The organism is Streptomyces coryli (assembly GCF_011044975.1).
In the GTDB taxonomy this organism is placed as follows: domain Bacteria; phylum Actinomycetota; class Actinomycetes; order Streptomycetales; family Streptomycetaceae; genus Streptomyces; species Streptomyces coryli.
In genome coordinates, this window is sequence record NZ_JAAKZV010000004.1 from 1 (window position 1) to 104,547 (window position 104,547).

Consider the following 104,547-nt stretch of genomic DNA (forward strand, 5'->3'; position numbering starts at 1 on the left):
AACCGAGGCGCCCCGCCTCTCCCGCGCCCTCGCCACCCTCGCGGCCGCCGCCCCTGGCCGCCCCGACCTCGTCCTCACCGGCGGCGAGACCGCCCGTCGCGTCCTCGACGCACTCGGCATCACCGAACTCCACCCGGCCGGCGAAATCCACCACGGCGCCGTCCGCTCCCACTCCCGGGAGGGCCGCACGGTCGTCACCCGCCCCGGCAGTTACGGGGACGACCACTCCCTGCTCACCATCGCCCGCTCGCTGCGCCCGGCCGGCTACCGGCCGGCACCCGACTGATGACGCCTGCCGCCCGCCCCCTTCACCACCATCAATGGAGCTCTCCCATGCCCCCCAGCGCCTCTGCCGCCACCGAGTCCACCGCCGCCACGGGCCGGCGCGAACTCCCCCTCATCGCCGTCACCATGGGCGACGCCGCCGGCGTGGGCCCGGAGGTCATCGTCCCCGCCGTCCTGGACGACGCGACCCTCGGCCGGTGCCGCCCCGTCGTCATCGGCGACGCCGGCCGGCTGCGCGAGGCCGCCCGCATCCTCGGCCTCGATGCCGGCTGCGACATCGTCACCGTCGACGCTCCGGAGGAGGCCGTGTTCGCGCCCGGCCGTATCAACGTCATCGATCTCGGGCTGCTGCCCGCCGGACTGCCCTGGGGCGAACTCTCCGCCACCGCGGGCGACGCGGCGTACCAGTACATCCGCAAGGCCGCCGAACTCGCCGTCGCCGAACGGGTCCAGGGCATCTGCACCGCGCCCCTGAACAAGGAAGCCCTGCACTCCGCCGGGCACGTATACCCGGGCCACACCGAACTCCTCGCCCACCTCACCGGCACCGAGGAGGTGTCGATGATGCTCTCGACCGAGAAGGTCAAGGTCATCCACGTCACCACGCACATCGGCCTGATCGACGCCATCAACCGGATCGAGCCCGGCCTGGTCGAGCGCACCGTCCGCCGCGGCCACGACGCGATGGTCAGGGCCGGCGTCGCGAACCCGGCCATCGGGGTCTGCGGCATCAACCCGCACGCCGGCGAGAACGGCCTGTTCGGCTACGGCGAGGAGGCCGAGAAGATCGACCCCGCCCTGGCGAAGCTGCGCGCCGAGGGCATCGACGCGCGCGGCCCGCTGCCCGCCGACACCGCCTTCTTCCTCGCCTCCCGCGGCGACTACGACCTCATCGTCGCCATGTACCACGACCAGGGCCACGGCCCGGTGAAGGTGCTCGGCATCGAGGCGGGCGTCAACCTCACCGTCGGCCTCCCCGTCATCCGCACCTCCGTCGACCACGGCACCGCCTTCGACATCGCCGGCACCGGCCGCGCCGAGCCCGGCAGCATGGTGGAGGCGCTGCGTCAGGCGGCCGAGATGGCGACGGTCACCGTAGGCTGACCGGGCGCCCCTCCCGCTTCCTCTCCCACGCAAGGAGTCACCGGCCGACTATGCAGTCCACGCCCGCCATCGGCTCGCGCGAACGCCGCGAACGCATCGAGCACCTGGCCACCACCACCGGCCTGGCCAGCGTCGACGAGCTGTCCGAACTCTTCCGCGTCACCCCCTCCACCATCCGCCGCGACCTGGCCCGGCTCACCGCGGAGGGCCGCCTGGCCCGCACCTACGGCGGCGCCATGCCGCTCACCGCGCACCCCGAGGCCTCCCTGCGCCAGCGCATCGGCGAGGCGTACGAGGCGAAGCAGGCCATCGCGCGGGCGGCCGCCGCGCTCGTATCGCCCGGCGAGCACCTGCTGCTGGACGCCGGCTCCACGGTCGGCGCCCTGGCCCACGAGCTGCGCACCGCGCGCGATCTGACCGTGGCGACCACCGGCCTGACCGCGCTCAACGAACTCACCGACGCGGAGGGCGTGCGCCTGCGCTGTGTCGGCGGCGACCTGCGCCCGCTGAGCCAGGGCTTCGTCGGCCCGATGGCGGAAGCCGCCCTGGAACGCCTCACCTTCGACCGTGTGTTCCTCGGCACCGACGGCATCGCCCCTGGCCTCGGCATCTGCGAGGCCGACCTCGCCCAGACCCGCCTCAAGGAACTGATGGCCCGCCGCGCCGACCAGGTCTACGTCCTCGCGCACGCCACCAAACTGGGCCGTCGCCCCTTCCACGCCTGGGCCCAGCTCCCGGCCGGCTGGACGCTGATCACGGATACGGAGGCGGAGGAACGGGACGACGCCGCCGACACCGTGAAGCAGCTGCGGGCCGGGGGAGTGGAGGTCGTGGTCGCTCCGGCTGCCCCGCAGTCGGCCCCCTGAGGGGGCCCTTCGCGGGCCAGGTGTTTGCCCTCTCCCAAGACAAAGTTGCGTCGACTCCGGTCATAGCCATTGGCGCTCGGATAAAAGCGGTCTAATCTCCACCTCGCTGGCGTCGCTTTCACCCAGGGAGTACCGAGATGACCTCAAGCACCTCCCGCCGCAGATTCCTCGCCACCGCGGCCGCCGCTACTGCCGCCGCCGCGGGTACGGGCGTACTCGCCTCTCCCGCTGCAGCCGCGCACGGCCGCCGCCTCATTCCGCGCGGGCGCATCGGACTGCAGCTCTACAGCGTCCGCGACAAGGTCCAGCAGCTGGGATTCGCCGCCGTGCTCGCCGAGCTGTCCCGGATCGGCTACCACCTGATCGAGTTCGCCGGCTACTCCTCGCCCGCCGAGCCCGGCCTGACCATTCCCCAGCTCCGCCAACTGCTCGACGACAACGGCCTGAAGGCGGCGGGCAGCCACCTGGGCCTCGACACGCTGCTCAACAAGGGCACCAGGGAGCAGCAGTTCGAGATCGCCGCGCAGCTCGGCACGAGCTACGTCGGCACCGCGAGCAACTTCCCCGGCAACACGCTCGCCGAGATCCAGGCGGGCGCGGACCGGTTCAACGAGGCGGGGGAGGTGGCGCGGCAGTACGGCCTGAAGATCTATCAGCACAACCACACAGCCGAGTTCGCCCCGGTCGCCGACCGCCCGGACGTGCGCCGCTACGACGCGTTCCTGGAGCACACCGACCCGCGCTACGTCTTCCTGCAGCTGGACATCCTGTGGTCGCACGGCGGCTCGCTGCGCTACCGCGACCAGCTCGGGGAGTTCAACCCCGTCGACTACGTCAACGCCGCCCCCAGGCGCTTCCTGTCCTTCCACGTCAAGGACGGCGTCCGGGATCCCGCGCTGACCAACCAGTACCGGGACGTGGTGTTCGGCGCCGGCGAGATCGACTTCCGCCGCTTCTTCCGCGCGCTGCGGGAGCCGGCCTACCCCCTCTATCTCTGGGAGCAGGACCGGGCGCCGCAGGAGCCGCAGGGCTCCCTGTGGGCGGCGGAGACGAGCTACGACCGGATGGTGGCGCTCAGCTGCTGAAACGTGCGGGCCGCGCCCTTGGCCCGTTCGGCCCGTAGCCGCTCGTGGCGCTGCGGCGGGATGCTGCCTTCCTGTCGTCGCCCCTCGCCCCTCGTCCAGGAGCGGAGCAGCCCATGAGCAGCAGGCGCAGAACAGTCCTCATCACCGGTGCCTCCCGCGGCCTCGGCCGGGCCACCGCCGTGCGGCTGGCCGCCGCCGGCTGGGAGGTGCTGGCGGGCGTACGGGACCCGGACGCCGGCAAGGCGCTCGCCGCCGAATCACCGCAGATCACCCCGGTCGAACTCGATGTGACCGACGCAGCGCAGCTGGCCGGGCTGCCCGACCGGCTGCCGCCCCGGCTGGACGCCCTGGTGAACAACGCGGGCATCGGCATGGCGGGCCCGGTCGAGGCCGTGCCCCTGGAGGACGTACGCCGGCAGTTCGAGGTCAATGTGATCGGGCAGCTCGCCGTCACCCAGGCCGCGCTGCCCCACCTGCGCGCCGCCCGGGGACACATCGTCTTCGTCTCCTCGATCAACGGCCGGGTGGCGATCCCGATGTCGGGCCCGTACAACGCCTCCAAAGCCGCCCTCGAATCGCTGGCCGACAACCTGCGCGTCGAGCTGCGCCCCTGGGGCATCGAGGTCGTCCTCATCGAGCCGGGCATCCACGACACCGACCCCTGGCGGCAGATGCTCGACCTCCTCGACGAGACCGCGGCGGCCCTGAGCCCCGAGCATCGTGACCTCTACGCCGGGCACATCGCGGCGCAGCGCACCATGTGCGCCAAACTCCAGCAGCGCACGGCACCACCGCGCAATGTGGCGGCGGCCGTTGAGCGCGTCCTGAACACCGCACGCCCCCGCGCCCGCCGCCTCGTAGGCAACGACGCCCGCATCCTGAACGCGATGCGAGCCGCCCTGCCCACCCGCGTACTCGACGCCGTCTGGGCCCGCAACATGGGCCTCCGCAAGCCGGGCCGGGCTTCGTCCTGACCATGCCCGCCCGAGCAAATCGGGTTGCCCGGCCCGCCGGTGTCCTGCAACGCTTCCGGGCGTGATCGCCGCTGAGACATCGCAGTGCCTGCTCGTTACGGGCATGCCGGGCGCCGGGAAATCGACGGTGACCCGGCTGGTGGCCGAGCGCCTGCCGCGCTCCGCGAAGCTCGACGGCGATGACCTCAACAAGATGATCGTCAACGGATTCGTCTGGGCCCTGGGGGAGCCGGCGGACGAAGCCGCCCGGCAGGTGCGGCTGCTGCACCGCAATCTGTGCGCGCTGGCGGCCAACTTCGCCGACGCCGGCTTCACACCCCTGATCGACGCGATGATCGCCGACCGCACGAAGCTGGACTTCTTCCTCGAACTCCTCGCTCCCCGCCGGGTCCTGTTCATCGTCCTCGCGCCGGGCATCGAGTCATGCCGCTACCGCAACACGATCCGGGACCCACGCGACCGATTCGACTTCGACGGCTATGAAGCCCTCGACGCCACGATGAAGCGTGAGTTCGGCGACGTCGGCTGGTGGTTCGACACCGCGGACCTCACCCCCGACGAGACCGCCGATCGGATCGTGCGGCAGGCGCACCGCCGGGCCCTCGCGAACTGAACCCATCGCCGCGCCCGAGCACCGTGTCCAGGACGGCGTCCAGGTGCGGGCCCTCGGCGGCGCCCGACGGGATCGCCTCCGGTACGGCGCGGGCGAGTTGGATGTGGCCGAGGTAGCTCGTGTAGGCGAGGAAGCCGCGGTGGCGAGCCTCCTCCGGTGGGAAGCCGAGTTGTTCGAAGAGGCCGGCCACGTACGCCACCCGTCGCTCCGTGACCCGTCGGAGCACCGCCGCGACCTGCGGGTGGTCCGCGGTCGCGAGGAGGGACAGTTCGAGGGGATCTTCGGCCGCCTCGGCCTTGGCGACGGCGAAGAGGGTGCGCAGGCGTCGCTCCGGGTCCGGCTCGGCCTCGATCCGGTCGATCACTGCCTCGGTGCCGGTCTCTTCCCAGCGGGCGAGCGCGGCGTCGATGAGGGCGGCGCGGTTGGCGAAGTGCCAGTAGAAGCTGCCCTTCGTGGTGCCGAGCCGGGCGGCCAGCGGCTCGACGGCGACCGCGGCGAGGCCGCCTTCTCCCATGGCGGTGAGGGCGGCGTCCGCCCAGTCCTGGGCGGTGAGCCGCTGCTTCTGCTGCCGTTGCGCCATGACCGTACGGTACCGTACGGTCGAACCATACGGTGGCGTATGGAGGTGCCCTCATGAAAGCGGTACGCAATATCCACGAGCGTGACATCGAAGCCCCGGCCGAGGCGGTCGGCGCGCTCCTCGATCGCCTGGCGACGGATGACGACCCGCTCTTCCCCACCCCCGGCTGGCCGCCGATGCGCTTCGACCGCCCACTGGGTCCGGGCGCGGACGGCGGCCACGGCCCGATCACCTACCGGGTGGTGTCGTACGAACCCGGCCGCCGGATCCGCTTCGACTTCACCGACGCGGCGGGCGGCTTCCACGAGCTGACGATCGCGCCGCTGGGCGAGGCCGCGGACCCCGGCGCCGGCCGCTGCCGGGTCCGGCACGAGCTGGTGATGGCCTCGCCGTCCCTCACCGACCGCCTCGGCTGGGCGCTGGTGATCCGCTGGGCCCACGACGTCGTGATCGAGGAACTCCTCGACAACGCCGAGCGGGCGGCGACCGGGCGCGTGTGCGCGCCGTACCGCCGGTCGCCCTGGGCCCGGCTGGTGCACCGGATGCTGTTCCCGCGCCCGGAGGCTACGGAGCTGCCCGCCTCCGCCGTACTGGCCCGACAGGCCTTCCCCGAGCCGGACTTCGCGGACGCCTGGCGGCTGGAGCTGCGCCCGGGGATGCCGCGGCACCCACGGGCCTGGCGGAAGGTGCTGCCATTCCCGGTGCTGGCGCAGGAGGGCGGCGAGCTCCTCCTCGGCGAGGACAGCAGGCACGGTGACTTCCGGGCGTCCTTGCTGGTGGAGGGCGATTACGTGACCCTCTCCACGGTCGCCCGCACACGCACCGCGCTGGGCCGGGCCTACTTCGGGGTGGTGCGGCACATACACCCGTACGCGGCCCGCTGGGTGCTGCGCCGGATGGCGCGGCGACTGGCGCTGACGGCACCGTCGGCGGGGGAGCGCCACGGCACCACTCCGGCGACCAACAGCAAGGTGCCCGGACCTACTTCCGTGTGACGTGCCGGCCGGCGCCTCCTCCTGGGTGAGTATCGTGTCGGCGCCGGCCGGCGTGATGTCCTCGTAGGACGCAGGCGTGCGGCAGGTCAGTCGTCGATGGCCTGATAGAGGGTCGTCCAGAAGTCGTGCATGAGGTGCACCGAGTTCGGGACGGATACGCCGACCTGGGTGAGCAGGATGCCGGTGATCCCGTTGACCGGGTCGGCGTAGGTGGAGGTGCCGGCGCCGCCGTCCCAGCCGAACTGGCCGATGGGCGCGTAGTCGCCGCGGTACGTGCGGACCGCCATCCCGAAGCCCCAGCCGCCGTGCTGGCCCTGGCCGAAGGAGATGTGGACGGCGTTGAGCGCCAGCTCCTGGCGGGCGGCCTGCTGCTCGGGCGTGAGGCGGTTGGTGGTCATCAGCTCGACGGCGGCGCGGGACAGGATCCGCTCGCTGCCGTGCGTGCCGCCGTTCAGCAGCATGCGGAAGTAGGCGTGGTAGTCGTCGGCGGTGGAGTTCAGGCCACCGCCGCCGCCCTGGAACGCCGGCGGCGAGCTGTGGCGCCCGCCTTCGGCCGGGTCCCACACCTGGAACTCACCGGTCTGCGGGTCGGGTGCGTACAGCGGCGGCAGCCGGTGCAGCTGGTCGGCGGGCACGTGGAAGCCGGTGTCCTTCATGCCCAGCGGCTCGAAGATGCGCTCGCGCAGGAACGCCTCGAACGACTGCCCGGTGACCCGGGCGACGAGCACGCCGAGCAGATCGCTGGCGATCTGGTACTGCCAGCGCTCACCCGGCTGGTGCATCAGCGGCAGCTCGCCCAGGCGGCGCATCCACTCGTCCGGCTCGGGCATGGGCTCCGGCAGATTGGGAGTGATCCCCTTCTCGAAGACCGCGCCCATGATCGGAGTGCCCAGCACCGTCATATCCATGCCGAGCCCGAAGGTGGAGGTCAGCACGTCCCGCACGGTGATCGGCCGGCGCGCCGGTACGGTGTCGTCCAGCGGGCCGTCGAGCTGCTTGAGCACCTGCCGGTCGGCGAGTTCGGGCAGCCACTCCTGCACCGGGTCGTCGAGGCGTATCCGGCATTCGTCGAGCAGGACCATCGCCGCCGCCACCGAGACCGGCTTGGATGTCGAGGCCATCCGGAAGACGGTGTCCCGGCGCATCGGCTCGCCGCCGTCATGGCGCATCGTCCCGAGCGTCTCGATGTGTGTCTCATCGCCCCGGCTGAACAGCGCGACGAGTCCAGGGATTTTCTTGGATTCGACATGACCTGCCAGCACGTGGCGAAGTCTTCGCAGTCCCGGCTCCGAGAAGCCGCCGTTGCTCTGTCCCATCAGGAAACTCCCTGCACTTGTGTCCACCGCGGGTGGCGGATGATCACGACATCATGATCGGCGGCTGGAGCGGAAGGAAGAGCTCCGGGCGAACTGCTGTCTTACGCCGCCGGGCCGTCGCGAAGCACGCCCCGCACCGTGTCGAGCCGCACCCCCGGGTCGATATCCGTCAGCCACCACGTCGCGCCGGCCCGCGCATACGGCTCCGGGTCGACTCCGACCGGCAGGCTGATGGCGATGTCGTACGAGTCCATGTCGCCGTGGCGTAGTTCGGTGAGGGTGGCGACGACCTCGGCGAGCTGGTCGGGGTGCTCCAGGTTGGCCGGGAAGAAGCCGTCGAGCCGGGCGGCCCGCCGGATCGGCCTGGGGTTTCCCGGGAAGCCGGCGGCCCATACCGGCACGCCGGGCCGCTGCACCGGCCGGGGCAGGAACGTCATGCCGTCGACGGTGTAGTGCTCGCCGCGATGGTGCACCGGCTCGCCGGACCACGCGGCGGCCAGGATCGCCAGCGACTCGTCGAGCATCTGCCCGCGCAGCCGGTCGTCGAGCTGCTCGCCGGTCCTGGACAGCTCGCCGGCGAAGCGGTCGCTGCCGAGGCCGACGCCCAGGGTGAGGCGGCCGCCGCTGAGCTGGTCCAGCGTCGCGGTCTCCCGCGCCACCTTGGCCGGCCGCCGGCGGGGGAGCACCGTCACCATGGGGCCGAAGCGCAGCCGTTCGGTCGCGGTGGCGATCGCCGCCAGCGCGATCCACGAGTCGGCGACCTGCCGGACCGGCTCCCGCCAGCACAGTTGATCCCAGACGAAGAAGCCGTCCCACCCGGCTTCCTCCGCCTCGGCGGCGAGCCGCGCCGCCACCCGCGGGTCGGCGAGCTCGTCGAAGAGCGGCAGCCAGAGCGCCGACCGGAGCCGCGGCTTAACGTCAGCCGGTACGTGTCGCATGATGATGTCCTCTCATTCGGGGGAGGGGGTCAGGTGCGGGACGGCTGAAGTGCTTACGCCGCGGTGCGGCTGCGGAGCGCCGGGCCGAGCGCCAACTGGCCGGCGAACAGGGCGATCGCGGTGATCGCACACACCGCCCCCAGGGCTCCCCGGCCGGCCTGGTTGAGCAGGACGGTGCCGGCCAGCGGACCGAACACGCCCCCGACGCTCCAGGTGGCGGAGGCGATTCCCATGTAGCTGCCGCGCAGATCCGCCGGTGCCAGGTCGGCGAAGGCGCCGCCGAACATGACGGCGATGCCGATCTGACCGAGGGACCAGAGCAGGACCGCGGCCGCGTAGCCGGTGGTGCTGTGCGCGGTGGCGCTCGACGCGACGCCGGCGCCGACCAGGAGTATGGAGACGGCCGGCACCGCGCTGGGGTCGCGACCCGCGAGCAGCCGTACCGCCAGTGGTTGGCCGACGACGATGGCGATGCCGTTCAGCGCGAGCATCGCGCCGTACGTCGCGGGGCCGTGGCCGTCCGCCGTCATGATCAGCGGCAGCGTGGCGAACGTCTGCAGGAACAGCGTGAAGTACGCGACGTAGAGCAAGGTCATGGCGAGCATCAGCCGGTCGCGCAGGAGTACGGGCAGCAGGGCGCGCCGGGGCTGCTCCGGTGCCGGCGGGCGGGTCTCGGGCACTCGGCGCCAGACGATCAGTGCCGCGACCACCGAGGCCGTGGCATTGATCCAGAACAAGAGGCCGTAGCCGTGCCGGGCGAGGACCCCGGCGGTGACCGTGGCGATGGAGAAGCCGAGGTTGGCCGCCCAGAAGAGCAGACCGAAGGCCCGGATCCGCTGCCGTGCCGGAAGGTCGGCCACCGCCGCCGCCCCGGCCGGGCGGAACAGGTCCGCCGTCAGCCCGAGTCCGACGGCCGCCGCCCAGATCGCCGGCACCGTGTCGGCCGAGCCGAGGGCGGCAAGCGCGACCGCGGTCCCCAGGAAGCCCGCCAGCATGGTGTTGCGCCGGCCGATCCGGTCGCCCAGCCAGCCGCCGAGCAGCTGGGATCCGATGCCGCCGACGCCGACCGCCGCCACCACCGCACCGGCGGTCGTCGCCGTCAGGCCCTGCTCCTGCGTCAGATAGAGGACCAGGAACGACTGGACGACGCCGCCGGCGCGGCTCACGAAGTGGGTCGCGGCCAGCGCCCAGACGAGGTGGGGCAGGTCCAGCCGCGGGCGGGAGGGTGCCGCTGCTTTCCGGGTGGGTGTGGCGTAGGTCGTCATGTCGATGACCGTAGGAGCGTCGCTGCATCGTGAAAAGCGATGGTTTCCGATCGAGTTGATCGGCAATCGCTATGCTAGGAGGTTATGGCTGACATCGAGCTGCGGCACCTGAGGACCATGTCCGCTATTGCCGAGGAGGGGACGTTCGGGCGGGCGGCGGACCGGCTCGGCTACACCCAGTCGTCGGTGAGTCAGCAGATCGCCGCGCTGGAGAAGGCCGTTGGCGGCGCCGTCTTCGACCGGCCGGGAGGTCCCAAGCGGGTACGGATCACCCCGCTCGGCGAGGTGGTCCTGGCGCACGGGCGCGAGTTGCTCACGAAGGCGGACGTACTGACGGATGCCGTCGATCGCTTCCGGGCCGGCAACGGCCGGATCGACATCGGCACCTTCCAGAGCGCCACCAACCTGATCCTGCCGGCCGTCGTGCGCCGGCTGCTCGATGAGCAACCGGGCTGCGACATCCGGCTGTTGGACGTAGGGCCTGCGGATCCGCGGATCGGCAATCTCGACCTGTTGTTCCACTACGGGCGGATCGAAGGCGACGTGGAGCATGCCGAGCTGCTCGACGAGCCGTACCTGCTGGTGGCGGGCGCTCGGGCATTTCCGGAAGGGCCGGTGCAGGTGCAGCAGCTCGACGGCGCTCCGATGGTCGCCTGGCCTCCCAACGAGCACCAGATATGGCTGGAGCGGACGCTCGCGGCGGCCGGCGCGCGGCCGCGGATCGTGTTCCGGACCGGCGGTCACGAAGCCATCGTGTCGATGGTGCGGGCGGGCATCGGCTCGGCGGTGCTGCCGTGGACCGCCCTCCACGGCACCGATGCCTGGACCGACGACCGGCTCAGCGTTCACCAGCTGCGGCCCTCGCCCGCGAGTCCCTGGCACCTGTACTGGCCGACCGGGCGCACTCAATCGCCGCTCGTCACCCGGGCCATCGACATCGCCGTCGAAGCCGCCGGTGAGCTGTCCGGTCAGATGTGATCAGCTCGGGTGGGCCCGGGCGGCCAACTCCCTGAGGTGGTGGTCGAGTACCGCGAGGAGCGTCGTAGGCGTGGCCCGTGCGGGGCGGGTGACGCCGTGGACGAGAAGGCCGTCGATCAGGGCGTAGAGGCGGTCCGTCTCCAGGTCGGCGTCGAGGGCGGCGCCGGGCCCGGTCAGCCGGCCGATCTGGTTCAGGCAGGCGGCGCGGAGCAGGTCGTAGGCCTCGTCCCGGAGGGCGCGCAGCGGGGGGTCGACGAGGGCGCGGGCGGTGAACGCGAGCCAGACCTCGGATTCGATGCGCCGGCGCTTGTCCAGGGGGAGGAATTCGCTGAGCACCTGGAGTACGTCGTCGTGCGGGTCGCCGGCGGCGGGCAGCGCCTCGATGCGCTGGGTGATGCGGTCCATGACCAGGCGCATCGCGAACTCCAGCAGCGCGGAGTGGCTGGGGAAGAAGTGCCGCAATGAGCCCGCGGACAGGCCGGCTTCCGCGGCGACGTTGCGGATGGAGGCGTGGTCGAGGCCGTCCCGCGTGATCACCCGCCAGACGGCTTCGGCGAGTTCGGCGCGGCGCTGCTCGGGGTCCACGATTTTCGGCACGCTCTTTTCTAACACGCTCGTGCTAGATTAGGTTTCTAGCACAGGTGGGCTAAAAAAGAGGGGGGCGGCATGCGAGTCGTTGGACGTTGGGTGACGGTGGTCGTCGCCGTGTTATTACTCATAGCCGGTGGCGTCGCCACCTGGGCCGCGGCCGAACAGGCGGGTGGCGGCGGCTGGTTCAGCACGCCGCGGGAGGAGTTCCGTACGTCCGCGCGGGCGCTGGTCACCGACGAGCTCGAGGTCTCCACCGGCCGTCCGGGCGATCCGTCCAATGACATCGGGGAGTTGGGGGCGGTCCGGGTGCGCGTGGACCGCGTCCGCGGGGAGCAGCCGCTGTTCGTGGGGATCGCCCGCCGCGGCGACGTGGACCGCTACCTGCGAGACGTCGCCCATGAACGGCTGGCCCGAGTGCACAACGACCCGTTCCGGGCCGACTTCACCCGCGCCGCCGGTAACCGGACGCCCGCGCGCCCCGGCGACCAGCACTTCTGGGTCGCCACCGGCTCCGACACCCGCGACCTGGTCTGGGACAAATCCCACGGCACCTGGACCCTGGTGGTCATGAACGCCGACGCCTCCCCGGACATCGCGATACGCGCCGACATCGGCCTCCGCTTCGGCTCCCTGCCCTGGATAGCGGCCGGCCTGCTCACGGCCGCGGCGCTGCTGGGCGGCCTGTGGTTCGTCGGCCGGCGGAGGCGACGCGCTGCGCCGGAGTGATCGAATGCAACCGGTCACGCCGCCCCCGGCGGCCGATCGCGGCGTGGCGGGAGGATCGAGCGGGGTACGGGCCCCTTGTTGCGGGTGCCCTGCTCGTGTTCCTCCCAGGCGTGGGCCAGGATGCCGATGCTGCGGCTGAGGACGAACAGGCCGCGGGCGAGCGGGGCCGGGAAGCCCAGTTCGGCGTAGATGATCGCGGTGGCGCCGTCGATGTTCATGGGGATGGGGCGGGGCCTGCCGCGGCTCAAGTGGTCCTCGATCGCCTTGCCCGCGCGCAGGTGGTGGCCCGGCACCACCCCGGCCCGTACCGCGGCTTCCGTACGGGAGACGAGCGGGTCGCGGCGGGGGTCGCGGGGGTGGAAGCGGTGGCCGAAGCCGGGGACGTAGCGGGGGCCGGCGGCGACGGCTTCGGCCGCGGCCTCCGCTGTGGTGCGGCCGGCCGACTCGAGGCGCAGCACCTCGTCGAGGAGCGTGACGCACTGTTCTCCGGCGCCGCCGTGGGCGTCGCCCAGGACGTTGATGCCGCTGGCCATCGCGCTGTTGAGGCCGATGCCGCAGGTGATGGCCATGCGGGCGATGGCGATCGACGGCGCCTGCGGGCCGTGGTCGACGCCGGCGACGAGCGCCGCCTGCAGCAGGTCCGCCCGCGGGGCGTCGGGCAGCTCGCCGCGGAGCAGCAGCCAGATCGCGGACGGCAGGTCGACGGTGCCGATCAGGTCCTGGACCGGGCGGCCGCGGAGTTCGATGACGCCCGGCTCCATGTGGGACACATCGGTGGCCCACCACCGCGCGACGTCCCCGGTGGGGTCGATGCCGGCGGTCATGTCGCGGACTTCCACACCGGCTCGTGCGTGTGCTGCCCCAGCCGCGGTGGCGGTGCTTCGGGCCGCAGCGGCTGCCCGTCGTGCAGGACGCCGCTGCCGGACACCCGCAGGCGGCGGTCGCTGCCGTCGGGGAAGGGCAGGTCCGTACAGAAACCGCGGTGCGCCAGCTGCTCCAGCTCCAGCGCCTCGGAGACGGTGACGATACGGGCCGCGGGCACCCCGGCCGGGGTGAGCAGCTGCTCCCACTCCCGTACGGTCCGTTGCCCCAATGCGGCGTTGAGCTGCTTGTTGAGCTCCTCCCGGTGGGCCTTGCGGGCCTCCCGGCCCGCGAACCGGGGGTCGGTGAGCAGCTCCGGCCGGCCGACCAGCCGGCAGAGCGTCTCGAACTGCTGCTGCCGGTTCGCGGCGATGTTCAGCGGACCGTCGGCGGCGCGGAACGTCCCCGACGGCGCGGCGGTGGCGTTCTGGTCTCCCATCGGCGCCGTCTCGACGCCGCTGACCATGTAGTTCGACACCGTCCACCCCATGGCCGAGATGGCGGCCTCCAGCATCGACACATCCAGGAAGACGCCCTGCCCGCTCTCCTCCCGCCCGGCCAGCGCGGCGCAGATGTGCAGCGCGGCGGTCAGGCCGCCGATCGTGTCGCAGACCGGGAAGCCCACCCGCACGGGCGCCGTGTCGGGGGTGCCGGTGACCGCCATCATGCCCGAGAGCCCCTGGATGATCTGGTCGTACGCGGGCGCCTGGCTCATCGGGCCGTCCTGGCCGAAGCCGGAGATCGCGCAGTACACGAGCCGGGGGTTGAGCGCCCGTAACCGGTCCCAGCCGAAGCCGAGCCGGTCGAGTACGCCGGCCCGGAAGTTCTCCAGCAGCACGTCGGCCTCGCCGGCCAGCTCCTCGAACCGGGCCTTCCCCTCCTCGGTCTTGAGGTCCAGCTCGATCGACTTCTTCCCCGCGTTCTGCGCCAGGAAGGACGCCCCCAGCCGGGCCCGGTTCAGGTCCGCCTCGGGGCCGAGGCGCCTGGCCAGATCGCCCTGCCCCGGCAGCTCGGCCTTCACCACATCGGCGCCGAGCAGCGCGAGCTGATAGCTGCAGTACGGCCCCGCCAGCACGTTCGTCAGATCGAGTACCTTCACGCCGGTAAGCGGTGGCATGGCTGCTCCTCAGTGATCCGCCTGGGACCGGACCGGACAGGACAGGACGGGACAGGACGCGCGGCTCGCTACCCCCCGCTCAGTGGATGGTCGAACCCCCGCTCGGAGATCTGGCCGCCGACCTCGCGCAGATCCTCCGCGAACTCCCGCACCCGGTCAGGTCCGAAGCGCACGCTCGGTCCCGACAGCGACAGCGCCGCCACCACGGCCCCCGAGCGGCCGGTGACCGGGACCGCCACCGCGGACAGCCCCTCCTCGCGCTCGCCATGGCTCTGCGCCCAGCCGGCGTGCCCCGCCTCCTCGATCCACTCGCGCAGCCGCTTCACATGCCCGTCGCCGTACGGGGACGTGCGCGCCACCCGCGCCAGCAGCGCGTCCGCGGCGTCCTTGAGCAGCACCTTGGACGACGCCCCCGACCACAACGGCAGTTCGTCGCCGACGTGCACGACGTGCCGCAGCGGCTGCGGGCTCTCCTGCTGTGCCACGCAGACCCGGTAGACGTCGCGGCGCATGTACAGATTGACCGTCTCGCGCCGCCGCGCGCCCAGGTCCCGCATCAAGCGACGGGTCTCCGGCGGGAGTTCCCAGCTGCTGCGGGCCAGATGCGTCCAGCGCCACAGCCCGGGCCCGGCGAGATAGCCCTGCCCGGTGCCCCACAGCAACCCGCACTGCTCCAGCGTCTGCACCAGCCTGATGACGGTGGTCTTGGCCAGCCCGGTGGCCTCGGTGATATCCCGTACGGACACCACCGGCCGCTCCTCGGTCAGCAGGGCCAGGATGTCGAGCGCGCGCTGGACGCTGCGCACTCCGGCGGTGTCGCTGCTCTCCGTACTCACAGCGCCGCACGATACACAGAGGTCCGCAGAGCAGTCTATATGGACCGAACAGCGGTACCGGTACGTGGATTTGGAAAGTTGCCTCCCACCCTCTTCCCGGCGATGAACTGTGGTCCTATAACTAACTCACTCGTTCGTACATAGTAGTTGACGCGGTTCTCATCCGCAGAGCAGTCCGCACGTGCCGTTCTACGGCCCAGGAGGGTTTGATGCTGGAAGAGATCGTGCGGATGGACCCGGGCACCGGCCCGGTCCACGTGCCCGCGTTCATCACCGGCTCATGGCAGGGCGGCGGACCCGCGGCCGACCGTATTGGGCCGTACGTCCGGCAGCCGGTCTCCCGCGCCCCGCAGGCCCAGCCGGAGGACATCCGCGCGGCCCTGGCGTCCGCCCGCACCCACGCCGGGCGCATCGTGCGGCTGTCGCCGGCCACCCGCGCCGGCGTCCTGGAGCGCGCCGCCACGGCGGCCACCGCGTTACGCGACGACCTCGCCCGGCTGCTCGCGCTGGAGTTGGGCAAGCCCGTGAAGGACGGCCGCGGCGAGATCAACCGGGTCGCCGACACCTTCGCCGTCTGCGCCGCCGAGGCCCGTCGCATCGGCGGCGAGAACCTCCCCGTTGCCGGCTGGGCCCGTGGGGCCGGCAATACGGCGCTCACCTTCCGCGCCCCGCTCGGTGTGGCCCTGGCCATCACCCCCTTCAACGCCCCCGCCAACCTCCTCGCGCACAAGCTCGGCGCGTCGTTCGCGGCCGGCAACACCACCCTCGTCAAGTCGCCCCCGCAGGCCCCGGCCACCACGGCCGCCGTCGTCGCGCTGCTGCTCGACGCCGGAATGCCCGGCGAGGCCGTCCAGCTGCTGCACGGCGGCGGCGACACCGGCGCCGCCCTGTGCGCGGCCGACGAGGTCGCCGTCATCAGCTTCACCGGCAGCCCGCGGACGGGCGCCGCGGTCGCCCGGGCCGCCGGCGCCAAGCGCCTGGTCCTCGAACTCGGCGGAAACGCGGCCACGATCGTGTGCCAGGACGCCGACCTCCCCCACGCGGCCTCGGTCTGCGCCCGTACCGGCTACAGCAATTCGGGCCAGAGCTGCATCTCGGTCCAGCGGGTGTACGTGCACCACTCCCGCTACGACGAGTTCCTCACCCTGTTCGAGGACCAGGTCCGCGCCCTGCGCACCGGCGATCCGCTCGACCCGGCGACCGACATCGGCGCGATGGTCGACGAGGACGCCGCGCAGCGGGTCGTCGACTGGGCCGCCAAGGCGGGCGCGGACGGCGCGCGGGTGCCGCTCGGCGGCACCCGGGACGGGGCCACGGCCGCGCCCACGATCGTCGCCGGGCCGCCGCCGGACGCCCTCGTCGTCACGCACGAGGTCTTCGGCGCGCTGGTCGCCGTGCTGCCGTACCGCGACTTCGACGAGGTGATCGACACCCTTAACTCCGGGCGCTACGGCCTCCAGGCCGGCCTGTTCACCCAGGACCTCACCCGCGTCATCACCGCCTGGCGCGAGCTGCAGGTCGGCGGCGTCATCGTGAACGGGTCGTCCAACTACCGCCTGGACCATGTCCCGTTCGGCGGAGTGAAGGACTCCGGCTTCGGGCGGGAGACGCCCCGCTCGATGATCGAGGACTTCACCCAGGTCAAGACCCTCTTACTGCGCGGCGCCTCGATCTGGGGCGAGGACTGATGCGCGCCGTGACGCTCGTCGCCCCCGGCCTGGTCCTGGTCGACGACCACTGGCCGGAGCCGCGCACCGGCCCGTCCGAGGTGCTCGTCGAGATCCGCGGCGTCGGCCTGTGCGGCTCCGACGCGGCCGTGGTCGCCGGGCACCGGGCCGTACCGCGGCTGCCGTGGGTGCTCGGGCACGAGGCGTACGGGATGATCCGCTCCGTCGGCGCCGAGGTCACCGACCGGCACCCGGGCCAGCTCGTCGCCATCGAGCCCAACTACCCCTGCCTCGCCTGCCCGACCTGCCTGACCGGCGCCACCTCCGGCTGCGTCCGCAGGCGCATCGCCGGGATCTCGGAGCCCGGCATGCTCGCCGAGCGGGTGTCCGTGCCCGCCGGCTTCACCTGGCCGATCCCGGCGACCTGGCGCGGCGAGGACATCGTGTGCATCGAGCCGCTGAGCGTGGCCGTCAACGCGGTCGGCCTGGCGGGTCCCGGGCCAGGGCGGCGCTGCCTCGTGCTCGGCGCCGGATCGCAGGGGCAGCTGGTGTGCCTCGCCGCGCAGCAGGCCGGCGCCGCGGTGCACGTCACCGACCCGCACGCGGGGCGGCTGGCCCTGGCCCGCGAGCTGGGCGCGCTGCCCGACGACGGTGCCTGCGACTACCCGGTGGTGATCGAGACGTCGGGCGCGGTCAGCGCGTTCGAGCAGGCGGTGGAGCGGGCCGCGCCCGGCGGCCGGGTGGTCGTCGTCGGGCAGAGCGAGGCGCCCGCCCGGGTGTCGACCTTCCGCATCGTGCAGCGTCGCCTGACCATCCGCGGCTGCCTCATCTACGACCACCCCGGCGGCTTCGCCCGCACCCTGGAGGCGATCTCCGCCCACGACCTGCGTCCAGGGCGCGTGCTCCGCGCCCGCTACTCGGCCGCGGACGCCCCGCGCGCCTTCGCCGAGTCGGCCGGTGTCGCCGGGAAGTCCTGGATCAGCTTCGAGGAGGAGACCGCATGAGCGCCCGTACCGTCCCCGCGGCTGAACTGCTGGTCTCGCAGCTGCAGTCGTACGGCGTCACCCATGTCTTCGGCACCTGCGGGCATACGAACATCGCCCTGCTCGACGCCCTGGGTCGCAGCCCGATCGAGTTCGTCGTCGCCCGGCACGAGCAGGCCGCCGCGCACGCCGCCGACGGCTACGCCCGCGCGTCCGGGCGGCCCGGCGTCGTGCTGCTGCACGTCGGCCCCGGCATGATGAACGCGGTCACCGGCGTCGCCACCGCCGCCCTGGACTCCGTCCCGCTGATCGCGATCGCCGGCGACGTCCCGTCGTACTACCGCGGCCGCCACCCGCACCAGGAGGTCAACCTCCACGCGGACGCCGACCAGACCGCCATCTACCGGCCGTTCGTCAAACGAGCCTGGCACCTCCACCGCGCCGAGGACCTCGGCCGCTTCACGGAACGCGCCTTCGCCACGGCCACCGCGGGACGTCCCGGCGCCGTCCTCCTCAACGTACCGATGGACCTCTTCTCGCGCCGGGTCCCGGAAACGCTCCACCCGCTGCCCGCCGACCAGGCACCCCCCGCCCTGCCGCCGGCCACCGCCGAACGCATCGCCGCCCGGCTGGCCGCTGCCGCCCAGCCGCTCCTCTACATCGGCGGCGGCCTGAACGGCCGCAGCGACGCCCTGCTCCGGCTGGCCGAGCACCTCGACATCCCGGTCGTGCACTCCCTCATGGCCAAGGGCACCGTCCGCGACGACCATCCGCTGCTGCTGGGCATGCCGGGCTTCTGGGGGCTGAAGACCACCAACGACTACGCGAGCGGGGCCGATGTCGTGCTGGCGGTGGGCACCCGCTTCGCCGAGACCGACGCCAGCTCCTGGGACCCGGCGCACACCTGGGACTTCACGTCGTCCGCACTGATCCAGATCGACATCGACCCGGCCGAGATCGGCCGCAACTACCCGGTGGAGACCGGCGCGGTCGCCGACGCGGGGGAGGCGCTGCGGGCCATCGCCACCGGCGCCGAAGCCCTACCGCCCGTCAACCGCCCGGACCTCCGCGACCGCATCGCCGGCGCCCGCACCGAGCTCTTCGCCGACTCCCGCGCCCGCGGTGAGAGCGACGCCTATCCGCTCCGCCCCGAGCGCATCCTCGCCGACCTACGGGACGTGCTGCCCGCTGACGCCGTCCTCGTCACCGACGTCGGCTGGAACAAGAACGGCGTCGCGCAGTGCTATCAACTCCCGCCCGAGGGCCGGTTCATCACCCCCGGCGGCCTGTCCACCATGGGCTTCGGGCCCGCCGCCGCCGTCGGCGTGCAGCTCGCCGAGCCGGAGCGCACCGTGGTCGCCCTGATCGGCGACGGCGGCATGAGCGCCCAGCTCCCGGCCGTCCCGATGGCCGTCGAGCGGGGCGCGCCCGTCGTCTTCGTCGTCATGAACAACCGGGCCCACGGCACCATCGCGGACCTCGAGGCGGCGCACTTCGGCACCGCGTACGGCTGCGAGTTCACCGGCCCGGACGGCGAGCCGTACAGCCCGGACTTCGCCGCGCTCGCCCGCGCCTGCGGCGCCGACGGCTACCGCATCGACGCGCCGGGCGATCTCCGTATCGCCCTCGCCGCCGCGCTGCGGGCCCGCCGCCCCGCCGTGCTGGACGTGCCCATGGTCAACGAGCCGGTGCCCACCCCCGGCCACTGGAACATCAAGGACATCTACCAGGGGATTTTCCCGGACGGGAGGCAGACATGATCCGCGTCATCGATCCGTTCGCCGTCGAGCGGCCGCTGTGGCTGGGGCTCGACGACGCCGGGCACCGCCGCAAGGTCTTCAAGGTGGTCGACGAGCATCTGCAGGCGAGCGAGTTCCTCACCAGCGGGCTCACCATCTTCGAGCCGGGCGAGGCCAGCTCGCTGCACAACCACCCGGAATCCGAGGAGATCAACTTCATCGTGCGGGGGAGCGGCGAGGTGGTCGCCGGCGACGGCGAGCGCACCCCGTTCGGGACCCACACCTTCATGTTCATCCCCAAGGGCGTGAAGCACCAGCACATCAACACCGGCCGTGAACCGCTGTGGCTGGTCTTCGTCTACGGACCGCACGGCCGGCTCCCGACCAGCTGAGCCCCGCCGTCCTCCCACCCCACCGACCCCGAAGGTGATGACATGCACAGACAACGGGCCCTCGCCGCCGCGGCGCTGGCCGCATCGATGACCGCCGCCGCCTGCGGCGCCCCCGGCGACGACAAGGGCGACAGCGACTCCGGCAGCGGGCCGATCAAGCTCGCCGTCGTCAACGCGCAGAGCGGACAGCTCAGTTCGCTCGGCGCCTGGGAGCTCAAGGGCGCCAAACTGGCCGTCAGCGAGTGGAACAAGCGCGGCGGCATCGACGGCCGCAAGATCAGCCTGAAGGTCTTCGACGACCAGGGCGACCCGACCGTCGGCACCAACCTGGCCCGCAAGGTCGACAGCCAGGGCTACATCGCGATGATCGGCACCGCGGAAAGCGCCGTGACCCTCGCGATGGCCCCGGTCCTCAGGCAGGCCGAGATCCCCAACATCACCTCGGGGCAGGCCCCCGCCATGCCCGAGCTCGGCAGCCCGTTCCTCTTCCTCAACGGGCCGACCAGCGACACGTACGACGAGACCCTCGCCAAGTACCTCGTGGACACCAAGGGCATGAAGAAGATCGCCATGGTCACCAACAACGGGTCCTTCGGCAAGGGCGAGCACGACGCGTTCATGGCGGCCCTGACCAAGCGGGGCGTGAAGCCGCTCACCGACCAGGTGGTCACCACCGAGCAGAAGGACTTCTCCGCCGCACTCTCGAAGATCCGCGCGGCCAAGCCGGACGTGATCTTCCTGGGGGCGGAGGAGGTGGAGTCCGGGCTGATCGTCAAGCAGGCCCGCGACCTCGGCATCAAGGAACCCTTCGCGGGCGCCGCCCCGCAGGGCACCCCCGTCTTCGCCAAGACCGCAGGCACCGAGAACGCCGGGGGCACGATCGTCAGCACCCCCTACCTCAGCAACGAGTCCAGCCCGGCGGCCGAGAAGTTCGCCGCCGCGTACGAAGCCGCCTTCGACGAGGAGGCCGAGCTGCACGGCGCCAAGGCGTACGACGGCACCAACATCGTGCTGACCGCGCTGAAGAACTCGAAGGTCGCGACCGGCGCCAAGCTCGCCGAGGCCATCCGCGACACCAAGTACCAGGGCCTGCTGGGCGACTTCGCCTTCGACAAGACCGGCGTCGGGATCTTCAAGACCGACATCGGCCAGATCAAGGACGGCAAGCTCGTCGCGATCGACTGACCCCGCCGCCGTCCTGCCGGTCCGAGGAGAACCATGCAGATCTTCTTCCAGACCCTCGTCGGGGGCCTGAGCCTGGGCGCGGTCTATGCCCTGGTCGCGATGGGCTTCTCGCTCGTCTACCGCACCATGGGTCTGGTCAACTTCGCCCACGGCAACGTCGTGATGATCGGCGCCTACGTGGCCTCCACCTTCTATCTGACGGTCACGCTGCCGTTCATCCCGGCGATGCTCATCGCCCTGGCCGTTACGGGCGCGATCGGCCTGGTCATCGAGCGGGTGCTGCGGCCGCTGGAGAACAAGGACTTCACCCTGATGCTCATCGGCACGATCGGCTTCGGCATCGTGCTGGAGGCGCTGGCGACGCTGATCTGGGGGGCGACCGGACGTGCGGTGCGCAACCCCGTCCAGGCGGCCCCGGTCGAGCTCCTCGGCCTCCGGATCCGCACGTACGACCTGGTGGTGCTCGCCGTCGCGGCGGCGGCCACGGTGGCGCTGGTGCTCTTCCTGCAGCGCACCAAGCGGGGCGCCGCCATGCAGGCGGTCGCCATGAACCACGAGGCCGCCACCGCCGTCGGTATCCACGTCGGCCGGAGCAACGCCGTCGCCTTCGGCATCGGCGCGAGCCTCGCCGCGCTCGCCGGCAGCCTCGCAGGACCGCTGCTCTACGTCAGCCCCACCATGGGCGGCACCCTGGGCATCCACGGCTTCGCCGCGATGGCCATCGGCGGATTCGGCAGCATTCCCGGCGCGATCGTCGGGGGCTTGAGCATCGGTGTCCTCGGCTCGTACTCCGCCGGGCACTTCGAGGGCTACTCCGAGCTGGTGACCTTCCTGGTCTTCACCGTCGCGATCATGATCCGACCGACCGGGATCTTCGGGGAGACAACGGTGAACCGAGCATGAAACTGCCCGATGTGCCCACGGGCCTGAGGTACCGCCTCGCGGCACTGGCCGTCGCGGTCGTCCTCGCCTGCGCCCTGCCCTACACGCTGGGCGCCTACGCCATGCACATCGTCGACGTGGCGATCATCTTCGCCCTGCTCGCCCTCGGCCTCGGCCTCGCCATGGGCATCGCCGGACAGGTCAACCTGGCGCAGGTCGCGTTCTTCGGCGTCGGTGCGTACGCCACCGCCCTGCTCACCACCGAGGCCGGCCTCGGCTTCTGGACCGCGGCGGCCCTCGCCCTGCTCATCTCACTGGCGGCCGGGCTGCTGGTCGGGCTCCCCGCCCTGCGCATCCAGTCCCACTACCTGGGCATCGTCACCCTCGGTCTGGCGCTGGCGTTCCTCAACTGGATCGTCAACACCCCGATGGCCGGCGGCGCCGACGGCATCTCCGCGATCCCCGTCCCACCGCTGCCCGGCATCGATCTCAGCGACGAATACCTCTACTACTACCTGGAGCTGACGGTCTTCACCCTGGCGCTCGCCTTCGGCCTCTTCGTGGTGCGGACCCCCCTCGGCCGCCGGATGCGGGCCATGCGCGACGACGATCTGGCCGCGGGCGCGGTCGGCGCGGAGATCCCGTATCTGCGGATGGCGGCGTTCCTGCTGGCCAGCGCGTACGGCGGGGTCGCGGGGGTGCTGTACGCCGGGCTGATCCGGTACGTCGCCCCGGAGACGTTCAGCATCGCCAACATGTTCCTGCTGCTGGCCATGGTCATCGTCGGCGGCAGGCAGAGCCTGTGGGGATGCGCCGTCGGGGCGGTCCTGCTGTTCCTGGCCCGGGAATGGCTGGCCGACTTCGCCACCTACGCCCAGCTCGGATACGGCCTCGTCGTCGTGGTGATGGTCGTGTTCGCCCCCACGGGCCTGGCCGGCATCCCCCGGCGGCTGCGCGCCGCCCGGGAGCGCAGACGCACCGGCACCCGGGCCGTGCTGCGGGACTTCCAGCCGTACGAGCCGGCCGACCGGGCGACGGCGGAGCGTACGGAGCTGGAGATCCGGAACATCAGCAAGGACTTCCGCGGTCTGCGGGCGCTGGACGACGTGTCGTTCAGCGTGGCGGCCGGGGCGATCCACGGCGTGGTCGGGCCCAACGGCTCCGGGAAGACCACCCTGTTCAACGTGATCAGCGGCCTCTACCGGGCGACCGGCGGCGCGGTGGAGCTGGACGGCCAGGTGATCACCGGAGCCCGCCCGTACCGGCTCTCGCTGCTGGGCATCGCCCGCACCTTCCAGAACCTCCGGCTCTTCGAGGAGCTCTCCGTCCGCGACAACATCCTCGTCGCCATGGACCGCACCAGAACCCGCTCCGGCTGGCGCTACCTGGTCTGGCCCGTGGGGATATGGCGGCAGGACCGGGAGCTGCGCCGCGGCTCCGAAGCCCTGCTCAGCCGGTTCGGCATCACCGACTACGCCGACACCACACCCGGCTCCCTGCCGTACGGCATCCAGCGGCGCATCGAGATCGCCCGCGCCATGGCGAGCCGGCCCCGGCTGCTGCTGCTCGACGAGCCCGCCGCCGGGCTCAACGGCGAGGAGGTGCGGCAGCTGGCGGAGATCGTCCGGTCCATCCGCGGCAGCGGCGTCACGGTCGTGGTGATCGAGCACAACATGGGCCTGGTGATGTCCCTCTGCGAGCGGGTGACGGTGCTGGCCAGCGGCCAGGTCATCGCCGACGGAACGCCCGAGGAGGTGGTCGCCTCGCCGGCCGTCATCGAGGCGTATCTGGGCGGCGAGTCCATGGCCGAGGAGCCGATGGCGCTGCCTACGGAGGTGCAGTGATGGGTGCGGGCGAGTTCGCGGTCGAGGAGCTGTCCGTCTACTACGGCGGGGTCTGCGCGGTCCAGTCGGTGAGCTTCACCGTGGGCGCCGGGCAGTCCCTCGGCGTCATCGGCACCAACGGCGCGGGCAAGAGCTCCACGCTGCGCGCCCTCATGGGCCTGGTGCCGCGCCGCTCCGGCACGGTCCGCTTTGACGGCAAGGACCTGACCGGCACCAAGGCCAGGGACATGGTGCGGCACGGCATCGGCTACGTACCGGAGGGACGCCAGGTCTTCGGCGGCCTCTCGGTCGAGAAGAACCTGCTGCTCGGCGACTACGCGCGCCGCCGGAACGGCGAAACCCGGCAGACCCTCGCGGAGGTCTACGAACTCTTCCCCGTACTCGGCGAGATGAGCGGACGGCTGGCCGGTGCGCTGTCGGGCGGCCAGCAGCAGATGCTCTCGATCGGCCGCGCACTGATGTGCCGGCCACGGCTGCTGCTGCTCGACGAGCCGTCCATGGGCCTGTCACCGCGCCTGGTCGACGCGATCCTCACGGTGCTGCTCGAGCTGCGCCGCAAGGGCCTGACCATGCTGCTCGTCGAGCAGAACGCCAAGCTGACCTTCGAGGCGACCAACCACTGCCTCGTCATGGAGAACGGCGCGGTGGCCATGACCGGCGCCGCGGCCGACCTGCGCAAGGACGTCCGGGTGCGACGGGTCTATCTCGGCCTGTAGCCGCCGCCTGCCTTTTCTTTCCTTCACCCCCTCTCCCTCCTTCAACAAGTGAGGCATGCCCATGGAGAGAAGATCCTTCCTGCTCGGCGCCGCGGCGACGACCGCCCTGGCCGTCGACTCCGCCGCCACCGCGGCCGCCGCCGACCCCGGCCTCGCGCTTCCCGTCCCCGCCCAGTCGCCTGCCCTGGGCACCGCAGGGCGGGACTTCCCGCAGGTGGGAGGCAATTACGGCAACCACAATCACTCCACGCTCCAGCGGATCACCAGGTCCAACGTCCGCCGCCTCGGCGGCGCCTGGCACGTGAACCTGGAGGGCGGCGACACCACGCGGTACCAGCAGTGCACGGTGATCGCCAAGGACGGCGTGCTCTACCTCCACACCACCCAGCAGAACGTCTTCGCCATCGACGGCCGCACCGGCGAGGTCCGCTGGCGCCGCAACCTCGGCACCGAGACCACGAACATGCGCGGCGTCGCCCTGGGCGGCGGCCGTCTCTACTCCCTCTCCGGCGAGAACATCGTCTACGCCCTCGACCAGCGCACCGGCGATGTCGCCTGGCAGAAGCAGCTGATCATCCCCGACGACGGCGGCGGCGACGACTGCGACCCCAACAGCGGCCAGTGCGGCGGCAATTCCGGCGGCCTGGCCGGTGCCGTCATCCACCACGACGGCCGGATCTACGTCGGCACCGAGGGCTCCACCGCCGGCGCCCGCGGCCGCGGCTACGCCCTCGACGCCGCGACCGGCGACGTCATCTGGACCTTCTGGGGCCCGCCGGGCCCGGGCGAGTACGGCCACGACACCTGGGCGGGCGACTCCTGGAAGACCGGCGGCGCCGTCTGCTGGATTCACCCGGCCGTCGACCCCGATCTGGACCTCGTCTACTGGACGTTCGGCAACCCCTACCCCCGCACCGACGGCTCCTCCCGCGCCGGCGACAACCTCTTCGCCAACTCGATCGTCGCCATCGAGGCGAAGACCGGAAAGCGGCGCTGGCACTTCCAGTCCGTCCACCACGACATCTGGGACCTGGACAACGTGATGCCGCCGGTCCTCGCCGACCTCCTCATCGACGGCCGCAAGCGCAAGGTCGTCGTCTACGGCTCCAAGTCCTGCTACTACTTCATCCTCGACCGGGCCACCGGCGAGCCCGTACATGGCGTGGCGGAACGGCCCGTACCGCAGCACGCCGGGCAGAAGACCTCCGCCACCCAGCCTTACCCGGGCGGCGAGCCGTTCGTGGACCCGTTCCCCCGCCTGGACAAGACCACCCGGCCCGTGCCGTTCTATCCGGTCACCGGCCTCTTCGGCGTGCACTGGGACCGCGCCACCATCTCGTATCCGGGCGCGGGCGGCGGCGCGGACTGGAGCTTTCCGTCCTTCAGCCCGCGGACCGGCTATGTCTACGTCGGCTACGGCCTGGTCAACTCGGCGTACTCCAACACCCGTGGCGGCCGGGTCAACACCGCCCGTCCGCTCGGCGAATACTTCTCCGGCGGGCTCGTGGCCGTGGACCCGCGTACCAACACCGTCGCGTGGCGCAAGGAGGGCGACTGGTCACTCGCCCACGGCAACGGCATCCTCACCACCGGCGGCCGGCTGATGTTCCAGGGCCGCCCGGACGGCGTCCTCGAAGCCATGGACGACGCCACCGGCAAGACGCTGTGGCGATGGCAGTGCGGCGCGGGCGTCAACACCATCCCGATCAGCTACGAGATCGACGGCGAGCAGTACATAGCCGTCCTCGCCGGCGGCAACGGCCTGCCCTTTCCCGACATCCCCCGCGGCGACCACCTGTGGGCCTTCAAGCTCGGCGGCACCGTCGACCAGGCCCCGGCGCCCAAGCCGCCGTCGCGCCGCAACCAGATCCGCGCCGCGGCGGTGCCCGGCTCCGTAACGGACAACACCGTCACCCTCGGCCGGGTCTGGGACAGCGGCACCGGGGCGCCCGGCGACAAGGAGAACACGGTCGCGCAGAACGCCATGTCCCCGCAGCACCTGACCGTCCCGGCCGGCACCACCGTCACCTTCACCAACCCGGGCGGCAATGCGATGGCGCACGGCGCGGTGTCGTTCTTCGAGGCCGAGTTCGACACCGGCCTGCTGATGCCGGGGCAGTCCTTCGAGCACACCTTCACCGAGCCCGGCGAGTACTTCTACAACGATCCGCCGTTCCCGCAGAACACCGGAAAGGTCGTCATCACATGAGCAGCCGCCCTCGCGCCCTGGCCGCGGCCCTGGCCTTCGCGCTCCTCGCCGCCCTCATCGTGTTCTCCGCCGACCGCCGGCCCTCGTCGGCATACGCGCAGGAGGCGGCCCCGGCTCCGGCGAAGCCCGGGGTCTGCCGCGGCACCGATCCCGGCTGTTATCACGACTGGGGCAACTTCGACCCCGGCACCGACGCCTACCGCATCCTGCTCTACACCCGCACCGCAGGACCCCGCCACGCCAACCTCGGCCCAGCGCTCGGCACCGGCCTGAACCCGGCCCTCGCCACCACCAACGTCGTGCAGAACGCGATCGTCAGGATGGGGGAGGAGCACGACATCCGGGTCGACTGGACCGAGGACCCGGCCCAACTCGCCACCGCGTCCCGCCTCTTCGCGTACAACGCCGTCGTCTTCTTCAGCACCAGCCGCGACACGCTCGACGACGCCGCGCAGACGGCGCTGCGCCAGTACATCCGCGGCGGCGGCGGTTTCGTCGGCGCGCACAACGCCTTCGGTACGGAGTACAACTGGCCCTGGTACGAGGGCCTGCTCGGCGAGGCCAACTTCTACGACCACGGCCCGAACCAGCCCGGCAAGGTCGTCATGCGTGACGGCCGCTCCTGGACCTTCACCGACGAGTGGTACAACCTGCTGCCCGCGCCCAGCCGGGTGCGGGTCCTGGCCCGGGTCGACGAGTCCAGCCTCGCCGAAGGCGTACGCGGCACCATGGGCCACCCCGGCCACGGCGCCGGCCACCCGGTCGCCTGGTGCCAGTACTACGACGGCGGCCGCGCCTGGCTCACCACCCTGGGCCACGACGCCAAGGCCTTCACGACGGACGGCTCGTATCCGGGTGCGGCGGACTTCCAGAAGCTGCTCCTGAACGGCATCGAGTCGGCGATGGGAAGGGAGCCCTTCTGCCGCTGAGCTCGTTTCTCCTACGCGGGGCGGCGGATGGCCTGCACCGCCGCGTCGTAGAGCTCGAAGAGGGCGACCTTCCCGCCCAGGCGCAGCCACTCCTCATTTGCCGCCTGGAGGCACGTGATCGCCGCGGCGGCGACCGCGCGCGCCTGCAGGGCGCTGCGGTCGGAGGCGGGCAGCCGCGGCTCGATCAGCGGCGCGAACTGGTCCTGCCAGCGGGCCTGTTTCTCGGCGTGGCCGGCCCGCAGGGAGTCATTGCCGAAGAGCAGGGTGATGAACTCGAGCCGGTGCTCGGCCGTGGTGTCGATCTCCTCGAGCACCTGGAACGCCGCCCGCAGCGACGTCCACGGGTCCTCGTCGGCCGGGCGCTCGGCGAGCCGCGCGGCGATCAGATCGCCCTGCTCGGACAGGCCGCTGAGCGCGAGGTCCTCCTTGTTGCGGAAGTAGTTGAACAGGGTCCGCTTGGAGACACCTGCCGCGGAGGCGACCTCCTCGAGCGTCGTCTCGTCGTACCCCTTGGCGGCGAACAGATCGAGGGCGGTTCGGGCCAGGAGCGAGCGGACCACCGAGCGGGTCTGCTCACGGAGGGGTGCCGGTTTGCGAGCCATGCACCGATGGTACATCGCTTCATGTGATGCAGCTATTTGCACGCAGTGCAAAAGCGTGCGTAGAGTGTAGGGCATGACCGGAATCGACTATCGCCACCAGACCGTCATCGTGACCGGAGCGAGCTCCGGGCTCGGCGCGGAGTTCGCACGCCAGTTGGCGCGGCGCGGCGCGGACCTCGTACTCGTCGCCCGCCGGGCGGACCGGCTCGAGGACCTGGCCGGGGAACTCGCCGGCGCCCACGGCGTCACGGTGACCGTCGTCGCCCGCGACCTCGGCCGGCCCGACGCCGGCCGCACGCTGCGCGCCGAACTCGAATCCCGCGGCATCCACGCCACCGGACTCATCAACAACGCCGGCTTCGGCACCCACGACGCCCTCACCGACGAGGACCCGGACCGCCTGCAGAGCATGATCGCGCTGAACGTCAGCGCCCTCGTCGACCTCAGCCGCGCCTACATCGGCCCGCTGACCGCCGTCGGCAACGGCATCCTGATCAACGTCGCCAGCCTGCTGGGCTACCAGCCGACCCCGTACCTGAGCGTCTACGGCGCCACCAAGGCCTTCGTCCTCAGCTTCACCGAATCGCTGTGGGAGGAGTCCCGGGGCACCGGCCTCCGCGTGCTAGCCGTGTCCCCCGGCGCCACCCAGACCGAGTTCTTCGACGCGGCCGGCAGCCAGTCGGCCGACTACGGCACCAAGCGAGCCACCCCCGCCGACGTCGTCAGCACGGCCCTCGCCACGCTCGACCGCCGCTCCCCGCCCCCCTCAGTAATCACCAACGGCCGCCCCCTCGCCCTCGCGAGCAGGCTCCTGCCACGCCGCCTGATCGTCCGCCTCATGGGCCGGATGGCCCGCCGCACGCCCGCTACTGGGCGTTGATCGCCGCCAGTACGTTCAGGCGGGCCGCGCGGCGGGCCGGCCAGATGGCGGCCAGGAGGCCGATGGCCAGGGCGAGTACGGCGAACACGGTCAGCCGTAGCCACGGCAGGACTGTCTCGTACGCGTCGAGATTGCCGCCCGCCACCCCGCTGTTGAGCCAGGCGAGGAAGACGCCCGAGCCGATGCCGAGGACCGCGCCGAAAGCGCAGATGACGATCGACTCGAGGCGGACCATGCGCCTGACCCCGGCCCGGTCGAGGCCGATGGCGCGCAGCATGCCGATCTCCCGGGTGCGTTCGAAGACCGACATGGCCAGGGTGTTGATGACGCCGAGGACGGCGATCAGGACGGACATGCCGAGCAGGCCGTACATCATGTTGAGGACGGTGTCGACGTCGCCGGATTCGGCGGCGATGATCTGGTCCCGGTCCTGCACCTTGAGCAGCGGGCTGTTGTCCAGCGCGGTGCGCAGCCCGCTCGTCAGATCCCGGTCCGCCGAAGTCGCCTTGATCAGGACGGTATCCAGTTTCTTGCCGGTGGCGTGCGGCAGGACGTCGGTGAGGGTGCCCAGGGCGTCGCCGACGGTCCGGTTCGGCTCGTAGATACCGACGACCTTGAAGGTGACCGGCTCGGCGCCGCCGGGGGCGAAGGAGCTGCCGATGCGGCCCTTCGCCGTGTCGCCGACGGCCAGCCCGGCCGACTTCGCGAACTCCTGCGAGACCGCGAGCTCCCCGGGGCCGATGGCGCCGAGCGAACCGCGGGTGAAGTGCAGGTCGGTGACCGGGGCGAGGGACTTGATGCCGGCGCCGTTCACGATCCCGAAGCCGCTGCCGATCTCCAGCGGAGCCGAGGCGAGCGGGGCGGCGGTGGCCACGCCCGGCGCCTGCTCCACCTTGGCGAGGGTGTCCGTGGGGAGGCCGCCGTCCATCGAGGAGTTGGTGATCCGGTAGTCGGCGGCGTTGCCCGCCGTCACCTCGGCCGCCACCGCCCGCTGGGCGGAGTTCACCGACACCGTCAGGCCCGTGATCAGGCACAGGCCGATCATGAGCGCGGAGGCGGTGGCGGCGGTGCGGCGCGGATTGCGCAGGGCGTTCTCCTTCGCGAGCTTGCCGCTGACGCCGAAGACGGCGGCCGTGACCCGGCCGGCGAGGCCGACGACCGGGCGGGACAGCAGCGGCGCCAGCATGATCAGTCCGAGCATGAACAGGCCTGCCCCGAACAGCGCCGCCAGCAGGTCGGCTTCGTCGGTCTTCGCGAGCGTGGCCACGTACCCCATCGGGAGCAGGCCGAGGGCGGCGGTCAGCGTGCCGAGGACGTTGCGGAGCACCAGGCCGCGGACCGCCGGCGGGGCGTCGACGCTGCTCATCGCCTCGACCGGGGCGATCCTCGCGGCCTTGCGGGAGGGCAGCCAGGCCGCGAGCACCGTCACCACGACGCCGACGAGGAGCGCGGCGAACACCGTGCCCGGCGAGATGACCAGCGGTCCGGACGGGAGCCCGGCGCCGGCGGAGTTGACCAGGGGCGGCAGCGCCGTCGCGATGCCGAGGCCGAGCACGAAGCCCGCGGCGGACGCGCCGAGGCCGAGCAGCGCGGCCTCGATCAGCACGGAGCGTACGACCTGCCGCCGGGACGCGCCGACCGCGCGCAGCAGCGCGATCTCGCGGGTGCGCTGGGCGATCAGCATGGTGAAAGTGTTGGCGATGATGAACACGCCGACGAACAGGGCGATTCCGGCGAACACCAGCAGCGCCTGGGTCAGCGCCTTCGTGCTCTGCTCGGTCACCGCCGCCTGCTCCCGCGCCAGCTCCGCGCCGGTGCTGACGGTGGCGCCCTGCTGCGGCAGCAGCGCCCGTACGTCGGCGGCCAGGCGCGTCTGGTCGGTGCCGGGGCGCGCGCCGACGACGATCTCGTCGTAGTGGCCGGGGGAGACGAACATCCGCTGCGCGGTCGCGGTGTCGAAGAGCGCCAGGGTGCCGCCCGCCGTGACCCGCGGATCGTCGGTGCCGACCAGGCCGACCAGCTTCTTCGTCAGCGTGGGGCCGGTGGTCGCGAAGCGGACGGTGTCGCCGATCCGGTAGCCGGCCTTCTCGGCCGTCTTCGCGTCCAGTGCGAGTTCGCCCACGGCGGCCGGACCGCGGCCGCGGGCGAGCGGGTAGCGCGGGTCGCCACCGTCCTTGCCCGATACGTAGTTGGCCGCCAGGTTCTGCCAGGGGGTGTCGGCGCCGAGCGGCTTGCCGTCCTTGGCGGCGAGGGCGGCGTGGCCGTTCACCGAGGGGCGTACGGAGCCGGCGCCGGGCAGGCCGCGGATCTTCGCGGCGAGGGCGTCGTCGAGCGCCGTCCGGGTCTTGCCGGGCTCGGTCTCGGCGCCTGCCGGGGGCTCGTGGCCGACGGCCACCGCGACGCCGTCGAGGTTCTTGGCGGAGGCGCCCCGGAGGGCGCCGCCGACGGTGTCGCCGAAGACGAGGGTGCCGGAGACGAAGGCGACGCCGAACATGACGGCGAGCGCGGTCATGATCAGCCGGGCCTTGTGGGCGAGGACGTTGCGCAGGGCTGTTCGCAGCATGGGTGGGTCCTGTGGGTGTGCGGGCGGGCGTACGGACAAACGGGCTCAGCTGATGCGCTCGCCGGTCTCGAACCGCCGCATCCGGTCCAGCACCGCTTCGGCGCTCGGCGCCTGCACCTCGTCGACGATCCGGCCGTCCGCGAGGAAGATCACCCGATCCGCGTAGGCGGCGGCCACCGGGTCGTGGGTGACCATGACGACGGTCTGCTCCAGGCTGTGCACCGACTCCCGCAGAAAGCCCAGCAGTTCGGCGCCGGAGCGGGAGTCGAGATTGCCGGTCGGCTCGTCCGCGAAAATGATCTCCGGCCGGGAGGCCAGCGCCCGCGCCACCGCCACCCGCTGCTGCTGGCCGCCGGACAGCTGCGCCGGCCGGTGACCCAGCCGGTCCGCGAGCCCGACCGCGTGCACCACCCGCTCGAACCAGGCCCGGTCGTGGGTACGGCCCGCGATGGCGGCGGGCAGCGTGATGTTCTCGTACGCGGTGAGCGTGGGCAGCAGGTTGAAGGCCTGGAAGACGAAGCCGATCTTGTCGCGGCGCAGCCGGGTCAGCTCCCGGTCGCCGAGCCGGGCCAGCTCCACCTCGCCGATCCGCGCCGAGCCGGCCGAGACCGTGTCGAGTCCGGCCATGCAGTGCATCAGCGTCGACTTGCCGGAGCCGGAAGGACCCATGATGGCGGTGAAGCGGCCGCGTTCGAACGCGACGTCCACCGCGTCGAGGGCCACGACCCGGGTCTCGCCCGACCCGTAGACCTTGGTCAGGCCGGTGGCGGAGGCCGCGGCCGTGCCGGTCGGGGCTGCGGGGCGGGCAGGGGCGTACGACATGAGGACTCCCGGGAGGACTGCGGTGACGAGGTGCGTCCAGCCTCGCCCCGCTGACCTGCCGAAATCGTCACTCCGAGGGTGTGCTTGCGGCCTCTGCCAAAGGACGGGGAGCGGGGGAGCGGTCCTCCTGTGTGCCTCTGCCTTTCGGCAGAGGCGCCGCCACCCGCATCCCCCGCGAGGTGCACCGGATCATCGCTCCCGCCATCCGATACTGGACGGCATGCCGCCTCTCGCATCCGTCCTCGCCGCGCCCGGTGAGCAGGGCCGTCTCTGGTGGCGGGCCGCCGCCGAGGCGGTGGGCGGAGGCATCCTCGCGGTCGGCACCTTCGCGGCCATGGCGGGTCTGGCGAACGGCTTCACCCCCGGCCTGCTGATCCCGCTGACCCTCCTGGCCCTGCTGCTGCTCGTCATCCGCCGCCGCCTTCCCACGGTGTCCCTGCTCGGCCTCGCGGCGCTGCTCGGGGTGGTTCCGTATTACGGACTCATCGCCGCCGTCATCGCGTACACCACCGCCCGGCGGCTGACCGACCCCCGCCGGCGCACGCTGCTGCTGCTCGGCGCGAGCCTGCTGACCGTCGCCACGGCGACCGTCAGCACCCCCTACACCGGCCTGGGCACGCACGGCTACGGGCTGGCGCTCGGCGCCGTCCTCGCCGCCACCACCATCGGCGTGCCAGGCCTCGGCGGCATCTCGGCCGGCCAGCAGGACCGCCTCGTCACCGCGCTGCAGGAGCGCACCGCGGCGGCCGAGGAGGCGCGGCGGCTGGCCGGCGACGCCTCCCGCAGCGCCGAGCGCACGCGGATCGCCGCCGAGATGCACGACCTCGTGGGCCACCGGCTCAGCCTGATCGCCGTGCACACCGGGGGCCTCGAAATGGCGCTGCGCGACCAGGAGCCGCGGCTCCGGGAGAGCGCCGCGCACGTCCGCCAGGCCGCCCGCGACGCCATGCACGAGCTGCGCCAGATCCTCGGCGTGCTCGGCCCGCTCAGCCGCGACACCGGCACCGAGGCGCTCACCGACGCGACCGGCACCCGCGCCGACCTCGAGGCGCTGATGGAGGAGTCGCGGGGTGCCGGCACCCCGATCGAGCTCGACTGGCAGGGGCCCGACCTCGACCGCCGCGACGCGCAGGTCCGCCGGGCGGTGCACCGCGTCGTGCGGGAGGCGCTCACCAACGTCCACAAGTACGCCACCGGCGCGGCGGTCACGGTCGCCGTCACCCACACCGAAGACCAGGTCGCGGTGCGGGTGCGCAACGAGCCGCCCGACTTCCCCGCGGACCGTCCCGAGCTGTCCACCGGGCGCGGCCTGACCGGCCTGCGCGAACGCGTCGAGCTGCTCGGCGGCAGCCTCGACGCGGGGGTGCGCCCCGAGGGCGGCTTCCAGGTGCACGCCGTCATGCCGGCGGTCCCGGACCCCGCCGAGACCGGCCGCCGTCCGGCTCCGGACGCCGGCCTGGGCAGCGGCGCGACGGCCCTGTCCGGGATACAGCACCGCGTCGGCAGCGTCCTCACCGCGCTGCTCGGGCTCGCCGGCGTCGCGGTCACGATGATGCTCGGCGTGATCCTGGTGGAGCAGGCCAAGCCGCAGCCCGTGTACGGGCAGCCGGACCAGATCCGCGTCGGCATGTCCAAGCAGCGGGTGGAGGAGCTCGGTTACGGCGACCAGGACGCGATCCGCGCCGCCGCCCGCGGCCGCGAACCCGCCCGGCCCGCGGACAGCACGAGCTGCGTTTACGGCTTCGGCCGGGACGAGGAGGCGCACACGCGCGAGGGACTCTTCCCCGTCGCCCGCTACTGCTTCCGCGATGACAAGCTCATCAAGATCGACCACTTCACCGTGCCCATGGTCACCGAGCCCTCGGCCACGGACACCTCCGGGGGGAGACGATGACGCCACCGATCCGCGTCCTGCTCGCCGACGACGAGGAGATGATCCGCCGCGGCGTGCAGCTGGTGCTCAGCCACGCCGACGGCATCGAGGTCGTCGCCGAGGCCGCCAACGGCGAGGAGGCCGTCGCGCTCACCGCCGGATACCGCCCCGACGTCGCCCTCGTCGACATCCGCATGCCGGTGCTCGACGGCCTGGCGGCCATCCCGCGCCTGGTCGCCCTGGATCCGGCGCCCCAGGTGGTCATGCTCACCACCTTCGGCGACGACGAGAACGTGGTGCGCGCGCTGCGGGCCGGGGCGGCCGGCTTCCTGCTCAAGGACGAGGGCCCGCAGGAGCTGATCAGCGCGGTACGGGCCGCCGCGGCGGGCGACGCGGTGCTCTCACCCGGCGTCACCGGCGCGGTGATCCGCCGGATGCTGCGGGGCAGCGCCCCGGCGGCGTCCGGCACTCCCACGGACACCCCGGCGGCCGCCCGCCTGGCCGCCCTGACCGACCGCGAACGCGAGGTCCTGACGATGCTCGGCCACGGCCTGTCGAACCAGGACATCGCACACCGGCTCGGCATCGGCGTGGGCACGGTCAAGACCCACATGGCCGCGATCCTCGACAAGACCCACACGTCGAGCCGGGTCCAGGCGGCCCTGCTGGCCCATCAGTCGGGCCTGATCGCCTGAAGCTGGGTCAGTGGGCCACGTAGACCGTGCGCCCGGTCCCGGCGTCGGTCTTCTTCTCCACCGCGACGGTGCCCTGTGCCGTTCTGGTCGCGAAGGCGACCTTGCCGCCGGTGAGCCGGGTCTGTGCCGCCTCGGGATCGAAGGGAATGAGCACGCCCTCGGTGCCCGCCGCCGCGCCGTCGAGGACGGTCGCCTTGTCCAGCTGCATCCGGCCGCCGGACTTGGTCCGGTAGGTGCGGGTGTAGCCGGTCGTCGCGTCGTACGGGATGCCACTGATGGCGAAGGAGTCCTCCTGGTAGGTGCTGCCGGTGGCGGCCGACTCCGGCAGCAGGAGCAGGGGTTTGTCGCGGTCGCGGTAGCCGGCGCGCAGCGGGCGCAGCAGCGGGTCCACTTTGGCCGCGCCCTCTTTCTGCTCCCGCTCCAGGGTGGCGCGCAGCTTCTCCGGCTCCTGTTGCGGCTCGGGCTCGGCGCCCGCCAGGGCGAACTGCGCCGGTGTCCTGCCCGACGTCTCCGCCGCCTTCTTCCAGTCGCTGCCGCGGGCGTCGGCGAGCAGTCCCGCGGCGGCGCCGATGCGGTAGCTCTCGGTGTCGATGGCGACGAGGCTGTCGAGGGGCTTCAGGCCCGCGCCGCGCGGCTTGCCCTCGGCCAGGGAGGTCATCACGGTGGTGAAGTACTCGGCGGTGCCCTCGGCGATGTCGGTGACCCGGATGTCGCGGCGCTCGCCCGGACTGTCCTTCGCCCACTGCTGCTGCCAGTACGCGGCGGCCCGTCGGTGCCGCTCGCGCCCGGCGGCGTCGCGGGCGGTGGCCGCGGCGAGGAGCTCGTTGGCGAGCATGATGCGCTGGAGCCGGGGCTGGGCCTTGAGGGGGTACGGGGTGGAGCGGCGGCCCAGGTCGCCGCGGAGGACCGGCCATTGCTTGCCGGGGTCGAAGGCGCGCTGCTCGTAGAAGTGGAAGGCTTCGTGCGTGCCCGTCGTGTAGGCGTCGCGGGCCGCGTCGGTGCCGGTCTCTCCGGTGGTGGCGGTGTTCCAGACGACCGCCTCGCGGCCGTGCCAGCGCACCTTCTCGTAGCCGACCTGGGGCACCTCGACGCCGGCGCGGCGCAGCTCGGCCTCGCCGAGCCGGTCGACGCCCTTGGTGTCCACGACGGCGGCGTGCTTGCCGTCGCCGAGGATCAGCGCCCGGCGGGAGTAGTCGGCCCCCGGCCACACCTCGCCGGCCCGCGGCCAGGACTTCGCCACCCAGCCCTGCACCCGCTCCGCGAGCCGCTGGAAGCCGTCCTCGGTGGCGGCGGCGGCCCGCTGCCGTACCGGAGGATCCGCCGTCCGCTGCTGCCCGCCTGCGCCGCAAGCGCCGGTGGCCAGAGCGGCCAGCGCGGCCAGCAGCGCGACGCAGCCCCTGCCGGTCAGTGCCCTCATGCCGTCCACTCTCGCGAGGCCGCGGGCGCGGTGCACGTATGAGGGGCCCAGGTGGAGGTCGGGGCGAACCCGGGTCACGATGGACGGGACGCGGGAATCGGGCGCGTGCCATCGGCCTGCCTGGGCACCCGCCGGACGAGCGATCACCTGCCGAGGCGTGCCCGTCCCCAGGACCCGTCCGCAGCACATCGCCCGACGACCCGCCCCGAACCGGTTCTGGAGCATGCGATGACCACGGCCCGCCGAGCCGACGACGAGTCCGCGACCACTGTCGCGGACGAGGCGCCGCGCGGGCGGTCGGAGACCATCGAGGAGCGGGCGGACCGGCAGTGGTCGGAGCTCGTCCAGGAAATGCGGGTGGCCCTCACCGGTGTGCAGATCCTCTTCGGCTTCCTGCTCACCGTGGTGTTCACCCCGCGGTTCGCGGAGCTGTCCGACACGAATCGCATGATCTATATCGCCACGGTCGTCCTCGGGGCCGCCTCGACGGGTGCGCTGATCGGCCCGGTCGCCTTCCACCGCCTGGTCAGCGGCCGGAGGATCAAGCCGCAGGCGGTGCTCTGGGCCTCCCGGCTCACCCTCGCGGGCCTGATCCTGCTGCTGTGCACGCTGACAGCGGCGCTGCTCCTGATCCTGCGGATCGCGATGCACGACTCGGTGGCCCCGGTCCTCGTCGCGGCGATCGTCGCCTGGTACGTGCTGTGCTGGCTCATCCTCCCGGCCTGGGCACGCAAGCGGCACACCGAGGCACCCGGCGCGACTGACGACAACAAGACCCCATGACCCTGTGAACCCCTACGCGCTGGAGGCGAACATGCGCATCGGCTACACGATGATGACCGAGCAGGCCGGACCCCGTGACCTCGTGCGGCACGCGGTCGCCGCCGAGGAGACGGGCTTCGATTTCTCCGTCACCTCCGACCACTACTTCCCCTGGCTGGAGGAGCAGGGCCATTCGCCGTACGCGTGGGCCGTGCTCGCCGCCGCCGCGCAGGCGACCTCGCGGCTCCCGCTGATGACGTACGTGACCTGCCCGACCACGCGCTATCACCCGGCGGTGATCGCGCAAAAGGCCGCCACGCTCCAACTGCTCTCCGAGGGGCGCTTCCGGCTCGGCCTCGGCTCCGGGGAGAACCTCAACGAGCACGTCACGGGCGGCGGATGGCCGTCGGCGGGGGTGCGGCTGGAGAAGCTCGACGAGGCCGTCGAGATCATCCGCGCCCTGTTCGACGGCCAGGAGCTGACCCACCGCGGCCGCCACTTCGACGTCAACCGGGCCCGCCTGTGGGACCTGCCCGACACCCCGCCGCCGATCGGTATCGCCGTGTCAGGACCTGCCTCCTGTGCCGTGGCGGGCCGCCGCGCCGACCTGGTCATCGCCACCGAGCCGCGCGCCGAGCTGCTCGACGCCTTCGACCGCTCGGGCGGCGCCGGAAAGCCGCGGGTCGGGCAGCTTCCCGTCTGCTACGACACGGACCGGGAGGCCGCGGTGAAGCGCGCCCACGAGCAGTTCCGGTGGTTCGCCGGCGGCTGGCGGGTCAACGCCGAGCTCCCGCACCCCGTCTCCTTCGCCGGCGCGACCGAGCTGGTGACGCCGGACCAGGTCGCCGAGTCCATCCCGTGCGGAAGCGATGTCTCGGAGTTCGTGGAGGCCGTACGGCCCTTCGCCGAGGCCGGCTTCACCGAGGTCGCCCTCGTCCAGATCGGCGGCGACCACCAGGACGACTTCTTCACCTGGGCCGGCAAGGAACTCCTGCCGGCCCTCCGAGCCGCCCTGTAGCGCCTAGCCCTTGCTCCGTCCGGTCAGCCGAGGAGCAGGTCCTTGCGCAGGTCGCGCAGTTCGCGGGTGTCGAGGCCGAGGGCCTTGTTCGCGTACCGGCTGAAGGAGCCGTATGTGTCCTGGACTTCGGTGAAGCCTGCGTTCAGGTATTCGGGCCGGACGTCCAGGAGCGGCTTGTAGATCTTGGCCTGCTCGGGAGGCAGCTGGGCGAGCGCGGCCTCGTTGGCGGCGCGGCGGTAGTCGTTGCTGGCGAGGTAGTCCTTCATGACCGTGTCGCGCGGGACGCCGAGCGCGATGAGCAGGGCGGCCGCGGACCAGCCGGTGCGGTCCTTGCCGGCCGTGCAGTGGAACAGCACCGCGCGGTCGTCCTCGTCGCGGATGCCGGAGAAGACGGAGGCGTACGCGGTCCGCGCGGTATCGCCGCTGACCATGAACTTCTCGCCGTCGATCATCATCTGCTCCGCCTCGGCCGCGGTCTTCGGCATGGCGGTGAAGGTGTCGGAGCCGGCCAGCACGTCGGCGACGATGTGCTCGGCGCCCGCCGGTATCTTGTCCGGCGCCTGGGCGCGCTCGGACTTCATGCGCAGGTCGTAGACGGCGCGGATGCCCAGACGCTCGAGCTTGGCGAGGTCGGCCTCGGTCAGCTTCTCCAGCGAGTCCGAGCGGTAGATCTCGCCCATCTTCACCCAGTGGCCGTCGCGGGTGCGATAGCCGCCCGCGTCACGGAAGTTGACCGTCCCCTCCAGCTTGATCAGCCGGTCCGCGAGGCGCAGCGAGCCCCCGTGGTCGGGCACGATGTCGAACCACTGCCGGTCGGCGGCGGGCAGGCCGCGGACGACGACCGAGTCGTGGCCGTCGCCGCGGGCGACGGTCCTGCCGTTGGCGCGGACGGCGACCTTCCGGACGCCGGGGGCGCTCCACTTCACGGTGTACGACCCGTCGTCGCCCTGCTCGACGGTGGCCTCGGTGAACGGAATGTGGGTGCGGGCGTGCGCGGCCGGCTGGCCGGCATGCTGCGGGAGCGCCGCCGCGGCGCCGGGAACGGCGAGCGTGGCGAGCAGCGCGGCGGCGATCGCGGCACCGGTGACAGGGACCTTGGCAGCTGTGACACGAGTAAGCGTGGACATACGGCGGATCCTGTGCGGAGCACGCGACACCGCCGGGAAGCGACCGGTAACGGCAGGGGGCGGCGAGGTGAACGTCACTGCTTCACGGCGGTCCGAAAGGGTACTCAGTTGACCATGCGGCTGAGTGTGGTGGACATCGGGTCGAATACGGTGCGTCTGGTGATCGCGGATGCGGACGTGGGGGCACCGCTGCCGGTGCACACCGCCAAGTGGCGGCTGCGGCTGGCGCAACAGGTGCAGCCGGACGGCCGGTTCGGCGCCGACGCCGTGCGGCGGCTGGCCGAGGCGGTCACCGAGGCCGCGGAGACCTCGCGCGCCTGGGGCGCGGGCACGCCGCTGCTGTTCGCCACCGCGGTGGTGCGCGACGCGCCCAACTGCTCGGAGGTGCTGCAGGAGCTGCGCGAGCGGACCGGGCTGCAGGTGCACACCCTGCCCGGCCAGGCGGAGGCCGAGCTCACCTTCCTCGCCGCCCGGCGCTGGACCGGCTGGCATGCCGGGCCGATGGTCATGCTCGACATCGGCGGCGGTTCCTTCGAGGTCGCCTTCGGCCGCGGCCGGCTGCCCGACTTCGCCGTCTCGCTGCCGCTGGGCGCCGGACGGCTGACCCGCGAACACCTCGGCGACGCCGACCCGCCCAGCCCGCACGCGCTCAAGGAGCTGCGCCGGTACGTACGCCATCAGCTGCGTGACGTCGCCGCCCGGATCCGCTGGGAGGCGCCGCGCAGCGCGGTCGTCACCTCCCGCACGTTCCAGCAGCTGGCCCGGCTCTGCGGCGCCCCGCCCGGCCGCGAAGGCCCGTTCGCGACCCGGCGTCTCGAACGGCAGGATCTGCGCCGTGCGCTGCGCCAGCTGGCGGGCCGGTCGGCCGCCGAGCGGGCACAGCTGCCGGGCATCTCGAAGGCGCGCTCCCGGCAGGCGCTGGCCGGCGCGCTGGTCGGCCACACCGCGCTGAAGCTGATGGGCCTGCCGGGCGCCACCGTGTGTCCGTGGGCCATCCGCGAGGGCGTGCTGCTGCAGCAGCTTGAGGGCGACTCCGGATGGTGGCCGGGCGCCGACGACGCCCTGACCACGGCGCCCGCGAGCCCCACCGTGCAGCCGCTGCATCCGCCGCACCTGACCGCCCTGCCCGGGCGGGTGCCGGAGGAGACGGGCTGAGGAGCGTTACGCCGCCTCGGCCACGACGCGGACAGTGTCGAGCCGGCTGTCCGCCGCGTCCGGCAGATGCATGCCGGCCGCGACGCCGGTGGTGAGATAGCGCAGGACCGGAGCGGTGAGCCGTTCACCGGGGACGACGACCGGAATGCCGGGCGGGTACGGAGTGATCATCTCGGCGGCGATACGACCTGCGGCCTGCGAGGTGGGAACGTCGGTGTGCCGGTTGAAGTAGGCGTCGCGCGGCAGCATGGCCTGCTCCATCCGCAGGCCGGTGGGGGAGGGGACCGCGACCTCGGGGCCGCCGCGCAACTCATCCGCGTGCGCGGCCAGATCGCGCAGCGCGGTCAGCAGACGCCCGGTGGTGGCCTCGTCGTCGGCGTGGGTGATCTGGGCGCTGATGCGCCGGTGGTCGAAGAGGTGGGTGTCGACGCGGTGGTGGGTGCGCAGCCAGTCGGCCGCCCGGTAGCCGGTCACGTTCAGGGCACCGATGTCCATGACGACGGGCAGCGGGTCGAAGTCGGCGGCCCGGCCGGGCCCGCAGAAGTCGTCCCGGTCGTTGACGTGGAAGCCGTCGATGCCCTCGATGGCCGTCCGCGTCCGTGCCGCGAGCTCCAGCGCCCGGCCGATGAGGTCGGTGCCGTGCTGGATCATTTGCCGGCGCCAGGCGTCGATGCCGGCGTAGATCAGGACGTTGGGACTGGTGGTGCCCAGCAGATCGGCGCGGGAGGCGAGCTCCGCCACGTCGATGCGGTCGCCCTGGAGATGGAACACCGAGCCCTGCTCCAGGCCGCTGCCCATCTTGTGGATGCTGGTGACGCAGATGTCCGCGCCCGCGTCCATCGCCCAGGACGGCAGCTGCTCGTGGAAGGGCAGGTGGGCACCCCACGCCTCGTCCACGATCAACGGCTTGGCGCGCCGGTGGCACACCTCGGCCAGGGCGGCGAGATCGGCCGCGCTGCCGTACGGGGTGGGGCTGGTGACCAGCGCGCCGTCGGCGTCGGGATGCCGGGTGAAGGCGTCGTCGAAGGCGGCCGGGGTGGGGGCATGGGCGAGGTGCCGCTCGGCGTCCCAGGCGGGTTCGACCCACACCGGTTCGACGCCGGAGAGGATGAGCCCGGCGATCACCGACTTGTGCGCGTCCCGGCCGACGAGCAGGCTGCGCCCGGTGCACGTGACCGCGAGCATGGCCGCTTTCACCGACAGCGAGCTGCCGCAGGTCGAGAAGAAGGTGTGCTCGGCATGGACCGCGTCGGCCATCAGCGCTTCGGCCCGCTTCAGTACGCGCCCGCGGGTCAGCCGGTCGTCCAGGCCGCCATTGGCCAGCACATCCCCGTAGAACACGGCGTCCCCGAGCACCGCCCGCGCCCGTGGATCCGCGCCCCGGGCCTGCTTGTGACCGGGAGGCGTGAAACCCAGCCGCTCCGCGGCGTGATACTCGGCGAGGGCGTCCAGCACGGGCGCTTCATCGTGGTTCATGACCATCGTCCCACTATGGCGGACGGGTCGATCTTCGTCGTTGATCTGCGAGGGGACGGGCGGTCAGGGGTCGAGCCGCAGGTGGAGCATCGCCTCGAAGCGGGCTTCGGGGGTGGTGAGATCGAGCCCGGACACGGTGGCGAGGCGTTTGAGGCGGTAGCGGAACGTGTTGGGGTGGACGTGCATGGCGGCCGCGGCGGAGATGACGTCGCCGAAGGCGTCGAGCCAGGCGGCGAGGGTCTCGGTCAGGGTCGTGCCGTGCTCGGCGTCGTAGGTGCGCAGCCGGGCGATCGGGCTGTCCGGCGGGCCGCCGTCGGCGGCGATCCGGTCGGCGAGTTCGAGGAGCAGGGCGTCCACGTAGACGGCGGCAAGGCCGGCGGTACGCAGGTCAGGGCGGCGGCCGCGCAGGACCCGGAGCGCCCGGTCGGCTTCGGCGCGGGAGCGGCGCAGGTCCTCGGGTCTGGCCGCGACGCCGCCGATTCCGATGACGGCCGACGCCCGGTCGCCGAGCCGTTCGAGGAAGGACGCCGCGACCCGGCGGGCCGCCTCGTCCGACGCGGCGGGCAGCACCGCATACGTGACGCCGCCGAGGGTGGCGGTGGCCGTCCGCGGGTGGATCGCGTTGAGGTGAAGGGCGAGCGCGCCCGCGATCCGGTCGGCGGCCACCACCCGGTCGGCGGCCGGAGCGGTGTCGGTCGCCGCCAGGGCCAGCACGCACGCGGGCTGGGCGGACAGACCGAGCCTGGCGGCGGCCCCCGGCGCGCCCTCGCCGCCCTCCAGGAGGGTGGCGAGCAGGTCGGCGCGGAGCCGGTGCCCCACGTCCTCGCCCGCCCTGCGGCGCAGCAGATGCAGGGCGGCGACCTTCGCCGCGTCGCTCAGCGCGCGCTCGCTGTCCCCGGTCAGCGGACCCTTGACCACGACCCAGATGGAGCCGAGGATCTCCCCGCCCGCGCGGACCGCGATCGCGACCCGGGGCTTCGCCGCGATCCCCTCCAGATACAGCGGCTCGTCGTTGCGGTAGAGCGAGCGGAAGGCACCGCGCTCCTCCAGGGCCCGCAGCTTCTCCGCCGGGACCTGGCGGTCGAGGATCGTCGCGATCCTGGCCTCGTCGCCCTCCTCCTGGCGGCTGGAGAAGGCCAGCACCCGGCCGTCCCGGTCCTCGACGGTCACCGGCCCGTCGAGGAGCGCGGAAATCGCGTTGGCCAGCGCGAACAGGTCGCCGGCGAGCGGCTCTTCGGCCGGCTCCCCGACGAGCTCGCCGACCGAGAGCATCGACCGCAGCAGCGCGGCGACCTGCGCCCAGGACGCCCCCGCCATCAGCCCGAGCACCGGGATCGCGGCCTTGCGGACGGCCGCCTCCACCCTGGCGTCCACGGCGACCGGGGCCCGTACGATCACGGCCGCCGCGCCGAGCCCGGCCGCCCGCTCGACCAAGGTGGTGACCTCGTCCGCGCCGTAGACGCCGACGCCGAGGACGATCGCCCCCGGCAGCCGGGCCGGGGCGTCCTGCGGGTCGTGGATGAGCACGCCGCCGACCGGCCGGGCCGGGTCCGGTTCGCCGACCGTGGACACGATGAAGGTCGAGCCCAGGTCGGCGAGGACGCGGCCGAGCGGGGCCTGCTCCCGCCCGGTCATGCCCGTATCCGCGGTACGTCGTCCGTCCTCATCGGTCTCCCTTCCGCTCGACGAAGTACCGGCCGTCGCGGGTGAATCCGGTGACGGCCGCGCCGTCGGCGAGCAGGCCGCCGAGGATATCCCGTAGCGCCGACCGCCAGGCCTGCGCGACCGCCGGCCGCGCGCCGCGCAGTGCCTCGATGTCGGACGGGACGCGGACACTGAGGCAGGTGGCGTCGAGCGGTCCGCGGACCGGCAGCCCGTCCGCGTCCGCGTCGAGCCCCGCCACGGCATCCGGTGGCACCGGCGCCTGATGGTGCGACCGTACGCAGGCCTCGGCGACGGCGGGATCGGCCAGGTTCCAGCCGACGAGCAGCCGGTCGGAGCCCTGGCCCTTGTTGACGCCGTCGTCCATGACGCCGTAGAAGTCCGGCAGATACTCCTCGGCCACCGCGCCCAGCTTCGCGAGGTTGAAGTAGGCGTTGCGGCTGACCAGCGGATCGTAGGTCCAGGTCACCTTGGTGAGGGCGCGCTCCAGCGCCCAGGCCCGCTGGTGCACCTTCAGCGCGAACCCGATGTTACGGCCGCGGGCCCGCGCGTCGACCCCCGCGATGTGCGAGTGCAGCCCGGCGTCCGAGAGGAAGCCGATGCAGACACCGATCAGCCGGTCCGCCTCGTACGCGCCGGCCACATAACTGCCCGCGTGCTGAAAGCCGCGCAGCAGCGCCATGGTGATCAGCGGGCTGCCCGGCGGCGGCCGCCAGACCCGGTCGAGCAGATCGCAGGCGGCCCGGAACTCCGCCTCCCGCGACAGCTGCCTGATGGCCACGCCGGACCGTCGCTGAGCCAGGTCGGACGCCGCCGCGGCCGCCTCGACGATGTCGCTCACACCTCCTCCCGTACGAACGCGTGGATCTGCCATGTGGGGTGCTGAATCAAGGTCGCCTCGCGGGTGTCCGGTCAGGAGAGCTGCAGGGGGCGGGTCGCCGGGCGGTCGGCAGCGGGCTCGCCGCCGATGTCGGTGCGGGCGCCCGAGGCGGGACAGAAGACCGCCTCCATCGCGGCGGTGGAGATGCCGCCCTGATCGACCCAGTCGCCGTTGATGTTGACGCTGGCGAGCTTCGATCCGTCGCGCTGGCCCATCGTCCACGACAGCGAGCCGTGGATCGTGCCGCCGTGGCCCCACACCTGCACGCCGCAGGACAGCTTCTGGGCGATCATGCCGAGGCCGTAGGCGGTGTTGGGTATCCAGTTCACGGTCGGCACCGCGGTGAACATCGCCTTCTGCTCGGCGGCACGCAGCAGCCGGCCGCTGAGCAGGGCGCTGTAGAACCGGTTGATGTCGCCCGCCGTGGAGATCATGTCTCCGGCCGAGCCGGCCCAGGTCGCGCTCATCTCGGTCACGTCGTGCACCGGGGCGGCGGGGTCGGCCACCATGAGCTTGGAGTACGCCCTGCCGTGCGGCCCGGAGATGCTCGTGCTGCGGCCCGGGAGGTACGTGTTGGACAGCCCGAGCGGCACGATGATGCGGCGGGTCACCTCGGTGGCGAGGGAGCGGCCCGTCACCTTCTCGGCGAGCATCCCGGCGAGGATGAAGTTGGTGTTGGAGTACGCCCACGACGTGCCTGGCGCGAAGTCCGGCGCATGGCTCATCGCCGTCTTGACGAGCTCCTCGGGGCTGACGCTGTCGAAGCGGTGGTCGAGGAAGCCCTGGCCGACCAGCTTGGCCAGGATGTCCGGGTCGTTCGTGTAGTTGAAGATGCCGCTGGTGTGGTTGAGCAGCTGCCGCACGGTGATCGCGCCGCCGTCGTGGCCATTGCCCGTCACCACACCGGGCAGCCACTTCTCGACGGTGTCATCGAGGCTGAGTCGCCCCTCACCCACCAGCTGCAGCAGGACCGTGGCGGTGAACGTCTTGGTCGTGCTGCCGATCCGGTAGCGGTCGCGGGAGGTCAGCTTGCGGCCGGACGAGGTGTCCGCGACGCCCGCGGTGCCGAACCACCGGGCGGAGCCCTTCTTGACCTCGGCGAGAATGCCGGGGGCCCCGCCCTCGCTCACCGCTCGGTCCAGCACCCGCTGGACGGCGTCGTTCTTCGTCGCGGTGTCCGGGGACGCGCCCTGGGACACAGCCGGTGCCGCGACCATCACCATGGCCGCGATGCTCGCGGTGAGGACAGCTCTGGAACGACGGAGCATGGGGTTCCTTTCGTAGCGAGGCCGGCAGGGACGTACACCCGGGCATTGCTTCCGGGAGCCGACATCGTCACCGGCGCCGGCACCCCCTGGCTAAGGACGGCCGGACGAAATCCCGGCCATCGATTGGTGCGGGCGGATGAACCCGGCCGGGCGGCGTGCCCCCGTCGGCACCGCCAAGTGCCCTTTGGACGCCCGCACATACCGGGACGCCTCCCTTCGTACGACGGTCCGAAGAGGCGCCCCGGCGGCTGCCCTAGCGTTCGCAGCCTCAACTTGGATGCGCTGCCGTCCGACCTGGAGGTCCTCCCATGGCGACCCGTACCAACCTGACGGCCCTGCTGCTCGCCACCGCCCTGCCGCTTGCCGCCTGCTCCGGTGACGGCTCGCGCACACCGGCGGCCGGTGACGGGACGCTGGTCATCGACACGTCCTTCGATCTCAAGACGGCCGACCCGGGGCGGATGTACGAGACGACCGGCATGTTCGTCAACAAGGCCCTTTACGACACGCTGCTCACCTTCGACGGCTCCGATGTGAAGAAGCCGGTGCCGGCGCTGGCCAAGTCGTTCGAGCTGTCGGACGACGGCAAGGTGCTGACGCTCAAGCTCCGTTCGGGGGTGAAGTTCAGCGACGGATCGCCGCTCACCGCGGACGACGTGGTCTTCTCGCTGAATCGCGTACGCGGCATGAAGGGCACCCCGTCCTTCCTGCTGGAGGGGGTGGAGGTGGCCAAGACCGACGCCACCACGGTCACGATGACGTCGAAGGTGCCCAACCCGGCGCTGCCGTACATCCTGCCGAACCCCGTGCTCAGCATCCTCAACAGCAAGGTCGTCATGAAGCACGGCGGGACCACCGACCCGAAGGACAAGGCGGAGAAGTACCTCAACTCCGCGTCGGCCGGCTCGGGTCCGTACAAGCTGGAGTCCTTGAGCGTCAGCAGCAAGGTGGTGCTGCGGGCGAACCCGGAGTACTACGGCCGCAAGCCCGCCTACGGCAAGGTTGTGATCCGTAACGTCGAGGCGGCGACGCAGAAGCTCAACGTGCAGCGCGGCGACAGCCAGGTGGCGCTGAACCTCTCCGGCGACCAGGTCAAGACCGTGGCCGGCAGCCTGGAGGTGCTGAAGACCGCGTCGGCGAATGTGATCTACCTGCACGCCACCCGGAACAAGTCGGTCAGCAAGACCACGCCGAACCCGAAGTTCGCGGAGGCGGTGCGCAAGGGTGTCGACTACCAGGGGCTGCTGGAACTGGCCGGCGCGGGCTCGGTGCAGGCGCCGGGCATGATCCCCTCGCAGATCCTCGGCGCACTCCCGCAGGACCAGGCCGCCAAACGGGATGTGGCGGGCGCCAAGGCGGCGCTGAAGGCGAGCGGGCTGAAGAATCCGAAGGTCAAGCTGGAATACCCGAGCGAGATCACCGTCAACGGCCTGCCCTTCCAGCCGCTGGCCGAGCGCATCCAGTCCAACCTCAAGGATGTCGGCATCACCGTCGATCTCGCGCCCGCCCCCATCTCCACCGCGGCGGACAACTACCGCACCGGCAAGGAGGAGATGGGCCTGTGGTACTGGGGCCCGGACTATCCCGACCCCAGCGACTACCTGGTGTTCCTGCCCGGCAAGCCCGTGGGCCAGCGCGTCGGCTGGAAGCCGGGCACGGACAAGGCGGTGGAGGACGCGGGCGAGAAGGCCGCCACGGTGCTCGGCGAGGCCGAGCGCCGGCAGGCCTACCACGACATGCAGACCGAGCTGAACGACTCGGGCCCCTTCATCCCGCTCATCCAGCCCAGCCAGAACATCGTGTCGGCCACCTCGGTGACCGGCCTGAAGTACCACCCGGTGTGGACCGTCGATGTCGCCGACCTCGGTGCCAAGTGACGTGACCGCGCTTCGAGACCGGGTCCGGCGGCTCCGCCCGTTCGCCGGCTTCCTCGCCCGCAGGGTCCTCATCGCGGTCCTGCTGGCCTGGGGCATCACGCTGGTGACGTTCGTGCTGACCAACATGGTGCCGGGCGACCCTGTGGCGGCGAACCTGGGCCAGCGGGCGCTCGGCGACGAGACGATCGTGGCGCAGTGGCGGGCCGAGCACGGGCTCGACAAGTCGCCCCCGGAGCAGTACCTGATGCACCTTCAGGCGCTGCTCCACGGCGACCTGGGCATGAGCCAGCAGTCCCACCGGCCGGTCGGCGACGACCTGGCGGAATTCGTACCGGCGACGCTGGAACTGGCCGGCGTGGCGATCGTGGTGTCGCTGGTCCTGGGCGTGGCGTTCGGAATGATCGCGGCGCTGCGCCGGGACCGTCCGGCGGACCACGCGCTGCGGATGCTGAGCCTGATCGGCATCTCGGTGCCGACGTTCTGGCTGGCGCTGCTGGCCTTCTACGTCTTCTTCTACCGCCTGCAGCTCACCCCGGGCAGCGGCCGCGTCGACCCCGGACTCGGCGCGCCGGAGTCCGTCACCGGGCTGCACACCGTGGACGCGGCGCTGGCCGGCCAGTGGGACGTCTTTGCCAGCGCGCTCGGCCACTTGATCCTGCCGGCGCTGGTGCTGTCGCTCTACACGATCGCGCTGCTGACGCGCTTCACGCGCAGCGCCGTTCTGGAGGTGCTCGGCCAGGACCATGTCCGGGCCGGCCGGGCCAAGGGACTGCCCCGCCGGGTGATCCTCAGGAGTTACGTGCTGCGCTCCGCGCTGGTGCCGATCATCACGGTGGCGGGGCTGGCGTTCGGCAGCCTCCTGTCGGGCACCGTCCTGGTCGAGGCGATCTTCGCGTGGCCGGGCATCGGCCAGTACGCGTACAAGAGCGCCACCACCCTCGACCTACCCGCGATCATGGGCGTCGGCCTGGTCGTGGGCATCGTCTACCTGGTCATCAACCTGATCGTGGACGTCCTGTACGGCGTCATCGACCCCCGAGTGAGGCTGCGTTGAGACGGCTACCCCAAGCGTGGCGGCGGCTCCCCGAGGCCTGGCGGCGGCCGCTGGCCGTCACCGGCGGCATCATGGCGCTCGCCTGGGTGGTGATCGCTCTCGCCGCGCCGCTGCTGGCGCCGCACGATCCCCTCGCCCAGGATCTGCCGCGCCTCGCCGGGCCGGGGCCCGGGCACTGGTTCGGCACCGACCAGCTCGGCCGCGACATCCTCAGCCGGGTCGTGTACGGGGCCCGGGTATCGCTCCCGCTCACCCTGCTGCTGGTCGCCCTCTCGGTGCTGATCGGCGGGCTTCTCGGCGCCATCGCCGGGTACTTCGGCAGGTGGGCGGACGAGGCGATCATGCGGCTGGCCGACCTCGTCTTCGCCTTCCCGACGATCATCCTGGCCATGGTGGTGGCCGCCGCGCTCGGCCCCAGCCTCGGCAACGCGGTGCTCGCCGTCCTCGTCGTGGCCTGGGCGTCGTACGCGCGTGTCAGCCGCGGCCTGGTGCTGGCGGTGCGCGGGCAGGAATACGTGCTCAGCGGGCGGCTGCTCGGCTTCTCGACCTGGCGCTCGCTGCGGGTGGACGTGCTGCCCAACGTGACCGGGCCGATCCTGGTGCTGGCCACGCTCGACATGGGTACGGCGCTGCTGCTGCTGTCCGGCCTGTCGTTCCTGGGCCTCGGTGCCAAGCCGCCGTCCGCCGAGTGGGGGGCGATGGTCGCGTCGGGGGTGGAGGTGTTCGACAGCTGGTGGGTGGCGACCTTCCCGGGGCTGGCGATCCTGACCGTGGTGCTGGCGTTCAACTTCCTCGGCGACACGCTGCGCGACGCGCTCGATCCCCGTACGGCCCGCGCCATCAAGGAGCGTGCGCTGTGACGTTCACGATCACCGAGCTGCGGGTGACGATCCGCGGGACCGAGATCCTGCGCGGCGTCGACCTCGATGTCCAGAAGGGGCAGGTGCACGGGGTCGCCGGGGAGAGCGGGTCCGGCAAGACCATGACGGGTCTCGCCGTCCTCGGCCTGCTGCCGCACGGCGCGGTGGCGAGCGGGCGGGTCGAACTCGCGGGGCGGGACCTGCTCGGGCTCCCGGACAAGGACCTGGGCCGGGTGCGCGGCAACGAGATCGCCATGGTCTTCCAGGACCCGGCCACCAGCCTGCACCCCATGCTCAGCGTCGGCCGGCAGCTGACCGAGCACATGCGCTCGCATCTGGGCCTGAGCAGGGCGGAGGCGCGGGAGCGCGCCGCAGAGCTGCTGGCCAAGGTCCGTATCCCCGGCCCGGCGGAGGCGCTGACGCGCTACCCGCACCAGTTCTCGGGCGGCATGCGGCAGCGCATCGCCATCGCGGTGGCGCTGGCCTGCGATCCGCAGGTGCTCATCGCCGACGAGCCCACCACCGCGCTCGACGTGACCGTGCAGGCCGGAATCCTGCGGCTGCTGCGCGGCCTGTGCGACGAGCTGGGTCTTGCCATCATGCTCATCACCCACGATCTGGGCGTCATGTCCGCGATCGCCGACGAGGTGAGCGTGATGCGCTCCGGCGCCGTCGTGGAATCCGGCCCGCGGGACACCGTGCTGCGCGCGCCGTCCCATCCCTACACCCGCTCGCTGCTGGAGGCCCTGCCGTGACCCTGCTCAGCATCGACGACCTCGTCGTCGAGCACCGGACCCCCGGGCGGCCCACGGTCAGGGCGGTCGCGGGCGTGGGCCTCACGGTGGCCAAGGGCGAAGTCGTCGGCCTGGTCGGCGAGTCGGGGTGCGGCAAGTCGACGCTGGCCCGCGCCGTCTGCGGGCTGCACCCGGCGGCGGGCGGCTCCATCACCTTCGACGGCCGCGCTGTCACCCCGCTCGGCCTGCGGCGCAGAACGCTGACCGGCATCCAGATGGTCTTCCAGGACCCCTACTCCTCGCTGAACCCGCGACGCCGGGCCGGCGACCAGATCGCCGACGGCCTGCGCGCCGGCGGCGGCCCCGGCACGCCGGCCGACCTTCTTGAACGCGTCGGCCTTCCGCGAGACTTCGCCGCCCGCCATCCGCACGAGCTCTCCGGCGGCCAGCGCCAGCGCGTCGCCATCGCCCGCGCCCTGGCCGCCAGCCCGCGCCTGCTGATCGGCGACGAACCGATCTCGTCACTCGACGCCTCGGCCCAGTCTCAGGTCGCCACCCTCATGCGCGATCTGGCCGTGGACTCGGGCGCCGGGCTGCTCTTCATCAGCCACGACCTGTCCGTGGTCCGGCTGATCGCCGACCGGATCGCGGTCATGTACCTCGGCAAGATGGTCGAGGTCGGCGCGACCGAAACGGTCTGGAACGATCCGCAACACCCGTATACCCAGGCCCTGTTGAGCGCCATCCCGCACCCCGACGCCCTCGGTAATCTGCCCGCCGAACTGCCAGGGGACGTCCCCGACCCGGCCGACCCGCCCTCAGGGTGCCGGTTCCACGCGCGCTGCCCGCACGCGATGGACGTGTGCGGCGTACGGGAACCCGACTTCGGGCCCGCCGCCTGCTGGCTGCACGCACCGGCGCTGCCGTAGCCGGGGCCGTCCTCAGGAGGACGCCCACGCCCGCTGCCGCAGCCAGGTGTCGACCGCGTCGTAGGCGCGTGCGCGTACGTCGCTGCGGGAGAGGAAGACGTCGTGGCGGGCTCCGGGGACCGGGACGACCGTGGTCTCGCCGCCGAGGCAGCCGGCCCAGCGGGCGATCTGCGCGACGTCCAGGATCAGGTCGGCGCGGTCGCTCAACTCCGAGTACCGGGTGGAGAAATGGGTCCGGTCCGAGCGCAGGATCAGCGACGGCACCCCGATGTCGAGGCCCCGGTGCAGGGCGGCGTGGCCGCGGCGGATGGCGTTGAGCCAGCCGACGGTGACCGGGAAGCCCTGCAGCGGCTTGAGTTCGAGGTCGAAGTCCCATTCGCCGGTGCGGCTCCGGTGCAGCGTGTCGCCGTACGGGCTGGCCGGCAGCCGCAGCGCGCGCAGCGGGACCGCCCTGGCCGCCAGCCGCAGCAGCTGGGTGACCGGGCCGCGCTGCGCCGCGCCGCCCTGCAGGTCGAACCAGGGGCTGTTCAAGATCAGGCCGGAGACCGGGGCCGGCGAGCCGGCCGCGCGGCGGCGCTGCAGCCACAGCGGGAGGATCAGGCCGCCGGTGGAGTGGGCGGCCAGCAGCAGGGGCACATCCGGGTGCTCCGCGGCGATGGCCGCGACGGCGAGGTCGAGCTCCTGGTCGTAGCGGGCCAGGTCGCTGACGTAGTGGGCGGTCTGACCCGGACGCCGGGCGCGGCCGCACTTGCGCAGGTCGAGGGCGTAGAAAGCGAACCCGCGGGCGGCGAAGAAGTCGGCCAGCTCGGTCTGGAAGAAGTAGTCGGAGAAGCCGTGGGTGTAGAGGACGGCGCCGCGTACGGGTACCGCGTCGTCGGGCTCCTTGCGCACCAGCACCGCGGCCGCCGTGCCTTCGCCGTCGGGGTCGCGGCCGAGGTCGAAGGTGTGCTGCTGGAAGCCGTCCAGCAGGTCCGGCTTCCAGTCGAGCGGGATGTGCGCCACGCCCGTCACACCCCGGCCTTCGTGGCAGCGGCGGCGTGCGCCGGGCTGCGCGACAGCCGCAGCTCCGGGTCGTCCACCGGCAGCTTGCGCAGCAGCTTCACGTCCTTCGTGTACTGCATGGAGGTCAGCCACGGCGCGCGGTCGCCCTGCCGGGGCAGCCGGTCCACGGCGCGGCGGACGTACCCGGCCTGGAAGTCGAGGAGCGGGCGCAGCGGCATGCCCGGGTCGGCGACCTCCGGGCAGGCGGTGTCATAGCCGCCCTCGTCCATGCGTGCCAGCAGCCGGCACAGGTGCTCGCAGAGCAGGCCGACCTTCAGGGTCCAGGAGGAGTTGGTGTAGCCGATCGCGTAGGAGAAGTTCGGCACCCCGGAGAGCATCATGCCCTTGTACGCGACCGTGTCGGCGAGGTCGACCGGGCGGCCGTCGACGCTCAGTGTGATGGCGCCCATGGCCTGGACGTTGAGGCCGGTGGCGGTGACCACGACATCGGCGGGCAGCTCGCGGCCGGAGGCGAGTCGCAGGCCGGTCTCGGTGTAGGTGTCGATCCGGTCGGTCACCACGCTCGCGTGGCCGCGGCGGATGGCGCGGAAGAGATCGCCGTTCGGTGCGGCGCACAGCCGCTGGTCCCACGGGTCGTACGGCGGGCTGAAGTGCTCGTCGACCGGGTAACCGTCGGGCAGCACCTTGACGTTGGCGAGCCGGATGAGCTTGCGCGCGGTCTTGGGGAAGCGCTGGCAGAAGCGCCAGACGGCGGCCTGCTTGAGGATGTTCTTGCGCCGGGCGAGGGCGTGGCCGCGCCGGTCGCCGAGGACCTTCTTGAGGCGTTCGGCGATCTTGTCGCCGGCCGGCACCGGCATCACATAGCTCGGCGTGCGCTGCAGCATCGTCACGTGCTCGGCCGTGGCGGCCATCGCCGGCACCACGGTGACCGCGGTGGCGCCGCTGCCGATGACGACGACGCGCTTGCCGGTGTAGTCGAGGTCGGCGGGCCAGTGCTGCGGGTGCACGATGCGGCCGCGGAAGTCCTCGCGCCCGGCGAAGTGCGGAGTGAAGCCCTCGTCGTAGCGGTAGTAGCCGGCCGCGCAGAACAGCCAGGAGCAGGTGAGCGTGGACCGCTCGCCGGTGTCGGCCCGCTCCACCACCACGGTCCACCGGGCCCGCTCCGCCGACCAGTCCGCGCTGATCACCTTGGTGTGGAAGCGGATGTGGCGGTCGATGCCGCGCTCCTCCGCCGTCTCCCGTAGATACGCGAGGATCTTGTCGCCGTCGGCGATCGCGTCCTTGTCCCGCCAGGGCTTGAACTCGTAACCGAAGGTGTGCAGGTCGGAGTCCGAGCGGATGCCGGGGTAGCGGAAGAGGTCCCAGGTGCCGCCCAGGGCGCCGCGCGACTCGAGGATCGCGTACGTGCGCCGCGGGTGCTCGCGCTGGAGGTAGTGGGCGGCGCCGATCCCGGAGATGCCGGCGCCGACGATCAGCACGTCGAGCTCGGTGGCGGCGGCTTGCGAAGACATGGGTGTCAGCTCCCGTACGGACGGAGGATCAGTGGCGGCGGCGCGGCAGTGACCATTGTCCGGTGATCGGCGTCGCGCCCGCCAGGTGCAAACTGCACCAGCAAGCAGAGTCTCTGGAGCAATATGCCCCGCCTCGCTAGGCTGCTGCCATGTCCTGGGAGCCGCCGTCACCGCGGATACGCGAGCTGATCCGGGAGGGCGCGCGGCTGGCGCTCGACCCGCCGGAGGAGTGGCTGCGTGAGCTCGACGAGGCCACCCTCTCGGGCCCGCAGCGCGGGCAGCTCAGCCACGACCCGGCACTCGCGGCCGCCACCCGCCGCGCCAACCGGGCGAACCTGCACTTCTGGGCCGTGGCCAATGTCGACCGGCCCGGCGAGCGGGTCGCGCCGAACACCGGCGATGTACCGGTGGCGGTCGCCCGCGAGCTGGTGCGCCGCGGGTTCAACGAAAGCGGCCTGGACGCCTACCGGGCCGGCCAGGGCGTCGCCGTCCGGCGCTGGACCGAGCTCTGCCTCTCCCTCACCTCCGACGTCGGCGAGCTGCGCGAACTCCTCGACGTCTCCTGCCGCTCGATCACCACCTTCGTCGACGACACGATCGCGGCCGTCGCCGGCCTCATCGCCGAACAGCGCGACGACCTCGCCCAGGCCACCCACGCCGAACGCCGCGAGACCGTCAGCCTGCTGCTGCACGGGGCGCCGCTGCCACGGGACCGGGCCGAGCAGCGCCTCGGCTACCGGCTGGCGGGACGGCACACCGCCGCCATCGTCTGGACCGAGGAGCCGCACGCCGACGCCGCTGCCCTCGGCCGGGTCACCGACCTGATCGCCGCCAGTGCCGCGGACCCGCACCCGCTGACGGTGCTGGCCGGCGAGGCGACCCGCTGGCTGTGGCTGCACGGCCGCCCGGATCCGGGCGCGCTGCGCGAGCAGCTGACCGCCGAGCCGGGGGTACGGGCGGCCATCGGCTCCACCGGCGCTGACCTGGCGGGCTTCTGCCGCAGCCACCTCGACAGCCTCACCGTCCAGCGGATGCTCGCCCGCCTCGCCTCACCCCAGCAGCTGGCCACCCACGACGAAGTGGAGCTCATCGCCCTGGCCACCTCCGACGTGGAGGCCGCCGACAGCTTCGTCCGCCGCGTCCTCGGCGACCTCGCCCGCGCAGAGCCCGGCATCCGCGAGGCGGCCCGGATCTTCATCGCCGCCCAGTGCAACGCCTCCCGCGCCGCCGACCGCCTCTACATCCACCGCAACACCCTGCTCCGCCGCCTGGCCCAGGCCGACCGGCTGCTGCCCCGGCCCCTGGCCGAGGACGTCATCGCCATCGGCGCCGCGCTGGAGGTGCTGCGGTGGCGCGGCACGGGCTGAGACCCGGTGCGCGCTACTCGTCAGCGAGCCACAGGGAACGCGTGCCGAGCCCGGCCACGTCCAGGGCCAGTTCCGCGTACATCGCGTTGGCCCAGGAGAACCAAGGCCGGGTGAACCGGTGCGGGTCGTCCTTGTGGAAGGACTCGTGCATCGCGCCCGTACCGGCGTCGGTGTCGATCAGCATGCGCAGCGACTCCAGGCGCCGGGCCGGGTCCTCGCTCGTCAGACCCGCGACGGCGATCGCGATGGGCCAGATGTGCCCGTCCGGGGTGTGCGGGCTGCCGACACCCTCGGCGGCCGTTCCGCGATACCAGGTCGGATTGGCCGGGGAGAGCACGAATTTACGGGTCGCCAGGTACTGCGGGTCGCCCGGCGGGATCTTCGCCACCAGCGGGAGCGACAGCAGGCTCGGCATGTTGGCGTCGTCCATCAGCAGCGCATTACCGCGCCCGTCGACCTCGTAGGCATAGATCCGGCCGTACTCGGGATGATCCACGGTGCCGTGCTGCCCGACCGCCGCCCGCAGCTCGGCCGCCAATGCCGCGGCGTCGGCGGCGAGTTCGGTCTCCCGTACGTGCTCCGCCATCGCGGCCACGCCGTCGAGGGCGGCCGCCGCGCACAGGTTCGCGGGCACGTTGTACCCGTAGTCGCACGCGTCGTCGCTGGGCCGGAATCCGCTCCAGGTCATTCCGGTACGGGCCACAGGGGTGCCGCGCCCCGCGTTCGGCAGGGTGTCGGTCGGCGGCCCGTCCGAGCGCACGAAGCGATAGGCCGATCGGTGCTCGTGGTCCTGCTCCGTGCGCCACAGCGAGACGACGGTGCGCGCCGTTTGGACCGCCTGCGGCAGGTGGTCGGCACGCCCCGTCGCCGCCCAGAAGCGATGGGCGAGCAGCAGCGGGAAGGCGAGGGAGTCGACCTCGTATTTCTCCTCCCACACCCACGGGTCGTCGCAGAGGTCGTCCTGATCGTGGGCCTGCCCGGAGGGTTCGGCGTTGAAGGCATTGGCGTACGGGTTGTGGGCGATCTGCCCGAACTGCCGCCGCAGCACGGCGAGCAGGAGCTCCTGCAGTGCGGTGTCGTCCCGTAGCAGCGCCAGATACGGCATCAGCTGCGTGGACGAGTCGCGCAGCCACATGGCCGGGATGTCGCCGGTCACGACGAACGCGGTGCCGTCGGGCATCGGCCGGATGGTGCGCGCCAGGGTGTCGTCCAGGCAGCGCAGCAGCGTCTCCCCGAAGCGGGGGGCGCCGAGGCCGTCGAGGCGGCGGACCGCCTCGTGGATGACCGGGTTGTCCTTGACGGTGGTGGGGAAGTGCATCGTCGGCCTTCGGGTTACGCGCCGTAGCGGATGACGCGGGTCGGGACGGTGACGCGGCGGGAGGCGGGCGGCTCCGCGTCGCGCTGTGCGACGCGGTCGATCAGCAGGCGGGCGGCCTGGCGGCCGATCTCGTCCGCGTCGTACGAGACGACGGTCAGCGGGATGCCGAGGACGTCGGACAGGTCGAAGTCGTCGAAGCCGGCGACGGGGAGGGTGGTCTCCGCCTTGTAGAGAGCCCGGATCGCGCCTTGGCTGATGCGGTTGTTGGTGCAGAACAGCGCGGTGGGCTGTGCGTCCCGTTCCAGCAGTTCGCGGGTCGCCCGCTCCGCCGTACCGGCGTCGACCAGGCCCTGGCGGATGAGGTCGTGGACTGGTTCGATGCCGGCCTCTTCGTGCGCCGCCCAGAATCCGCGCAGCCGCTCGGCGCCGGTGTAGAGCGCCGGCGGGTTGCCGAGAAAGGCGATCCGGGTGTGTCCCTCGGCCAGCAGGCCGGCGGTGGCCTCGCGGGCGCCGTGGAAGTCCTCGACCAGGACGCAGTCGGTGTCGAGCCCTGCGGGCGGCCGGGCGGCGAGGACGACCGGGACGTGCCGCATGGCATCGGCCAGGTGCTGCTGGCGGCTGCCGGTCGGAACGACGATCAGGCCCTCGACCGAGTGGTCGATGAGGTCGTCAATCAGGTCGGGTTCGCGCTCGGCCTGCTCGGCGGAGTTGCTGAGCAGCATGCGGAAGCCGTACTCCGTGGCGACTTCCTGGACGCCGAGGGCGAGGCGCGAATAGAACGGGTTGGCAAGGTTGGTGACGACCAGACCGATCATGCCGCTGCCGCCGAGGCGCAGGCTGCGCGCGGTCTGATTGCGCCGGTAGCCCAGCCGGTCGACCGCGGCGAAGACCCGCTCGCGGGTCGCCTCGGAGACGCCGGGGTCGTTCTTCAGCACGCGTGACACGGTCATGGCGCTGACCTGCGCGAGCTTGCCGACGTCATGCATGGTCGGCCCACCGCCGCGGCGAGCGGTCATGACCCTGTCCCTTCCTCTGCCTGCCGGTTCCGGCGCCCCGGTGGTCATCGGGCGCCGGGTGTGTCCTGCGCCCAGTGGGCGGCTCCGATCAACGGTGCCTCCGCGGGCTGCCTGGCGGGCAGCACCGGCACGTCCGCGCCGCCGGCCGCAGCCAGTCCGGTGGCGAACGCCGGGTGGACCAGGTCCCACGACCGGGCCATGGAACCACCGACGACCACCGCGGTGGCCTCGAAGCGCTCGATCCACGGGCCGAGGGCCTGGCCAAGTGCGTCGAAAGCGTAGCGGAAGGCTTCCGCCGCGCAGGCGTTGCCCTGCTTGGCGCGCGCCGCGATCTCATGGACGTCGGGGAGGTCGTGAGCGTCGGCCGGCGCGGTGCGGTTGGCGTAGTGGGTGCGGATGCCGCGGCGCGAGATGGTGTCCTCCAGGGGGCGGCCGTGCACGGTCAAATGGTGCACATGCCCGCTCGGCGGCACCCGGGAGCCGTCGTGCACCGGCCGGCCGGCGGACAGGAACGCGGACCCCACGCCCGTACCGAGCGTCAGGCAGACCGCCCGGTCGTGACCGGCGGCGGCGCCGGCCCGGTACTCGCCGATCGCGAAGGCGTCGGCGTCATTGAGGAAGCGCAGCCGCTCGGCCCGGCCGGTCAGCCGCTGCCGCAGGCCGGCGCCGACATCGATGCCGGACAGGGACTCGAACTTCCCGATGCCGGTGAAGAGGCCGATCCCGGTGTCGTAGTCGAAGGGCCCCGGCATGGCCACGCCCCAGTGCGGGCGGTGGCCGGCCGGCAGCTCCAGCGCGGCGTCGGCGATGGCATCGAGGATGCCGTCGGCCGCGGCGTGCGCCCGCAGCGGCCGGCGCGTCACCGACGACGCGATGGGGTGGCTGCTTGCGGGATCGACGAGTGCGGCCGTCACATGGGTCCCGCCGACCTCGAGTACGGGTATGGGCGCGAGCGCTCCCCGCACGGAGGTCGCGGTCACGGCTCTACCACCAGGGCCTTGACGATCCGCACCTCGCCCGAGCCCACCGCGCGCACGCGGTAGGCGCCGGTCGCGGCGGGCACCGTGATGGTCTCCGCGAAGGCCAGGAAGTGGGTGCGGCCGTCGTGGGTCTCGATGACGGCGCCCTCGCCCGCGGCGACGTTGAGGAGGTGGAAGCGGCCCTCGGTGTCGTCGGCGATGTCCGCGTCCGGCGCCACGACGAGGCGGTGCACCGCGCAGAACATCTCCGGAAGCGCACCGATCACTTCCTCGCGCCACCCTTCGCCCGCGCGCAGCGTCCGCGGTTGCTGGACCAGGTCCTTGGTCACGTCCTCGCCGCGCCGGGTGGTGTCCAGGTTGGCGAAGCCGTGCTCGTACGGCAGCGGCCGGGAGTGGCCGGCGGCGTCCTGGCGCAGCCAGTCGTAGAAGCGCAGCGAGTAGAGATACGGCGTCGCACTCACCTCCAGCACCAGGTTGCCCGCGCCGGAGGCGTGCGGGGTGCCCGCGGGAATCATGAACAGCTGGCCCACCGTGGCCGGATGGCTCTGGACATGGTCCTCGACCGGCATCGGCGTGCCCTTGGCAATGGCATCCTGCACCTGGTGGCGCATGGTGTCGACATCCGCCTCCTCGGTGAGCCCGAGCAGCACCTTCGCGCCCGGCTCGCAGGCCGTGACGTAATACGTCTCGTGCTGCGTGTACGGCCAGCCGAACACCTCCCGCATGTACTGCTCCTGCGGGTGCAGGTGCAGGGACAGATTGCCGCCCCCCATCGTGTCCAGGTAGTCGAACCGGATCGGGAACGCGGTGCCGAACCGGCGGTGCACTCGCTCGCCGAGCATGTCCTCGGGGTGCCACACGCACAGCAGCTGGAACGGGGCCTCGACCTGCGCTCCGCCGGCCGCGCCGATGAGGACGCCCGCCTCGGGGGCGATCAGCTCGTAGCCCAGGGCCGTATTGCCGGCCTGCGGGGTGAAGCCCAGCTCGCTCGCCGCCCATTGCCCGCCCCACGGCGTGGAGTTGAAGTACGGGCGGGTGCGCACCGGGCCCCCGGCCAGGTGCGCGAAGGTCGCCCGCAGCGCGTCGCCGCGTACCGAAGCGGGCGCGGCCGGGTCCTGCATGTCGATCCAGCGCTCGACGCCGGCCGCGATCGCGTCGCGGTGCCGGTCCAGGACCGGCCAGTCGGTGTAGAAGAGGCGCAGCAGTTCACCGGGCTCGCCGGGACGTCCCAGATTCACGCCGACCGGCAGGTCGCCCTTGGTGATCGCCCCCTCGGCGTACCGCTTGGGCAGGTCCGCGTACCAGAGCACATCGGGACCGCAGAGCGAGGCGCCCGGTCCGAAGACCACCAGGACGGTGTCGGCGGCCGGACGTCCGGGCTGTGGGACGGTGTCGAAGAGGTCCGCGACCTGCGCCTCGGACAGCGGGGTGAAGAAGGTGTCGTCGGCGGGGACGGGCTGCGCGGTCAGCCGCTCGTGGGCCGCCGCCGCGTAGTGGCCGCGGATGTCCAGCGAGGTCGCCGTGCGTCCCGCCGCGCGCAGCGCCGCCGCGAGGCCGTCGGCGAGCACCGCCCAGTCCAGGGCCGCGGGACCGTCGACGGCCAGGAGGAGCGGGCCGGGCGGCAGATCGGCGACAGCGGCGGCCCACCCGGCCACTACCTGGCCTTCGACCGGCTCGTAGCTGGGGTGGGGATCGTACGAACGAGACGCGGGGACGGGCACTGCTGCTCCTTGGTCGGCTTCAGGATGCTCGTTAACGATAACAATGCTTGGCGGAAAGGATTCACGAGCTGGAGCAGGGAGACCGGCGACGCATTTAGGCGTCTGACCGGCAAAGCTATCAAGCAGCGGATCCCAGGATGCGCTCCGTTATCGTTGAACTCTTGATGTTCCCGGAATGGTGTCGTTAACGTACTGACAATACGCAGCGGGCAACTCCGGGTTTTCCAGGGAAGGTGGCCCGATTCCGTAAAGGTGATCAATGTCAGCACGGGAGCAGGACCAGCAGCGCGGCCGGGCCACTTGCCCGGCGTCGCTTCCTTGCCGGGATGGCCGCCGGCGCGGCCGCCCTGACGGCGGGAGGCTGCGCCCGCACCCGCCGCCTACGCGTGACCGTGCACCTGCCGCATGACGCCGCCCGTATCGACATAGCGAACCGGATCGACAAGTCCGCGACGCTGACCAACGGGAGCGCGTACTTCGGCCACCGGCGGCGTCACCGGCACCGGGCTGGAGACCGTGCCCGGGTCTGCCACCCACATGCGCGCCATCCGCCGCTGGACCGGCCTCAGCGACAGCACCCACCACGCCGTGCTCGCCACGATCGACACCCCGCTCTTCCAGCTCGGCGGCATCGCCATCCCTTACATCCCGTACCCGCAGTCGCTGCCGCAGCACGAACCGGCCACCGTCTACGCCGCCACCTTCGGCACGCCCGTAAGCGGGGAGCAATTGGCCGCCCGCACGGCAGCCGTCACGGGCCACCCCCTGGTACCGGTCCGGGCCCGCGCCGCAGCCGAGGCCGAGCCGCCGGCACAGCAGCACTTCCTGACGGTGGACGACTCCGGCGTAGGCCTGGTCGGCCTCACCGCCCCGGGCGAGGGCACCCTGCCGCCTGACCACACCCTTCACCATCACCCGCGCCTTCAACACCAACTACCTCGGCCTCGCCCCGACCGAACTGGCCCTGGATCCGGACGGAGCGATCCCGGTCAACGTGCCCCCACTCGGCACCGCCGCCGTCACCCTCCAGCTGTTTGATGTGACACTGCAGGAGTGATCGAAGTACCGGACGCCGTACGCAACATGGCTCGCTCAGCCGGTGCCGAAGACTGGCTCGAGCGCCTGCCCGCGCTTGTCTCGAGCCTCGAGGCCGACTGGTCGATCAGCGTGGGGCGGCCGTACACGGGCGGGTCCGGGGCCTATGTGGCCGAAGCGACCCGGGCGGACGGAGCCGCAGCGATTCTCAAGGTGCTGGTGCCGGGCCTGGGGAACGACTCCTCCAACGAGGCGATGGTGCTCCGCATCGTTGGAGGAGAAGGCTGCCCGGCGCTCTACCGGCATGACGCCGACCGGGACGCCCTGCTCATGGAACGACTGGGGCGGCCGATGTTCGAGCTCGGCCTGCCGCTCGCGCGTCGCCTCGAGATTCTCTGCGATACGGCGGCGCACATCTGGCGGCCCGCGCCGGGCTGCGGGCTGCCCACCGGTGCCGAGAAGGCCCGGTGGCTCGCCGACTTCATTGTGAGGTTGTGGGAGGAACTCGATCACCCCTGTTCCGAGAAGGCGGTCGAGCACGCCCTCGCCTCGGCCCGACGGCGGGAGCAAGCGCACCGCGACGAGAAAGCCGTAGTGGTCCACGGCGACGTGCACCAGCTGAACGCGCTGCAGAGCGATGGCGGCTTCAAGCTGATCGATCCGCACGGTGTCCTTGCTGAGGCCGAGTACGACCTCGGTGTCCTGATGCGTGGAGACCCGGTCGAGCTGCTCGCCGGCGACCCCTTCGAGCGGGCCCGTTGGCTGGCCGCCCGGACGGGGCTCGATCCCGTGGCCACCTGGGAGTGGGGCGTGATCGAGCGGGTGAAGACGGCACTGCTCTGCACGCGGATTCACCTTCAGCCTCTCGGCAGGGACACGCTCCGGGCAGCGGAGGCCGTCGCTGGTTTGTCGATGTCGTAGGCGCCCAGCGCTAGGGCCTTTCTTTTGGATCAGGTGATGGACCACAGGAAGATGCCGACGATGAGGAGTCCAGCGCCGTAGATGGTTGCGGTCTTGTCGTAGCGGGTGGCGATGCCGCGCCACTGTTTCAGGCGGTTGATGCACCGTTCGACGGTGTTGCGCTGTCGGTAGGCATCGCGGTCGAAGGCGGGTGGTCTGCCGCCACGGCTGCCCCGACGTTTGCGGTGGACTTGCTGGTCAGCCGGTAGGGGGATCACCGCACGAATCCCGCGTCTGCGCAGGTACGTGCGAATGGCGCGGGATGAGTACGCCTTGTCCGCCAGGACCACATCCGGACGCGTTCGCGGTCTCCCATGGACGCGCGGGACCCGTAAGGCCGCCATGACCTGCTCGAAGGCAGGGGCGTCCCCTGCCTGGCCGGGGGTGAGCACGAAGGCCAGCGGCCGGCATCGTCCGTCTGCAGCCAGATGGATCTTCGTAGTCAGGCCGCCGCGTGACCGGCCCAACGCATGGTGATTTGGTTCGCCTTCCAGGGCCCCTTCCTTGCGGGCCCCGGCGGCGTGCTGGTGGGCACGCACAACGGTGGAGTCCACGGCCACCACCCACTCCAGATCCGCCTCGGCGTCTGCCTGAGCCAGCAATGCGGTGAAGATTCGCTGCCAGGTGCCGTCTATCGCCCAGTTCCGCAGCCGTGTGTATACGCCCTTCCAGGAACCGTATCGCTCAGGCAGTTGCGGCCACGGCGAGCCGGTCTGGAACTTCCAGGCGATCGCATCGATCACTTGCCGGTGATCTCGCCACCGGCCGCCCCGAGTGGGCGCGCGATCGGGAAGCAGTGGCTCGAGCCGCACCCACTGCCCGTCCGTCAAAGGCATGTTCGGCCTTGACAGCGGACAATCAGACGGCATGGGGTCAGGGGATGCGTCGCCATACGCGCATCCGCCAGCGCAGGTAGCCGGGGCGGCCATCATCATCGAAATCGAAAAATGCCACCGGCCCGGCCGGTGAAGTGAACGTGAGGCGGTCCTGCGGGGCGAGGGTGAGGTCTGGCAGTCCGGCTGCCCGCACGAGCAGTCCGTCGCCGACGCGTTGGACGTCGAGGGGAGTGACGTGCGACGCATAGCGACCCGTGTAGCCGTCGAGGTTCGATGCGGCGGACTCGTGGGCGTGGTGGTGTGAGGGAGTGGGAGGGTCGAGGAGGGAAGTGGCGGCGTCAATGCCCTGCCGGGAGTTGGTCAGGACGACGATCGCGGCTCCGTTTTCGGGGTCGGCGGTGATAATGCCGGACTGGCCAGGGTAGGCGCCTCCGATGCGGACGCTGGAGTACCGCGCGTTGCTCCACAGCATCCAGCCGAGGCCCGGCCCGCGCATGGTGGGCACGCCGCCGGGCGCCGGGACCTGAAGGGCCCGCATGATCTCGGTGCCGGGCTCATCCAGGTGGGCGCGGGTGAATCGGGCCAGGTCCGCGGCGGTGGTGACCAGTGTGCTTCCGGCCGGAGCGAGCGACGGCGTGCACATCGGGTCCCCAACCGGGAGCGGGAGCGGCAGGGCTCGGCTGTCGCGGACGTCGTGGCCCCGGGCCGCGTCCGGGTCCTGGGCAGCCTCGGAGTCCCGGAGGAAGCTGGTATTGGCCATGCCGGCCGGGTCGAGGACGCGGGTGCGCAGGGCGTGCTCAAAGGGCTGGCCGAGGACGAGTTCGAGGATGCGTCCGGCCAGAACGAAGCCGCCGTTGCAGTAGGAGAAGGCGGTGCCGGGCGGGAAGAGCGAGCCGACGGTAGTCAGGTGGTCGGCGTAACGGGCGAGACGGTCGTCGCTGTCACCGGTGTCGAGGAAGAGATCACCGGCGTCCAGGCCGCTGGTGTGTCCGATCAGATGACGCAGCCGCAGGTCGTCGGGCCACGGGCCGGGGAGGTAGCGGGAGACGGGATCTTCCAGGCTGAGCTCACCCTTGTCGGCACAGTGCACCACGAGGCCGGCGGTGAGCAGTTTGGTGATGGAGCCAGGGCGGAACCGTGTGCGGGGCAGTACGGGCTGCTCGGACTCCAGGTCGGTGAGGCCGGCGACCCCAGTCCGGATTGCACCGTCGAGGACGCCCGCAGTCTGAACGCCCGGGATGTGCGGCAGGCTGGCCAGTCGGTCGGCGAGGGCCTGCGGGTCCGCGGCCAGCTCACGGAGGGGGTGCACTATGCGGTTATCGATGGGGTTATGCATGGGGGTATAGTCTGGGGTGTCATGGGAAAAGTCAACGTCTATCTGCCGAACGACCTCGAACGCGCCGTGCGAGCAGCCGGACTGTCGATCTCGGCGATCTGCCAGGCGGCGCTCCAGCGGGAACTGTCCGCGCTGGAACGGCTGCGGTCCGAGGGACAGGCGCCGTACACACCGCGCCTGCGCGCCATCCTGGACGGGGCCAAGGCCGACCAGGCGAGGCAGGGCCGAGATGTCACCGCCCTCGACCTGGCGGGCGCGATCGCCCGCCACGGCGAGAACCTCGGAGCCCGCACACTTACAGCCCTCGGGATCGAGCTGCCGGAACCGCAGCCAGAGAGCGCGGCAGCAGCCACCGACGGTCACAGCCGACTGGCGCCGGATGCCGTCGATGTACTGACCGCCGCCTACAAGGTGGCCGCGGAAATGCGGCACCAGCACCTCGGCACGGAACATGTGGTGATCGCCCTGGCCGCCGAGGACTCCCCGCTGCATGACGTGTTCAGCGTGCTCGGCATCAGCGATCGACTGGTGCAGCAGCAGGTCGAGCGCCTGCTCGACAACCCCTGGACCACCGACCACGCTGCCCCGGAGGACAACACGGCACGGCTGGACCGCCTCGATCAGGAAGTCCAGCGAATCGCCGCCGAGATCGCCAACCTCCGCGCCACCGACGCCTGACCCGCCAACCTGCGCCCCCGAGCGGGCATGACACAACGGCCCGGTAGCTTCCAGCGCAGTCACGACCTGCAGGGCGAATCAGCAAGCTGATCCAAGAGAAGGGCCCTAGCCCTCCTCCCGCAGCCCCCACGGCGACCCGTACTCCTCCAGCAGGTCGACGAACGGCCGGGCCGGCAGTGCCTCCGGGCCGAGCACCCCGGTGCTCGTCCAGGTGCTGCCGGCCAGTAGCTCGAGGGCGATGACCGGGTTGATGGCGGTCTGCCAGACCACGGCCTGGCAGCCGTATTCGCGCATCGACCACTCGTTGTCGACGACGTGGTAGAGGTACACCTCGCGTGCGGCGCCGTCCTTGGTGCCCTTGACCCACGTGCCTGCACACGTCTTCCCCGTCATACGGTCGCCCAGTGCCGCCGGGTCGGGGAGGCAGGCGGCGACCACGTCGCGCGGGGAGACCTCGGCGGGACGGCCGTCGGCGCCGGGGACGGTGACCTTGGCGGTGGAGTCGAGGCCGAGTGCGTGGAGGGTCTTGAGCTTGGCGATGAAGTCGTCGCCTAGGCCGTATTTGAAGGTGACGCGGCGGGCGTCGACCCAGCGGGGGATGAGCAGCACCTCCTCGTGCTCGACGTTGACGCACTCCACCGGGCCGATGCCCTCCGGGAAGTCGAAGACCTCCGGCTCGCTGAAGGGCGCGGTGGTGAACCAGCCGCGGTCCTTCTCGTAGATCACGGGTGGATTGAGGCACTCCTCGATGGTGGTCCAGATGCTGAAGGAGGGGGCGAAGTCATAGCCCTCGACCGTCAGATTGGCGCCGTCGCGGACGCCGATCTCCTCGATCTCGTCGAAGAGTTCGTCGGCCGCGTGCCGGGCGAAGACGTCCGACAGACCCGGCTCCACGCCCATGCCGACCAGGGCCAGCCGGCCCGCGCGGTCCCACTGCTCGGCCAGCGCGAACTGGCCGTCGCCGAGCTTCGTCCCGCAGTTCTCGTACGGGCGGGTGGCGTGCGGCGCGGACAGCGACATCGCCATGTCCAGGTAGTGGATGCCGGCGGCCAGCGCGGCGCGGAACAGCGGCATGACGAAGCGCGGGTCGACGGCGTTGAGGAGGACGTCGCAGCGGGTCTCGGCGATGAGCCGGCGCACGGCCTCCTCGTCGGAGGCGTCGAGGTGCCGGGCGGAGAAGCGCTCCGCGTGCCCGTCGTAGTCCTTGAGCGCGGCGACGGCCGCCTCGGCGCGGGCGGGGTCGTGGTCGGCGACGACCATGTGGGTCAGGAAGTCGCGGCGGGCCGCGATCCGGGTGATGGCGGTACCGACGCCGCCCGCGCCCACGAGGAGTACGCGCATGTCACACACCTTTCGTTGCGGAGCTGCCTGGTCGAGGTGACTCGATGCAACGCGACCCGACCCGTTAAGGTCAACGCCGTTGGCATAAGAAACGGGGAGGGCGGGGCGCGATGGCGAAGAAGGTCGTACGGGAGGGGGAGCGGCGCCGGCGGCGGCCGACCCGGCAGGGCACCGTGCTGTCCGAGCGGCTGATCGTCGAGACGGCGCTGCGGATGCTGCGCGAGCACGGCAGCGCCGGGCTGACCGCACGGCGGCTCGGGGTCGCGCTCGGCGCCGATCCGAGCACGCTCTACCGGTACTTCGCCGGTCTCGACGACCTGACCCGGGCGATCGGCGATGAGCTGATGGGGCACGCCCTCGACGGCTGGCGCGCCACGGGGGAGTGGCGCGCCGACCTGCGTGCGCTGGGGCTCGCCATCCACGCCTCCTACCTCGCGCATCCGCAGGCCGCCGTGCTCACCGCGAGCCGGGTCACCGGCCGTCCCCGGGAGATCGAGGTCGACGAGACGATCCTCGGCATCCTCCGCGGCGCCGGCTTCCCGGATCAGGACGCCGTCGGCGTCTACCACGCCTTCATCGACCTGAGCCTGGCCTTCGCCGCCCTGGACGCGGGCGCCCTGACGCTCACCGACCAAGTCCGCGAGACCGACGAGCAGATGTGGGACTCCACCTACGCCCGCCTCCCCGCCGACACCCATCCCCACATCGCCGCCACGGCGCCGCTGCTGGCCGGACGGATGACGCGCAGCGCGTATCCGGAGGTGCTGGAGACGCTGCTGGAGGGGGCGGCGGCGCGACTCGGGCGGCGGGCGCGGCGGGGCGGGTGAGTAGTCCGCTGCGAGCGTCCGCTATGCGAACAGGCGCGTCCGGTTTCTGACCGGTTCTGCACCTTGACGGTCTCACGCCTCAGATCGAACATCAGGCGACCGTTTCCGTACACACCCCGGAGACCACCATGAGACCCAGCAGGACCGTTCTGCCCCACCGCCGCAGACGGGTCACCGCAGGCGTCATCGCCCTGACCATGGGCGGCCTGTTAGCGGCCACCGCGCCCACGGCCCTCGCCGCCCCGGCGGCACCGACGCTCGCGGCCCCCGACATCCCGCTCGCCAACGTCAAGGCGCATCTGTCCCAACTGCAGTCCGTGGCCACCGCCAACGGCGGCAACCGCGCCCACGGCCGCCCCGGCTACAAGGCCTCCCTGGATTACGTGAAGGCCAAGCTGGACGCCGCCGGATTCACCACCAGCGTCAAGCAGTTCACCTCGAACGGCGCCACCGGCTACAACCTGATAGCCGACTGGCCCGGCGGCGACGCCAACCAGGTCCTGATGGCAGGCGCCCATCTCGACAGCGTGAGCAGCGGCCCCGGCATCAACGACAACGGCTCCGGATCGGCCGCCGTACTCGAAACCGCCCTGGCCGTCTCCCGCGAACAGCTCAAACCCGCCAAGCATCTGCGGTTCGCCTGGTGGGGCGCGGAGGAGCTGGGCCTGATCGGCTCCAAGAACTACGTCAACAGCCTGCCCGCCACCGAACGTTCGAAGATCAGCGGCTATCTGAACTTCGACATGATCGGCTCGCCCAACCCCGGCTACTTCGTCTACGACGACGACCCCGTCATCGAGAAGACCTTCAAGGAGTACTTCACCGGCCTGGGCGTCCCCACCGAGATCGAGACCGAGGGCGACGGCCGCTCCGACCACGCCTCCTTCAAGAACGTCGGCATCCCGGTCGGCGGCCTCTTCACCGGCGCCAGCCGCACCAAGACCAGCGCCCAGGCGCAGAAGTGGGGCGGCACCGCGGGCCAGGCCTTCGACCGCTGCTACCACTCGTCCTGCGACACGACGTCGAACATCAACGACACCGCGCTCGACCGCAACAGCGACGCGATCGCCCACACGGTGTGGTCGCTGGCGGCGGACACGCCCGTACCGCCGGGCGACACGTACGAGAACACCACCGACGTCAGTATCCCGGACAACGGCGCGGCCGTGACCTCGACGGTGACCGTGGCCGGCCGTACCGGGAACGCGCCGGTGGCGCTCAAGGTGGCCGTCGACATCCGGCACACCTGGCGCGGCGACCTGGTCGTCGATCTCCTCGCCCCCGACGGCACGCCGTACCGCCTGAAGAACTCGAGCAGCAATGACTCGGCGGACAACGTGATCGCGACCTACACGGTCGACGCTTCCAGCGAGGCCGCGAACGGTGCCTGGAAGCTGCGGGTGCAGGATGTGGAAGCCCAGGACACGGGCTACATCAACAGCGTGAAGCTGACGTTCTGAGATCAGCGGACGACCATGGACCGAGCTCCGGCTCGCTTGTGGTCGTCCGCACTCCGTTATTTTGACACGCGCTTGACAAATTGCGCCGGGCTCGACAGCATGCAACTCGCCAGCCCAGAGCCGCAATTTGTTGGCACACGCATGTAATTTCTCTGCAGAGCGCCATGCCTGACCTCTCCCCAGCACGTCAGGAGGAAGCTCCATGCCCGCACGCCCTCATGCCTTACGTTCCGTCGTCTGCGTCCTCGCCCTGCTGCTGGGCGCCGCCGCGGCCGCCGGACCCCCGGCCACCGCCATGCCCGACGCACCCGGCGCCCAGCCCGCGGCGATCCCCGCGGCCGACTACCAGCAGGTCCAACTCGCCACCGGAGCCGCCGAAATAGGCGAGGCGATGTCCCTGACCGTGCTCCCCGACCGGTCGGTCCTGCACACCGCCCGCGACGGCACCGTCCGCTTCACCGACGCCGCCGGCAACACCAAGGTCGCGGGCAAGCTCGCCGTCTACACCCACGATGAGGAAGGCCTGCAGGGCATCGCCGCCGACCCGGGCTTCGCCAGCAACCGGCACGTGTGGGTGTACTACTCGCCCAAGCTCAACACCCCCGCGGGAGACGCCCCGACCTCCGGCTCGGCCGCCGACTTCGAGCCGTACAAGGGCCACCTCAACCTCTCCCGCTTCACCCTCAAAGCCGACGGCACCCTCGACCTGGCCAGCGAGAAGGTGACCCTCGAGGTCGCCAACGACCGCGGGCAGTGCTGCCATGTCGGCGGCGACATCGACTTCGACAAGAACGGCAACCTCTACCTGACCACCGGGGACGACACGAACCCCTTCGAGTCCAGCGGCTACACGCCGATCGACGAACGCGCCGACCGCAACCCGCAGTTCGACGCCCAGCGCTCCTCCGGCAACACGAACGACCTGCGCGGCAAGCTGCTGCGCATCAAGCCCACCGCGGACGGCGGCTACACCGTCCCGGCCGGCAACCTCTTCGCCCCGGGCACCGCTAAGACCCGCCCGGAGATCTACGCGATGGGCTTCCGCAACCCGTTCCGGATGTCCGTCGACAAGCCGACCGGCACGGTCTATCTCGGCGACTACGGCCCGGACGCCGGCACCACGAACGCGAGCCGCGGCCCCAGCGGCCAGGTCGAGTTCGACCGGATCACCGCCCCGGGCAACTACGGCTGGCCGTACTGCACCGGCACCAACTCCGCCGCCGAGACCTACACCGAGTACACCTTCCCCAGCGGCCCGTCCGGCGCCAAGTACGACTGCGCGGGCGGCGCGACGAACAACTCCCCGCGCAACACCGGCCAGAGCAAGCTCCCGGCGGCCAAGTCCTCCTGGATCCGCTACGGCGGCGACGCCGGCTCCCCGCCGGAGTTCGGCAGCGGCTCCGAGTCCCCGATGGGCGGCGAGGTCTACCGCTACGACGCGGGCTCCAGCTCCACGGTCAAATTCCCGCAGTCCCTCGACGGCCGCTACTTCGCCACCGAGTACGGCCGCAAGTGGATCAAGGCGGTCACGGTGAACGCCGACGGCTCGCCCGGCACCATCGAGGACTTCCCCTGGAGCGGCACCCAGATCATCGACAGCGACTTCGGCCCCGACGGGGCGCTGTACGTCCTGGACTACGGCACCGGCGGCGGCAACCAGGCGCTGTACCGCATCGAGTACCTGGGCGGCGCCAACCGCAACCCGGTCGCCAAAGCCGCCGCCGACAAGACCTCGGGCCAGGCCCCGCTCGCCGTGAAGTTCTCCTCCGCGGGCAGCTCCGACCCCGAGGGCGGCGCCCTGACCTACTCCTGGGACTTCGGCGACGGCACAAAGTCCACCGAGGCCAATCCGTCGCACACGTACACCGCCAACGGCACCTTCAAGCCGACCCTGACGGTCAAGGACCCGCAGGGCCTGACCGGCACCGCCAGCCTCGTCGTCACCGTCGGCAACACCGCCCCGACCGTGACCCTGAAGACCCCGGCGAACGGCGCCCTCTTCGCCTTCGGCGACACCGTGCCCTTCACCATTACGGCGAGCGACCCCGAGGACGGCCAGATCGACTGCTCGAAGGTCAAGCTCACCTATCTCCTCGGCCACGACAGCCACGAGCACCAGATCACCAGCACCACCGGCTGCTCCGGCACGCTCACCGTGCCCAAGGACGGCGAGCACGACGCCGCCGCAAACCTCTACGGCGTCTTCGACGCCTCGTACACCGACGCCGGCGGCCTGACCGGGCACAGCAAGAACGTCCTGCAGCCCCGCCACCGCCAGGCCGAGCACTTCACCGGCCAGTCCGGCGTCCAGCTCGCCTCCCACGCACCCGCCGAGGGCGGCAAGACCGTGGGTTATACGGATGACGGCGACTGGATCGCCTTCAAGCCGTACGAGCTGAGCAAGGCCAACGGCATCAGCGCCCGGGTGTCCTCCGGCGGCGCCGGCGGCAAGCTCGAGGTCCGGGCCGGCTCGCCGACGGGCACCCTGCTGGGCACCGCCACCGTGCCGGTGACCGGCGGCTGGGAGACCTTCACCGACGTCACCGCCCCGCTCGCGGGCGCACCCGCCGGCACCGCCGAGCTCTACCTGGTCTTCCGCGGCCCGACAGGCCAGGGCAACCTCTTCGACCTGGACGCCTTCACCCTCACCTCCAGTACGCAGACGGTCGAGGGCGAGGCGTACACCTCGAGCTCCGGGGTGCAGGTGGCCAATCACGGCCCGGCGAGCGGCGGCAAGACCCTCGGCTACATCGACAACGGCGACTGGGCCGGCTACGCGGGCGTCAGCGCCACCGGCGCCAAGAGCTTCAGCGCCAAGGTGTCGTCGGCGGGTGCCGGCGGCACCGTCACCATCCGCGCCGGATCGGCGACGGGGACGGTGCTGGGCTCGGTGAGTGTGCCGCAGACCGGGGGCTGGGAGACGTTCACGACGGTGAACACCGGGCTGAGCGCCGGCACCGGGCCGGTCTATCTGACTTTCAGCGGCGGCACCGGGTCGCTGTTCGACATCGACACCTTCACCGTCAGCCGCTGACAGGAGCAGCACATGATGAAGCTCAGATCCTTACGCCGCGGTGCCACCGCCGCCGTGCTGGCCGTCGCCGCCGGCCTGTTGAGCCCGACGGCCCCGGCGCACGCGGCCCCGGTGACCGACGCCGCGGCCTCGTTCGACGTCCTCGTCTTCTCCCGCACGGCCGGCTTCCGGCACGACTCCATCCCCGCCGGCATCAACGCCATCCGCGCCCTGGGAACGGCGAACGACTTCACGGTCACCGCCACCGAGGACCCGGCGGCCTTCACCCCCGGCAACCTGGCCGGCTACGAGGCGATCGTCTTCCTCTCGACGACTGGCGACGTCCTCAACGACAGCCAGCAATCGGCGCTGCAGGCCCGCATCGACGGCGGCGGCGGTTTCGTCGGCGTGCACGCGGCCGCCGACACCGAATACGACTGGCCGTACTACGGCGACCTGGTCGGCGCCCGCTTCAAGAGCCACCCCGCCATCCAGCAGGCCAAGGTCGTCAACGAGGACCGCAGCCATCCGGCCACCGCCCACCTGGGCGCGACCTGGACCCGTACCGACGAGTGGTACAACTACCGCGCCAACCCCCGCTCCTCGGTGCACGTCCTGCAGAGCCTCGACGAAAGCTCCTACAGCGGTGGCGAGATGGGCGGCGACCACCCCATCACCTGGTGCCACCGGCAGGGCAGCGGCCGGTCCTTCTATACCGGTCTCGGGCATACGGCCGAGTCGTATGCGGATCCGGCCTTCCGGGCGGAGCTGCTGGGTGCGCTGCGGTACGCGTCCGGCGTGGCGCCGGCCGATTGCGCGCCGCCCGCCGGGGAGAGCAAGCGGACGGTCGAGGGCGAGGCGTACACCTCGAGCTCCGGGGTGCAGGTGGCCAATCACGGCCCGGCGAGCGGCGGGAAGACCCTCGGCTATATCGACAACGGCGACTGGGCCGGTTATGCGTCCGTCCCGGCGGCAGGGGCGACGCACTTCAACGCCCGGGTCTCCTCCGCCGGCGCCGGCGGCACCATCGACGTCCGGTCGGGCTCCGCCACCGGCACCGTCCTGGGCTCGGTGAGCGTGCCGAAGACCGGGAGCTGGGAGACGTTCACGACGGTCGGGACGGCGCTGCGCGGCGGCACCGGGCCGCTGTATCTGACCTTCCGCGGCGGCTCCGGCTCGCTCTTCGACGTGGACACCTTCACCGTGACGTACGCGAGCACGCCCAAGGCGCTCGCGTCCGACGTCCACCTCTTCTACTACCCGTGGTACGGCAGCCCGGCCGGGCACGGCAGCTGGCGCCATTGGCAGCAGGGCGGCCGCACGCCACCGGACGACATCGGCGCGAACTTCTACCCGGCCCTGGGCCCGTACGACTCCGGTGACTTCGCCGGCGCCGTCGCGGAGCAGATGAAGTGGGTGCGGCGCTCCGGCGCCGGCGTCATCGTCTACAGCTGGTGGGGCCGCGGCGGCTACGAGGACGGGCTGGCCCGCGGCGTGCTGGACGCCGCGGCGAAGGAGGGCGTGAAGGTGGCCTGGCACCTGGAGCCGTACGGCGATCGCACCGCCGCCTCGACAGTCGCCGACATCAATTACATCAACGACACGTACGGCGGCCATCCGGCCTTCTACCGGGACGCGGCGCACGGCAACAAGGGCGCGTACTACGTCTTCGAGTCCCTGAAGATCGCCGACTGGTCGGCGCTCGACCAGGTCACCGATGACAGCATCGTCCTGGCCCAGACGACGGACACCACCAAGATCGCCCACTTCTCCGGGATGTACACCTACGACGGCATCGCCGGCGCCACGGCGCCGGGCTGGAAGCAGGCCGGCGACTACGCGAAGGCGAACAACCTGATCTGGGCGCCCTCGGTGGCCCCGGGCTATGTCGACGACCGAGCCGTGCCCGGCAACACCACCCCGACCCTGACCCGCGACAACGGCGCGGCCTACGACAAACAATGGAACAACGCCCTCGACCCGTCGATCGGCGGCTCACCGACCTGGGTCTCGGTGACGTCCTTCAACGAATGGCATGAGGGCAGCATCATCGAACCAGCGGACAGCACCCCGCCCGCCGGCCACGGCTACGAGACGTACGACGGCGCGTACGGGCGGACCGGCGCGGACGCGGAGACGGCGTATCTGGACCGGACGGCGTACTGGGTCGGGCGATTCACGGGGACGGGAGGCTGAGGCCTGCGGGACGGCCGCCTCCCGGGCCGCTCAGTCGGCGTAGGCCCCGCGGCTGCGCGGGGACCGTTCGCCGGGGCGGCGGCCGTCTGGCAGGAACAGGACCGAGTTGACGTAGCGCGGGCCGCGGAAGGGGCCCACGCGGCGGAGCAGGCCCCGCTGGGCCAGGTGGGCGGTGGCGGCCTGGTGGCGGGCGAGGTCGAAGTGGTCCAGTGGGACCCAGGCGTGTGCGGGCAGTATCCAGCCCCGGTAGGCGTGGTCCGCCAGCTGCTTGATGACCGGTTCCAGCGGCTGGATACGGGCCTCCAGCTCGACGATCAGGGCCGGGCGGTCCCGGGTGAGGAGGTGCTGGGCGCCGCGCAGGACGGGGAGTTCGTTGCCGTCCACGTCGATCTTGATGAAGTCGACGCGGCCGGTCTCGGCGTTGGCGATCTCGTCGAGGGTCAGGCACCGCACGTCCAGGGCGTTGGCGTGGATGTCCCGGCGCACCAGGGAGGACACGCCGCGGTCGCCGCGGTCCCCGGCCGGCAGCCAGAGCCGGGCCGTGCCCGGGCGGTCGGTGGCCGCTGCCTCGACCACGCGGACATTACCGGGCGTGGCCGCGGCCAGACTCCGGGCCAGGTGCGGCACCGGCTCCACGGCGACTACCTTGCGGGCGCGCGGGGCGAGCCGGCGCGTCCACGGCCCGTACCAGCCGCCGACGTCGAGGGCGAGGTCGCAGTCGGGCGGGCAGAAGTCGCCGAGCCGGGCGAGCTCGGGCTCGAAGCGCGGATACATCCAGTGCGCGAGCGCGCCCGTGAGGCGCGTGGGCAGCAGCGGACCGATGCGGGATGCGATGGTCATGACGGACCGACTGCCTGGGTGGCTTCGGTGCGGGCGAGGGTCTCCAGCACGGTGGTGTGGGGGTTCATGAACCGGCTCAACTCCTTGGGCCAGGTGTGGGCGTGATCCTTGTGATCCTTCGGCCGGTGCGGGGGCGCTCGGCGACCAGCATGCCGGTGCGGGGCGTGCTTTGGAACATTAGTCAGGATCAATAACCCTGCCTGAGCACAGGGCAGTTCGCTACTCTCCCACCATGATCGAGGGCGGGGACGGGCAGGTCGTCGACGGACGCTTCGAGCTGCTCGAGCGGCTCGGCAGCGGTGGGATGGGCACCGTATGGCGGGCGCGGGACCAAGCGCTGGACCGGGAGGTCGCGCTCAAACAGGTCCGCCCGCTCGCACCGGAACTCGCCCCCGAGGGCTCGGCCGCCTCCCGGGTGCTGCGCGAACGCATGCTGCGCGAGGCGCGGGCGCTGGCCCGGATCAGCCACCCGAATGTCGTGACGATCCATCACGTCGTCGACGACGGCGAAGCCGCGTATCCGTGGCTGGTGATGGAGCTGGTGCCGGGACGCAGCCTCGCCGAGCGGCTGGCCGACGGGGCGCTGCCGCCGACGGAGGCCGCCCGGATCGGCCGCCAGGTGCTGGCCGGCCTGCGTACCGCACACGCCGCCGGGATCTGCCACCGCGACGTCAAGCCCGCCAACGTAATGCTGCGCCCGGACGGCGCCGCCGTCCTCACCGACTTCGGCATCGCGGCGCTCCAGCGCACCGGCCAGGTGGACCCGGCGGTCGGCTCCGCGTCGCTGACCGCGACCGGCGAACTCATCGGTACCCCTGACTACCTCGCCCCCGAGCGCATCCGCGGCACGGACGACGAACCCGCCTCGGATCTGTGGTCGCTCGGGATGCTGCTGTACGTCGCCGTGGAGGGCCACAACCCGCTGCGCCGGACCACTCCGCTGGCCACGCTTGCGGCGGTTCTCGACGGTGAGGTGCCGCCGCCGGTACGGGCCGGGGCGCTGACGCCCGTACTGGCTGAACTGCTCGTGCGGGACCCGGCGGCTCGGCCGTCGGCGGCGCGGCTGGACGAGATGCTGGGTGCGGCGGCGGAGGCGGGCGGGCTGGCGACGGCTCCGCTCGCCGAGGCGGAGGAGCGGACGCTGACGGCCACGCAGCCGGTGTCGCAATCGACCCCGCAGCCGGCCCCGCAACCGGCCGCGCAGCCGGCGCAGCCGTCCGAGCCCGCCGCCGAGGCACCGCCCGCCGCCCCTGTTCCCGCGCCCCGCCGCAGGCGCGCATGGCTCACCGCCGGGGCTGCCGTCTTGGCAGCGGTGCTGGTGGCGATCACGGCGTACTCCCTGGGCGACACCGGCGGCGACGGCGGGGACGGTGGCTCGGATGCCAAGAACAAGCTCGACCTCGTGCAGCCGGGCACCCTCACCGTCGCCGTGAGCGGCGACCGCAGCGGCAGCGCACACCACCTCACCTATGCCGCCAGCGACAGCGGCTGGCTGGAAGACGCCAGCCCCGGCCCGAAGGAGGGCGACTGGATCGGCCCGGACCCCGAGCTGGCCAAGGCGCTCGCGGAGCGGCTCGGTCTGCGGGTGAAGGTCGTCGGCATCGATATGTTCGGCCCCGGAGACCCGTTCGACGCGCTGGGCAGAGACTACGACGTGGTGATGCCGAGCACGGAGTTCTCCACCTTCGACGCGAAGGAGCGGAGGGGCGTCGACTTCATCCACTACTTCGATTACGCCCACACCCTCTACGCCCGGTGGAAGACCGCCAGCAAGATCCGTTCGTGGGACGACCTGTGCGGCCTGAAGGTCGCCCCGTTCGAAGATGACGACAAGGACGCACTCCGCGACATTTCCTACAAGGTGTGCGGCCCTGACCCGATCAAGGTGACCAACGTCAGCATCTTCGACCTTCCCGAGCCGCTCCAGAAGGGTTCGATCGACGCGGTGGTCAGCGACCTCCCGTTCGCCGTCGTGCAGGCGAAGGAATCCGACGGCGAATTCCACCTCCCCGCCGCCGACCTGACCGACGCCGGCCCGCTCGGCATGGCGGTGAAGGGCTCCAACACCACGCTGCGCAAGGCCCTCACAAGCGGCTTCGACAAGCTCATCACCGGCGGCGACTACACCACCATCCTCAAGAACTGGAACCTGGAACACGGCGCCGTCCGCGCCACCAGGATCATCCGCGACTGATCCAGGCAGATGACGATCAGCCTCCGCCAGCACGCTCCATGGCATCCGTGCCCACCGTGCTCTCCCGCGCCATCACCTCGAATCCCGCGACCACCTGCCGCGCCGGGCGGTTGGCGCCCTCGATGCGTTCGGTGAGCATATTGACCGCCGTACGGGCGATGCCCTGCTTGTCCGGTGCGATGGAGGACAGCGAGGGGGTCGACAGGCGCGCGCCCTCGACGTCGTCGACTCCGATGACGGCGATGTCGTCCGGCACGCGGACGCCGCGGGTGCGGAGCTCGCGCAGGGTGGCCAGCGCGGTGCGGTCGTTGAAGCAGAAGATGGCGTCCGGTGGGTCCGGCTGCGCCAGGAGGTGATCCACCACGGCCTCGGTGACGTCGTGCGGGGCGTTCGGCTGGTGGTGGGCGACCAGCGCGGGATCGGGCTCGATCCCGGCCGCGGTGAGGGCGGCGAGATAGCCGGCGTGCCGCCGTCGCGGCTCCGGCGGGGCGCCGGTGCGCTTGGTCAGCGGCGGGCCGATGGCGCCGATCCGCCGGCGGCCGAGGCCCACCAGGTGCTCGATGGCCGCGGCCACTGCCGCCTTGCTGTCGATCGCCACGCTGTCCGCGGACTGGACCTTGCGCTCGCCGAGCAGCACCAGCGGGGTGCGGTCGGCGCGGTTGCGCAGATACGTGGCGGACAGCGACCACGGCTGCAGGATCATGCCGTCCAGCAGCTGACTGCGGAAACCCTCGGCGACGTGCTTCTCCCGTTCCAGATCGCCCTCGGTGCAGTCGATCAGCACGGTCAGGCCGCGGTCCTGGGCCTCCCTGACGATCAGGTGCGCGATCTCGGCGAAGTACGGATTCATGGTCGTCGGGACGGCCAGCGCGATGAGGCCGGTGCGGCCGCTGCGCAGGTTGCGCGCGGCGATGTTGGGCCGGTAGTTCAGCTCTGCCAGCGCCCGCTCCACCTTGCCCCGGGTCTCAGGCGTCAGATGCGGATAGCCATTGAGGACGTTGGACACGGTCTTCATGGACACGCCCGCAAGCTTGGCCACGTCTTTGATTGTTGCGCTCATTGCCGCACTCCTCCGCACCCCGCCGAACAGGCGGGACCCCGCCGACTCGAAGCATTCTGCACTGGGAGGAGCGGGTCCGCACCGGCGGGCCCGCCCCCCCCGTCATCTCACACGGGCACCTCGAACAGCGTGACGGAATGTGCGGGGAAGGTGTGCCGGCCACCGCCGCCGACATCCTTCTCGGCCGTGGTCACCTTGAGGGCGTCGGGGTCATCCGCGCTGTTGTAACTGGAGATCTCGGCCCCGTTGAGGGTGTGCACCTTCGCCTTGCCCCCGGCTCCCGGCGGCAGGGCGAGGCCGGCGGTCACGGCCTGCTCGCGGTCCCGGTTCAGTACGAGCAGCCGCACCGTGCCGTCCTCGGCGCGGGTGCTCAGCACCCGAAGGGCCGGATAGCCGCCGCCGGTGGCCTGCGGGTTGTTCTGCACCTCGCGCTGCACCGGCGTCGAACCGGCCAGCTTGCTGACCAGGCCGAGCATGCGGGCCCGTCCGGTGTCGGTGAAGTCGGGGGCGCCGCCGAAGAGCTCACCGGCCACCGGCCGGTCGGCGTTGAGGTTCGAGGAGATGGCGAGGGGCACGCTGTGGTCGGCCATGCCGATGACGTGTCCGGCCTGGATGAGCACGTTGGTCATCGACCCGGCCCATCCCGCCGGGGCATCGTCCGGATTGCCGGAGTTGATCGTCCCGTACTCGCTCACCTCGAGGAACGGCCGCTTGTCGCCGCCCGGTCCGTACTGCTTGATGGCGGCCTCGAGCGCGTCGAGCTCCCCGTCCACGACCTTGTCCGCCTCCGGCATGAACCGGTCGTGGATCTCGGCGGAGGTGCCGGCCACCGCGCGGTTCAGATAGAGGTGCGGGCCGATGCAGTCGTACGCGTGCTCGCGGCCCATCAGCTGCACGAAGGCGGGTTTCTCCCAGGGTGAGCAGACCGAGATCGACGGGTCGGCCTTCTTCATCGCCGCGTAGAAGTCGGTGAATCCGGCGTGCGGCCCTGAGTCGTAGTCGGCGCGGATCGGGGCGTCCGCGGGTGGGATACGGCCGTGTGTGCCGTCGCCGAAGCGCACCTGCCCGGTCTTGGCGTTCAGCTCGTACACGGCGGCGTCGGACGCGGCGGCACCGAGGTCGGCGACCCGGCGCCAGGCCTCGCCGCCGACCCGTACCGTCGCGCTGCCGGGGACCACGGGCGGATACCAGACCTGGAATTCCTGCCCGGCCGAGCCGTCGCTCTTCCCGGCCTCCGGCCGGTGGTCGCACGCGGAGCCGAGCGGCTGGTCCTGCTGCCGCTGGGTGCCGCCGAAGGCGAACTGACGGAGCCGGGTGTCGAGGTTCTCGGCGCGCCAGTATGCCTGGTTGGGGAGGTACAGCTCGTTGCCGACCTCCCATACGCGGACGTCGTACGGGCCCTGGTGGCCGTTGTCCGCGCGTACCTTGGCCCAGTCGGTGCCGCCGTTGGGGTTGGCGCCGACCTCGGCGTTCATGTACTCGACGTAGTCGCCGGCGTCCCGCGGGGTCTGGGTGGTGCCGTTGGTCATGACGGTGGTGCGGGCGCCGATCGCCTCGACGAAGCGCTCGTTCTCGTCCGGCCCGTACCGGCTGTCCATCGGCTCGCCGCCCCCGCCGACGAAGCCGCCGCCGACCTGGCAACCGCGTTTGTGCTGCGGGCCGATGGCCCGCTTCCAGTCGTAGAGGTTGGCGACGGTGCCGCCGGGATAGCGGACGAGCTTCAGCCTGGTCTGCTTGGCGAGCTCGACCATGCGGGCCGACGGCTCGTTCCGCGCGGTGTCCCACATCCCGAGCCCGTCGCGCGGCCAGCGGTGATTCGCGCCGACGATCTGATCGCGGACGGTGGCGGCGGTCGCCTCGGTGCCGACGGTGATCGTGACGTCGGCCGCTTCCGCGCGAGGGGCGGCGGGTGCCGCCTGGGCGATGGTGGTGAACACGAGCAAGCCGCCGAGTGCGGTGGCGAGCGCTGTACGTCGGTGCATCCGTCCCCTCCGGGGTAGCGGGTTCACTGCCGTTGTGTGTACAACGCTGTGTACAACGTAATAGAACCGGGAGCAAGGCCAACTGCACACACGAGCCCAGGAGGTGGCGGGATGCCCGGGAAGCGGCCCGCGGTGTTGTTGATCACGGCGGATCAGCTGCGGCGGGATGCGCTGGGCTGTTACGGGGGCCGGGCGGTGGCGACGCCGCATCTGGACCGGCTGGCGGGGGAGGGGACGGTCTTCGACCGGGCGTATACGGCGAGTCCGACCTGCCTGCCGAGCCGCAGCTCGCTGCTGACCGGGCGCTATCCGCGCAACCACGGGGCGTACAGCAACTTCCGGGATGTGGCGTGGCTGTCTCCTGAACTGCCGAATCTGTACCGGGCGTTCGGGGAAGCGGGCTACGAGGTGGGCCATGTGGGCAAGTGCCACTTCGCGCCGGTCCCGTACGGGAATACGCGGCCGGACGCCACGCTCCCGTACGACGATTTCTTCGAGCACTACCGCAAGCTCGGCATCGATCACCTGGCGCTGCAGGACGGCAAACATGTCTCCGTGTGGTTCCGCGACGACTTCTCGGCGGAGCTGGAGGCGGCCGGGTACCTGGACGCGTACCGGAAGGCCATGTGGGACCAGGAGGCGCGGAAGGTCTTCACCTTCCCCGGCCCGGCGGAGTGGCACCCGGACGCGTGGGTGGGGCGCAAAGCGGTCGAGCTGATCACATCGCGTGCGACCGGGGACGGCCCGCTGTTCGCGTGGGTCTCGTTCAGCGGGCCGCATTTCCCGTTCGATCCGCCGGCGGAGTATCTGGAGCGGGTGGACGAGGCGGAGCTGGGTGAGCCGCGGATCGACCCCGAGGAGTGGACCGATCCCGCGCGCCTGCACTACCGCAGCTTCCACGGTCCGTCGAAGGGACGGGTGGAGGGCGGCGGCGACCGGCACAACGAGCCGGAGTACTGGCGGCGGCTGCGCAAACACTACGCGGCGAATGTGGCGCTGATCGACGACCAGGTGGGCGCGGTGGTGGCCGCGGCGAAGGAGCGTTACGGCGACGACCTGGTGGTGGCCTTCACCTGCGACCACGGCGAGATGCTCGGCAACCACGGCTTCTGGGGCAAGCTGCGCTGCTATTACGACGACGTGCTGCGCGTGCCGCTGATCGTCCGCCGCCCGGGCGGCGTCGGGGCGGGGGAGCGGAGCGATCGCCTGACGAGTCTGGTCGACGTCTACCCGACGCTACGGGCCGCGGCAGGGCTGGCGCCGGACGCCGGCTGCGACGGCCGGCACGTGGACGAGACCGGACACGCGCACGTCTTCGCCGAGGGCGAGGGCTTCACGACCGTGACAGACGGCCGCCACAAGCTGGCCACCGCCCGCGCCGAGGGCATGACGCACACGGAGCTGCACGACACGGCCTCCGACCCCGGCGAGGTCCACAACCTCGCCGGGCTGCCGGAGGCCGCCGCCGTACAGCGCGATCTGCAGGCGGCCACGCTAGACGCGCTGCTGCGCACCACGCTTCCGTGAGCTACGCCTTCTCGTACATGTCCGCCGTGTAGTCCTTCCTCGGCTCCCAGTTGGGGAAGGCCCAGTCCTCGAGGTCCACCTTCGCGCCCTTCTTCTTCGCGGCGGCCAGCGCCTGCTCGCGGTTCTTCTCGCTGCGGTCGCTCAGCTTCTTGAGCTCGCCGCGCACGGAGGTCAGGTCGCCGCTGAACAGTCCCTGCACGACCTCCCCCAGCTGCGGCTGCATCTCCTTCTGCTCCGCCTGCACCATGGCCACGTCCGGGTTGCGCTTGGCGGGCGCAGGGGCCTTGAAGACCGCGTCCTGGAAGAGCCCGACGACCTTCTTGTATGCCGGGTGCACGTCGGCCTTGTCGATCGCGGAGAGGTCGAGCGGCGGCTGGTCCATCTTGGCCGCGAGCTTCACGTAGTGCTCCGGCATGGTGAAGTACTCGAGCAGCTTGCTCGCGTCCCGTACCCGCTTCGAATGCCCCGAGATGTAGAAGACACCCTCCTGCGGTGGCCGGTAGGCCGTCACCGGCTTGCCCTTGTCGGGCACCAGCATCGGTCCGACGCCCAGCTTGCCGGTGAACTGCTTCAGGTCCCGCGTCACGACGCCGGCGCACCACGGCCCGTCGAAGTAGTAGGCGGCGCTGCCGGCCGCCCAGCGTGCCCGCGCATCCTTGTCGACGAACGACTCGGTGCCGGGCACCAGAAGCTTGTCCTTCTTCAGCGACAGCCAGAACTCCACGGCGTGGACGTACGCATCGTCGTGGTAGGCGAACTCCCCTGTCCGGTAGCGGATGCCGTCGAGGTTGTGCCCCTCGAAGCCGCCTGCCTGGGCCATGAACCCGATCTGCTCGCGAAGCCGCGGCGGCTGGCCGAGGGCGAGCATCCAGGCATACGCGTCTCCGCCGCCCTTGGTCCGCACGGCCAGGGCAGCCTTCCGGAACTCGTCGTACGTCTCGGGCGGGCTGTCCGGATCGAGGCCCGCCTGTTCCACGAGCTCCTTGTTGAACCAGGTGGCCGCCCAGTATTGACGCAGGTCGAACAGCGGGAAGCTGTACACCTTCCCGTCGATGACGTTGACTCCGTCGACGAACTCTTCCTTGGGCAGCCGGGCGCGCGCCTTGTCGCTCAGCTCCATCGGCTGGTACCAGCCGGCCTTGATCAGCGCCTGCAGCGGCTGCTGCAACCCGGCGTTGGTGTGCACATCCGGCAGCTGCTTGCTCTGCCGGGCCAGCTGCAGCGCCTGCCCCATCTTGCCGGTCTGCTGCGGCGTGTACTCCACCGGTATCCCGGTGTCCTTCTGGTACTGGGCGAAGACCTCCTTGTGCAGGTCCTGCAGCGGGTTGAAGTGGTCCCACCACTTCAGCGTGTTCCCGCCGCCGGCGGAGTTCTTGCCGGAGCCCGGTGCCGTATTGCACGCTCCCAGCGCGGTGGCCGCTCCCGCGGCTCCGATGGCGCTGAGCAGGGTGCGGCGGCTCAGTGCGGTCATTGCTCCTCCAGCTGATAGGCCTTGTCAGGGGTGAGGCCGGCGGCGACTGTCCCGAAGACGTCGGCGACCTCCTCGGCGAGCAGCCGGCGCAGCTCGGCGCGGTGCGCCGCGTACTGCGGGCCGGCGGCGCGGTTGTGCTGCTCGTGGGGGTCGTCGGTGTGGTCGTAGAGCTCGTCGATGTCGCGCGAGCGGTAGATGTAGCGGAGCTGCGGGGTGCGGATGGAGAGGTTGAGGGCGTCCGTGGCGGGGTCCCAGGTGGCCGGATCCACGTACTGGCCCGCGGCGTCGGCCGACATCCCGTACAGCACGGACTCCGACGTCACATGCGCCCGCGTGGCGCGGGCGTGTGGGGCGCCCACCATGGCCGCCGCGGAGATCCCGTCGTCCGCTTCGTCCCAGGGCACCCCCGCCAGCTCGGCGAGGGTGGCGGCCACGTCCACGACGGAGACGGGATTGCTCGTACGGACGCCGCCGCCGGTCGCGTCCGGGTGGCGGATGAGCAGGGGGACGCGCAGCGCCTCCTCGTAGTGGAGGAGGTGTCCCTTCTCCATGAGGCCGTGGGCGCCCATCATGTCGCCGTGGTCGGAGGTGAAGACGACGATGGTGTGGTCCAGGTCGCCCGACCGGCGCAGGTGCTCGAGGACCGTCCCCACCTGCGTATCGATGAGGGCGCACAGGCCGAGATAGTGGGCGATGAGCTCGGTCCAGCCGTGCTCGTCGAGCCCGGCGTAGCGGTGCGCGAACCCCGAGTCGGCGACCTCGCGCGGCTTGCCGGCGCCGGCTGTCCCCAGGCCGGCGGGCAGCCGGATGCGTTCGCGGTCGATGATCCGGTCGTACGGCTCGGGCACGATCATCGGGAAGTGCGGGGCGTTGTACGAGCAGACCGCCAGCCAGGGTTGGTCGTCGGGCCGCCGGTCGAGGGCTCGTAAGAACTCGCCGGTCTGCCAGGGCTCGAGGAAGTGCTCGTACGGGATGCGTGCCGTGCCGCGGTGCGGGGTCTGGCGAAGGGCGTGTGCGTCGGCCGCGGTGAGGTTCTCGATGTGGTCGTCCAGCAGGTCGTAGCCGAGGCCGGAGGCGTGGGCGCGGTACGGCTCGATGTAGCGGCCGCGGTCCTTGCCGTTCAGCACGGCCGGGATCGCGGCGGTGTCCGCGAAGCCCATGCGCTGCGGGGTGGTGCCCGGGACATGCCACTTGCCGCAGTAGAGCGTGTGGTAGCCGGCGGCTCGGAAGGCCTGGGCGAGTCCCCCGTCGGCGAGGTCGGGGCGGATGGCGCGCCAGTTGCCGAGGACGTGGTGGTGCCGTGGCATGCGGCCGGTCCACAGGCTGGTGCGGGACGGGCAGCACAGCGGGAAGGGCGTGTAGCAGGCGTCGAAGGACGTGGACTCCTGCGCGAGAGCGTCCAGATGAGAGGTGCGGGCGGCGGGATTTCCGGCGTGGCCGAGGGTGTCCCAGCGCTGCTCGTCGCTCATCAGAATCAGCACATTCGGGCGGGTGCGCGGCGCTGCAGCCGTCATGCAACTCCTCAGGCAGGAGGTGTTTACAGCGATGTGTACAACGTAATAGAACCGGTGGCAAGGCCAACTGCACACACGAGCCCAGGAGGTGGCGGGATGCCCGGGAAGCGGCCCGCGGTGTTGTTGATCACGGCGGATCAGCTCCGGCGGGACGCGCTGGGCTGTTACGGGGGCCGGGCGGTGGCGACGCCGCATCTGGACCGGCTGGCGGGGGAGGGGACGGTCTTCGACCGGGCGTACACGGCGAGTCCGTGGTGCCTGCCGAGCCGCAGCTCGCTGCTCACGGGCCGCTACCCGCGCAACCACCGGGCGTACAGCAACTTCCGGGAGGAGGCGTGGCTTTCGCCCGACCTGCCGAATCTGTACCGAGGGTTCGGCGAGGCGGGATACGAGGTGGGGCACGTCGGCAAGTGCCACTTCGCGCCCGTGCCGTACGACAGCACGCGACCGGATGCCACCCTCCCGTACGACGACTTCCACGAGCACTACCGCAAGCTCGGCATCGATCACTTGGCGCTCCAGGACGACAAGCAGGTCTCGGTCTGGTTCCGCGACGACTACGCACGCGAGCTGGAGGCGGCCGGGCACCTGGCGGCGTACCGGGAAGCGGTCTGGAACCGCGAGGCGCGAAAGGTCTTCACCTTTCCGGGCCCGGCGGAGTGGCACCCGGACAGCTGGGTGGGACGGAAGGCGGTGGAGTGGATCGCGGAGGCGGACGACACCGACGATCGTCCCTTGTTCGGGTGGATCTCCTTCAGCGGGCCGCATTTCCCGTTCGATCCGCCGGCGGAGTATCTGGAGCGGGTGGACGAGGCCGAGTTGGGCGAGCCGCGGATCGACCCCGAGGAGTGGACCGACCCCTCCCGCCTGCACTACCGCAGCTTCCACGGCCCGTCCGGTGGCAGGGTTGAAGGCGGCGGCGACCGGCACAACGAGCCCGAGTACTGGCGGCGGCTGCGCAAGCATTACGCGGCGAACGTGGCCCTGATCGACGACCAGCTCGGCCGCATCCTGGCGGCGGCCGAGCAGCGCTTCGGCGATGACCTGGTCGTGATCTTCACCTGCGACCACGGCGAGATGCTCGGCAATCACGGCTTCTGGGGCAAGAACCGCTGCTATTACGACGACGTGCTGCGGGTGCCGCTGATCGTCCGCCGCCCGGGCGGCGCAGGCGCCGGTGAGCGGAGCGACCGCCTGACCAGCCTCGTCGACGTCTACCCGACGCTGCTGGGCGCGGCAGAGCTGCCGCCGGACGCGGACTGCGACGGCCGCCCCATGGACGACACCGGCCACCCGCATGTCTTCGCCGAAGGCGAGGGCTTCTCCACGGTGACGGACGGCCGCCACAAGCTCGCCATCGCACACGCGGAAGGCGTCACGTACACCGAGCTGCACGACACGGCCTCCGACCCCGGCGAGGTCCACAACCTCGCCGGACTGCCGGAGGCCGCGGCCGTACAACGCGACCTCCAGGCCGCGACCCTCGACGCCCTGCTCCGCACCACGCTTCCGTGAGCTAGGCCTTCTTGTACATGTCCGCCGTGTAGTCCTTCCCGGGCTCCCAGTCCGGGAAGGCGAAGTCGTCCAGCTCCACCTTGGCGCCCTTCTTCTTCGCCTTGGCGAGGCACTTCTCGCGGTTCTTCGAGGCCCGGTCGCTGAGGCTCTTGAGCTCCTTGCGCGGGTTCGAGAGGTCGCCGCTGAAGAGGCCCTGGATGACCTGGCCCAGGTCCGGGTCGATGCCGCCGTCCTGGGCCCAGACCTTGTCGATCTCGGGGTTCTTCCGCATCGGCATGGGGGCGTAGAACGCCTGCTCCTGGAACCAGCCCACGAGCTTCTTCCAGGCCGGGTGCACGTCCGCCTTGTCGATCGCGGAGATGTCGAGGGGCGGCTGGGCCATCCCGTTGGCGATGTCGACGTAGTACTGCTGCGTGGTCAGGCCGGCGAGCAGCACGTTGGCGTCATCGGCCTTCTGGGTCTGCTTGTTCAGCCAGTACATGCCGCCCTGCACCGGCCGGTGGACCTGGACCGGCATGCCGGTCTCCGGCACCAGCAGCGGAGCGACGTCGAGCTTCTCCAGGAATTGCGGGGCGTCGCCCGACAGCGTGCCCGGGCACCAAGGGCCGTCGATGAAGAAGCCCGCCGCGCCGGCCGCCCACTTCACCCGGCCGGTGTTGTCGTCGAGCGTGGACGAGCCCGGGAAGAGCAGGCCGTCCTTCTTCAGCGAGAGCAGGAACTCGAGCGCATCCACGTAGGCGTCGTGGTGGTAGGTGATCTCACCCGTCCTGAAGAGCGTCCCGCCCTGCGACCCGCTGCCGTGACTGCCGGGGAAGCCCGCACCCTGGGCCAGGTAGCCCATGTGCTCGACCAGGCGGTCCGGCTGGTTCAGATTGAAGATCCAGCCGTACGTGTCACCGCCCTCGGATTTCTGGATCTTACGGGCCGCGGTGCGGAAGCTGTCGTACGTCGTCGGCGGCTCCGCGCCCGCCTTCTCGAGCATGTCCTTGTTGTACCAAGTGGCCGTCCAGTACTGCCGGTCGTTGAAGAACGGCACCGTGTACGGCTTGCCGCCGAAGACGTGCACGCCGTCCACCAGCGCGCCCTTCGGCAGCCGGGCGAGTGCCTCCTCACCGATGTCCCACGGCCGGAACCAGCCGTCCGCGATGAGCTTGCTCGTCGGCGTCTTGCCGAGGCCGGCGAGAGAGTGAACGTCAGGCCGCTGATTGCTCTGCTTGGCGAGCTGCAGCGCCTGCCCCATCTTCGCGGTCTGGTGCTGGGTGTACTCGACCGCACGGCCGGTCTTCTTCTGGAAGGCCTTGAAGTTGCGCTTGTTGGCGGCCTGGAGATTGGGTGTGTGATCCCACCAGGTCAGCGGGCCGTTCTTGCTCTGCGTCGCCTTGCCTCCTGGCGCTGTGTTGCACGCCGCCAGCATGGCGGCGGCGCCTATCGCGCCGGTGGCCGCGAAGAACTCGCGGCGGGTCGGTCCTGTCATGATCAGTTCCTCCGAGACGTCCGGTGCCAGTTGTGCCGGGGGAGGTTGGGGTCGTAGTTCCCGCGCGGCAGGTCGTCGGTGAGGCGGAGCGACCAGCGCTGCAGGCGCGCCTGCAGCGCGGCTTTGACGTGCCCCAGCCCGGGGTCGTCCCAGCGGTCGGCCAGCTCCATCGGGTCGGCGTCCACGTCGTACAGCTCGCCGGTGCCGTCGACGTGCGCGTACAGCTTGTAGCGGTCGTGCCGCAGCATCCGCGACGAGCCGCTCTGCGTGACGGTGTTGAGCTCGTCGTACGTGCTGCCCTCGTACGGGAAGTGCAGCTCGGGGCGGGCGTCCTCCGGATACGGCAGGCCGCCGTAGCCCCGCTCCGCGCACACGTCGGCGAACTCCTCCGCCGGATAGTCGCCGCCGGTGAGCATCGGCCACAGGCTGCGGCCCTGCACCCCCAGCGGGACGGGCCGGCCGACGGCCTCGCACAGCGTCGGGAAGAGATCGGCGAGGGAGACGAAGTCGCGTGCGTTGTCGCGCCGGTCGATGCCGGGGCCGTGCACCACCATCGGGATGCGCACCAGCGCCTCCGGCATGCCGGCGCCCTTGCGCTGCAGGCCGTAGTCGCCGACGTAGTCCCCGTGGTCGGTGAGGAAGATCAGCACGGTGTTGTCCCACTCGCCCTGGTCCTCGAGGTGGTCTACGAGGCGGCGCAGCTGGTCGTCGATCAGGCGCAGCATGCCGCAGTACGTGGCCCGGTAGCGGCGCCACATCGCGTCGTATCCCGGGCGCTTCTCCTCGACCAGATCGCGCAGCCACTTGTACGCGCCGCCCTTGGCCTCCGCCGCCTCGGGCCCGCAGGCGCGCTCCGGGACCTCGTCCTCACCGAAGAGCGAGAAGTACGGCTCCGGCGCCTGGTAGGGGTTGTGCGGTTCGGGCAGCGACAGCCAGGAGAAGAAGGGCCGGTCCCGGTCCCGCGCGTCGAGCTGCGCGATCGCGTCCGACACGATCCGGTGCGGGAACTGGCACTCCAGCGGGAACGGGGTCGGCTCCGTCGTCGGGCCGTGGTCGATGGACTTCAGCCACTCCGCGAAGGCCCGCTGCTGGTCGGTCCCGTCCGGACCGTTCACATGCCAGTACGGGCCGGAGAAGGCGTCGAAGTCCTCCTTGCCGCGGTACATGTGCGTCTTGCCGGCGAAGAACGTCTGGTAGCCGGCGTCGCCCAGCACATCCAGCAGGTCCTCGCCGCGGATCACCGCCTCCGGCGTGGAGTTCTGCCGCACCCGGTGCGCGGACGGCCAGCGGCCGGTGAGCAGGCTGGTGCGGGCCGGGACGCAGGCCGGGGCCGTGGTGTACGCGCGGCGCAGCCGCGTCCCCGCCGCGGCCAGCGAGTCGAGGAACGGCATCGTGTCCAGGCCGAAGCCCTCGCCCTTGGTGAAGCCGGCGCGGTGCTGGTCCGTCATCACCAGCACGATGTTCGGCGCGGCCGGGGCCGTCACGGGGCACCTGCGTCGCCGGCCGCGCGCGCGGCCGTCCGGCGGTGCGCGTCCACCGCCTCCGAGGGCAGCGCCCGGCTGGGCCGGGCCACGATCGCGCGGATCTCCTCTGGCGGCAGCTTCGGGCGGCGGTCCTCGGTCAGCAGGCCGTTCTTCTCCTGCCGGGTGTCGGTGAGCTGGGTGTAACAGAAGCCGGACACCCCGGGCGCGTCCAGGATCGCGCCGACCAGCGCGCCGAACTGCTCCCGCAGCTCCTCGGGGGTGCCGACGGTGCCGTAGCCGAACCACTTCTGGCCGGCCTCCGGCAGATACGACAGACCGCCGAACTCGGTGATCACCACCGGCTGTCCGTTCCGCTCCGTGGCCTCCAGGTGCACCTTCCAGCGGCCGGGCCCGGCGCCGTGCAGCGTCTCGGCGAGCGCGGCGGCGTCGCCGTACCGGCGGGTGAGGCTGGCCGGGTCCGGGGTGTAGTCGTGTACGCCCCAGATGTCGCTGACGGCGTGCTCCCAGCCCTCGTTGGAGAGCGCCGGGCGGGTCGGGTCGAGCGCCTTCGTGAGGTGGTAGAGCGCGGAGAGGTAGGCGCGCTGCTGTGCGGATGCCGTGAGCTGCGGTGTGCCCCAGCTCTCGTTCAGCGGCACCCAGGTGACGATGCAGGGGTGGCTGTGGTCGCGCCGCATGAGCGCCTGCCACTCCGTGGTCAGCCGGGTCACCGCCCGCTCGGAGAACTCGAAGGCGTTCGCCATCTCGCCCCACACCAGCAGCCCGAGCCGGTCGCACCAGTACAGGAACCGGGGGTCCTCGGCCTTCTGGTGGATGCGCGCGCCGGTGAAGCCCAGCTCCTTGATCAGCTCCACCTCGCGGCGCAGCGCCTCCTCGCCGGGCGCCGCCAGATGCGACTCCGGCCAGAAGCCCTGCTCCAGGGCCATCCGCAGGTAGTACGGGCGGCCGTTGAGCAGGAAGAAGCCGTCGCGATAGCCGGTGCTGCGCAGCCCCACATAGCCGGTCACCCGGTCCGCGGGCGCACTCGGAATCTCCTCCAGCACCACCTCGGCGTCGATCAGAGTCGGGTCCTCCGGCGACCAGAGCAGTCCGGGGCGGTCCGGGCCGCCGAGCGCCGGTATGTCGACCGTCATCCGGACCGTGTCCCGGTCGACGCGGCCGGACCGCTCGGCGAGAACCTCGCCGTCGGGGCCGGTGAGGCGGACGCGCAGGGTGCGCGGCCCGTCCGGGTCGCGGCTCAGCTCCGCGTCCAGGACCACCGCTCCGGCCGCCAGGTCCGGGGTCCAGGCGAGCCGGGACAGGTGGACGGCGGGTACCCGCTCCAGCCAGACCGGCTGCCAGATGCCGGAGGTGCGGTCGTAGAAGACGGCGTGCGGCTCGGCCTTCCAGGTCTGCTTGCCGCGCGGCTGGGTCACGTCGCGCGGCCGGTCCTCGGCCCGTACGACAAGGGACTGCGCGTCCAGGGCCGGGTCGAGATCGTCGGTGATGTCGAGGGTGAACGGGCTCTGGCCGCCTTCGTGTTCGCCGCGGCGGCGGCCGTTCACCCACACGGTCGCCCGATAGTCGACGGCGCCGAAGTGCAGCAGCACCCGCTCGCCCGCCGCCGGGGCGGCCACCGGCACCGCGCGCTCGTACCACATCACCGGGTGGAAGCCCGGCTCGTGCACCCCGCTGAGCTTCGACTCCGGCGGGTACGGGACGACGATCGTGCGGTCGAACGGGTCGGGGCCGCCGGAGCCCACCTCGTACCAGCGCTGGTCCACGCCGCGGTCGTCGTCGTCGAAGGCGAAGCGCCAGGTTCCGCCGAGATCGGTCCAGTTGTCGCGCTGGAACTGCGGCCTGGGGTGGAGGGCGGTGGCGGGCGAGTGGGGGTGCGCGTCGGTCACGGTGTCCCTTCGGATACGGGGATACGGGGATGCGGTCGGGCGGGAGGGGGCGGCGCGTCACCAGTACGCGTCGCGCGGCTGCGTCCGGTCCTCGGTGGCGACGAGGACGTCCAGCAGCCGCTCCTGCATCGCGGCACGGAGCTGGGCGTGACGGGGGTCGCCCCACAGGTTGACCAGCTCCTGCGGATCCGCCCGCAGGTCGTACAGCTCGCCGGTGCGCGCCCGGCCGGTGGCCGGGTCGCCGTGGTGGACGACGAGCTTGAGGTTGCCGCGGCGCAGCATGGTGGTGTGCACGGGCGGGTCGTACGGGTGGCCGCTGTTGCGGTACTCGCACAGCGCCCAGTCCCGCCAGTCGGTGGCCGCGCCCGCGTCGCCGCGGGCCAGCGGCAGCAGGCTTTCGCCCTGGCCGCGGGGGAGCGGCGGCAGGCCGGCGGCGTCCAGGAGGGTGGCCGTCAGATCGATCCACTGCACCAGCTCGCGGCGGCGCACCCCCGCCGGCAGCGTGCCCGGCAGCCGCAGCAGAAGCGGAACCCGGACGGCGCAGTCGTACATCATCGGGCCCTTGAGCATCAGCTGGTGGTCGCCGAGCATCTCGCCGTGGTCGCTGGTGAAAACGACCAGGGTGGAGTCGGTCAGCCCTTCCTCATCGAGGGTGTCGAGGATGCGGCCGACCTCGTCGTCGACGAGCGTGACCATGGCGTAGTACGCGGCCTTGGTCTCCTGCAGTTCCTCGGGGGTGTACGCGACGTAGCCCTTGGCATGGCCCCCGTAGGACTCCTTCGAGGCGTCGGTGTAGATGGGCGGCTTGGACTTGAGCTCGTCCGGTGTGGTGACCGGCCGGGACAGGGTGTCGGGGTCGTAGCGCCGGACGTACTCCTCGGGGGCGCCGAAGCCGTGGTGCGGGTCGAAGAAGTTGGCGATGAAGCAGAACGGCTTGTCGTGCTCCCGGCCGGTGCGCAGGAACTCCACCGTCTCGTCGCCGATCCAGTGGCTGTAGTGCGCCTCGGTCGGCATCGAGTCGAAGTCGACGTCCGTGTCCTTGGCCGTCGCCGCCTCGTACAGGCCGGGATGGCGGGCGCGCAGCCAGCGGTGGTAGGCGTTCTCGGACGAGCCCGGATACGGGTCGTGGGCCCAGCGGAAGACCCGCAGGCCGTCGTCGAGGCGCGGTTCGGTGCGGCCGCCGAAGCAGGCCGCCAGGTGCAGTTTGCCGACCAGGCCGCAGTCGTAGCCGGCGTCCGCCAGCTCCCGGGTGAACAGGCGCTCGTGGTCGGGGAGTTGGACGCCGTTGGCCCAGAGGCCGTGGCTGTGCACGTAGCGGCCGGTCATCAGCGAGCCGCGGGACGGGCCGCAGACCGGGCTCTGCACGTAGGCGTTCTCGAAGAGCACGCCCTGGGCGGCGAGGCGGTCGAGGTGGGGGGTGTGGATCTCCGGGTTGCCGTAGGCCTGGACGGCGTCGAAGCGCTGCTGGTCGGTGCAGATCAGCAGGATGTTCGGCGCGGCCTGCGCGGGTTGGGGGGTCACGATTTCACCGCTCCCGCGATGCCGTCGATGAACTGGCGCTGCATGAGGATGAAGAGGACGACCACCGGCAGCAGCGAGATCGTCGCGGCCGCCGCCATGCCCGACCAGTCGGTGGAGTTCTCGCCGACGAACGCCGTCATGCCGACGCTGAGCGTGCGCAGCTCGGGCCGGGAGAACGTGAACACCAGCGGCAGGAAGTAGGCGTTCCAGGTCGCCAGGAAGGTGGTCAGCACGACCGTGGCGGTCACCGGGCGGGCCATGGGGAGCATGACCTTGAAGAAGATGGTGAAGAACCCGGCGCCGTCGAGGATCGCCGCCTCCTGCAGCTCCTTCGGGATGGACCGGAAGTAGCCGGCGTACAGCAGGATGCCGACCACGTGCGCGCTGCCGCTGAGCGCGACGACCATGCCGGTGAGGGAGTTGAGCAGGCCGAGCTTCATGGAGATGTCGACGACCGGGATGATCGTGTAGCCGGTCGGGGCGACCAGGGTGATCAGCAGGATCGCCATGATCAGCTTGCGGCCGCGGAAGGAGTAGCGGCCCAGGACATAGCCGGCCGTCGCGCAGCGCAGCACCACCAGGATGACCGTCGCGAAGGTGACGATCACCGTGTTGAGCATGTACTGGCCGAAGCCGGCGTCGTTCCAGGCGCGGCCGTAGTTCTCCCAGGCCGGGGAGTCGGGGATCAGGGAGAGGCCGGAGCCGAAGATCTCCAGCTGGGACTTCAGCGACGCGGCGACCATCCAGGCGAAGGGATAGACCCACAGCAGACAGCCGCCCGCCATCAGGAGCGCCGCGGTCCACCAGGGCAGCCGGCGGAGTATCCAGGGCCAGGTCCAGCGGTTGCTGCGGGCCTGGTCCGTACGGGCCCGTGGCCGCCGCAGCATGCCGGTGCGGGTGGCCTCGGTCGGTTCGCGGGTGATGGTCACTGTGCACCTCTGGCCTTCTGCGCCGCCCGGACGCCGAGGAGTTGGAGAGCGCCGACCACGCAGACGAAGAGCCCGAAGATCACGGCGGCCGCGGAGGCGAAGCCGAGCTGCGGGACGGTGGCGGCGAAGGCCCAGCGGTAGATGTAGATCTCCACGACTTCGGAGGAGTAGTAGGGCCCGCCGCCGGTCATCGTCTGCATCAGGTCGAAGACCTTCAGCGCGGACTCGAGCGACAGCAGCGTGATGATGATCAGGAAGGGCTTGAGCAGCGGCAGCGTGATGTGCCGCAGCAGCTGCCGGGGGCCGCAGCCGTCGATCCGCGCGGCCTCCAACACGTCGTCGGGGACGGTCTGCAGGGCGGCCAGCCAGTAGATCAGGGTGATCCCGAACCACTTCCAGATGTAGACCAGGCAGACGGTCCACAGCGAGGTCGAGGAGCCGCCGAGGAAGTTCACGCCCTCGGACAGGCCGAACTTGCGCAGGAGTTCATTCACCGGCCCGCTCGACGGGTCGAAGATGAACTGCATGACGACGCCGACGATCGCGGTCGTGGTGACCACGGGCAGGAAGAGCGCGGTGCGGAAGAGCGTGCGCATCGGCATCTTCGGGGAGTTCAGCATGATCGCCGCGAACAGGGTCAGGAAGACCTTGAGCGGCACCACCACGAGCATGAACAGCATCGTGATCTTGAACGAGTTCCAGAACAGCGGGTCGGCGAAGACCTCTTGGTAGTTGCGCAGCCCGACGAACTTCTTCTCGCCCTCGAAGCCGTTCCACTCGACGAGCGAGTACCAGTAGCTCGCGACGACCGGGTAAACGGTGTAAAGCCCGTACAGCACGATCGTCGGGGTGAGGAAGCCCCAGATCCACAGCGTGACGCGCGATCGCCCGCGGTCCCGGGGTGCCGCCTCGGCCTTGCCCGGCGGCGGGGCTTTCTGCCTGCTCAGTGACGCGATGCTCATGGGCGCGCTCCAGGGTTGTCTCGTCCTCGACGGCCGGCGCCGGGTCAACCACGCGGGAACACCACGGGGGTTGACGTCCACGGGCAGCAAGTATCACGTTGTCTACTACGTTGTACAAGCCTTGTGCAGCGGCCCCTAGGAGAGGCGGTCGGCGCGTGAGCCGGATCCCGGAAGCCCATCCCGTACAAGCCGTGATCGAGGTCGACACCCGGCATCCGGCCGGTCGTATCGAGCGCGACATCTACGGCCATTTCCTGGAGTCGGCGTTCTTCGGGAACATCGAGGGCGGGGTCTTCGACGACGGGTCTCCGCTGTCCGACGGCGGACCCGGGGTGCGGGCCGGCTTCCGCCAGGATGTGCTGGCCCTCTGCCGCGAGCTGGGCATTCCCAACGTCCGCTGGCCCGGCGGCAACTTCACCTCCCCGTACCACTGGGAGGACGGCATCGGCGACCGCGACGCCCGGCCGCGGCGGCTGGAGCTGGCCTGGGGGAGCGAGGAGTCGAACCGCTTCGGCACCGACGAATTCCTCGCCTGGTGCGCGGACGTGGGCGCGGAGCCGTTCCTGGTGCACGGCTGCCGCAGCGTGGACGACGCGGTGCGCTGGGTCGAGTACACCAACTACGCGGGCGACACCGCCTACACCCGCCGCCGCAAGGACAACGGCCACCCGGACCCGTACCGCGTGCGCTACTGGGGCGTCGGCAACGAGCCGTACGGCCCCTGGCAGATGGGCCACCGCCCGGCGGCCGAATACGCGGCGGCGGCGCGCGAGCACGCCCGCTTCATGCGCCTGGTCGACCCGGAGATCAAGCTCGTGGCCTGCGGCAGCCCCTGGCAGCAGGAGGAGTGGACGCGCCCGGTGCTGCAGCAGACGGGCCGGCTGATCGACTATCTCTCGCTGCATCTGTACGGGGCCGCCACGCACTCGTACACAGGGCGGCATGGTGACGATGACTACGAGGCGGTGGTCGCCCAGCCGGTCTATTTCGAGCAGCGGATCGAGGAGTACGCGCATCTCGTCGCCGAGCTGTCGGCGGAGGCCGGGCTGGAGCGGCCGCCGGCGCTGGCGCTGGATGAGTGGAACATCCGCCATCTGGAGCCGGCCGAGTGGCCAGAGCCGTGCCCCGGACCCGACGGTGGCACGGGCGTGCGCGAGCTGCCGGAGGGTGCGCCGGCGGATGGAGCGCGGGGGCTACGGGTCAACCGCTACAGTCCCCGAACCCTCGCTGACGCCCTGTTCTACGCGGGTGTCTTCCACACGCTGCATCGGTCCAGCGCGCTGCCGGCGCCGGTGACGATGGCCAACACGGTGAACCTGGTGAACGCGAACGGACTGATCGTCGCCCGGCCGAACGGAGCGGTGAAGTCTGCCTCGTATCACGTGTGGGACCTGTACCAGAACCACACCGGACCGGTGGCGCTGCCGACGACGGTCGAGGGCCCGGCCCGCACCGCCGCCGTCCGCCAGGGCGACAATCGCGGACCCGGCGGCGACTTCGCCACCCGGCTCGGCGTCGTGCCGCACCTCGATGCGAGCGCCATGCTGTCCGCCGACGGCCGCCGCCTCCACGTCGCGGTCGTCAACCGCCATCGCGATGCCGCGGTGTCGGCGCGGGTCGTCCGCGACGGCGACCCGGGCGGTCTCCCGGCGGTGGCCGAGGTCCGCGACCTGGGCGTGGAGGTGGACGACATGCTGGCCGCGAACAGCCTGAGCGACCCGGACCGGGTGGCGGTGCGCCACCGACGAGCGGTGGAGACGCCGGGCGGCTGCTATGCCTTCCCGGCCCACTCGGTCACGGTGCTCGCCTTCGATCTGGACTGATTCACGGGCGTTGTGCGGGGGTGTCGCGTGCGCGGGACCCCTCGCTCTCGAAGAGATCGAGCGGCTAGCGAGGTGCCGCGAGTACGTCCCGGAGTACGTTCTCGAGCGTGACGCGGGCCAGCTCGTGTCTCACGGTGTCCTCGATGCCCTCGTAGATGCTCTGCATTGCCGGCTGGATGCCGTGACCCACCACGCATCCCTGGTCCGGGGTGGTGCGGTGCATTGCGAACAGCGGGCCGGGTTCCACTGCCTCGTACACGTCGAGCAGGGTCATCGACTCCAGCTCGCGTGCCAGCGACCAGCCGGCGCCCACGCCCCGCCGGGACTCCACGAGCCCGGCCCTGCGCAGCTCGCCGAGCAGCCGTCTGATCACCACGGGGTTGGTGTTCGCGCTGGTCGCGATCTGCTCGGAGGTGGCGACCTCATGGCCCTGGCCCTGGTAGAGGCCGATCCAGGCCAGCGCGTGGGCGGCGATGGTCAGCCTGCTGTTGGCGCTCATGGGCTCCTCCTCTCGGCCACACGCTTCATGATACGGCAGTCGTAACAGTGAAGGTTGCAACCGGCTGTCGTAACAATTAACGTTGCGACTGTCGGAAAGGGTCAATCAACGAGGTGAGAAGAATGAGCAAGCCACTCACGGGCAAGGTCGCCCTGGTCACCGGGGGGTCGCGCGGACTGGGAGCCGCGACCGTACGGCTGCTGGCCGAGCAGGGCGCCGACGTCGCCTTCACCTACGTCAGCTCCGAAAAGCTGGCGCAGGCCGTCGTCGACGAGGTGCACGGCAAGGGAGCCAAGGCCGTCGCCTTCAAGTCCGACCAGGCGGACACGAGCCGGGCGCCGGCGCTGATCGACGACGTGGTCGCGCACTTCGGCGGCCTGGACATACTCGTCAACAACGCGGCGATCTCGGTGGAGCAGGGCCGCACGGTGGACGACCCGGACGCCGACACCGCCGCACTGGACCGGATGCACGCCACCAACTACCTCGGCGTGATCGCCGTCATCCGGGCCGCCTCCCGAGTGCTGCGCACGGGCGGCCGCATCATCACGGTGAGTTCCGGACTGGGCTCCCGGGTCGGCATCCCGGGCGTCGCCGACTACTCGGCGACCAAGTCAGGCGTCGAGAGGTACACCATGGGGGTCGCACGCGACCTCAGGCCCCGCGACATCACGGCCAACGTCGTGGAAGCCGGGCTGATGGACAGCGACATGCAACCGCCGGACCCCGACACCCTCAAGGCCCTGCTCAGCTCGCTGTCCCTGCAACGCATGGGACACCCCGACGAAATCGCCGCGGCGATCGCCTTCCTGGCGAGCCCCGCCGCGTCGTACGTCACGGGCGCGGTGCTGGACGCCCACGGCGGCTACAACGCCTGAACCCGAACCCCTGCCGCGTAGACGCGCCTCAAGAAGCCCGGATCGTGATCGTGTTACGAGCCCAAAGGCAGTCATGTCCACAACCCGATGGCTCGTCCTGGTGGCGGTGCGCCACGCCGGGCGGCTGCTACGCCTTTCCGGTCCACTCGGTCACGGTGCTCGTCTTTGATCTGAACTGAATCACGGTGCCTTCGCTGCCGGATGGCGCACTATGGATCACAGGGGGCGATACCGCCTCAGCACGTGCGTCGCCGCATCGGGCGGCGAGGTGGAGGAGGAACGGTGGACGGGTGGCAGACGAAGGTAGCCGAGCAGATGCGGGAGGCGGTGCATGCGCTGCTTTCCGTGCTGGAGCCCGAGCAGGTGCGTGAGTTGTGTGCGGGGCCCGCCCGGCTGGATGCGCCTGGGCTGCGGGAGTGGACGTATCTGCCGGGGCCGCGGCCCGGGTTGCCCACCGAGGGGCTCGGTAGTCGGCAGCGTGAGGCTGTTGATGCGCTGCTGGCCGCGGCGCACAGCGCGCCGGGGGCGGAGCTGGCGCGCGGGGCGATCGAGGTGGAGAGGCACCGTCGCGCCATGGCCGGTGGCACGGGGGGCGACCGGTACTGGGTGCGGCTTCTGGGCGACCCGGATGGCGACGGTCCCTGGGCGTGGCGGATGAACGGCCATCACCTCGCCGTCCATGTCGTGGTCACGGCGGCCGGGATTCGGGTGACGCCGCACTTCATCGGTGCGGAGCCGGCCCGTATCGCGGAGGGGCCGCAGGCCGGCCGCCGGCTGCTGGGGCCGGAGGAGGACCTGGCCCGGGAGCTGGTCACGGATCTGGACGCCGGGCGGCGGACGACGGCGGTCTTCGCCGCCGCGCCGCCGGACGACATCCTGACCCGCGCGGACCCCTTCGCCGATCCTGACCTGCTGCCGGCCGGCCTGCGATACGGCGACATGGCCCCCGGTCAGCAGCGGCTGCTCGAGCGCCTGGTGCGCCGCTACCTCGACCGCGCGCCTGAGGCGTACGCGGAGGAGTGCTGGTCCGACACCGTGGCGCGTGGCCTGGACGCCCTCTCCTTCGCCTGGGCCGGCGGCCTCGCACCCGGCGACCGGCACTACTACTGCGTCCGGGCTCCGGACTTCCTCATCGAGTACGACAACACCCAGGACAACGGCAACCACGCCCACTCGGTCTGGCGCCACCTCCGCCACGACTGGGGCGCCGATCTGCTCCGCGCGCACTACACGGAGCAGCACGGATAGAGCTGTGACGAGCGCACGCGCGACGGCTGATATTACTGGGGCATGCAGGAAGAGACGGCATGCTCCGCGATCGACACGTTCATCTCCGCGTTCAACGCCTCGGACGACAGTTATGTGACTGCCCTGCTCGCCCAGGCCCTGACCTCGGACGTGGTCTTCTGGGGGCCGTTGGGTCGCAGTGAGGGAATCGCGGCGGTCGAGCGGTTCGTGCTGGACATCCGGCACCACCCGGCGGGGACCGGCACGATGGTGCGCTGCTCAGCGGTGGACATGCCTGACGAGTGGGCCCGGTACCAGTGGGTCTTCACCACGCCGGATGGAGGCCCCCGCTTGGCGGGAACGGACGTCGTCCATCTGCGGCGGAGCCTCATCGACCAGGTCATCGTCTTTGCGGGAGAGATCGAGCCGTCCGCCTCCTGAGTCGTCCGACCACCAACCCGATCGCCGCCCGCCTTCGCGGGTCAGGCCGGATCGTGGTCTTCGGCCGCATGTCCTGGGGTGATCCGGCAAAGGGTTTCGCCGAACTTCCGCACCCGCGCGGTGTAGCCGTCGCACCGCCACATCAGGCCGTAGTCGAGAGGTGGTGCGTCGCGGAGCGGGACGTAGGTGAGGCTGGGGCGGGCGTAGTAGCGGGCGGCGCGCAGTGACGCGATGGAGACGCCCTGGCCGGAGGCGACGAGTGAGGGCACCTCCATCCAGTATCTGAAGGCGGGGCCCTGGGGGATGGGTCTGCCCTGCGGTGTCTTGCGGGGCCAGATGTAATCGGTCCAGTACGCCGGGCTGTCGCCGGTGACGGCGATCAGCGGGGCGTGGGCCAGGTCTTCCTGGCAGACCGATTCCTGCCGGGCGAAGGGATGGTCCGCGGGCACCATCAGAGCCCGGGGCTCGGAGAAGATCACCGGTCCGGCCACCAGGTCCGGCTCCTCCATCGGGAACTCGGTGAGCTGCAGGTCCAGCTCGCCGGCACGGAGCGGGCCGAACGTGTCGCAGAGCGGGACCTCCTGGATCTCGACCAGACAGCCGGGATGCGTGCGCCGGAAGGACTCCGCGGTCCTGAGCACCGCGTCACTCGCCCACGCCGAGGAGAAGCCCACGCGCAGCGTCCCGGTCACGCCCTTGCCCACCGCCAGCGCCTTCCCGACGGCCTCCTGGATCTGCTGGTGGGCCGGGGCCAGACCGTCGTACAGCTGCTGCCCGGCGGGGGTCAGGATGACCTTGCGGCTGGTACGGGTGAACAGCGGGACGCCCAGGCGGCGTTCGAGACGGCCGACGATCTGACTCACGCGCCCCTGGGCCAGCCCGAGCCGCTCGGTGGCGCGCCGGAAGTGCAGCTCCTCGGCCACGGCCAGGAACGCCTCGATCTCATGCCGCTCCAGCACCGGTGTCACCCCCGCCCCCGGAAACCGAACTGGTGAGCTTCGCGCACCGATCGTAGAGCAGATCGGTCTCGTTCCGGGAAGATCCCGTGCGCAGCATGTGAGGCATGCCGTCAGACAACGAGCTCTACGACTACAGCCCGATCACTGAGCGGGCGCCCTTCAGCTGGCCAGGCGACGCCCGGGTGGCGTTCTATGTGGGGCTGAACATCGAGCACTTCCGGCTCGGCACGCCCTCGACCAGCCTGAACGAGGCGACGGCCGCCCTCGTGCCGGACCCGCTGAACCACGGTTGGCGCGAATACGGCGTCCGGGTCGGCATCTGGCGGGTGATGCAGGCCCTGGACCGGCATGGCGTACGCGCCAGCGCGCTGCTCAACTCCGCTGTCTGCGAGCACTATCCGCAGATCATCGAGGCCGGCCTGGCCCGCGACTGGGCCTGGCTCGCGCACGGCCGCGACAACTCCACACTGCAGGCCGGGATGGCCGAGGACGACGAACGCGCCTACCTGACCGACGTCGTCGAGACGATCGAGAAGGCCACCGGGCGACGCCCGCGCGGCTGGCTCGGCCCGGCGCTCACCGAGACGTTCCGGACGCCCGCGCTGCTCGCCGAGCTCGGCCTCGAGTACGTGCTCGACTGGACCAACGACGACCAGCCGTACCCGCTGAACGTCCCCGGGATGCTGAGCGTGCCGTACTCGGTCGAGCTCAACGACCTCGGCCTGTTCACGATGCACGGCATGACAGGACCCGACTTCGTGCAGCTGGTAAAGGACCAGGTCGATCAGCTGTACGCCGACTCGGCGGTCAGCGGCCGGGTGCTGGCGCTGGCCCTGCATCCGTTCGTCATCGGCCAGCCGTTCCGGACCAAGTACCTCGAGCAGGCGCTGGATTACGTCACGAACCACCCCGGCGTGTGGTCGGCCACGAGCGACGAGATCGTCGAGCACTACCTCCGCATCAACTCTCACAGGAGACCCACCACATGACTGATACGGCGATCCCCGACGGGATCAAGCAGGGCCCCGGCGAAGTCTCGCCCCAGGCCGCCATCAGGACCACCGTGCTGCTGTGCGCGGCCGCCTTCATGACCATGCTGGACCTGTTCATCGTGAACGTGGCGTTCGAATCGATCGGCGAGACCTACTCCGGAGCCTCGCTGGCCGGGCTCAGCTGGGTGCTCAACGCCTACATCGTCGTATACGCCGCGTGCCTCATACCGGCGGGTAGCCTCTCCGACCGCTACGGACGTAAGCAGGGATTCCTGGTCGGTCTCGGCCTTTTCACGGTCGCCAGCATCGGCTGTGCGGCAGCACCCACCCTGGAGGTCCTGATCGTCTCCCGGGTCGCCCAAGCGGCCGGCGCGGCGATTCTGACCCCGGCAAGTCTCGGGCTGATCCTCAGCGTGCTGCCCGTGTCGCGACGTGCGGGCGCGGTGAAGATCTGGGCTACGAGTTCGTCCTTCGCGGGCGCGCTCGGGCCGGTGGTCGGAGGTCTGCTGGCCGAGAGTTCGTGGCGGTGGGCGTTCCTGCTCAACCTGCCCATCGGCGTGATCGCGTATCTGATGGCCGTACGACTGATCCCCAAGGGCGCGCCGGCCTCGCACACGCGGGTTCCCGACGCAGTGGGCGCGGTCGCCATTGCGGTCGCGATCGGCGCGCTGTCGCTGGGCCTGGTGCGGGCCGAGGACTGGGGATGGGGTTCGGCGCAGATGTTGTCGACCGCCGTGATCGTCGTGGGCGCCCTGGCGGTGCTGATCCACCGCGTCCGTACCCACCCGGCCCCGGTCGTGTCCCCGCGACTGTTCCGCGTGCCCAGCTTCACCGTCGCGAACGTCACGACCCTGATCTTCACCGGGGCCTTCGGCGCCGTCTTCCTGGGCGTGTCCCTGTGGCTCGAGACCGCCGCCGACTACGGCCCGCTACGAGCCGGACTGGCGCTGGTCCCCGGCCCGTTGGCCGTGCCGGTCTTCGCGACGCTCACGCAGCGCTGGGCCAAGAACGTGCCGCCCAGGTTCGTCGTCTCCGCCGGCCTCGCCATCTTCGCGCTCGGCTCGCTGCTCCTGGCCACCCAGGGCGGAGCGCACTACGCCACCGACATTCTCCCCGGCTGGATCGTCATCGGCGTGGGGATCGGCATCGCCATGCCCACCCTCATCGGCACTGCCACCGCCGACCTCGCCCCGGCGGAGGCCGCCACGGGCAGCGCGGTCGTCAACACGGCCCGCCAAGCGGGCTACGCCCTGGGCGTTGCCGGCCTGGTGGCGATCCTGGGCAGCCAGGACCGCCTGCACACCGGTGACACCTTCCAGAACGGCTGGATCTTCGTCACCGCGCTGGTCCTCGTCAGCGCGGCGACCGCACTCCGGATCCGCCCGCAGCAGAGCCACCGGACCGAGGACGAGTGAAGGAAGCGATGACCATGCAGCCGACGGTCCTGACCGAAGCCACCGATCCCGACGTCCTCTCGCCGAAGGCGGGCGCGAGAATCCTCGCGGCTGCCCCGTGGCGGCGATTCGGCGTCTTCGGCGACAGCCTTTCGCTCGGGGTCGGGGACGCGACACCGGGTTACGACCCCCTGGGATGGCCGGCGCGGGTGGAGCGCGCGCTGCGGCGAGTCCATCCCGACCTTGCCCATATCAATACGGCGCGGGTCGGCGTGACCACCGCGCAGGCACTCCAGGAGCAGGCGGAGCGGATCGACGAGTTCGGCCCGGATCTGTTGCACCTCAACAGCGGCGCGAACGACATCATGCGACGCAAGCCCGACTGGGAGCGGATCGAGGACGACCTGCGCGCGATGTACGCATGGGCCGCGAGGACGGGCGCTCAGCTGAGCGTATTCACCCTGGGCCGGGCCTTCGTTGTGCCGGCGTTCCCCGACTTCAGCGACCGCGTCGCGCGCCTCAATGACGTGACGCGCAGGCTGGCGGCGGAGTACGGCGCGGCCGTCGGCGACTGCTGGGCTCACCCATTGAACGACCGACCGAACCTGCTCAGCGAAGATCGAATCCACTTCGCCGCGACGGGACAGGCGATCATCGCGAGCGTGATGATCGAGGCGCTCGGAGCGCGCCTGCGCGAATCCGGACGCGAGGTCAGCCGCTAGCCCTTAGCGGAAGCGGGCGGGGGGCGGTGCCCGGACGGGGCGGATTCACCCGTACGAGTGAATGTGTGAACGGTTGAATTCTGCGTCGCGGTACTCTCCGCGCGCAGCAACGACCGGCCCCCGGATGCGTGGAGTACTGCTGTGGCCTTCATGCCGCCGACCACCATCCTGGTGGTGGATGACAACGAAGCCAACCGCTTCGCCGTCGGCGCCGTCCTGCGCCGCGACGGCCATCACGTGGTCGAGGCCGAGGACGGATCCGGCGCACTCCGGGCGCTGTCCGACCCGGCCCGGCTCCCGGACCTGGCCCTGCTGGACGTGCGACTGCCCGACATGAGCGGCTTCGACGTCTGCTCCCGGATCAAGTCGGTGCCGGCCACCGCCGACATCCCCGTCGTACACATCTCGGCCGCCGCCACCGAGCTCACCGACCACTGCCACGGTCTCAACGCGGGCGCCGACGCCTATCTGTTCTCGCCCGTCCTCCCCGAGCAACTGCTCGCCACCGTACGCGCCGCGCTGCGCCGCACCTGGGGCTCCCGGCAGGCCACGCTCCGCGCCACCGAGGCGATGCGCGCGTACGACGAGGAGCGTCGGCTCGCCCAGTTGCTGCAGCGCAGCCTGCTGCCCGGCTTCGAGACGCTGCCGCCGGTCGCCGGGCTTGAGCTGTCCGTCGGCTACCGGCCCCGATGCGACGTCGTGCAGATCGGCGGCGACTTCTATACGGCGGTGCAGACCGATGAGCGGGTGTGCGTCGCCATCGGGGACGTGGCCGGCCACTCCTGGACGGCCTCGCGCGTGATGGTCGACCTGTGGCACGCCGTGCGCGTCTACTCCCTCGAAGGCCACTCCCCGGACGAGATTCTGCGGCGCCTCGACCGGCTGCTGACCCGCCTGCACGACGGCTACACCGCCACCATGCTCATCGCGCACATCGACCCGGCCAGGGGTCGCATGGAATTGGCCAGCGCGGGCCACCTCCCGCCGCTGCTGTGCCGGGGGGAGGACGGGACGGCGGGCTACCTCGATGTCGAGGGTCCGCTGCTGGGGCTGGAGATGCACCGCCCAGAACCCACCGAGGCGAAGCTCGACGCGGGCGACAGGCTGCTGATGTTCACCGACGGACTGATCGAGCAGCGCGGCGTGGACCTCACCCACTCCATGGAGCGGCTCAGCCGCGCAGCCGCCCGTGCGGCCGACGGTGAACTCGACGCGATGCGGGACCGGCTGCTCAGCTCGTACGACACGCAGAGCAATGACGATGACGCCGCCGTCCTGCTGCTGCGCCTCGCCTGAACAGGCGGGCAGGGGCTGGCTGTCTCTTATACA

87 protein-coding genes and 1 pseudogene are annotated in these 104,547 nt (G+C 71.4%); 49 read left to right on the forward strand and 39 right to left on the reverse strand.

From position 1 onward, the window contains the following. The 6 genes from G5C51_RS02025 to G5C51_RS02050 form a co-directional block, all read left to right on the forward strand. Window positions 1-286 (forward strand): nucleotide-binding domain containing protein (locus tag G5C51_RS02025; protein WP_276617580.1); only part of this gene is annotated, 286 nt, incomplete at its 5' end. A 47-nt stretch (window positions 287-333) separates the two neighbouring features. Then, window positions 334-1,389 carry a 4-hydroxythreonine-4-phosphate dehydrogenase PdxA gene (gene pdxA, locus G5C51_RS02030; RefSeq protein WP_165230511.1) on the forward strand — a complete coding sequence of 352 codons (1,056 nt, stop codon included), beginning with the start codon at window positions 334-336 and terminating at the stop codon, window positions 1,387-1,389. 50 nt (window positions 1,390-1,439) lie between these two features. Continuing rightward, window positions 1,440-2,255: a DeoR/GlpR family DNA-binding transcription regulator gene (locus G5C51_RS02035; protein WP_165230514.1), complete on the forward strand. Its 816-nt coding sequence runs from the start codon at window positions 1,440-1,442 to the stop codon at window positions 2,253-2,255. A 137-nt stretch (window positions 2,256-2,392) separates the two neighbouring features. After that, window positions 2,393-3,340 (forward strand): sugar phosphate isomerase/epimerase family protein, encoded by a 948-nt coding sequence (locus tag G5C51_RS02040; RefSeq protein WP_165230517.1) that lies wholly within the window; start codon window positions 2,393-2,395, stop codon window positions 3,338-3,340. A gap of 113 nt (window positions 3,341-3,453) precedes the next feature. Further along, window positions 3,454-4,314, forward strand: a complete 861-nt coding sequence (locus G5C51_RS02045; protein WP_165230520.1) for an SDR family oxidoreductase — start codon at window positions 3,454-3,456, stop codon at window positions 4,312-4,314. Between the two features lie 61 nt (window positions 4,315-4,375). After that, complete coding sequence (locus G5C51_RS02050; RefSeq protein ID WP_338117978.1) at window positions 4,376-4,927, forward strand: AAA family ATPase; 552 nt, start codon at window positions 4,376-4,378, stop codon at window positions 4,925-4,927. A 409-nt stretch (window positions 4,928-5,336) separates the two neighbouring features. Here G5C51_RS02050 and G5C51_RS44230 read toward each other — a convergent pair. Then, window positions 5,337-5,507: pseudogene (locus G5C51_RS44230) on the reverse strand (helix-turn-helix domain-containing protein); the annotation flags it as partial. A gap of 53 nt (window positions 5,508-5,560) precedes the next feature. Here G5C51_RS44230 and G5C51_RS02060 point away from each other — a divergent pair. Then, the gene (locus G5C51_RS02060) at window positions 5,561-6,502 is read left to right on the forward strand and encodes a DUF2867 domain-containing protein (protein WP_165230526.1); all 942 of its coding nucleotides are present in this window, start codon (window positions 5,561-5,563) and stop codon (window positions 6,500-6,502) included. An 86-nt stretch (window positions 6,503-6,588) separates the two neighbouring features. Here G5C51_RS02060 and G5C51_RS02065 read toward each other — a convergent pair whose 3' ends face one another. From G5C51_RS02065 to G5C51_RS02075, 3 genes are all read right to left on the reverse strand, one after another. Next, window positions 6,589-7,818 (reverse strand): serine hydrolase domain-containing protein, encoded by a 1,230-nt coding sequence (locus tag G5C51_RS02065; RefSeq protein ID WP_165230529.1) that lies wholly within the window; start codon window positions 7,816-7,818, stop codon window positions 6,589-6,591. Between the two features lie 101 nt (window positions 7,819-7,919). Next, complete coding sequence (locus G5C51_RS02070; RefSeq protein WP_165230533.1) at window positions 7,920-8,756, reverse strand: LLM class flavin-dependent oxidoreductase; 837 nt, start codon at window positions 8,754-8,756, stop codon at window positions 7,920-7,922. A gap of 53 nt (window positions 8,757-8,809) precedes the next feature. Continuing rightward, complete coding sequence (locus G5C51_RS02075; protein WP_165230536.1) at window positions 8,810-10,021, reverse strand: MFS transporter; 1,212 nt, start codon at window positions 10,019-10,021, stop codon at window positions 8,810-8,812. An 84-nt stretch (window positions 10,022-10,105) separates the two neighbouring features. Between G5C51_RS02075 and G5C51_RS02080 the strand changes: the two genes are divergently transcribed. Next, window positions 10,106-10,999, forward strand: a complete 894-nt coding sequence (locus G5C51_RS02080) for a LysR family transcriptional regulator (protein ID WP_165230539.1) — start codon at window positions 10,106-10,108, stop codon at window positions 10,997-10,999. Here the strand turns inward: G5C51_RS02080 and G5C51_RS02085 are convergent, their stop codons facing one another. After that, window positions 11,000-11,596, reverse strand: a complete 597-nt coding sequence (locus G5C51_RS02085; protein ID WP_206313319.1) for a TetR family transcriptional regulator C-terminal domain-containing protein — start codon at window positions 11,594-11,596, stop codon at window positions 11,000-11,002. Between the two features lie 69 nt (window positions 11,597-11,665). Here G5C51_RS02085 and G5C51_RS02090 point away from each other — a divergent pair, with 69 nt between their 5' ends. Next, window positions 11,666-12,316 (forward strand): hypothetical protein, encoded by a 651-nt coding sequence (locus tag G5C51_RS02090; RefSeq protein WP_165230542.1) that lies wholly within the window; start codon window positions 11,666-11,668, stop codon window positions 12,314-12,316. A gap of 14 nt (window positions 12,317-12,330) precedes the next feature. Here G5C51_RS02090 and G5C51_RS02095 read toward each other — a convergent pair whose 3' ends face one another. From G5C51_RS02095 to G5C51_RS43925, 3 genes are all read right to left on the reverse strand, one after another. Then, window positions 12,331-13,140: a citryl-CoA lyase gene (locus G5C51_RS02095; protein WP_165230545.1), complete on the reverse strand. Its 810-nt coding sequence runs from the start codon at window positions 13,138-13,140 to the stop codon at window positions 12,331-12,333. Next, window positions 13,137-14,294, reverse strand: coding sequence for a CaiB/BaiF CoA transferase family protein (locus tag G5C51_RS02100; protein ID WP_165230548.1), 1,158 nt, complete (start codon window positions 14,292-14,294; stop codon window positions 13,137-13,139). The genes G5C51_RS02095 and G5C51_RS02100 overlap by 4 nt, the downstream gene beginning before the upstream one ends. A gap of 68 nt (window positions 14,295-14,362) precedes the next feature. Beyond that, window positions 14,363-15,130: an IclR family transcriptional regulator gene (locus G5C51_RS43925; protein ID WP_338117979.1), complete on the reverse strand. Its 768-nt coding sequence runs from the start codon at window positions 15,128-15,130 to the stop codon at window positions 14,363-14,365. A 209-nt stretch (window positions 15,131-15,339) separates the two neighbouring features. Between G5C51_RS43925 and G5C51_RS02110 the strand changes: the two genes are divergently transcribed. From G5C51_RS02110 to G5C51_RS02155, 10 genes are all read left to right on the forward strand, one after another. Further along, window positions 15,340-16,818 (forward strand): aldehyde dehydrogenase family protein, encoded by a 1,479-nt coding sequence (locus G5C51_RS02110; RefSeq protein ID WP_165230551.1) that lies wholly within the window; start codon window positions 15,340-15,342, stop codon window positions 16,816-16,818. Then, on the forward strand, window positions 16,818-17,801 hold the full coding sequence (locus tag G5C51_RS02115) for a zinc-dependent alcohol dehydrogenase (protein ID WP_165230554.1): 984 nt from the start codon (window positions 16,818-16,820) through the stop codon (window positions 17,799-17,801). Before G5C51_RS02110 ends, G5C51_RS02115 begins: the two co-directional genes overlap by 1 nt. Beyond that, complete coding sequence (locus G5C51_RS02120) at window positions 17,798-19,540, forward strand: thiamine pyrophosphate-binding protein (protein WP_165230557.1); 1,743 nt, start codon at window positions 17,798-17,800, stop codon at window positions 19,538-19,540. Before G5C51_RS02115 ends, G5C51_RS02120 begins: the two co-directional genes overlap by 4 nt. Beyond that, window positions 19,537-19,911 (forward strand): cupin domain-containing protein, encoded by a 375-nt coding sequence (locus G5C51_RS02125; RefSeq protein WP_165230560.1) that lies wholly within the window; start codon window positions 19,537-19,539, stop codon window positions 19,909-19,911. Before G5C51_RS02120 ends, G5C51_RS02125 begins: the two co-directional genes overlap by 4 nt. A 42-nt stretch (window positions 19,912-19,953) precedes the next feature. Beyond that, the gene (locus G5C51_RS02130; protein ID WP_165230563.1) at window positions 19,954-21,096 is read left to right on the forward strand and encodes an ABC transporter substrate-binding protein; all 1,143 of its coding nucleotides are present in this window, start codon (window positions 19,954-19,956) and stop codon (window positions 21,094-21,096) included. Between the two features lie 33 nt (window positions 21,097-21,129). Next, the gene (locus G5C51_RS02135) at window positions 21,130-21,999 is read left to right on the forward strand and encodes a branched-chain amino acid ABC transporter permease (RefSeq protein ID WP_165230566.1); all 870 of its coding nucleotides are present in this window, start codon (window positions 21,130-21,132) and stop codon (window positions 21,997-21,999) included. After that, window positions 21,996-23,822, forward strand: coding sequence for a branched-chain amino acid ABC transporter ATP-binding protein/permease (locus G5C51_RS02140; RefSeq protein ID WP_165230569.1), 1,827 nt, complete (start codon window positions 21,996-21,998; stop codon window positions 23,820-23,822). Before G5C51_RS02135 ends, G5C51_RS02140 begins: the two co-directional genes overlap by 4 nt. Next, complete coding sequence (locus G5C51_RS02145; protein WP_165230572.1) at window positions 23,822-24,538, forward strand: ABC transporter ATP-binding protein; 717 nt, start codon at window positions 23,822-23,824, stop codon at window positions 24,536-24,538. Before G5C51_RS02140 ends, G5C51_RS02145 begins: the two co-directional genes overlap by 1 nt. Window positions 24,539-24,599: 61 nt before the next feature. Continuing rightward, complete coding sequence (locus tag G5C51_RS02150; RefSeq protein WP_165230575.1) at window positions 24,600-26,747, forward strand: outer membrane protein assembly factor BamB family protein; 2,148 nt, start codon at window positions 24,600-24,602, stop codon at window positions 26,745-26,747. Continuing rightward, on the forward strand, window positions 26,744-27,676 hold the full coding sequence (locus tag G5C51_RS02155; protein ID WP_165230578.1) for a ThuA domain-containing protein: 933 nt from the start codon (window positions 26,744-26,746) through the stop codon (window positions 27,674-27,676). Before G5C51_RS02150 ends, G5C51_RS02155 begins: the two co-directional genes overlap by 4 nt. An 11-nt stretch (window positions 27,677-27,687) precedes the next feature. On the opposite strand, the gene G5C51_RS02160 is transcribed toward G5C51_RS02155, so the two are convergent. Then, window positions 27,688-28,278, reverse strand: coding sequence for a TetR/AcrR family transcriptional regulator (locus G5C51_RS02160; protein WP_165230581.1), 591 nt, complete (start codon window positions 28,276-28,278; stop codon window positions 27,688-27,690). 73 nt (window positions 28,279-28,351) lie between these two features. Here G5C51_RS02160 and G5C51_RS02165 point away from each other — a divergent pair, with 73 nt between their 5' ends. After that, window positions 28,352-29,158: an SDR family NAD(P)-dependent oxidoreductase gene (locus G5C51_RS02165; protein ID WP_165230584.1), complete on the forward strand. Its 807-nt coding sequence runs from the start codon at window positions 28,352-28,354 to the stop codon at window positions 29,156-29,158. Here G5C51_RS02165 and G5C51_RS02170 read toward each other — a convergent pair. Together G5C51_RS02170 and G5C51_RS02175 are read right to left on the reverse strand one after the other, a co-directional pair. Continuing rightward, the gene (locus G5C51_RS02170; protein ID WP_165230587.1) at window positions 29,145-31,721 is read right to left on the reverse strand and encodes an ABC transporter permease; all 2,577 of its coding nucleotides are present in this window, start codon (window positions 31,719-31,721) and stop codon (window positions 29,145-29,147) included. The two genes, G5C51_RS02165 and G5C51_RS02170, sit on opposite strands and share 14 nt — an antisense overlap. A 45-nt stretch (window positions 31,722-31,766) precedes the next feature. After that, on the reverse strand, window positions 31,767-32,543 hold the full coding sequence (locus G5C51_RS02175) for an ABC transporter ATP-binding protein (RefSeq protein WP_165230590.1): 777 nt from the start codon (window positions 32,541-32,543) through the stop codon (window positions 31,767-31,769). Between the two features lie 220 nt (window positions 32,544-32,763). On the opposite strand from G5C51_RS02175, the gene G5C51_RS02180 reads away from it, so the two are divergent. Both G5C51_RS02180 and G5C51_RS02185 read left to right on the forward strand, forming a co-directional pair. Then, window positions 32,764-34,437, forward strand: a complete 1,674-nt coding sequence (locus tag G5C51_RS02180) for a sensor histidine kinase (RefSeq protein WP_165230593.1) — start codon at window positions 32,764-32,766, stop codon at window positions 34,435-34,437. After that, complete coding sequence (locus G5C51_RS02185; RefSeq protein ID WP_165230596.1) at window positions 34,434-35,111, forward strand: response regulator; 678 nt, start codon at window positions 34,434-34,436, stop codon at window positions 35,109-35,111. The genes G5C51_RS02180 and G5C51_RS02185 overlap by 4 nt, the downstream gene beginning before the upstream one ends. Window positions 35,112-35,118: 7 nt before the next feature. On the opposite strand, the gene G5C51_RS02190 is transcribed toward G5C51_RS02185, so the two are convergent. After that, the gene (locus G5C51_RS02190) at window positions 35,119-36,528 is read right to left on the reverse strand and encodes a hypothetical protein (protein ID WP_165230599.1); all 1,410 of its coding nucleotides are present in this window, start codon (window positions 36,526-36,528) and stop codon (window positions 35,119-35,121) included. Between the two features lie 228 nt (window positions 36,529-36,756). On the opposite strand from G5C51_RS02190, the gene G5C51_RS02195 reads away from it, so the two are divergent. Continuing rightward, window positions 36,757-37,311 (forward strand): DUF6328 family protein, encoded by a 555-nt coding sequence (locus G5C51_RS02195; protein WP_165230602.1) that lies wholly within the window; start codon window positions 36,757-36,759, stop codon window positions 37,309-37,311. A gap of 31 nt (window positions 37,312-37,342) precedes the next feature. Beyond that, complete coding sequence (locus G5C51_RS02200; protein ID WP_165230744.1) at window positions 37,343-38,308, forward strand: LLM class F420-dependent oxidoreductase; 966 nt, start codon at window positions 37,343-37,345, stop codon at window positions 38,306-38,308. Between the two features lie 23 nt (window positions 38,309-38,331). Here G5C51_RS02200 and G5C51_RS02205 read toward each other — a convergent pair whose 3' ends face one another. Continuing rightward, window positions 38,332-39,435, reverse strand: a complete 1,104-nt coding sequence (locus G5C51_RS02205; protein ID WP_165230604.1) for a tyrosine-protein phosphatase — start codon at window positions 39,433-39,435, stop codon at window positions 38,332-38,334. Between the two features lie 114 nt (window positions 39,436-39,549). On the opposite strand from G5C51_RS02205, the gene G5C51_RS02210 reads away from it, so the two are divergent. After that, on the forward strand, window positions 39,550-40,590 hold the full coding sequence (locus tag G5C51_RS02210; protein ID WP_165230607.1) for a Ppx/GppA family phosphatase: 1,041 nt from the start codon (window positions 39,550-39,552) through the stop codon (window positions 40,588-40,590). Window positions 40,591-40,596: 6 nt separating this feature from the next. Here the strand turns inward: G5C51_RS02210 and G5C51_RS02215 are convergent, their stop codons facing one another. From G5C51_RS02215 to G5C51_RS02230, 4 genes are all read right to left on the reverse strand, one after another. After that, entirely contained in the window at window positions 40,597-42,072 is a 1,476-nt protein-coding gene (locus G5C51_RS02215) for an aminotransferase class I/II-fold pyridoxal phosphate-dependent enzyme (RefSeq protein ID WP_165230610.1), read from the reverse strand. Window positions 42,073-42,129: 57 nt separating this feature from the next. After that, a complete protein-coding gene (locus G5C51_RS02220; protein ID WP_165230613.1) occupies window positions 42,130-43,701 on the reverse strand; it encodes a PucR family transcriptional regulator in 1,572 nt (523 codons plus the stop codon). Window positions 43,702-43,729: 28 nt separating this feature from the next. Then, window positions 43,730-44,569: a GNAT family N-acetyltransferase gene (locus G5C51_RS02225; protein WP_338117980.1), complete on the reverse strand. Its 840-nt coding sequence runs from the start codon at window positions 44,567-44,569 to the stop codon at window positions 43,730-43,732. A 71-nt stretch (window positions 44,570-44,640) separates the two neighbouring features. Then, window positions 44,641-45,876 (reverse strand): serine hydrolase domain-containing protein, encoded by a 1,236-nt coding sequence (locus tag G5C51_RS02230; RefSeq protein WP_165230619.1) that lies wholly within the window; start codon window positions 45,874-45,876, stop codon window positions 44,641-44,643. A gap of 308 nt (window positions 45,877-46,184) precedes the next feature. On the opposite strand from G5C51_RS02230, the gene G5C51_RS02235 reads away from it, so the two are divergent. From G5C51_RS02235 to G5C51_RS02255, 5 genes are read left to right on the forward strand one after another with little or no spacing between them, the layout of a single operon-like run. Then, entirely contained in the window at window positions 46,185-47,753 is a 1,569-nt protein-coding gene (locus tag G5C51_RS02235; protein WP_165230622.1) for an ABC transporter substrate-binding protein, read from the forward strand. A 1-nt stretch (window position 47,754) separates the two neighbouring features. Then, window positions 47,755-48,807: an ABC transporter permease gene (locus tag G5C51_RS02240; protein WP_338117981.1), complete on the forward strand. Its 1,053-nt coding sequence runs from the start codon at window positions 47,755-47,757 to the stop codon at window positions 48,805-48,807. Then, a complete protein-coding gene (locus G5C51_RS02245; RefSeq protein ID WP_165230628.1) occupies window positions 48,804-49,667 on the forward strand; it encodes an ABC transporter permease in 864 nt (287 codons plus the stop codon). Before G5C51_RS02240 ends, G5C51_RS02245 begins: the two co-directional genes overlap by 4 nt. After that, the gene (locus G5C51_RS02250; RefSeq protein WP_165230631.1) at window positions 49,664-50,422 is read left to right on the forward strand and encodes an ATP-binding cassette domain-containing protein; all 759 of its coding nucleotides are present in this window, start codon (window positions 49,664-49,666) and stop codon (window positions 50,420-50,422) included. The genes G5C51_RS02245 and G5C51_RS02250 overlap by 4 nt, the downstream gene beginning before the upstream one ends. Next, window positions 50,419-51,330 (forward strand): oligopeptide/dipeptide ABC transporter ATP-binding protein, encoded by a 912-nt coding sequence (locus tag G5C51_RS02255; protein ID WP_165230634.1) that lies wholly within the window; start codon window positions 50,419-50,421, stop codon window positions 51,328-51,330. The genes G5C51_RS02250 and G5C51_RS02255 overlap by 4 nt, the downstream gene beginning before the upstream one ends. 12 nt (window positions 51,331-51,342) lie before the next feature. Here G5C51_RS02255 and G5C51_RS02260 read toward each other — a convergent pair whose 3' ends face one another. Together G5C51_RS02260 and G5C51_RS02265 are read right to left on the reverse strand one after the other, a co-directional pair. After that, window positions 51,343-52,332, reverse strand: coding sequence for an alpha/beta fold hydrolase (locus G5C51_RS02260; protein WP_206313320.1), 990 nt, complete (start codon window positions 52,330-52,332; stop codon window positions 51,343-51,345). A gap of 5 nt (window positions 52,333-52,337) precedes the next feature. Then, window positions 52,338-53,843 (reverse strand): flavin-containing monooxygenase, encoded by a 1,506-nt coding sequence (locus G5C51_RS02265; RefSeq protein WP_165230637.1) that lies wholly within the window; start codon window positions 53,841-53,843, stop codon window positions 52,338-52,340. Window positions 53,844-53,992: 149 nt separating this feature from the next. Here G5C51_RS02265 and G5C51_RS02270 point away from each other — a divergent pair, with 149 nt between their 5' ends. After that, window positions 53,993-55,210, forward strand: a complete 1,218-nt coding sequence (locus G5C51_RS02270; RefSeq protein ID WP_165230640.1) for a PucR family transcriptional regulator — start codon at window positions 53,993-53,995, stop codon at window positions 55,208-55,210. 13 nt (window positions 55,211-55,223) lie between these two features. On the opposite strand, the gene G5C51_RS02275 is transcribed toward G5C51_RS02270, so the two are convergent. From G5C51_RS02275 to G5C51_RS02290, 4 genes are read right to left on the reverse strand one after another with little or no spacing between them, the layout of a single operon-like run. Beyond that, window positions 55,224-56,528 carry a glycoside hydrolase family 125 protein gene (locus G5C51_RS02275; protein WP_165230643.1) on the reverse strand — a complete coding sequence of 435 codons (1,305 nt, stop codon included), beginning with the start codon at window positions 56,526-56,528 and terminating at the stop codon, window positions 55,224-55,226. 14 nt (window positions 56,529-56,542) lie between these two features. Beyond that, the gene (locus tag G5C51_RS02280; RefSeq protein ID WP_165230647.1) at window positions 56,543-57,544 is read right to left on the reverse strand and encodes a LacI family DNA-binding transcriptional regulator; all 1,002 of its coding nucleotides are present in this window, start codon (window positions 57,542-57,544) and stop codon (window positions 56,543-56,545) included. Between the two features lie 44 nt (window positions 57,545-57,588). Then, complete coding sequence (locus tag G5C51_RS02285; RefSeq protein WP_338117982.1) at window positions 57,589-58,524, reverse strand: ROK family protein; 936 nt, start codon at window positions 58,522-58,524, stop codon at window positions 57,589-57,591. Beyond that, window positions 58,521-60,245: a class I mannose-6-phosphate isomerase gene (locus G5C51_RS02290; RefSeq protein WP_420824779.1), complete on the reverse strand. Its 1,725-nt coding sequence runs from the start codon at window positions 60,243-60,245 to the stop codon at window positions 58,521-58,523. The genes G5C51_RS02285 and G5C51_RS02290 overlap by 4 nt, the downstream gene beginning before the upstream one ends. Before the next feature lie 516 nt (window positions 60,246-60,761). Between G5C51_RS02290 and G5C51_RS02295 the strand changes: the two genes are divergently transcribed. Both G5C51_RS02295 and G5C51_RS02300 read left to right on the forward strand, forming a co-directional pair. Beyond that, window positions 60,762-61,283, forward strand: coding sequence for a hypothetical protein (locus tag G5C51_RS02295; RefSeq protein WP_206313321.1), 522 nt, complete (start codon window positions 60,762-60,764; stop codon window positions 61,281-61,283). A gap of 15 nt (window positions 61,284-61,298) precedes the next feature. Then, entirely contained in the window at window positions 61,299-62,201 is a 903-nt protein-coding gene (locus tag G5C51_RS02300; RefSeq protein ID WP_165230650.1) for an aminoglycoside phosphotransferase family protein, read from the forward strand. 29 nt (window positions 62,202-62,230) lie between these two features. Here the strand turns inward: G5C51_RS02300 and G5C51_RS02305 are convergent, their stop codons facing one another. Together G5C51_RS02305 and G5C51_RS02310 are read right to left on the reverse strand one after the other, a co-directional pair. Continuing rightward, window positions 62,231-63,076 carry an IS5 family transposase gene (locus G5C51_RS02305; protein WP_165230653.1) on the reverse strand — a complete coding sequence of 282 codons (846 nt, stop codon included), beginning with the start codon at window positions 63,074-63,076 and terminating at the stop codon, window positions 62,231-62,233. A 37-nt stretch (window positions 63,077-63,113) separates the two neighbouring features. Then, window positions 63,114-64,412: a serine hydrolase domain-containing protein gene (locus G5C51_RS02310; protein WP_165230656.1), complete on the reverse strand. Its 1,299-nt coding sequence runs from the start codon at window positions 64,410-64,412 to the stop codon at window positions 63,114-63,116. Between the two features lie 21 nt (window positions 64,413-64,433). Between G5C51_RS02310 and G5C51_RS02315 the strand changes: the two genes are divergently transcribed. Continuing rightward, window positions 64,434-65,090, forward strand: a complete 657-nt coding sequence (locus G5C51_RS02315; protein WP_165230659.1) for a Clp protease N-terminal domain-containing protein — start codon at window positions 64,434-64,436, stop codon at window positions 65,088-65,090. A 105-nt stretch (window positions 65,091-65,195) separates the two neighbouring features. Here G5C51_RS02315 and G5C51_RS02320 read toward each other — a convergent pair whose 3' ends face one another. Then, window positions 65,196-66,431 (reverse strand): saccharopine dehydrogenase family protein, encoded by a 1,236-nt coding sequence (locus G5C51_RS02320; RefSeq protein WP_165230662.1) that lies wholly within the window; start codon window positions 66,429-66,431, stop codon window positions 65,196-65,198. Window positions 66,432-66,541: 110 nt separating this feature from the next. Here G5C51_RS02320 and G5C51_RS02325 point away from each other — a divergent pair, with 110 nt between their 5' ends. The 4 genes from G5C51_RS02325 to G5C51_RS02340 all read left to right on the forward strand — a co-directional run bounded on the left by G5C51_RS02325 (window position 66,542) and on the right by G5C51_RS02340 (window position 73,927). Then, complete coding sequence (locus G5C51_RS02325) at window positions 66,542-67,258, forward strand: TetR/AcrR family transcriptional regulator (RefSeq protein WP_165230665.1); 717 nt, start codon at window positions 66,542-66,544, stop codon at window positions 67,256-67,258. A 128-nt stretch (window positions 67,259-67,386) separates the two neighbouring features. Then, a complete protein-coding gene (locus tag G5C51_RS02330; protein ID WP_165230668.1) occupies window positions 67,387-68,718 on the forward strand; it encodes a M28 family peptidase in 1,332 nt (443 codons plus the stop codon). Window positions 68,719-68,920: 202 nt separating this feature from the next. Continuing rightward, entirely contained in the window at window positions 68,921-71,752 is a 2,832-nt protein-coding gene (locus G5C51_RS02335) for a carbohydrate-binding protein (RefSeq protein WP_165230671.1), read from the forward strand. A gap of 15 nt (window positions 71,753-71,767) precedes the next feature. Continuing rightward, window positions 71,768-73,927 carry a glycoside hydrolase family 99 protein gene (locus tag G5C51_RS02340; protein ID WP_165230756.1) on the forward strand — a complete coding sequence of 720 codons (2,160 nt, stop codon included), beginning with the start codon at window positions 71,768-71,770 and terminating at the stop codon, window positions 73,925-73,927. A 30-nt stretch (window positions 73,928-73,957) separates the two neighbouring features. Here the strand turns inward: G5C51_RS02340 and G5C51_RS02345 are convergent, their stop codons facing one another. Beyond that, on the reverse strand, window positions 73,958-74,767 hold the full coding sequence (locus tag G5C51_RS02345; protein WP_165230674.1) for an FkbM family methyltransferase: 810 nt from the start codon (window positions 74,765-74,767) through the stop codon (window positions 73,958-73,960). 232 nt (window positions 74,768-74,999) lie between these two features. Here G5C51_RS02345 and G5C51_RS02350 point away from each other — a divergent pair, with 232 nt between their 5' ends. Next, window positions 75,000-76,961 carry a serine/threonine-protein kinase gene (locus G5C51_RS02350; RefSeq protein WP_165230677.1) on the forward strand — a complete coding sequence of 654 codons (1,962 nt, stop codon included), beginning with the start codon at window positions 75,000-75,002 and terminating at the stop codon, window positions 76,959-76,961. A gap of 16 nt (window positions 76,962-76,977) precedes the next feature. On the opposite strand, the gene G5C51_RS02355 is transcribed toward G5C51_RS02350, so the two are convergent. Together G5C51_RS02355 and G5C51_RS02360 are read right to left on the reverse strand one after the other, a co-directional pair. After that, window positions 76,978-78,021, reverse strand: coding sequence for a LacI family DNA-binding transcriptional regulator (locus G5C51_RS02355; RefSeq protein WP_165230680.1), 1,044 nt, complete (start codon window positions 78,019-78,021; stop codon window positions 76,978-76,980). 107 nt (window positions 78,022-78,128) lie between these two features. Next, the gene (locus G5C51_RS02360; protein WP_165230683.1) at window positions 78,129-80,003 is read right to left on the reverse strand and encodes a hypothetical protein; all 1,875 of its coding nucleotides are present in this window, start codon (window positions 80,001-80,003) and stop codon (window positions 78,129-78,131) included. A gap of 111 nt (window positions 80,004-80,114) precedes the next feature. Here G5C51_RS02360 and G5C51_RS02365 point away from each other — a divergent pair, with 111 nt between their 5' ends. Then, on the forward strand, window positions 80,115-81,530 hold the full coding sequence (locus G5C51_RS02365; RefSeq protein ID WP_165230686.1) for a sulfatase family protein: 1,416 nt from the start codon (window positions 80,115-80,117) through the stop codon (window positions 81,528-81,530). A 1-nt stretch (window position 81,531) separates the two neighbouring features. Here the strand turns inward: G5C51_RS02365 and G5C51_RS02370 are convergent, their stop codons facing one another. Then, on the reverse strand, window positions 81,532-83,001 hold the full coding sequence (locus tag G5C51_RS02370; protein WP_165230691.1) for an ABC transporter substrate-binding protein: 1,470 nt from the start codon (window positions 82,999-83,001) through the stop codon (window positions 81,532-81,534). Continuing rightward, a complete protein-coding gene (locus tag G5C51_RS02375; RefSeq protein WP_165230694.1) occupies window positions 82,998-84,515 on the reverse strand; it encodes a sulfatase-like hydrolase/transferase in 1,518 nt (505 codons plus the stop codon). The genes G5C51_RS02370 and G5C51_RS02375 overlap by 4 nt, the downstream gene beginning before the upstream one ends. A gap of 96 nt (window positions 84,516-84,611) precedes the next feature. On the opposite strand from G5C51_RS02375, the gene G5C51_RS02380 reads away from it, so the two are divergent. Next, window positions 84,612-86,030 carry a sulfatase family protein gene (locus G5C51_RS02380; RefSeq protein WP_165230697.1) on the forward strand — a complete coding sequence of 473 codons (1,419 nt, stop codon included), beginning with the start codon at window positions 84,612-84,614 and terminating at the stop codon, window positions 86,028-86,030. Window position 86,031: 1 nt separating this feature from the next. On the opposite strand, the gene G5C51_RS02385 is transcribed toward G5C51_RS02380, so the two are convergent. The 6 genes from G5C51_RS02385 to G5C51_RS02410 are packed head-to-tail and all read right to left on the reverse strand — an operon-like array spanning window position 86,032 to window position 94,283. Then, window positions 86,032-87,504, reverse strand: coding sequence for an ABC transporter substrate-binding protein (locus tag G5C51_RS02385; protein WP_165230700.1), 1,473 nt, complete (start codon window positions 87,502-87,504; stop codon window positions 86,032-86,034). 2 nt (window positions 87,505-87,506) lie between these two features. Continuing rightward, window positions 87,507-88,988, reverse strand: a complete 1,482-nt coding sequence (locus G5C51_RS02390) for a sulfatase-like hydrolase/transferase (RefSeq protein WP_165230702.1) — start codon at window positions 88,986-88,988, stop codon at window positions 87,507-87,509. After that, window positions 88,985-90,871 carry a sugar-binding domain-containing protein gene (locus G5C51_RS43930; protein ID WP_165230705.1) on the reverse strand — a complete coding sequence of 629 codons (1,887 nt, stop codon included), beginning with the start codon at window positions 90,869-90,871 and terminating at the stop codon, window positions 88,985-88,987. Before G5C51_RS43930 ends, G5C51_RS02390 begins: the two co-directional genes overlap by 4 nt. Before the next feature lie 57 nt (window positions 90,872-90,928). Further along, complete coding sequence (locus tag G5C51_RS02400; protein WP_206313322.1) at window positions 90,929-92,392, reverse strand: sulfatase-like hydrolase/transferase; 1,464 nt, start codon at window positions 92,390-92,392, stop codon at window positions 90,929-90,931. Next, window positions 92,389-93,321 carry an ABC transporter permease subunit gene (locus G5C51_RS42780; protein ID WP_206313323.1) on the reverse strand — a complete coding sequence of 311 codons (933 nt, stop codon included), beginning with the start codon at window positions 93,319-93,321 and terminating at the stop codon, window positions 92,389-92,391. Before G5C51_RS42780 ends, G5C51_RS02400 begins: the two co-directional genes overlap by 4 nt. Next, the gene (locus G5C51_RS02410) at window positions 93,318-94,283 is read right to left on the reverse strand and encodes a carbohydrate ABC transporter permease (protein ID WP_165230708.1); all 966 of its coding nucleotides are present in this window, start codon (window positions 94,281-94,283) and stop codon (window positions 93,318-93,320) included. The genes G5C51_RS42780 and G5C51_RS02410 overlap by 4 nt, the downstream gene beginning before the upstream one ends. Before the next feature lie 155 nt (window positions 94,284-94,438). Here G5C51_RS02410 and G5C51_RS43935 point away from each other — a divergent pair, with 155 nt between their 5' ends. Then, window positions 94,439-96,106, forward strand: a complete 1,668-nt coding sequence (locus G5C51_RS43935; protein ID WP_206313324.1) for an alpha-L-arabinofuranosidase C-terminal domain-containing protein — start codon at window positions 94,439-94,441, stop codon at window positions 96,104-96,106. A 64-nt stretch (window positions 96,107-96,170) separates the two neighbouring features. On the opposite strand, the gene G5C51_RS02420 is transcribed toward G5C51_RS43935, so the two are convergent. Then, window positions 96,171-96,605, reverse strand: a complete 435-nt coding sequence (locus tag G5C51_RS02420; RefSeq protein WP_165230711.1) for an Rrf2 family transcriptional regulator — start codon at window positions 96,603-96,605, stop codon at window positions 96,171-96,173. A 122-nt stretch (window positions 96,606-96,727) separates the two neighbouring features. Here G5C51_RS02420 and G5C51_RS02425 point away from each other — a divergent pair, with 122 nt between their 5' ends. From G5C51_RS02425 to G5C51_RS02435, 3 genes are all read left to right on the forward strand, one after another. Beyond that, on the forward strand, window positions 96,728-97,483 hold the full coding sequence (locus G5C51_RS02425; RefSeq protein WP_165230714.1) for an SDR family NAD(P)-dependent oxidoreductase: 756 nt from the start codon (window positions 96,728-96,730) through the stop codon (window positions 97,481-97,483). Between the two features lie 282 nt (window positions 97,484-97,765). Further along, window positions 97,766-98,731 carry a DUF3500 domain-containing protein gene (locus G5C51_RS02430; protein WP_338117983.1) on the forward strand — a complete coding sequence of 322 codons (966 nt, stop codon included), beginning with the start codon at window positions 97,766-97,768 and terminating at the stop codon, window positions 98,729-98,731. A gap of 42 nt (window positions 98,732-98,773) precedes the next feature. Beyond that, window positions 98,774-99,151 carry a nuclear transport factor 2 family protein gene (locus G5C51_RS02435; protein ID WP_165230717.1) on the forward strand — a complete coding sequence of 126 codons (378 nt, stop codon included), beginning with the start codon at window positions 98,774-98,776 and terminating at the stop codon, window positions 99,149-99,151. A 41-nt stretch (window positions 99,152-99,192) separates the two neighbouring features. Here G5C51_RS02435 and G5C51_RS02440 read toward each other — a convergent pair whose 3' ends face one another. Next, window positions 99,193-100,110 carry a LysR substrate-binding domain-containing protein gene (locus tag G5C51_RS02440; protein WP_206313325.1) on the reverse strand — a complete coding sequence of 306 codons (918 nt, stop codon included), beginning with the start codon at window positions 100,108-100,110 and terminating at the stop codon, window positions 99,193-99,195. Window positions 100,111-100,214: 104 nt separating this feature from the next. Between G5C51_RS02440 and G5C51_RS02445 the strand changes: the two genes are divergently transcribed. The 4 genes from G5C51_RS02445 to G5C51_RS02460 all read left to right on the forward strand — a co-directional run bounded on the left by G5C51_RS02445 (window position 100,215) and on the right by G5C51_RS02460 (window position 104,514). Further along, window positions 100,215-101,099, forward strand: coding sequence for a polysaccharide deacetylase family protein (locus G5C51_RS02445; RefSeq protein WP_165230723.1), 885 nt, complete (start codon window positions 100,215-100,217; stop codon window positions 101,097-101,099). Then, a complete protein-coding gene (locus G5C51_RS02450) occupies window positions 101,096-102,517 on the forward strand; it encodes an MFS transporter (RefSeq protein WP_165230726.1) in 1,422 nt (473 codons plus the stop codon). Before G5C51_RS02445 ends, G5C51_RS02450 begins: the two co-directional genes overlap by 4 nt. Before the next feature lie 14 nt (window positions 102,518-102,531). Next, window positions 102,532-103,218, forward strand: coding sequence for an SGNH/GDSL hydrolase family protein (locus G5C51_RS02455; protein ID WP_240929324.1), 687 nt, complete (start codon window positions 102,532-102,534; stop codon window positions 103,216-103,218). A gap of 150 nt (window positions 103,219-103,368) precedes the next feature. Next, window positions 103,369-104,514: a PP2C family protein-serine/threonine phosphatase gene (locus G5C51_RS02460; protein ID WP_165230732.1), complete on the forward strand. Its 1,146-nt coding sequence runs from the start codon at window positions 103,369-103,371 to the stop codon at window positions 104,512-104,514. The last annotated feature ends 33 nt before the right edge of the window (window positions 104,515-104,547 follow it).

Excerpts from the sequence above, each read along its gene's own strand:
- pdxA (WP_165230511.1), top strand. The coding sequence starts at position 334 with ATGCCCCCCAGCGCCTCTGCCGCCACCGAGTCCACCGCCGCCACGGGC.
- G5C51_RS02035 (WP_165230514.1), top strand. The coding sequence starts at position 1,440 with ATGCAGTCCACGCCCGCCATCGGCTCGCGCGAACGCCGCGAACGCATC.
- G5C51_RS02040 (WP_165230517.1), top strand. The coding sequence starts at position 2,393 with ATGACCTCAAGCACCTCCCGCCGCAGATTCCTCGCCACCGCGGCCGCC.
- G5C51_RS02045 (WP_165230520.1), top strand. The coding sequence starts at position 3,454 with ATGAGCAGCAGGCGCAGAACAGTCCTCATCACCGGTGCCTCCCGCGGC.
- G5C51_RS02060 (WP_165230526.1), top strand. The coding sequence starts at position 5,561 with ATGAAAGCGGTACGCAATATCCACGAGCGTGACATCGAAGCCCCGGCC.
- G5C51_RS02065 (WP_165230529.1), bottom strand. The coding sequence starts at position 7,818 with ATGGGACAGAGCAACGGCGGCTTCTCGGAGCCGGGACTGCGAAGACTT.
- G5C51_RS02070 (WP_165230533.1), bottom strand. The coding sequence starts at position 8,756 with ATGCGACACGTACCGGCTGACGTTAAGCCGCGGCTCCGGTCGGCGCTC.
- G5C51_RS02075 (WP_165230536.1), bottom strand. The coding sequence starts at position 10,021 with ATGACGACCTACGCCACACCCACCCGGAAAGCAGCGGCACCCTCCCGC.
- G5C51_RS02080 (WP_165230539.1), top strand. The coding sequence starts at position 10,106 with ATGGCTGACATCGAGCTGCGGCACCTGAGGACCATGTCCGCTATTGCC.
- G5C51_RS02090 (WP_165230542.1), top strand. The coding sequence starts at position 11,666 with ATGCGAGTCGTTGGACGTTGGGTGACGGTGGTCGTCGCCGTGTTATTA.
- G5C51_RS02095 (WP_165230545.1), bottom strand. The coding sequence starts at position 13,140 with ATGACCGCCGGCATCGACCCCACCGGGGACGTCGCGCGGTGGTGGGCC.
- G5C51_RS02100 (WP_165230548.1), bottom strand. The coding sequence starts at position 14,294 with ATGCCACCGCTTACCGGCGTGAAGGTACTCGATCTGACGAACGTGCTG.
- G5C51_RS02110 (WP_165230551.1), top strand. The coding sequence starts at position 15,340 with ATGCTGGAAGAGATCGTGCGGATGGACCCGGGCACCGGCCCGGTCCAC.
- G5C51_RS02115 (WP_165230554.1), top strand. The coding sequence starts at position 16,818 with ATGCGCGCCGTGACGCTCGTCGCCCCCGGCCTGGTCCTGGTCGACGAC.
- G5C51_RS02120 (WP_165230557.1), top strand. The coding sequence starts at position 17,798 with ATGAGCGCCCGTACCGTCCCCGCGGCTGAACTGCTGGTCTCGCAGCTG.
- G5C51_RS02125 (WP_165230560.1), top strand. The coding sequence starts at position 19,537 with ATGATCCGCGTCATCGATCCGTTCGCCGTCGAGCGGCCGCTGTGGCTG.
- G5C51_RS02130 (WP_165230563.1), top strand. The coding sequence starts at position 19,954 with ATGCACAGACAACGGGCCCTCGCCGCCGCGGCGCTGGCCGCATCGATG.
- G5C51_RS02135 (WP_165230566.1), top strand. The coding sequence starts at position 21,130 with ATGCAGATCTTCTTCCAGACCCTCGTCGGGGGCCTGAGCCTGGGCGCG.
- G5C51_RS02140 (WP_165230569.1), top strand. The coding sequence starts at position 21,996 with ATGAAACTGCCCGATGTGCCCACGGGCCTGAGGTACCGCCTCGCGGCA.
- G5C51_RS02145 (WP_165230572.1), top strand. The coding sequence starts at position 23,822 with ATGGGTGCGGGCGAGTTCGCGGTCGAGGAGCTGTCCGTCTACTACGGC.
- G5C51_RS02150 (WP_165230575.1), top strand. The coding sequence starts at position 24,600 with ATGGAGAGAAGATCCTTCCTGCTCGGCGCCGCGGCGACGACCGCCCTG.
- G5C51_RS02155 (WP_165230578.1), top strand. The coding sequence starts at position 26,744 with ATGAGCAGCCGCCCTCGCGCCCTGGCCGCGGCCCTGGCCTTCGCGCTC.
- G5C51_RS02160 (WP_165230581.1), bottom strand. The coding sequence starts at position 28,278 with ATGGCTCGCAAACCGGCACCCCTCCGTGAGCAGACCCGCTCGGTGGTC.
- G5C51_RS02165 (WP_165230584.1), top strand. The coding sequence starts at position 28,352 with ATGACCGGAATCGACTATCGCCACCAGACCGTCATCGTGACCGGAGCG.
- G5C51_RS02170 (WP_165230587.1), bottom strand. The coding sequence starts at position 31,721 with ATGCTGCGAACAGCCCTGCGCAACGTCCTCGCCCACAAGGCCCGGCTG.
- G5C51_RS02175 (WP_165230590.1), bottom strand. The coding sequence starts at position 32,543 with ATGTCGTACGCCCCTGCCCGCCCCGCAGCCCCGACCGGCACGGCCGCG.
- G5C51_RS02180 (WP_165230593.1), top strand. The coding sequence starts at position 32,764 with ATGCCGCCTCTCGCATCCGTCCTCGCCGCGCCCGGTGAGCAGGGCCGT.
- G5C51_RS02185 (WP_165230596.1), top strand. The coding sequence starts at position 34,434 with ATGACGCCACCGATCCGCGTCCTGCTCGCCGACGACGAGGAGATGATC.
- G5C51_RS02190 (WP_165230599.1), bottom strand. The coding sequence starts at position 36,528 with ATGAGGGCACTGACCGGCAGGGGCTGCGTCGCGCTGCTGGCCGCGCTG.
- G5C51_RS02195 (WP_165230602.1), top strand. The coding sequence starts at position 36,757 with ATGACCACGGCCCGCCGAGCCGACGACGAGTCCGCGACCACTGTCGCG.
- G5C51_RS02200 (WP_165230744.1), top strand. The coding sequence starts at position 37,343 with ATGCGCATCGGCTACACGATGATGACCGAGCAGGCCGGACCCCGTGAC.
- G5C51_RS02205 (WP_165230604.1), bottom strand. The coding sequence starts at position 39,435 with ATGTCCACGCTTACTCGTGTCACAGCTGCCAAGGTCCCTGTCACCGGT.
- G5C51_RS02210 (WP_165230607.1), top strand. The coding sequence starts at position 39,550 with ATGCGGCTGAGTGTGGTGGACATCGGGTCGAATACGGTGCGTCTGGTG.
- G5C51_RS02215 (WP_165230610.1), bottom strand. The coding sequence starts at position 42,072 with ATGGTCATGAACCACGATGAAGCGCCCGTGCTGGACGCCCTCGCCGAG.
- G5C51_RS02220 (WP_165230613.1), bottom strand. The coding sequence starts at position 43,701 with ATGACCGGGCGGGAGCAGGCCCCGCTCGGCCGCGTCCTCGCCGACCTG.
- G5C51_RS02230 (WP_165230619.1), bottom strand. The coding sequence starts at position 45,876 with ATGCTCCGTCGTTCCAGAGCTGTCCTCACCGCGAGCATCGCGGCCATG.
- G5C51_RS02235 (WP_165230622.1), top strand. The coding sequence starts at position 46,185 with ATGGCGACCCGTACCAACCTGACGGCCCTGCTGCTCGCCACCGCCCTG.
- G5C51_RS02265 (WP_165230637.1), bottom strand. The coding sequence starts at position 53,843 with ATGTCTTCGCAAGCCGCCGCCACCGAGCTCGACGTGCTGATCGTCGGC.
- G5C51_RS02270 (WP_165230640.1), top strand. The coding sequence starts at position 53,993 with ATGTCCTGGGAGCCGCCGTCACCGCGGATACGCGAGCTGATCCGGGAG.
- G5C51_RS02275 (WP_165230643.1), bottom strand. The coding sequence starts at position 56,528 with ATGCACTTCCCCACCACCGTCAAGGACAACCCGGTCATCCACGAGGCG.
- G5C51_RS02280 (WP_165230647.1), bottom strand. The coding sequence starts at position 57,544 with ATGACCGCTCGCCGCGGCGGTGGGCCGACCATGCATGACGTCGGCAAG.
- G5C51_RS02305 (WP_165230653.1), bottom strand. The coding sequence starts at position 63,076 with ATGCCTTTGACGGACGGGCAGTGGGTGCGGCTCGAGCCACTGCTTCCC.
- G5C51_RS02310 (WP_165230656.1), bottom strand. The coding sequence starts at position 64,412 with ATGCATAACCCCATCGATAACCGCATAGTGCACCCCCTCCGTGAGCTG.
- G5C51_RS02315 (WP_165230659.1), top strand. The coding sequence starts at position 64,434 with ATGGGAAAAGTCAACGTCTATCTGCCGAACGACCTCGAACGCGCCGTG.
- G5C51_RS02320 (WP_165230662.1), bottom strand. The coding sequence starts at position 66,431 with ATGCGCGTACTCCTCGTGGGCGCGGGCGGCGTCGGTACCGCCATCACC.
- G5C51_RS02325 (WP_165230665.1), top strand. The coding sequence starts at position 66,542 with ATGGCGAAGAAGGTCGTACGGGAGGGGGAGCGGCGCCGGCGGCGGCCG.
- G5C51_RS02330 (WP_165230668.1), top strand. The coding sequence starts at position 67,387 with ATGAGACCCAGCAGGACCGTTCTGCCCCACCGCCGCAGACGGGTCACC.
- G5C51_RS02335 (WP_165230671.1), top strand. The coding sequence starts at position 68,921 with ATGCCCGCACGCCCTCATGCCTTACGTTCCGTCGTCTGCGTCCTCGCC.
- G5C51_RS02340 (WP_165230756.1), top strand. The coding sequence starts at position 71,768 with ATGAAGCTCAGATCCTTACGCCGCGGTGCCACCGCCGCCGTGCTGGCC.
- G5C51_RS02345 (WP_165230674.1), bottom strand. The coding sequence starts at position 74,767 with ATGACCATCGCATCCCGCATCGGTCCGCTGCTGCCCACGCGCCTCACG.
- G5C51_RS02350 (WP_165230677.1), top strand. The coding sequence starts at position 75,000 with ATGATCGAGGGCGGGGACGGGCAGGTCGTCGACGGACGCTTCGAGCTG.
- G5C51_RS02355 (WP_165230680.1), bottom strand. The coding sequence starts at position 78,021 with ATGAGCGCAACAATCAAAGACGTGGCCAAGCTTGCGGGCGTGTCCATG.
- G5C51_RS02360 (WP_165230683.1), bottom strand. The coding sequence starts at position 80,003 with ATGCACCGACGTACAGCGCTCGCCACCGCACTCGGCGGCTTGCTCGTG.
- G5C51_RS02365 (WP_165230686.1), top strand. The coding sequence starts at position 80,115 with ATGCCCGGGAAGCGGCCCGCGGTGTTGTTGATCACGGCGGATCAGCTG.
- G5C51_RS02370 (WP_165230691.1), bottom strand. The coding sequence starts at position 83,001 with ATGACCGCACTGAGCCGCCGCACCCTGCTCAGCGCCATCGGAGCCGCG.
- G5C51_RS02375 (WP_165230694.1), bottom strand. The coding sequence starts at position 84,515 with ATGACGGCTGCAGCGCCGCGCACCCGCCCGAATGTGCTGATTCTGATG.
- G5C51_RS02380 (WP_165230697.1), top strand. The coding sequence starts at position 84,612 with ATGCCCGGGAAGCGGCCCGCGGTGTTGTTGATCACGGCGGATCAGCTC.
- G5C51_RS02385 (WP_165230700.1), bottom strand. The coding sequence starts at position 87,504 with ATGACAGGACCGACCCGCCGCGAGTTCTTCGCGGCCACCGGCGCGATA.
- G5C51_RS02410 (WP_165230708.1), bottom strand. The coding sequence starts at position 94,283 with ATGAGCATCGCGTCACTGAGCAGGCAGAAAGCCCCGCCGCCGGGCAAG.
- G5C51_RS02420 (WP_165230711.1), bottom strand. The coding sequence starts at position 96,605 with ATGAGCGCCAACAGCAGGCTGACCATCGCCGCCCACGCGCTGGCCTGG.
- G5C51_RS02425 (WP_165230714.1), top strand. The coding sequence starts at position 96,728 with ATGAGCAAGCCACTCACGGGCAAGGTCGCCCTGGTCACCGGGGGGTCG.
- G5C51_RS02435 (WP_165230717.1), top strand. The coding sequence starts at position 98,774 with ATGCAGGAAGAGACGGCATGCTCCGCGATCGACACGTTCATCTCCGCG.
- G5C51_RS02445 (WP_165230723.1), top strand. The coding sequence starts at position 100,215 with ATGCCGTCAGACAACGAGCTCTACGACTACAGCCCGATCACTGAGCGG.
- G5C51_RS02450 (WP_165230726.1), top strand. The coding sequence starts at position 101,096 with ATGACTGATACGGCGATCCCCGACGGGATCAAGCAGGGCCCCGGCGAA.
- G5C51_RS02455 (WP_240929324.1), top strand. The coding sequence starts at position 102,532 with ATGCAGCCGACGGTCCTGACCGAAGCCACCGATCCCGACGTCCTCTCG.
- G5C51_RS02460 (WP_165230732.1), top strand. The coding sequence starts at position 103,369 with ATGCCGCCGACCACCATCCTGGTGGTGGATGACAACGAAGCCAACCGC.